Raw genomic sequence first — 101,403 nt, 5'->3', positions numbered from 1 at the left:
CGCACCTGTTAATACTGCATTTGCATGTGTAAGGGTTAATACCGACGCAGCATCTATTAACCTAGTCGTAGTAGCTTTAATAACCGCTCCCCCTAACGTGGCTTTACCTGCTCCTACATTCACTATTGCTAATGTATTTGTATTACCTATTGTTCCGTTAATGGCAACATCTGTCTTGACAGTTATTATACCTCTTCCATTTATATCGCCTGCAAGTGTTATCTTTGCCGGGGCTGCAGATTGTATAATTAGTGCAGCATTCGCTCCCCCTAAAACTATATTTCCTAAACCTGTATAATTATCGGCAGGAGCATCAAAACCATGATTTGCAGCAACAGCATTATTACCGTTTAAAGTGAAGCTTTTGCCGGCAGTAATAGTAACAGGCAACAAGTTACCTCCCGTTATAATCGAACCAACAACGGTATTTTGAACAATATTTAGACCTACGGGAGTAGTACCCGCAACATTTATAGCCGTAATAATACGATTGGCTGCATCTGCAGTGATAATATAATCACCACCGTAAGTAAATGCCCAATTGTTTTGAGGACTACCAGCAGGATTACCATTAGCTACCCCTGCAGCCGTTATCCCATTCCAATTATTATTGTCAACATTATCACTAAATGCTGCATTATTAGTAGCAATAACACCTGCAGCAACACCGAGTGCCCCGCTACTACTCAGCATTATCGCTGCGGTTGAGGTGGTGAATAAAGCGGCTTTAAGACCTTGTTGTATTGCTTTTTGAAATAATTTTGGAGAAATATTTGCCATACATGTAAACCTTAATAAAAATTAACTCACTTAAAAAATGTTATAACGCAACTTGTTTAGTATGTCTATTATAATTAATAACATAGATGATATTTTTATGTATAGATTGTCATTCCGTAGCGACGTTGGCCTTGTTGCATGGCTCGAGAAATCTGCTGTGTGTCATCCCGTGGACAAACCATGGGATGACACACAGGGAGGGAATCGCTCCACGCGGGCAATGCCCGCTCGCAATAACTATTTAGTATCCATATTCTCCTAACACCTTAATAACACATCATACATATAATATTCAGAAGCATTAGCTTTGAGCAATAATTCTGTAGCCGGGACACAATGATTACTCTTCACCATAGCCAGCGGTGTTAGACCTGATTTATCACGATAATTAACATACGCAGTGTGTTCAATTAAAAACTGTATTAATTCTTCACCGCAATTAGCTTTTATAGCATGATGCAGAGCTATACGTCCTAATTGGTTTTTGTACTGGGCATCAACACCTTTACTATATAAATAAAGTTTCTACCAAATTTTTGAAATTTAAAGCTCGCTTTATGCTGGATTTCTGTTTTTGCAGGAATGACATAAGAGCCATGCAACAACGCCTACAGCTGCGTAGCGCATGACGAAAAAATACCCTACCTCTCAGGCAATAATATCTCTCTTTTACCTGTATGATTCGGTGGTGAGACTATTCCCTCTTTCTCCATCTTCTCAACTAAGTTGGCAGCTTTGTTATAGCCAATTCTAAGCGACCTTTGGATATAGCTAATGGAAGATTTGCGTTCGTCACGCACTATCTGCACAGCTTTTTTGTAAAGCACTTCATCAGAAGTGCCGTCACCGATATCAATGCTACTATCGTCTTCTTCAGGTTGCTCGGTAACGGCAGAAATATATTCAGGCGTACCGCTCTCTTTCAAATATTCCGTAATTTGCTCAATTTCGGCTTCATTAACAAACGGTCCGTGTACCCTACTTATCTTGGAAGTACTCCCCATAAATAACATATCACCCATACCGAGTAACTGCTCGGAGCCTTGCTCTCCTAAAATCGTTCGGCTATCGATTTTAGAGGTAACTTTAAAACTAATACGACTTGGAAAATTGGCTTTAATGACACCAGTAATCACGTCTACAGAAGGTCTTTGCGTTGCCATAATAATATGGATGCCTGCCGCTCTTGCCATCTGAGCAAGCCTTTGAATCAGCATTTCAATATCCTTACCGGCAACTAGCATTAAATCAGCCATCTCATCAACAATAACCACTATGTAAGGCAGTTTTTCCATGTTCATTGTAACGGTTTCGTAAATAGGCTTACCTGTTTCAGGGTCAAAACCAGTTTGAATCGAACGCTCAATTACCCTATTCTCTTTAACCGCTTCTAAGATTTTTGCATTATAACCTGCGATATTCTTAACACCAATATTGCTCATCATTCTATAACGGTTTTCCATTTCCTTAACTGCCCATTTAAGAGCAACTACCGCTTTAGAAGGCTCGGTTACCACAGGAGTTAGCAAATGCGGTATTCCATCATAAGCCGATAATTCAAGCATTTTCGGATCAATCATGATAAAGCGACATTCTTCGGGAGTATAGCGGTATAAGAGCGACACAATCATCACATTAATACCGACGGATTTACCTGAGCCGGTGGTTCCTGCTACTAATAAATGAGGCATTTTAGCAAGATCGGCAATCAGCGGCTTACCTGCTAAATCTTTACCCAAGACTAACGGCAATAAAGTTGATTTGTCTTGGTATTCTGGGGTCTCTATAAGTTCTTTTAAGCAAAAGAATTCACGCTGCTTATTAGGAAGCTCAATACCAAGTACATTTTTGCCGGGTATGACTGCTATCCTTGTTGATAAAGCAGATAGTGAGCGTGCTATATCGTCAGATAATCCTACTACCCTTGATGTTTTCGTACCTGCTGCCGGCTCAAATTCATATTGAGTTACCACCGGTCCTTGATTGATATTAATTATCTGCCCTTTAACTCCAAAATCATTCAGCACGGTTAATAACTCTTCAGCCTTTTGTTTAAGCTCTGAGGACGAAGCTCCTTTTACATGATGTTTTTCAGGATCACGTAATAACGAAATAGGCGGCAATTCTGCTATTTCGCTTTGAGATATTTTAGGGCTAACAGGTTTGCTAAAGAATTTTATAGGATTTGCAGGTACGGATCTCGCTTCTTCAGGAAATTTTACTTTTTCACTTACAGGCTTTTGGTAAGAAGCAGTTATATTTATCTTATCATTGTTTTTAGTAGGGAATAATCTTATCGACGACAATCGTGAAAATACATTATGTAAAAAAGATTGTATCCGATAGATTAAAAATTTCCCTAGCTTAATAATAAAATTACTTAAAGAAGTAAATTTAATTTCAAATAAAACAACTAATATAATAAAGGTAAAAAATATTAATAATAAGTATAGTTGATTTGTAAATCGCTCAAAAAAATTAGAAGCTATTATTCCGATAGCTCCACCTGCATTTGCTGGTATGAATTCTAGCTTAATCTTAGATAATAATGTGCTACTGCTAACGAGAGCAAGCAACATTACAAACATACGGATAAATGAGCCGCGATATCTTCCATACCAACAATTTCTCCCCCAAACAAAGCAAGCAAGCGGTATAATAAAAGCAGCCAACCCAAAAAATTGATATAAACAATCCGATAAATAAGAGCCAAAAATTCCTACTAAATTACTATGGTACTCTGTTGTGACCGAGTTAAATGACGGATCGTCTATATTATATGACGTGAGAACAGTAACAATCCCAAGCCCGATTATCCCTAAGATAACCGCTTGTACCTTATTGTTTGAAAGAATTTTATTTATGTAATATAGCATAGTTTTAAATATTAAGCTAAATTATGAGTTTTATATCTTTTTCTATAATACTCTATAGGCTTTTCAATAAAGAAATAATTATTACTGTTATAAAAGTAACCAACGTATTAAGAAATGTCCCATTATCAGCCCAATATGAAATAGCAGGTAATATATTATACAAGACAATTAAATGACAACAATATATTGGGTAGAGAGTAAAGCAATTAATTTGTCTAACTTATTATCTTTGGTTAAGTCAAATATTTTTCCTAAAGATAGAGCAAATAAACAATAAAAAAGTAATTTTTTTAGTTGAGGCTCTATTGGGATAAACGGAAAAGTAATAATTATTAATATAATATATAAATAGAGTAATTGACTAAGCCAAGACTTTTTTTCGTTTATTTCTTGATTAGTATAAATATAAAATGCTTGACTACCAATTAAGAAAACTGCAAGTTCAGAAGGAAAGAATCTATAAGACCAAGAATCTCCTATAAATCCATTAAACTGAAGAATAATTCTAGTAATTAAAGATATACAAATTATGGATAAAATATAGATATTTTTCTTTTTTAGAATCCAAGGTGCCATTAAATAAAAAGAAATTTCTAGCCCAATTGACCAACCAGGAGGTATCAACAAAAATTGATAAAGAGGAGGCGTGGAGTCAATAAAGTATTTTGTAAAATGTACTGTATTATTATTAATTCCAATAAACATTGTTACATCTTGCAATAACATTGTTAGGTTTGCAAAAATTAAAAAAACCAGCCGGAAATGGAAGATGACACAATTGCTTAAAAAAGAAAATTTTTGCTGCAAGAAGAAAGTAACTAAAATACAAAAGATATAAGTAGGATAAAGCCTTAAATATCTACGTTTCCAAAATTTTATTTTGCTTGTATAATTGCTCTGAATCATAGCCATATAAAAGCCGGAAATCATGAAAAAAGATTGTACTGCAATTGTTGTACCTATAAATTTAAGCAATGGATGAGAAGTTGAATGTGCAGCCACAACAGAAAGAGCAAATAATAACCTCACTACACCCATTATGTTAAATAATATATTAGCAATTATATAATATCCAAAACCTACATCAAGTAACATAGCAGCACTTCTCACAATAATAGGATAAGTTATTTACATTAAAAGAGCCATTTTGTATTATGAAAATATATTTTTTTGAGGGAAAGGTAACCAAAATTCATGACCATAAAAATCCACACGGGAAAAGATTTCATAAAGATGCGGGCAGCAGGAAAATTAGCTGCAGAGACGCTCGATTTTATTACTGATCACGTAAAACCGAATGTCACTACTAATAGTTTAAATGGCCTTTGTCATAATTTTATTATTTCTCATAATGCCGTTCCTGCACCGTTAAATTACAAAGGCTTTCCGAAATCGATTTGTACTTCTATAAATCATGTGGTTTGTCATGGCATTCCAAACGATAAACCGTTAAAAAACGGTGATATAGTAAATATTGATGTTACGGTAATTTTAGACGGTTGGTACGGTGATACTAGCCGTATGTATTATGTCGGTGACGTAGCAATTAAGCCAAAGCGTCTTATTCAAGTAACTTATGATGCAATGATGAAAGGGATTGAAGTAGTTAGACCCGGTACTAAACTCGGTGATATCGGACATGCTATTCAAAGCTATGCCGAGAAACATAATTATTCTGTGGTTAGAGATTATACGGGTCACGGTATCGGAAGAGTTTTTCATGACGAACCGTCAATATTAAATTACGGTCGCAGCGGCACGGGTCTAACGTTAGAAGAAGGGATGTTTTTCACCGTTGAACCTATGATAAATGCCGGTAATTATGACACTATATTAAGTAAACTAGATGGATGGACAGTTACTACACGTGATAAATCATTATCGGCTCAATTTGAGCATACTATAGGCGTGACTAAAGACGGTTTTGAAATATTTACGTTATCACCTAAAAAACTTGATTATCCTCCATACTAAACTGTAGGGTAAAACTTGATTTTGTTGTATGGCTATCTATGTCATTCCCGCGGGACATTGTTGCGTGGATCAAAAAACGCACTCAGTGTCATCCCGTGGCTTGACCACGGGATCCAAAAAGCATTTAAAAAGACTAGATCCCGCGATCAAGTTAGCTAGGATGACATTAAAGATTACTGGATTCCCGCTTTTAGCTAGGAATGACATCAGCAACATTTTACTTATCTATAATTTGAATAAACATAAAAAATGTTAGAAAATAATTTGTTAGAATTTAGTAATGATGAAATAATAGATACGCCTCATTATATAGGTCACCGTAAAAGAGTAAAAGAACGCTTCGTTGCCGCTGGAGCAGAACATTTGTCTGATTACGAATTACTTGAAGTAATGTTATTTTCGGCTATCCCTCGTAAAGACATAAAACCTCTTGCTAAAAAATTACTTGATCATTTTGATATTACGGATTTAATTAACCTTGATAAGGAAAGGCTACTTAGTATTAAAGGCACCAATGAAAATTTATATATCAATTTTGCTCTACGTGAGCTGATAAATTAGAGTATTGAAACAAAAAATAATAACTAAAAATATTAATGCTTCTTGGAGTTCTTGGATTGATTATTTAAAAGTTAATATGGCCAATATACGACTCGAGCAATTTCGTATATTATTTTTGAATAAGAAAAATATTTTAATTGCTGATGAGGTTTTAAGTCAAGGAACTATAGACCAAGCTGCGGTATATCCACGTGAGATAATTAAACGAGCTTTATTTAACGAAGCAAGCAGCCTTATACTTGTGCATCATCATCCAAGCGGTAGCCCTGAACCTTCAAAAGCCAACATTCATATGACAAATAAGATAGTAGAGACATGCCAAACCGTAAATATTATAGTTTTAAATCTAATATGTTCCTATGAATATAAATAGCTACAGCACATTATTTATTTTTTCTTTTATATCCACCGCTATATTAACATATATATTAACTAAATATCTTCCTACTATCGGTTTAGTTGATATACCAAGTAACCGTCGTTCTCATGATAAGATAACACCGCGCGGCGGCGGTCTTGCTATTGTAGTTGTTGTAATGATTGCTTTGAGCGGGTTTGAATATATAACGAGCAATAACTTTGTTAATTCAATAAAAATATTACCGTTATTATTGGCAATTGCTTCGATTTCCTTTTTAGATGACTTAAAAGCCGTACCTATTCTAATTCGTTTAATAGTCCACTTAATTTGTGCAGCTTTTGCTATTTTTCTTTTTTCGCAGCTAAACTCTGTACATATACTAATATATTCTATTTTAGTTATAGCTTTAAGCGGTTTTATTAATATATATAATTTTATGGACGGTATAGACGGTATGAGTTGTGTGGAATCTATCCATCTATCTAGCACTATGCTTATATTATGTTTTTTACAATTTCCGACTATTAATAATCCATATTTTATAACTAGTGTAAATGTTATTATTCTTGGTGGCTCTTGTGGTTTTTTAATATTTAATTGGCATCCGGCAAAAATATTTTTAGGAGACGTGGGAAGTATTAGTCTTGGATTCTTAACGGGTCTTTGTTTGATCCTGCTGGCTCTTACAAGCACTAATTTATTTATAGCTTGTGCTATTGCTAGCTTATATTACATCACTGATGCAGTGCTAACCATATTAATTCGGCTACTCAATAAAGAAAAAATTTGGCAGCCTCATTTAAAACATTTTTTTCAAAAAGCAGTACAAAAAGGTAAATCTCATAAACAAGTAGTATCGATTATAGCAGTTTGTAATATATTTTTAATGATCATATCGGTTACATCTTTACATTTTCCCGTAATATCTATAATGCTTGCTTTAGCAGTCATAACTTTAACAGTGCAGAGTTTATTAAAATGAAGCTAATTAAAGAGGATATCGATAAAATAGTTAGACGTATATTTGCTAAACAACATCCATTGCTACCTGAAATCATGATTAACTGGAATAAAATAGTCGGGTTTAACTTCAGCACTAAAGTATTACCTTTAAAAATCACCACCTATACTTATAAAAAACAAAAGATTAATACGCTGTTTATACAAGCTGAAGATAATGCTACTGCAGCAGAATTACCTTATTATCAAGATATTATTCTAGAACGTATTAAAATTTATTTAGGTTTTGCAGCAATACATCAAATGAACGTAACGTTTTATAAAGGCAAAAAGAGTCTTTAGATTAAGAGTTTGTTGGCATGAATATCAATGCCATCTCTACTATAACTCCGCAAGCTTGTAGGTGTTGTTGCCTGGCTCAGTTTATGTCATTCCCGCAGAAGCGGGAATGACATCGTACGGGCTAACCATACAACAACTCTGCAACCGTAGGATCTAGGAAAAATAATAAAAATGCTGTAAATCAGAATTTTTTACTGGATTGCTTCGTCAATTACTTCGTAATTTTCCTCGCAATGACAAAAAAGCTGAATTATGCGATAATACCTTGCAGTCGCTTAGCTCATGACGTCTCAGTATCCACGTAGGCAATACCAAGACATACAAACAAAAAAAGGAGTCTTTATTAAAGACTCCTTTTGCGTATTAATAGCTTGTAAAAAGATTTAAGACTAATTACATATCAAATCTTAATCCTGCCATTAAGTTATGACCTTTATAATGGGTTCCACCAAATTTAACTTTATCCCCGTTAATAGTTTTGGTGGTATTTTTTGTTTTACCGTAATCTCTCCAGCTATAAACTAGTTCAGCTTTTACACCTTGTACAACTTCAAATGAAGTCCCTAAAGATAATTGATAAGCAAAGTTAGTTTTGTTTTTAGTAGTACCGTTGAAAGTGTCAGTTACACCACCTTTAATATCTTTAGAGTCAATTTTTTCCTTTACAAAAGCAGCACCAACACCTGCACCTGCAAATACTTTAAACATACTTAAATCGACGAAATCAACATAACCGTTAAGTAATACACTTACAATAGTAGGTTTATTTTTTACTGAGAAAGAATTACCGTCTGGATAAGTTTTTGATTTCTTTAAATGACTACTTGCTACCGTTCCAATTGTTAAATCGGTTCTTAGATTATCCATGATATAGTAACCCGCACCGATCTCACCTGTAAATCCTGTATTAGACTTTATATTACTTAACTTAAAATCTGCTCCTTTAGGTTTTGTTTTGTTAAAAATCACACCGCCGGCATTGAGTTTTAAATACCATTGATTTTCCACAGATGATGACATCGATGAATTAGTAGATGAATCTACAGAAGAATTCATATCGCAATCAGCAAATGAAAGACCAGAAGTTAAAAGTGCTGTACTTGCAGCTGCTATTAAAAGTAATTTTTTCATATTGTTAAATTTTTCCTTTAAATTTTATTAGTTGTTAGTAAAAACGATATTAGATAATAATTTTACAATTTTTACCTAAATTCGATAAAAAATAGTTTTAAGTGACATTTCTGAGTTGTCATCTAATACCGCTCCGTGGCTTAACCACCGGAATCCAGTCTTTTTTTTGTATTTCTAAATACCGTGGTTAAGCCACGGTATGATATTAGATTATTACCTAAAACTATTAATATATTCTTGTTAATTATATATCAAATCTTATACCGGCTGTTAAGTTATGGCTTTGATAATGCATACCACCGGTTGGTACACTTGTTCCTTGGTAAATTACATTCTTACTTTTGGTTCTACCATCATCTATCCAGCTATAAGCTAGTTCTACTTTAACACCGTCGGCAATTTGTACAGAAGTACCTAAAGTTAGCTTGTAAGAAATATTAGTGCTGTTTTTAGTGTTAGATGAAAGATCGGTTATCCCATTATATGTAATTTTTTCTTTAACTAATGCAGGACCAACACCGGCACCAGCAAAAACATCGAACATATCAAAATTAGTTAAATCTACATAACCGTTAATAAGTAAACGTGTAATAGTAGGTTTATGGCTTGCTGAAACATTAGTACGGGTAAAAGGTGCATTAGTCGCAGCTCCGGATTTCTTGAACTTACCACCGATTATAGTACCTAAAGTTAAATCAGCTCTAAAGTTTTCGGAAATATAATAACCGATACCTAAAGCAACTGGAACAGTTGTATTAGATTTTAATTTAACACCGGTTGCCTTATCTTTTTCTTCATTAAACATTGCTGCACCGGTATCTATTCTTAAATACCACTCATGATCCATGCCCTCAGCAAATGATACGCTAGAAGACAAAATTGTTGCACTTGTAGCAGCTATTAAAAGTAACTTTTTCATGATTAGCACCTCAAATTAAATAATTAAACATTATCTTAATGGCATATATAACATATTATATTTTTTAGTTCTATATTTAATCGGCAATTAGATTCATATAATAAAGCTTTTATTAAGTTTTGTGACAAAATAAACACATATAGTTAATTCATGTTATCATAGGTTCTGTGAAGATTTCTAATTGATTTGTTATTTTGAGATATTTTTAAGCGAAAATTATAAGATTTTTGAAATAGGATTAACTATTTCTTCAAAAATCTTATAATTTTCGCTTAAAAATATCTCAAAATAACAAATCAATTAGAAATCTTCACAGAACCTATGTATTTATTAAACTTATCTTTCTCATCTTTAAATTTATCGGCATCAGGTAAAGCAGTTTTTTTTTTGTAATATTTTTCCATCCTTTATTTTCTATAAAATCTTTTGCACGTTCTACCCATTCTATTAACCCCGGTGATTCAGGTTTAATAGCACCTATAGGACAATCAGGAACACAAACGCCGCAATCTATACATTCATCGGGGTTAATGACTAACATAAAATCATCTTCCCTTTCACCTTCATAAAAACAATCTACAGGACATACTTCAACACAATCGGTATATTTACATTTCACGCATTCATCGGTTACAACATAAGTCATTTTATTATCTGTTTTTGATTTTGTCAATTAATATAGCAGTTCTTAAAAGTAATACTAATAGAAAATATAATATAAAACTAATAAACATGATAATTAAAGGCTTGAGCATTGAAGAGTGAATAGTTGGACTCCCTAGCCTTAAAACACTAGCAGACTGATGCAGACTATACCAAATATTTACCGAGAATTTTACTATCGGTATGTTAATCAGTCCGATAAGAGCAATAATAGAAGAAGGATTTTGTGCCTTTCTTATATTATCCGCACTATTCACTATAATAATATAGCTTAAATATAATAAAAATAATATGAGCATGGAGGTAAGTCTTGCATCCCAAACCCACCATGTCCCCCATATAGGTTTTCCCCATAAAGAACCTGTTACTAAACTAATCAAAGTAAAAGTAGCCCCAACGTAACTAGAAGCTACGGCTAGCAAATAGCTAATAGTAGTTTTCCATACTAAATAGCTAAAGCTACATACTGCCATGAAAACATAAACACCAAGAGCCATCCAAGAGGCAGGGACATGAACATACATAATGCGTACAAAATCACCTTGCTGATAATCTACCGGCGAAACTATGAAGGCTAAATAAAGACCTATAATCATCATTACGCAAGTAGATATAGCTAATATAGGTATTATAACCTTTGATAATTTATTAAAATAATAGGGGGTTAATAGTTTTAGCATGTTTTCTTACTTCTTTATGTCATTCTGTGGCTAGAAATAACAGTTCTTATCCTCTTAAAAAACTCTTTCATTAATAGCCCCGAATCTTCGGCAAGAATTCCGCTATATATTTCCGGTCTATGAAAACAAGCACTACTGTTAAAATATCGCAAATTACTTTCGACTGCTCCGTGCTTGGAATCAGAAGCCCCATAAAATAAACGTTTTAACCTGCTATGAGCTATAGCTGCCGCACACATAGCACAAGGTTCTAAAGTAACGTAAATATCATAATCATTTAAATTTTTAGAAGATATAAGATTACATGCTTCATTAATAGCAATAATTTCAGCATGATAAAGAACGTTATTTTTTTCTTCCGTATTGTTATGGGTACTAGCAATAATTTTCTGATTTAACCTATCTACAACTACCGCTCCGACCGGGACTTCATTTTTATCAAAAGCAATCTTTGCTTGTTTTAAAGCTTGCTCCATGAAAAAATTATTAAAATTAGCTTCTTTATCTAACAATATATTCACGGTACTTTACGTGTTCTTCGATTCCAAAAGGATCTTGGTGGATAATTATTTCAGCCTCCGGAAATTCCTGCAATATTTCAAAAGCAATCTCATCGCTAATTTTATGAGCATTATAAAGCGACATATTGCCGTCCATTTCCAGATGGCACTGGATAAAAGCTTTTTGACCGGCATATCTAGTTTTCATTTCGTGCATACCTTTTGCCCCTAAATGGTTATTAACTATCGAGATAATTTTTTGTCTGTCTTGTTCGGGTAATTCATGATCTACTAAATTTTTAAATGCCTTTTTAAATAAAGAATAAGAAGAGTGAAATATATATAACGAAATAACTACACCAAATAATGGGTCAACAAACCAAAAATAATCACTTAAATTTATAGAGATAATTACTATAACATTAGTTAGTAAGTCCGTGAAATAATGAAGCTTATCGGCTTTTACTATTTCCGATCCTGTTTTTTTAATTACATAAGTTTGGTAAAACACTAAAATAATTGTTAAGAATATACATCCATACATTACAGTAGTACCGTCGCTAATATTCTCCGGTTTTGTTTTTTCAAATACAGATTTAACCGAAGAAAAGCCTACAAAAAAAGCTGAAGCAAAGAAAAATATCGATTGAGAAAAAATTGTTAAATCCTGCAGTTTTTCATACCCGAATCGATGATGATGATCTGGCGGTTGCAGGGCAAATCTTAAAGCTATTAGATTAATAAAGGAGGAAGTTATATCAAGCATTGAATCAATTAAAGAAGCAAGGATTGATTGCGAATCGGTAACAACCCAAGCATATAATTTTATACTTAAAATAATTAATGCCGTAGTAACCGATAAATAAGATGCCGATTTTATTAACCGATTACGGCTATTAGTATCCATGACAAATCTTTCCAATTTATTTATTTGTAGTTTAACAAAGAAAATATAAAATTCAATTATAATGAGGTTCTGTGAACAAAATTAAAAATAATATTTTAAAATACACAGAATCTAGTTTTAGCTTTACAAAATTCTAAAAACCATATACTTATTAATTATATATTAATTTAGAGAGAATTATATGAAACTATTATCTAAAATTATGATTATAGCTCTTGCAACTTCTATGTTACAAGCCTGTAACGGTCCGGGCGGTATGAATAAACAAGGTACAGGAACACTTCTTGGCGGTGCTGGCGGCGCATTACTTGGTTCTCAATTCGGTAAGGGCAAAGGACAGCTTGTTGGAGTAGGTGTAGGTGCATTACTTGGAGCAGTTCTTGGTGGACAAATCGGTGCAGGTATGGATGAACAGGATAGAAGACTTGCAGAGCTTACCTCACAGAGAGCTTTAGAAACAGCTCCTAGTGGTAGTAACGTAGAATGGCGTAATCCGGATAACGGCAATTACGGTTACGTAACACCTAATAAAACTTATAGAAATAGCACTGGTCAATATTGCCGTGAGTACACTCAAACAGTTGTAATAGGCGGAAAACAACAAAAAGCATACGGTAATGCATGCCGCCAACCTGACGGACAATGGCAAGTTGTGAATTGATAGACAAAACATCATTGCGAGCAAAATTACGAAGTAATTGCCGAAGCAATCTCAGGAATTTTATTATTTCATGAGATTGCCACGCAGCTTATGGCTGCTCGCAATGACGTTATAACAAAAGGAGCAACCTATGACTTTCATAATAACAAGTACGGCATTTAAACATAATGATCGCATTCCTGATAAATTTACTTGTAAAGGACAAAATGTTTCACCGCATCTAGAATGGAGTAATGCTCCTTCAGATACTCAATCTTTTGCACTTATAATGAATGATCCGGATGCACCGGTAGAAATAGCACCGCCACACAATATATGGGATCATTGGGTAATATATAATATTTCTAATATTTCTGCTTCTATTACTAAGCTTTCAGAAGGACAAATAGATAGTAGTATTAAAATTTAAAATAATAGCTGGCAAGAAAAAAATACGGCGGTCCTTGTCCACCTGCCGGCAAACCTCATCGTTATTTTTTTAAACTATATGCCCTAAATGATTATCTTGAGCTTGATGAGAATGCTAGCAAGCCAGATTTAGTATTAGCCCTGCAAAAGCATTTACTTGTCGAGGCAGCACTAATCGGCATTTATTCTATTTAATGAATGCTATTTATTGCCCATTGTGTCATCCCGTGGCTTAACCACGGGATCTAGAAAAATAACTTAAAACATTAATAACTTTAGTATTTATTACTGGATCCCGTGGTCAAGCTACGGGATGACAGAAGTGAACTGACACATGCAAAAACCTATAATCGAGTTTCGTAACGTATCTAAAAAATTCGGTAATAAATTGCCGATAAATAACGTTAGTTTCACTGTCAAAAAAAATAATATCACTACTTTAATCGGACCTAACGGTGCAGGTAAAACTACCATAGTACGCTTAATGCTTGGACTTGAAAAACCTACAAGCGGCGAGATTATAATTGATCCCAAACTAAAAATTGGATATGTACCGCAGAAGTTCGGATTACCCCCTGATTTACCTATTACAGTAAAAAATTTTTTAGAGTTGTTAGCACCGAGTAATTTTAATAACAATATTAAAGAGATTAACTCATTTATTGATTTGGAACATATAAAAGATCAAGAAATTTCTAAGCTCTCAGGAGGGCAGTTTCAAAAGGTAGTTCTTGCATGTTCAATAGTTAATAATCCCGACTTAATTATTTTAGATGAACCGTTACAGTCTTTAGACGTAACAAGCCAACAAGAATTTTATCAGCTTATTAATTTGATTCGTAAAAAGCTCAATATTACGGTTTTTATGATTTCTCATGATTTATTTACCGTAATAAAAAACTCCGATCAAGTGATATGCTTAAACGGTCACATATGTTGCAGCGGAATACCAAATGAACTAACTCCTAACTCTAAATTCTCAAATGCACTTTCTGCTCTAGGCTTCTATACCCACCACCATGACCATAAGCATTAGAATTCTTGCATAACTTATTTGTCTCCAAAAGGATCTCTCCTTATTAGCTATGTTATGCAAGAATTCTATTATACTTGAATTGTATTCCACGCTCACCTAAGCTTGTTCTGTAGCATCACCTATCAACTCTACTTTTAATGCATTGTGATCCGTATTATCGAACTGAGTTAAATCATTTTCATTTGTATTACCTGATTCTTGTTGGCCTGTTATCATATTAAACAATTCTTTCGTAATGAGCCTGGCCTTAGATAAGCTTTTTACCTTATAACTATTTTCAATACAGAGTTTCTGCTGACTTGGTTCCATTGCAAGTACTTCTTTCACACTAACACCGGCGTCAGTCAAACTTTTTATATTATCATCATTTTCAACAAAGAATTCTTGTTTATTGTTTTCTATATTCGAAATTTGTGCAAAAGTAAAACCTATGTTAAGCAACGATATTTCCTCTTCTGTTAAATCTCGGTTAATTTGCTTACTTATTATTAATTTGTTGTAGTATTGTAGTAATTTACTATCAGTTTTTAGCTCTTCAATAGTAGAATATTGATTAACCTGGTTATTAGCATTTTTTCCTAAGTTTAATTCTATTGTTGGTACTTTTCTTGTAATAGGATAAACATTTGTTGCATCGCCATATATAAATCTTGCTCCATTGGTTTTGGATGAAGTATAGTGTTTATATCAAGTTTAGGAGTTTGTCCGCCACATCCTACATATAAATTTAATGCTTGTTTTTGTAATGCTTCTCTCAATTTATTTATTATAGGTACAAATAATAATTTATCTTCTTTCCCTAAATGCTCAAATGAATCTAGTACCATACATAGAAGTGGCTTTTTCATTCTTTTTTCCCTCTCCAACAAGCCAAGCATATGACTGAGCTCTTATATTTCCTTTCATCATCCGTAATTATATAAAAACCGGCATTTGCTTTACTCATACCGTCTAAAATACATATTTCGGAATCATGTCCTATAGATTGGCAAGAATTACTAAATTTACCAAGCATAAAACCTTTCATATCATCGGCAGGTAATTTAGGAAAATTATACTTTTTGCCTGTTACCTCTATATCAAAATTAATATCAGGCATATATATTCTTTTATAAAGTTCAATGCTTTTTGAAAACTATTATTATCTAGTTTTCCTTTTAAAGAAAAATTAGCTAAATTTTTTGCATGTAATTTATTTTCTTCTGATAATTCTTCTTCGTTGTACTTATAAGATTCTTTAATTTACTATTTCAGTTACTTGATTTACTAATTCTTTAAATCATTTTTAGTTATCTGCTGAAAAATCATTTAATTTATTTTCTTTAAGAATTTTTTGAAATTTTTCAGTTTTTTCCAGTAAGTGTGCATTACTGAAAATATATAATGAGTCTCTTCCAGATTTATTTAAAATTTGAAAAAATTCTAATGTTTTGGAAGACAATGTTTGTGGTAAATTAAATTGAAAACTCAATTCTATTGTTTCTTTTGTATCATAATTAACAGTTTTTAAGTAACTTTTTATATCTTCTAAATTTCCAAAGTAAGTAGATACTTTTTTAGCCATTTCTAAAGAATTTAAACCGCCATTCTCCGTATATAAGTCAGCGATTTTCGACAATATGGCAATATTCCTTACATAGTCTTTACTAATAAGATTTTTTAAGGTGTGTATTTGTACTTAAATATTGCTTATGTATTTTTTCAAAAACATCATTAGTATTTAATTGATCAAAATTATTTTCTAATAATTCTTTTAATGTATCACTAGACTTTTTATTAAAGCCCTCCTTATATAATATATTTCAGCATCGTCTTGGTGTATTCCAGCTTTTTTTAAAGTCATGGGATTACTTTTAGCATTTTCTTCTAAGGTTGTTATGACCTTTTGGATCACTAGCTTTCGCTAGTTTTTTGTTTAATTGTTCCAAGCGTTGCTTTGGATCTTATTTATCTATCCATTCTTCGGTAGTTAATAAATTATAAATTTTTTCAATACTATTAAATGTAACTTTCATTAATTTCTTCTTTTATAATTATTCTACAGAAAACCATAAAACATGATAATTTTTAGAAAATAGCAAGGATTAGATTAATTTTTCTTAACGAAATCAAGAGATGAGTGTTAAGGATAATTTAGAAATACATCAAATAGCAAATTATATAGAGTAACTTGTTATTTATATTAGATCACACCAAATATTGCTTTAAATATCTACCGGTATGGCTTTCCTCACAGACAGCGATGTCGGCAGGAGTGCCACATACAACTATCTTACCACCTTTGTCGCCACCTTCAGGACCGACGTCAATAATATAATCTGCAGTTTTTATAACATCTAAATTATGCTCGATAACTAAAACGGTATTGCCCATATCAACAAGTTTATGTAACACTTTTAACAATTTATTAATATCGTCGATATGTAATCCCGTAGTCGGTTCATCAAGTATATAAAGCGTTTTACCGGTTGAACGTCTTGATAATTCTTTAGCAAGCTTAACGCGTTGTGCTTCACCACCTGAAAGAGTAGTAGCAGACTGACCGATTTTAATATAGCCTAGACCCACTTCATTTAAGATAATTAATTTTTCATAGATTAACGGTATTTTTTCAAAAAACTGCATCGCATCTTCTACAGTCATCATCAAAATATCGGCAATAGATTTACCTTTATATTTTATTTCAAGCGTTTCTCTATTATATCTGTGACCGTTACAAATATCACACTTTACATATACGTCAGGTAGGAAATGCATCTCTATTTTTATTAGCCCATCACCTTGGCATGCTTCACATCTACCACCTTTAACGTTAAACGAAAATCTGCCTACTTTATACCCTCTAGCTTTTGATTCAGGTAACTCCACAAACCAATCCCTAATATTGGTAAAGACACCTGTATAAGTCGCAGGGTTTGAACGAGGAGTTCTACCTATCGGAGATTGATTAATATCGATAATTTTATCAATATATTCAAGTCCTTTTAACTCTCTATATTTGCCAGGAAATACTTTGCTAGTTGGCTCTAAATGCTTTAGAGCCGCTTTATACAGAGTATGAATCATCAAGCTTGATTTACCACTTCCCGATACTCCCGTTATAGCGGTAAAAGTACCAAGCGGAATTTTGATATCAACATTATCTAAATTGTTGGAAACCGCCCCAAGTAATTCAATTGCCCTATTATCATGCCCTACTCTTGTTTCAGACGGCACTTTGATTGTTTGACGACCACTTAGATACCTACCTGTGATACTTTCTTCAAAATTCTTTATTTCTTCAGCATTTCCTTCCGCAATAACACGACCGCCGTGAATACCGGCTCCCGGTCCTATATCAATAATATGGTCTGCTGCATATATTGTTTCTTCATCATGCTCGACTACCAAAACGGTATTACCCAAATCTCTAAGCCTTTTTAGTGTCTCAATTAATCTTGTATTATCTCGTTGATGAAGACCAATAGACGGCTCATCAAGTACATATAAAACACCGCTCAGTCCTGAACCTATTTGAGATGCAAGACGAATACGCTGACTTTCTCCCCCCGATAAAGTACCTGCTTCTCGTGATAACGTTAGATAATCAAGCCCGACATTCATAAGAAATTTTAATCTCTCGGTAATTTCTTTGAGTATACGCTCAGCAATAAATAATTGCTTTTTATTTAATTTTTCTTCTAAGTGACTAAACCATTTTTGCAAGGCTGCAATACTCATACCTGCTACTTCGCCTATATGCAAATTTGCTATTTTAACGCATAATGCTTCGTCTTTTAATCTAAACCCTGAACAAGCAGTACATTTATGCTCTGACTTAAATTTAGCTAGTTCTTCTTTAATTAAAACCGATTCTATAGTACGGTCCTTTTCTTGCAAACTTGGTATTATACCGGCAAAAGGTTGTTTTATTATTTGCGTTTTAGAACCATCGTGAAATTCAAACTTTATTGCCTCTTCTCCTGAACCTTCAAATAAAATATCCTTAACATTTTGTGATAAACTTACAAAAGGTACTTCAATAGAAAATTTATAATGATCGGCAAGAGCCTTTAATGTCTCTAGGATAAATTTAGAAGCTGTACTACCCCAAGGCACTATTGCACCGTCTTTAATAGCAATTCTTTGATCCGGAACTATTAAATCTCTATCAAAGAAAAACTCCTTACCTATCCCTTCACATTTAGGACATGCTCCAAAAGGGCTATTAAAAGAAAAGATTCGAGGCTCTATTTCAGTAAGCTGAAAACCCGATACCGGACAAGAATATTGCTCGGAAAAAGTAATACGCTGATTTTTTTCAAACTCACTCTTAACTGCCGGCGGTAATTCTACAATGTCCAAATAAGTAATACCCTCGGCAAGATTTAACGAACTCTCTAAGCTATCTGCAAGTCTATTACCTAAACTTTCGTCTAGAACTATTCTATCAACTATCACTTCTATATTATGCTTCTTATTTTTATCAAGTTTCGGTAAATCATCAATTTCGCAAACTTCCCCGTTAACTATTAATTTCTGAAAGCCTTGCTTTTTTAAGTTCATAATTTCACGCTTGAACTCACCCTTATGTCCTCTAACAATAGGAGCGAGTAAATATATTTTCGTACCCTTAGGTAGTTCGTTAATTATATCTACCATCTCGGAAACTGTTTGGCTATGTATCGGAAGACCGGTTGCCGGAGAGTAAGGAATACCCACCCTTGCATATAATAACCTAAGATAATCGTAAATTTCCGTTATAGTTCCAACCGTAGAACGTGGATTTTTGGAAGTAGTTTTTTGGTCAATTGCAATAGCAGGCGATAATCCGGAAATAGATTCTACATTAGGTTTATTTTGTAAATGTAAGAATTGCCTTGCATATGCAGATAAACTTTCAACATATCGCCTTTGACCTTCTGCATAAATAGTATCAAACGCTAAAGAAGACTTGCCTGAACCGCTAAGACCGGTGATAACAACAAATTTATTCCTTGGAATATTAACATTTATATTTTTTAGATTATGCTCTTTAGCACCGCGTACCTTAATATATTCTTGGTTCATAATCACTTCACTACAAAATTTTTGAGATATTTTTTAAAAAACCTATAGTATTATAGGCTCTTTTATTTTATTATTGCAATAGTAATGTTTTAAAGTAGGTAGTAATCTATGGCAGGTAGTGTAAATAAAGTAATATTAATAGGTAATGTAGGACGTGATCCGGAAATGAGAACTACGGGCGAAGGAAAAAAAATCATTAATCTTTCCTTAGCAACAACCGAAACTTGGAAAGATCGCATTACCAGCGAACGAAAAGAACGAACTGAATGGCATAGAGTAGTGATATTTAGTGAAGGGTTAGTATCTGTTGTAGAACGCTATGTCACAAAAGGTAGCAAATTATATATTGAAGGTTCATTGCAAACCCGTAAGTGGAATGATAATTCAGGTCAAGAAAAATATACCACGGAAGTTGTGTTACAAAACTTTAATTCACAATTACTATTATTAGATAGTAAAAACTCTAATAATCATAATCAAGATTCAGGGCATAGCGAATATAAACATCCTGAAACTAAAAATCATTCCTTTGACCATAGCGACTTAGACGACGAAATACCGTTTTAATCAAAATTGTTATGAAAAATTTTATTTGGGCAATAATATTTTTAATACCAATATTTCTTTCAGGGTGTTCTACTACTCATGATGTAGCTAGAAGGGTAAAGCATTCGCAAGATATAGCAACTCAAAATAACTTTCAGATGGGGCTAGTAAACGGTGGTGATTTTACTCTTACGACTTATCAGCGTATTACCGACCGTAACCTACCTTTTGTATTCTATATTGAGGGAGATGGACATCTTGCGAATGGATCTGCTAATTCCGACAACCCTACTCCCGTTAATCCGATGCTCTTAAAGCTTGCTACAATGGATAAAAGACCGAATATTGTTTATATAGCAAGACCTTGCCAATATACTCCTTTAGAAATGAACTCAAAATGCATTAGCGATTATTGGTTAGATAAAAGAATGGGGCAGGAAGTCGTAGATTCAATTAACAATGTCATAAATATTATCAATAACGGACAAAAATTTAGCTTAGTCGGCTTCTCCGGTGGCGGCGGGCTTACAATATTAATTGCCGCTCAAAATAGTAATGTTAAAGATATTATAACGATTGCCGGTAATTTAGATACTAAAAAGTTTGATAAATATCATAATTATCGTGGTTACTTAGTTAAATCCTTAAACCCGATAAATTATGCAAAACAGGTTAATAATATCCCTCAATTACATCTCTCCGGCATGGATGACAAAAGAGTCCCGCCTTTCATAGCAGCACTTTACGTAAAAACAAGTAACTCACCGTGTGTAAAAAAGCAAACTTTTCCTAATATTTCTCATGCAAAAGGTTGGGATAAAGTTTGGTCTAATATATTAGATATTCCTCTAATTTGTAATTAGGCATTAGGAAATATTATTAATTTATATTCAAGCACTTATCATGGCTTTTGCCCTTAATGTTATGCCGGCTGTACCAAATTGTTTTAGACATTTTCCAATCTTTAAACGCTTTACTTCCGTAACATTTACATATGCTGTATCAGCTGCTTGTATGTATGTTATTAGCTCTTTTTGCTTTCCTCATTTAATAAAAACCTTTAGAAACTGGGAAGTATTAATTATTATGATTCCAACAAGTATTGGATTTGGTATATTTCATTTTGAAAAATTGGAGAAAGAAAGTGGAAATTATCCGACAAAATCTTTTGCTCCTGCTCCGGTGATATCTGCTTAATTGATAAATATTTATAGCAGATTTCCTGTAATATCTCTTAGTTTAAGCGTATTATTAGAGAATTACAGGAAATAATCAAAAGTTTTAATAATTAGTAATAATTATAATCTATAACATTGCCGACGTTTCACTAAGCCTTGCAGCTTAAGACCGCCTTTAGCACACATCCATCACAGTAACTCGTTAGCAGCGTTTGCATATTCACCTCGGTTTAGCTTTTGCTGCAATGTTGATGCTTGAAATGCCCCAGCCCCACAGTTGAAAATAAACGAGATTAAGACGGCTTGTTGGTTTTCGGTTAATGGCACACCCTAGTGGACGATTATCGATACATTTACCAGCTTCGAGTAATTATTATTTATCTTCCTACAGATCCTCGCTTGCTTTTTTGCGATATATTCTTGGGAGTAGTAATAAGAAATGAGGAAGGGGAGATTTATGTTTGTTAATAGTAGCCCTTATGCGTTCTAGTGTTTGTTTAGTATTTTTATTAGCATGTGTTATAGCATCCATATAAAATACCTACTTCTTTCTGTTCTTTTTTGAAAGCTTCTTTATTTCCTATGTTAGCCAAAGCTTTAAAACTATGTTTTATAACTTGTCCAATATTTTTAAAAACATGCGAATTATCTTTTTTAGCTGTTTCTTTGCACCATATATCTAGATTCTCTAATTCTTTTTTGAGTTATTGAGAAATTGCTTTTTTGTTTTCAGGATTTTCCTTCCATTTTTCATAAGTATTAATAATCTTTTCTAATTTTTCTTTAAACTCTTTTTCGTTATTACTCGGTTTTAAATTAAGCATTACACCAGAATGGTCTGATGATAGTTCTGTGAGGGTATTAATAATCATTTCTTCTTTTAATCCATTATTAGCTCCATTAAGCAAATTTTCATATTTATGTCTAAATATGGAACGATACTTGTGATATCATGATTATTAAATATTAGTTAACACAAAAGAAATTAAAGCTTTAATTAATAAACTTGAGAAATATTTTTAATATTTCGTTTTATAAGGTGATAAATTTACTATTTAGCAGAAAGAGAAAAGCTGCTTAGTTTAGAGACTTGGTGAAAGACAATTAATATTCAGTTAAACGGTCAAAAACTTGATTTTATGCTGCATCTGCGGTTTGATACGTTTGTAGAAATACCGAGAAATGCAGAATGGCGCACCCTAAAGGATTCGAACCTCTGACCCACAGATTAGAAATCTGTTGCTCTATCCAGCTGAGCTAAGGGTGCTAAACATTTATGGTAAACATAATATTAGTTTAAGCAAAGTTTTTCAAGGATTATTTTTTTATTAAAAATAATAAGCAAATATGATAAAAAATATTCATGGATAAATTCTACAATTACAATTCTTCTTCACATCAAGCTTTACTTAGTTTTAAAGTAAAGCCTAATTCTAAACAAAATCTAATTAGCAATTTTGTAATTATTAATAATATCCCATATCTAAAATTATCTATAAAAGCAATACCGGAACAAGGTAAAGCGAATGAAGAAATCATAAATTATTTAGCAAAAGAATGGAAATTATCACGTAGTAATATCGAAATTATTAAAGGTCATACTCATAGCTTAAAAACGATATTGATAAAAAATATTAATAAAGACTATTTAAATTTGATTATTAATTCCTATATTAAATAAGGTACAGTTGTTGCTAGACTTCCAATGTCATTCCCGCATAGGCGGGAATCCAGTTTATATTTATTATTTTCTAGATTCCTGCTTCCGCAGGAATGACATAAGCAATCATATGACGAAAAAATAATTTATTAACTGGAATAATTATGATACAAGAAAAAAAGAAATTTGATGCCGAGGTTGACAAGATTTTAAATTTAATGATTCACTCTCTTTATAGTAATAAAGAGATTTTTATGAGGGAGTTAATTTCCAATGCTTCGGATGCTTGTGATAAATTACGTTATTTATCTCAAAGTAATAGTGAATTAGTAGCTGGCGATAGCAATTTTAAAATTACGGTTAAAGTCGATAAAGATAACAGACAACTCATTATCCGTGATAATGGCATCGGCATGAATAAAGACGATTTAATTGAAAATCTCGGTACTATTGCAAGATCGGGTACAGCAAATTTTCTTAAAAGCCTATCCGGTGATTCTAAAAAAGACAATATGCTAATCGGTCAATTTGGTGTTGGATTTTATTCAAGCTTTATGGTAGCCGATAAAGTGACTGTAACCTCAAGAAAAGCTGGGGAAGATAAAGTCCATATTTGGGAATCAGACGGACTTGGTGAATATACTGTCTCAGATTCAGATCAAGAGTTCACAAGAGGCACGGAAATCGTTTTACATATCAAAAAGGAAGAAGATACATTCCTTGATCATTTTAGATTAAAACACATCGTTAAAAGCTATTCCGATCACATAGCAGTACCAATATATTTCTTTGATGAAGCTGGTCATAATGAAATCCAGCTTAATTCAGCTTCTGCATTATGGACAAGACCGAAATCGGAAATTACGGAAGAACAATATAAAGAATTCTACAAAAGTCTATCTTATGCCATTGATGACCCTTGGATAACTATGCATAATAAAAACGAGGGAGCTATAGAATTTACTAACCTACTTTTCATTCCATCAAGCAAAACATTTGATTTATTCCACCCTGATCGCAAAAGGCGAGTAAAATTATATATAAAAAGAGTATTTATATCTGATGAGAATATAGATTTAATCCCGTCATATTTAAGATTTTTACGAGGCGTGGTTGATTCAGAAGACTTACCACTAAATATTAGCCGTGAATCACTGCAGCATAATAGCGTGCTTGAGAAAATCAAAAATGCTATTACAAAAAGAGTGCTTGGCGAGCTTAGAAAAAAGAAAGAGAAATCACCTGAAGAATATAATAAGTTTTGGGCTAATTTCGGCGGTGCTTTAAAAGAGGGTTTATGTGAGGCTACTACCAACCATGAAAAATTATTAGAGGTATGCATATTCAGAAGTGCCTTGCATAATAAAATGATCAGCCTTGACGAATATATAGCGAATTTTAAAGAAGGGCAGAGTACTATATATTATTTAAGCGGTGATAACCCTGATAAATTACTTTCAAGCCCACAAATCGAAGGGTTGTTAAGTAAAAAAATCGATGTATTACTTTTTACCGATACAGTGGATGATTTTTGGGTAAATGTTAATAGCAAATATAAAGAACATGCTATTAAATCAGCGACAAGAAGCGATATCGATGTAGAGCAAACTACTTCACAATCTGAGGAGAAAAATACAGATAGTAAAAAATCCGATGATGAATATAAATTGCTAACAGATTATTTTAAAGAGACACTAGGGGAGTTGGTAAAAGAAGTTAAGATCTCTAAAAAACTTACTTCAAGTCCTGCTTGTCTTGCCGTTAGCGACGCTGCTATGGATATTCGTATGGAGAGATTTTTGATTGAACAGAAACAAATAGCTAATGCCTCAGCTAAAAATCTAGAGTTAAACCCTAAAAATAAAATCATAGAGAAAATCTTTAACGACTTAAAAGCAAATAATAAAAATAATGAAGAATTGGTTAATCTAATATTTGATCAAGCCTGTATTTTAGAGGGTGAACCGGTTGCTGATACAGGTGCATTTTCAAAGAGATTAAACGATATTGTACAAAAAGCCATATTATAACTTTAAACTTTTTTAATTTTAATATAGAATAGTTGCAAACGTGAGTTTGGAAGTATTGTTCTGTTCGATGTCATTCCCGCGTAGGCGGGAATCTAGAAAGAACATTCAAAATATCTGATTATAGAATTTTATAATTAATAAAATGGATTCCCGCCTACACGGGAATAACATCGAGAAAATGTCTTATTACGATATTATATTTAGCAAACATATAGATAAGATCAAAAGCGAAGGAAGATATCGAGAATTTAAGGCCTTAAAAAGACAAGCCGATAATTTTCCTTTTGCAGAACACGCTAATAAACAAATAGTTATGTGGTGCATTAATGACTATTTGGGTATGAGTAAACATGCAAAAGTAATGCACGCTTCTATAGATTCCTTGCTAAAATACGGTGTTGGATCAGGTGGAACTCGCAATATCGGCGGTAATAATATTGCCATTCTTGAGCTTGAAAAAGAACTTGCAAATTTACACAAAAAGCAAGCAGCTTTAGTTTTTACATCCGGTTTTGTTGCAAATGATACAACGCTTGCAAGTCTTGCTAAAATCATGCCGGATATAGTATTTTTCTCCGATGAGCTAAATCATGCATCAATAATTGCAGGGATTACAAGTTCAAGAGCCGAGAAATATATATATAGACATTTAGACGTTAAGCATCTAGAAGAGCTTTTACAATCAGTCGATATTAATAGACCGAAAATTGTTGTTTTTGAATCGGCTTACTCTATGGACGGTTTTTTCTCACCTATCAAAGATATAATCAACTTAGCCAAAAAATATAATGCTTTAACCTTTATCGATGAAGTTCATACGGTCGGTTTATACGGTAAACAGGGTGGCGGTATTGCCGAGCTTCTTAATTGTAGTGATCAAATCGATATTATTCAAGGGACACTTGCCAAAGCATATGGTACTATCGGCGGTTATATCACTAGCAACCATAATTTAGTCGATGCTATAAGACTAACCGCTCCAGGGTTTATTTTCACTACTTCATTGCCGCCGGTAATTTCTACCGCTGCAACGCATAGTATTAGACATCTTAAAGAATCGAATGAAGAACGAATAAAACATCAAGAAGTAGTTACAAAACTTAAAAATTCTTTTGAACGTTTTAATATACCTTATTTGAAAAATGAAAGTCATATAGTGCCGATAATTATTGGTGATCCGATTAAAACGGCGAAAGCCTCAAATATGCTCCTTAATGAATACGGTATTTACGTTCAACATATCAATTTTCCAACCGTACCGAGAGGTACGGAACGCCTCCGCATCATCCCAACCCCTGCCCATACCTACAAAATGATCAATGATTTATCTGTAGCTTTAGTGCAGATATTTGCCGAACTTGATATAGAATTATCTTCTGCTAAAGAACTGAACGAAGAAGTACGCTTAAATCTTATTGCTTAACACCATTGTGAGGAAAATTACTGACTAAGCGGTCTAATAAAAAATGCTCTTAATGTCATTCCTGCATGGCATTGTTGCGTGGATTGGTTTTCCGTCATTGCGCGAAAAGAATTACGTAGTAATTCGACGAAGCAATTCAGTAAAAAATTCTGTAAATCAGAATTTTTTTAATTATTTTTTTGGATTGCCACGTCGCTTCACGCCTAGCAATGACGATTTGGCCTCCACGCAACAACACTTTCAGTTATTTAGCTCATAACGATATCTATCTTTGGTTAACAATACCACAAATCTTATACCCAATTTATTTACTTGCTTTTGCTCCTAAATCATCTAGTTTATTGCAATATACTCTAAAAAAGTAAGATATAACCCTTTAAATTCTTTTTAAAAAATAAAGGGTTACCCCATAAATACCTTATCTTTATATAATTTAAAAAATAGTTGTATTTTTATACCACTATAATATTAATTTTTTATTTCTATATAATTAATTTGTTTATTTTGAAGAATTTATAATTTATTTTTTCTGCAAAATTTCAATACAAAGCTGTAATTATTGAACTTTTAAAGTTAACTCAGATAAAGAACAAAAGAGCAATAACAAAAAAGAAAAAAGTACTTCTACAAAATCGACTACGGCTAGTCGCTTAGCTCATGACAATATCCATCTTTAATTTAGCAATGTCTAAAAAATAAAGTAATATGAATTTTAACTTAATATAATTACCGAATATGTCTTTTTGTGACCGCAAAACTGCAATTATTAAACTCTTAAAACTCATGCCGGCAAAGAGTTTACTGCTTCTAAAATAGCAACCTAGCTAGTTGATACTTATCCTGAAGAAGCAAAGAAAAAAGAGGAAGCAAGCAATGATAAACGATTACTTAATGCTAAAAGCAAAGTAAGAAAGAGAAAAATTATTATCATGATTTATAGAAATGAATTGAATAAGCTATTGAACGCTATACAACAAATAGAACCGAACATTAAGATAATAAAAAAGGGCTTTTGACTAAATATTGTTATGTTAATAATACTAATAGAGCGGTTAATTATAATGAGGGTATATTATAATAAAAAATTTGACCGTAAAAATGCAGTTATTGAGTTCCTTAAGCCTCATCCAGGGAAAGAATTTAGTAATGCTCAAATAGCCTATACATGGATTGCTTAATACTTATCCTGATGAAACAAAACGAAAAGTACAAACAAGCACAACGGCAAACGATTACTTAGCACTAAGAATAAAGTAGCAGAAAAAAATTATCATAATGATTTATAGACACAAATTAAGGTTATTACGTACTATAACATCGAACCGAACATTAATACAATAAAAAAGGGAAATCGGGCTAAATATTGTTATATTAATAATACCGATAAGATATTTGATATATCCAAAATTATTAAAGCCCTTGAAAATTATAAGAAGCAGGAGCTTACTGCTATGGAAATGGCTCAATTGCTGTTAAGTGCTAACGCGAAATAGTTAGTGATTGCAAAAATAGACGACTATATGCCAGCAAAGGTGAGTTCTGCGAAACTCACAGTTAGCAATGCCTAATCCTAATGGGATTTTACAAAAACTATTGCATATTGCAGCTCTTTAGTTTATTTTGATTAGCAAACTATATACAGAATTAATGGATTATTAAAATGGGAATTACCATATTAAAAAACGAAGGATTGGATTTTCATGCAAGAATTTCTACTCCTTTAAGTGAGATAGATGACGATATTCAAAAAGAATTACTTGATTTAACCAAAAAAGTTAAAATAGCAGGTTTTAGAGCCGGTAAAGTACCGGTTTCAATTGTTAAGAAAAAATACGGTGCTTCCGTCAGGAATGATATAATAGAAAGAAGAATTAACCATTCAGTAAATCACGTTATTAAAGAGCATAATCTAAATATAATCGGTAGACCTACAATTGAAGCATTACAAAACGAATCCGATAAAGCTTTAGAATTTACCGTAAAAATGGAACTATTACCTAAAATTACTATTCCGGATTTAAAAAAAATCTCACTAGATCGTCCAAAATTAGAAGTAAACTCTAAAGATGTTGAAGAACAACTAGAAAAACTTGCTGCATTAACAAAAAATTATACTAAAGAAAGTAAAGCAAAAATAAAAGACGGAGATCAGGTTACCATTGATGCAATCGGGTACATCAAGGAGAAAGCTTTTGAAGACGGTAAATTAAATGATTTTAAGGTAATAATAGGTAGTAATGCACTTATTCCCGGTTTTGAGAAACAATTAATAGGTTCTAAAACAGGTAGTGAAGTAGATGTTAATGTTACTTTTCCTGAAAATTACCATGCTAAAGATTTAGCAGGTAAGGATGCTCGTTTTGTAGTACAAATTAAAGCAGTACATACTGCAGAACCTACCGTTATCGATGATGAATTTGCTAAAAAATTCCAAAGTAATAGCCTTGAAGAATTGCGTACACATTTTACTAAACAAATAGAAAATGAGTGGGAAGAAGCTATTAATACTATAATGAAAATGAACTTATTTGATAAGTTAGAAAAATTGTTAGATTTTGATGTACCAGAATCTTTATTAGAGCAAGAAAAAAATATTCTAAAGTCCGGAACCGATAAAAATGAACAAGATGAATCATTATTGAAAGATAAATCCTCTAAAGAAATAACAGCATATTATAATAAATTAGCCCTACGCCGTGTGCGAATAGGCTTATTACTTGCTGAATATGCAAAATCTAAAAATTTGCAATTAGAGCCTGATGATTTAAGAAAAGTTATTATGCAACAAGCACGTAATTTTCCTGGGCAGGAAAATATGATATTTGATTTTTATAAAAATAATCCTAGAGCAATTGAAGGACTTAAATATCCTGCCTTAGAAGATAAAGCTGTACAATATATATTTAATCACGAAATAAAGCTTAAAGAAAAGAAATATACTAAGGAAGAGCTAGAGAAATATCTAGAAGCAGAAGAGCAACGTATTACTTTAATTTAAAGCTTATTCATTGTCATTGCCAGCGAACGTTAGTGAACGTGGCAATCTCAGGAATCCTCGTAATGACAATCCTCAGTATCCACGCAGGCAATACCTAGTAGTATTACTCCTGATTTTTTATAGTCTCTAAAGCAAGTTTAACTATTTTATTTACTCCAGCATTAGTGCAGGTAGAGATAGGAAAAATTTCTTTATTAGTAACTTTCTGCAGCTTATTTATTTTTTCCTGTATTTCCTCATCTGTGAGAATATCGCATTTATTAAGACATATGGTTTCGATTTTATTTTTTAGATAATCGGAATATAATTCAAGCTCAAGACGTACCGTATTATAATCTGCAACTACATCATTACTAGAGCCATCTATTAAATGTATTAATACATTACATCTTTCTATATGCTTTAAGAATTTATCGCCAAGTCCGTGACCTTGATGAGCCCCCTCAATTAAACCAGGAATATCGGCTATGACAAACTCTTCGTCATCAACATATACCACTCCAAGATTTGGCACTAAAGTAGTAAAGGGATAATCGGCAATTTTAGGCTTGGCTGCCGTTACAACGGATAAAAAAGTAGATTTACCGGCATTTGGAAGCCCCACAAGCCCAACATCAGAGAGAAGTTTTAAACTTAAATGAATCCACATTTCTTCGGCAATTTCTCCTTCCGTACGCTTTCTTGGAGCTTGATTAACCGACGATTTGAAATGGCTGTTGCCAAGACCACCACTTCCTCCTTTAATTATTTCAAAGCTTTGATCATCCACAGTGAAATCATAAAATAATATATTGCCGTCCTCGGAAAAGATTTGAGTACCGATCGGAACATCAAGAACTAATGATTTTCCTGATTTACCGCTTCTATTTGAATCTTTACCGTTTTCGCCGTTTTCTGCGGTAAAATGCTGTTTATATCGATAATTTACTAGCGTATTAAGATGGTGATTACTCCTGAAAATAACACTACCGCCACGTCCACCATCACCACCGTCCGGTCCGCCTCTGTCAATAAATTTCTCACGATGGAAACTAACACAACCATTGCCGCCGTTCCCACCTTTTATATATATTTTAACTTCATCAATAAAATGCATATGATTTATATTTTCAACGTCATTACGAGGCGCGAAGCGACGTGGCAATCTCATCAAATCTCTTGAGATTGCCACGTCGCTTCGCGCCTCGTAATGACGAAAATGTTTACCTCTCCCGAATACCCTTATACTCTCTATGTACATAACCGGTGTAAAGCTGTCTAGGTCTGCTGATTTTTTGTTCAGGGTCTTCGTGCATTTCTTTCCATTGTGCCATCCAGCCTACGGTTCTTGCTATTGCAAAAAATACCGTGAACATTTGCGACGGTATACCCATAGCTTTATAGATAATACCCGAATAAAAATCAACATTTGGATATAATTTTCTCTCAATAAAATATTCATCTTTAAGAGCGATAGCTTCAAGTTCTATTGCTATTTGTAAGAGCGGATTGTTGTCTAGCTGCCCGAGTTCCTTTAATACTTCTTTGCACGTTTCTTTAAGTACTGCGGCACGCGGATCATAGTTTTTATATACACGATGACCAAAACCCATTAATCTAAATGGATCATTTTTATCCTTAGCTTTAGCTATATATTTAGGAATATACTCAGAACTACCGATTTCTTTAAGCATATTTATTACCGCTTCATTAGCCCCGCCGTGAGCAGGTCCCCAAAGTGAGGCAATACCCGTGCTAATACAAGCAAAAGGGTTAGCTCCGGATGAACCGGCAATTCGGACTGTTGAAGTAGAAGTATTCTGCTCATGATCGGCATGTAGGATAAATATCTTATTAAGAGCATTTTTTATTATTGGATTTACTGTATATTGCGTACAAGGCGTTGCAAACATCATATGCAGAAAATTTTCGGTAAAATCTAACGAATTATCAGGATAAATAAACGGTTGTCCTATAGAATATTTATAAGACATTGCAGCGATGGTAGGTATCTTAGCAATCATTCTAATAGCGGTAAGTTCGTAATCTGCTTCCTTAAAATTCAATAAATCAGGATAAAAGGCCGAAAGAGAACCGACAGCCGCAAGCATAATAGCCATAGGATGAGAAGAGCTACAAAAGGTTTGAAATAAATAGTGTAATCTTTCATTCACTAATGAATGATGAGCAACCTGTTTAGTGAAATTATTATACTGCTCGCCACTTGGTAGTTCCCCATAAATCAGTAAATATGCCACTTCTAAAAAATCACTTTTCTCAGCTAAGTCTTTAATATCATATCCTCGATGCCGCAAGATTCCTTTATCACCATCTATATAGGTGATAGTAGACTGACAAGAAGCAGTAGACATAAAACCCGGGTCGTAAGTAAAGCAATCGGCTTCCGCAGATACCCTACTTATATCGATTACATCCTCACCGATACTTGCTTTAAGTATAGGTAATTTAAATATTTTTCCTCTGATTTTTAATTCAGCAAATTCTGAATCATTATTATTTTCATTGGTCATATGGATATACCTTATTTTTATACATCAGTAAGTATAACCCTAATTTAATGAAATTAGAAATGCATTATGAATTTATTAGGATTTAAAAATTTTCTTTGATATCTCGCTCAACTTGCAAGGTTAATGAAAATTAAAAACGCACATGCTTCTACTTTCAACTGCAAGCCTAAAGCGTTTAATAAAGATCCTATATTGTCGACACTTGGATTACTTTTGCTAGATAATATTATATATATATGTATGTTGCCTATTTATATGAGCTTCTTTAGAGATTTTTGCTTACCTCCTCTTGCTATAATGGCTTCTTTTAAAATAGCCATTATAGCTCATTATTATGATCCACGAAATACTGCTCTAACGCTTCATTAATATATACCCTACTAATATTTCCTCATGTTGTAATTTTTCTTTTAAATAATCTGTAAATTTTCCATATAACACCCTCAATTTCGTTTATAAACTTCTTCTATTATTTCTAAGGCTTTTTTAATATCCTTGCCTTGAGTATCTTTATTACCTGCATTTAATAGCAGAATATCTGTTATAAAAATTGTATTTGTTTAGTGTTTTGCATATTAAGCTTAACTAGAGATGATTACACTATCACATATATACGACTAATTGTCCAGTAGAAAATTATTTTGAAAAGTACGTGAAACCGTTAGTACTAGATTAATGTACAAGTTATACAAGAAGTCTATTATTGACTAAATACTCCTTAATCTTGAGTAAATCATACCAAGAGGTGCGTTTTTGCATAGGTTGGCGGAGTAAATAGGCAGGGTGGAAGATTGCCGTAGTTTGAATAGGAGCGGATAGATATTTATTGGTATAAAAATAATATTCTTGTCTAATTTTAGTAATACCCGAATTTTTTCCAAGTAAGCTAGTTGCAGCCGTGCTACCGACTAGAATAATTAGCTGCGGGTTAATAAGAGCAATATGCTTCTCGACAAAAGGTCTACAAATATCGACTTCTTCGAACGTCGGCTGTCTATTAGCAGGAGGACGCCAAAATACCGTATTAGTAATATAAGCGTTATTTTTTCGTGAAATTCCGATAGCATGTAGCATATTATCAAGTAAATTGCCACTTTCGCCGTAAAAAGGTATTCCTTTCAAATCTTCGGTACTTCCCGGGGCTTCGCCTATTAACATAATTTTAGCTTCCAAATTACCGTCACCGAAAACCGTATTAGTAGCAAATTTCTTAAGTTCACAACCATTAAAATTTAGTAGAGATTCTTTTAGTTCTTCAATATTATCAGCTTTATCGGCAAGAGATCTTGCTAGGGTTATATTATCATGAACTTTATCATTCATATTGAATGCAGTTTCTTTTGTAGACATAAGTTTTACTTGTGGCTTTTCAGTTAGTTCAGTATTATTACGTACCTTTAATTGCGATGGATGTTCATGGCAATAATATTCAACACCGATTGCACTTAACCATTTAAGCGTATTATTCATTATCTTAAAATAAAATATGTTAAAATATTCCGTACCACACGAACTAAATGGCATAAGGCTTGATAAAGCTCTATCATCACTTCTTGAAAATGTTTCAAGGAATCAAATCCAAAAAGCTATTAAAGATTCGCAAGTACTAGTTAATGATGTAATTATTTCTGATCCTGATGTTTTGGTCAAGGAGAATGATATTATATTATTTTCTTTTAAAGAACCTGAAGAGCTAAAAATTGCAGCAGCAAATGTAGCACTTGATATAATATATGAAGACGATGATTTGATAGTAATTAACAAAGCTGCAGGTATGACGGTACACCCAGGAGCAGGGCATCATAACGATACGCTTGTTAATGCTTTATTACATCATACAAAAAACTTATCGGATATCGGCTCATCAGAAAGACCCGGGATAGTACATCGTTTAGATAAAGACACTACGGGCTTGATGGTAGTTGCTAAAAATAATAAAGCACATATGCTACTTGCAAATCAGATAGAACAAAGGCAGGTAATACGGAAATATAAAGTGTTAGTGTGGGGAGTAATAAATCCGCTAGAAGGAGTCAGTAAGAATAATATAGGTCGCAGCCGAAGCGATCGCCAAAAAATGACCATATTAAAATATGGCGGCAAAGAAGCCGTTACACATTATAAGACTCTAGAATTATTTTATAAAGGTAGTATTAGTATGGTGGAGTGCAAGCTTAGTACGGGTAGAACTCACCAAATTAGAGTACAGCTAAGCCATTTAAAGCATTCGATAGTCGGCGACCAAACTTACGGCAATAACGACCGAAAAATTGCTCATTCTCCCCCTGAACTAAAAGCAAAATTAATTGATTTTAAACGTCAAGCCCTGCATTCTTGGTATTTAAGTTTTACTCATCCGACTAGTAATGAGATTATGGAATTTTCTTGTGAGTTGCCAAGGGATATGGAAGAGATAATTAGTTTATAATTGACAAAATATTAATCCTTAATATTATATTAAAAATTAATATTTATTTATAAAATGAAAAAAGCTAATGCTAAATTAGAAGAAGCCTTATATTCTATGGAAGAGGGTATTTTAAACCTTAAAAACAAAAAGCGAACTTAGAAAAGATTTTTACTTTTCTGCAAGATTTAAGTACCGCCACAGACAAAATTATTTTCTTAGATATATCAAATTATAGAGATTGGCCAGAAGTAAAAGATTTTATTTTAAAATTAGATAATAATTTATCTTTTAAACCGCAATCTATAAAAATTGCCAGCTCTTCCTAATATTAGTACAGAACATGAAATTAAAATTTCTGAATTCGTCAATGAAATTCTTTCTCTAAGATTAAAAACAGGCATAGATATTAATAATAGTACGTATATTGATGATGCAAATTATAGGAAAGAACTTTTATTAAAAAAATTTTTAGAAGAATTTAAAAAAATGATTTTAATGAGCAAGAAGAACAATTAAATAAATTTATAAAAGTTGCATGCAAAGAAGCAAAAGCACCTGATAATATAGACATGCAATATATGCAAGCTCTACGGATTTTCTCTGAATTTGATTTCAGTAAAATAGATGAAAAATATTCTAATTTACAACATCTTTTTACAAAGCTATATAAAGCACAAGAAGTGAAATCAGAAATTTATCATTATGAAGTAGAAGATGATTTACATTTTTATATGGTAAAAGTTAATGGAGTAAATGTAACTACTTGGCAAAATTTCTCAAAGAAACAGGGGGAGTTTATAAACCAGTCCGGGAAAAAGAATATATGATTACTGTTCCAACAAAAAATATAACTCATATTATTATTAAAGAATATGAGAAAAAACAAATTTTAGGTGAGAAGAAAACTCCCATAAAATTTACCGAAGCAGGATATGGTGCTTTTTCTGACTTGGTTTTGTATGGGAAAAATGGTGAAGTACTAAATAAACTAACTGCTGACCAGATAAAAGGAGAGTTCGCTTGGTTTTGTACTAGTCCTTATTTATTAAAAAATCAACACGAACAAGAACCTTTAATCACTTGTGATTTAGAAACATTAACAAATCTTAGCTTTAAAAATAGCTATATAGATATTATTCAGAAATAATTGGTGATATAATAACATAAAACGGTTTATGAAAATAATTAAAATACCTAAAACCAAAAATTATCTTAAAATAGATATTATAACTCTGGAACCCGAATATTATAAGAATAAATTTGGTAATAATATATTTCGTGAATTTACTGAACTTAAAAAACGAGCACCGCTAGGTAGTGTAGATGAGATTTTAGAAATGAAAAATTTTGGCAGAAAATAAAACTTTCCATGCAATGTTCTATAAAGCAAATTCTTAGTGACGCTACAGATAAATTAAATAAAATAGGTATTAGTTCGCCACAATTAGAAGCACGAATTTTACTACAGCATGTTATAAATAAACCTATTGAGTATTTACTTATTAATCTTGATGAACAGTTAAATGAAGCCAAGATAGAAGCTTTTGAAAAACTGTTAGCGAGAAGATTAAAGCATGAACCGATAGTATATATTACAGGTGTTAAAGAATTTTACTCACGTGAATTTATTGTTAATAAACATGTATTAATTCCAAGAAGCGATACTGAAGTTTTGGTGGATGTTGTATTTCAATGTCATTCCCGTGAAAGCGGGAATCCAGAAAAAAAGCAACCGAATCCCTGCTTTCGCGGGAATGACATAAGCAAAAACTGCAATGACAAATTCTTAAATATCCTAGAACTTGGCACAGGTAGCGGCTGCATTGCTATCAGTCTATTATGTGAATTACCGAATGCTAATGTAATTGCAACCGATATAAGTCTTGATGCTATAGACATTATCAAAAGTAATGCGGCAAAATATGAGGTAACGGATCGCATTCAGATTATTCACAGTAATTGGTTTGAGAATATTGAAACTCAGAAATTTGATTTTATCGTTAGCAACCCACCATATATAGCTCACAGCGAAAAATCAGAGATGGCAATTGAAACAATCAATTATGAACCGTCTATTGCTTTATTTGCTGAAAAAGACGGACTGCAAGCTTACTCTCTCATCGCCGAAAATGCCAAACAATTCTTAAAACCAAACGGTAAGATTATATTAGAAATAGGGTTTAAACAGGAAGAAGCGGTAACCCAAATTTTCTTAGATCATGGTTATAATATTGAAAGCGTTTATAAGGATCTACAAGGTCACAGTAGGGTAATATTATTTTCTCCTATTAATCTCAATCGGTCATATGCAAGACGTATCGGTAAAAGCTTATCAGGAGTGCAAAAGAATTTATTAGATAACAAACTACCAAAATATTTATTTTCTAAAGAAAAGCTTGTAAATGAAAAACGTAAAGTATTTCTTGAGATAGGCTTTGGTATGGGTGAGCATTTCATTAATCAAGCTAAAATGAATCCTAATGCACTTTTTATTGGGATAGAGGTATATTTAAACGGAGTTGCAAATGTTTTAAAGCTTGCAGGCGAACAAAATATCACGAATTTTTTATTATTCCCTAATAATTTGGATTTAATATTAAATGAGATACCAAGTAATAGCCTTGATGGAATTTATATTTTATTTCCCGATCCATGGGTAAAAAATAAGCAAAAAAAGAAACGTATTTTCAATAAAGAACGACTTAAGCTTTTACAAGATAAGCTAAAAGACAATGGTAATTTAGTATTTGCTTCCGATATCGAAAATTATTTTTATGAAGCAATAGAGTTAATACAGCAGAACGGTAATTTTGAAATTATAAATAAAAATGATTATTTAAAACCGCACGATAACTATGTAATTACCAAATATCATCAAAAAGCTATTAAGGCGAATAGAACGCCGAAATTTATGATTTTGCGGCACGTTTTAGGCGATCATTAATTGCAGCCCCTATATTCACTTGAGGTATAGGGCTAACTGCTATACCTCTTACATCATGAGATGCAGCATAATCGTCAAGTATTCTTAAATAAGCATAAAGATTTGCAGCGGCTTCTATAAAGTCACCTTTTACACTTAAGTTTAATGAAAATCTTCCTGTAAGATTGCTATTGCTAAAATTTAATCCGATTTCTTTATCCTCTAAATTTATAGCATTTAGCCTAACCGGTACTTTTGGTGAATAGTGTTTTGCAAGCATTCCTGAAGCTTTTATAGTACTTGTCTCTGATGCTTTTAAAACTTCCATCCCTAGTATTTCTCCTAAAATTTCAGCAGTTATAAACCCTTCTCTAAGAATAGTAGGAGTAACAGTTGTTGTATCAATTATCGTTGACTCTAGCCCATATTTAGATTGATAGATTTCAGGTGCTAAAATAAAAATTTCCTGATTATCCTTAAAATGTTTTGTGACATGCTCAGCGTTAGTCGGACTAATATAGTTTGAAGGGTTAGCACTTGGGGCAGCTATAGGTATGCCTGATTGTCTGATAAGCTCTAACGCTACAGGATAAGATGGTATCCGAAGTGCTATGGTATTTAGTCCTGCTGTTACGCTAGGAGCAATATTTGCATTCTCTTTTAAAGGGACAACTATAGATAATGGTCCAGACCAAAATTGTTCTGCTATTTTTGTAGCTAAATCGTCAAACTCCCCTATTTCCTTTGCTTGCTCTATGGAGGAGACATGCACGATAAGCGGATTGATAGCAGGACGCTCTTTGAACTGAAAAATCTTTAAACACGCCTCATTATTTGTGGCATCCGCACCAATCCCATAGACTGTTTCAGTCGGAAAAACAACCACTTTACCTGATTTTATAAATTGAACTGCTTTGTTTATCATAAGCGGTTAAACTTAGCTACTTTATCAAATAATTCACAAATATTCTGTAATAACGACAAACGATTTTGAGCGATCTTTGGATCAGAGTCATTAACGAGTACATTATCAAAAAAGCTAGTAATGGGAGTTAATAGAGACGATAATAAATTTAATGCTTTCTTATAATCTTTATCAGCTATACTATCTATAATTTGCAGAGAAATTTTTTGGATTACTTCAAATAATTCTTTTTCAGGTTGTGTACTAAAGAGACTCACATCAACTAAGCCGGTAATTTTCTGATCACCAATTATATTGCTAACTCGTTTGTAAGCATTTAATAATTGCTTGCCTGCGTCTTCTATTAAAAATTCTTTTAACGCATCAAGCTTAAAGTTTGTATCTACTAAATTTAAGTCAAGAACTGCATTAATTAACGCAATATCATAGTCATTTTTAAAGTAAAATTTTGCTCTTTCTTCAAAAAAAGATATTATTAAATTCTTATTTTCGTCAGATGAATCTTTATATAAGTTTATAGAAAAATTAATTAAATCATTAAAATTTAGCTCTAATTTATTTTCAAGTATTATTCTTATTATACCAAGAGCTTGACGTCTTAAGGCATATGGATCACCTGAGCCTGTTGGTGTTTCCCCTGCTATCATCAAACCTACTAAACTATCTAGCTTATCAGCTAAAGCAAGTAAAGCCGCATTTCCACTTGGTAAATTGTCGCTCAAACCTTGCGGTTTATAATGGTCTCTAATTGCAGCGGCTATTTCTGCATTTAGCCCTTCATGTTTTGCATAATAATAACCCATAATCCCCTGTAAATCAGGAAATTCCCCGACCATCTCAGAAACAAGATCACTTTTGCAAAGTCTAGCTGCTGTAATCAAATCCTTATTATTTGGAGCTATATAATTACAAATATCGGTTATGCGTTCAATTTTTTCTCTTAAATTACCAAGCTTTGCATGAAATGTTACAGCTTCTAATTGGCCTAATCTTGATTCTAAAGTTTTAGCTATATCCTGCTTACAAAAATATAAAGCATCCGAAAGACGTGCCGATAGAACTTTCTCGTTACCTTGAATAACTAGTTCAGCATTTGTAAATCTGCCATTACTGACAAAGAGAAAATACGGTGTGAAATTTCCTGTTTTATCAAATAAACAAAAATATTTCTGATGCGTACGCATCGAAGAAATAAGTACTTCTTTAGGTAACTCTAAAAATTTTTGCGGTATTTTTCCAAGCAGCACAACAGGAAATTCGCTAAGCCCTACTACTTCTTCTACTAAACGATTATCTTCTTTTATAATTAACTCATGAGAATTTGCTAGTTCCAGTAAACCGGTTTTAATTATTGCCTCTCTCTTTGCTCTTTCTAAAATAACATGATTTTCTAAAAGCTTATTTCTATAATCTTCAAAATCTGCTACTTCTAATTTTTTATTATCAGTAAGACGATGCCCATACGTAATATTATTAGCGGTTAAATGCCCAAATTGCATCGGTAATATTTCGCCGTCAAATATGCATAAAATATTTCGCAGAGGTCTAATCCATTTTATTTTGTAATCACCCCAAAACATCGATTTTGCCCAACTATATTTATTAATAGCCTCTATAATAATCTCCGGCAAAATCTCTTTTATTTCTCTTTCTTCTGTTTTTTTGACAAAGAAATAATATAGCTGATTACTAATTAATTTAGTAGGAAGCTCTAATTTACTAACATTATGAGCTTTACAAAAGCCGTTAATAGCGGCTTCCGGAGCTTCTATGCTTGGTCCTTTAATTTCTTCCTCTTTTGGCAAAGTTATCTTTGGCAAATGGGTAACATGCAGCGTTATCCTGCGAGGTCCCGCGAATACTTGTACTTTTGCAAATATTTCGTTTTCTTCAAAAATTTTCGTGAATATATTTAAATAACCCTCTTCAGCATTTTTTTGCATAAAAGCCGGAATTTCTTCGCTAAATAGTTCTAATAATAACTCGCTCACTTGTTCATCTCCAACCATTTTGTACAACAAATTCTAGCTAAATGACGCACTCTTAAAACATAAGAAGCACGCTCAGTGACGCTGATTACTCCAAGTGCATTTAGTTGATTAAATGCATGACTTGCCTTAAGGCATTCATCATAAGCTGGCATAGGTAAATTAGCTTTGATTAATCTCTCACACTGGTCTTCGCTATCCTTGAAATGTCGCAGTAACATTTCACTATCGGCAAGCTCTAAATTATATTTTGAAAATTGCCCTTCAGCTTCGAAATCCACTTCACCGTATTTTAAAGCTTTTTCGCCTACTTGCCCGCTCCAATCAAGCTCTCTTACTTCATCAACACCTTGAATATATAAAGCAAGCCTCTCGAGTCCATAAGTGATTTCACCGGCAACGGGACGGCATTCAATACCACCGATTTGCTGCATATAAGTAAATTGCGATACTTCCATACCGTTACACCATACTTCCCAGCCAAGTCCGTCAGCACCTAAGGTTGGCGACTCCCAATCATCTTCAACAAATCTGATATCATGAATTTTTAAATCTATGCCTAAACATTCTAAGCTTTTAAGATATAACTCTTGAATATTATCTGGAGACGGCTTTAAGATAACTTGAAACTGATAATAATGCTGCATTCTATTAGGATGCATGCCATACCTGCTATCCCCTGGTCTTCTTGATGGCTGAACATATGCAACAGACCAAGGTTTAGTACCAAGGCAGCGAAGTACAGTTGCAGGGTGAAACGTACCGGCTCCAACATGGGCATCGTAAGGTTGCAATATTGCACAGCCATAATCCTGCCAATAATTTTGTAATGTCAGAATAATTTGCTGAAATGATAGTTTTTTCATAGGGTATTATTATTGGGAAAGAAAATTTTGATCAGTTAAAAGGATCAAATATTTTTATATTAAACATATTATAATGTTTAATATTTCTAGTAACTAGTATCATATTACTTTGTTTTGCCTGTACAGCTATTAAAGCATCGATTGCATTTGTACTATCAATACTCATTAATTCACCCCACTCCTCACATATTTCTTTATCAATATTAAGAATTCTTTCATTATAATCTATTATTATTCTTTCTAACCATTTTTCTAATTTCAAACTTGCTATTTTATCTTTCCTTGCTAATTTTGATATTCCCTTTCTTATTTCGCCGATAGTAATACAACTCAAGTATAACTGGCTAAAATGAATAATTGAAAACCATGCTGCTACTTGAGAATTGGATTTTTTCTTTTGAATTTCAGATACAATATTAGTATCTAATAAATATTTCATAATTCAAAATCTCTAGCATATCCTTTTGCTCTCTGAATATCCAAATTATCTGTCTTAGGTATGCTCAATAAATATTCTTTGAAATCAGGTTTTTGTTTAGTAAGTTGTTTATAGTCTTTTATACTAATAATTACAACTGCTTCTTCACCCCTTTTTGTAATACATTGAGGGGTACCATGCATTGCAATATCAATAATATTACTTAACTTATTCTTTGCTTCGTGTAACTGCCATTTATTCATATAAAATCCTCATATAGCTAGATTGTCCAGATTATTATAATATAAAGATGCAAAAAAATAAAATATTCTTTTATTAATTTGAGGTCTTAATAATACTCCTTGCCGATCTCGATTTTAGGACGATTGTTTGCTACTCGCCAATCGTTAGTATCACGGAAAGAATAAACACAGCCGCAAAATTCTTGTTTATAAAAGTGCTCTTCTTTTGCAATTTCGTACATTCTGCTAGCACTGCCATCTTTACGCCAATTATAAGTCCAATAGGTCACCCCTTCATAATGAGATGCCGCCCTAGTTCCTGATTCATTAATTTGGTTCATATCTTTCCATCTAGAAATACCAAGCGAGCTAGTTATAACTTTAAAGCCGTTCTCATAAGCATATAAAGCCGTACGCTCGAAACGCATATCAAAACACATTGTACAGCGTATACCTCTCTCAGGCTCAAGCTCCATCCCTTTAGCACGCCTAAACCAATTTTGTGGATCATAATCTGCATCGATAAATTCTATATTATGTTTCTCAGCAAATTTAATATTTTCGTTTTTACGAAGCTCATATTCTTTTTTAGGATGAATATTAGGATTATAGAAAAAAAGCATAAACTTAATGCCGGTATCGATCATTTTTTCCATTAAAGGGCCAACACAAGGAGCACAACAACAATGGAGTAAAACCTTGCTTTCACCGTTTGGTATTTCAAAAACTTCGCTCATATTAATTTACTAGATTCTTTTTATAGGTTTCTTTATAGAATTTTAGAATTATAGAAGATAACAAGGCAAGTGCAATTAAATAATATGCAATAGCATAATTGTCTCCGGTAACTTTCGTTAATATCATTGCTAACATTGGAGCAGTACCGCTAAATATAGCAGCTGCAAGGTTGTATGAAAGTGCAACACCGGTAAATATCTTATGCTAATCGGAAATATCTCTACTAAAACCGTTGGAATAGGCCCCATATAGATGCTAATAACTCCAGCAAATATTACTTGAGATATTATAGCTAAAGTAAAATTCATCGACCCTAAGACTACAAAAATAGGATAGACTGATAAAATTAACAAGATAATCCCCAATATTAGTACAGGACGTCGCCCCACCTTATCCGAAACATACGCAGATATAGGAAATACTATCATTATTACGATTAATATTATACTACTAACAATTGTGCTTTGCTGATTAGTATAACCGAGTGTTTGCATAAAATTACCAATAAAAACCGTAGAAGTATAAAAAGAAGCAGTTACGGTAATATACAGACCAAGTGCGATAATTAGAGTTCTTTTGGGTATTTTGTTAATGTTTCTCGTAAAGGAAAACGTGCTCAATGCCTTGTTCCCTTAGCTTTTTTATAAATAGGACTTTCTGCTAGGTTTTTTCTAATATATAAACCTACGGAGCTAATAAATAAACCGGAAATAAAAGGTATCCTCTGAGCTACTCCCCGCAAGTCCTCGCTGCTCGAACGAAGCATGTTCTACAATATACGAAATACAACCGCTAAATTCCCCTCCTAAAGAAAAACCTTGTATGAGTCTGATAATAGTTAAAATAATAGGAACGACAATTCCAATAGTTTTATATAACTTGGTAAGAGCCCTTATCCCGGCAGTCGGTATTGCCATAGCTATAATACCCATCACCAAAGCAGTACGTCTACCGAATCTATCACCTATATTACCGAAAATAATACCGCCGAGCGGTCGTACTACAAAGCCTGCAGCAAATACCGCAAAAGTTAACGTCTCTTGCATTTCTGGATCCGGAAAAAAATGCTACCCTATAATATAAGCAAATTGCCCATATAATACATAATCATACCATTCTAAAGCGTTGCCGATCATGCCGGATATTACTACTTTTCTCATTAAGTTATTTTATTGATTTAAAAAAAGATACTAAGAGTAATATTTTATATTCTCAAGTAAAAATAGCTTTGCTTGCGTTGATACCGTAGTTGTCATTGCGAGGAGCGTAGAGATGTGGCAATCTAGAAAAATAATTAAAAAAAATTCTGATTTACAGAATTTTTACTGGATTGCTTCGTCGAATTACTGCGTAATTCTTCTCGCAATGACTATACCCTATCTATGTTTTTCATTAACCACTTTCTTAGTTAATTTAACATTGATTTGAGAAGAAGAAACTTTAATATTTTGTTTGATGTTTTTTGTTTTTTCTTGAGATAGAAGACTTTCTTTATCATTTTGTAATGTTTTCATAAACTTATCTATATTGCTTTGTTCTAGTTTTATTGCATTATCATTATTCAAAATTAATCCTCCAATTTTTTCACCAAGTTCAGGTGCATATCTGACGGCAAAAATTGATGCCGGTACAACTATGATAGAAAAAGCCGCTCCTGCAGTCGCAACACTGATTGCTCCGACTAATAAAGCACAAACAGCACCGGCGATTTTTCCAGTTGCTTGTTTAAATATATTACTTTTTTGTGTAAATACTAAAGACATCTCTAATATTTTATTAAATTCTTTCTTTATATAGATGGTTGCTTTATCAATATTATTATATTTCTTCATGGCATACATTACAGAAACCTTAAATAATTTTTTGTGAGACTCCGCATAATTTATTATTTTATCAAAATTCTTCTCTTTTAAAAGAGTTTTAAATATATTTTTAATTTTTTCTTTTTCGGTACTATTTATTTCATCTCCAAAATAAACTTCTACAAGATTTTCTGCTATTATATCTTGTGATTGCTCTAAAATATTATTCTTATTTTGCTCATTTTCGTCTTCAGAAGTAATCATTATTGCAAATAACTCTAATGCTACGGAAAAATTATCATCGTTAACAACCCGCATACCTAAATAATTTTTGAGTCTAGAAATACATTTATTAATATATTCTTCAGCCTTTGGTTTAGAATTAAGCCTTAGCGTATAATCTATAGCAAGCATATTTGCAATAGTATAGCAAGTAGATTTCATAAGATTATTGACAAAATTATTAACAATATCTTTTTTAAATAAATTAGTATTTACGTTATTAAGTACTATTGCATTATTCATTTTGGTAATTTATTTTGAGGCTAATTCTCTGATATATAATATCAATTTAGCATAAATAAGATTAGGAACATGATTTACTGAAAGTTTATATATATTCTTAGGTGTTAACACTTCTTCATTACGTACTCGTACAAAAGATATAAGAGTATTAGGAGGCATATAAGAATAAATTTCAGAGAATATTTTTAGAAAAGTCAAAAAATCTGCACATGCATATTTTATATTTATGCTATAATTATTTACATGAATCGATTCACCTTCTCCTTCAATCGCCTGAACATTATTTTTAAAAAATACTGAATTTATAAATACATCTATAGGTTCTACTAAATCATATTTATTGCTTAAGCTTTTTATTTTAGGAATTAGTTCTTGATAATTTAAACAACTCACACTACTTGGCACGCTTAAATCTACATATTTTTTGTACGATTCTAATATTTCTTCTTTAGAGTTAATGACAGAATAAAGCTTTAAAACTTCCTCTGTTAGATTTTCTTGTAAAACTTGTTTATCAAGAATAGATTTACTGTATTCTTGCTGGAAAATTTTTATTATCCAAATAGTTAAGGAAATAAAGAAGAAATATATAATAAATTGAAAAAATATAAGATTCTTTAAATACATAATATATTTTTCAAACATTATTTTTACCTTGGGTTATTAGTGCCGTTGCATGGTTTATGTCATTCCCGCCTACGCGGGAATGACATGAAATATTACGTTTTATTATCAACTATATTAACCGATAAAGGAATTACTACCTTACCGAATATATCAAGTATTTTATCCTTATATATAACATAATCTATCTGCAAATTAGATAATTTATTTTTTGCGTTTGTTATATGATCATCTAGCATCTTTAGAGATTCATCCACCGATAGATTATTAGTATGATATTTAAGTATTAACTTGATTATTAATTGTCTCTTAGAAACTAACAAAATATTATCTATATTTGTTAATTCCCATTTAATTTCTTCTAATTTAAAAACCGGATTTAAAGTAATTATTAGCCTTTTAAGTAAATCAAACGGCAGTGGTACCGGTGCTTCTAGTAATTTTTCTATTACATATAAATCAGCTAGGCTAGTAGTATTTTTAATATAAGGATATTTATATTTGATATCATCATATTCTTGATTTATTGCATAATATTTCTCATTAATAGAATTTATGTCTTTGTAATTTTGTTTTGTATTATATTTGATAATACCGACCACTAATATTAATATTATAAGTAATGCACTATATAATTTAAATGTCAGATCCTTTATAGTAACTAGTTTTTTTATTGATTTTAAATTATTATTATAAGCGGGAAAACTCTTATATTCTAGAAACAGTCTACTAATATTCGTATCTATAAATCTTTCTTTTTCTAGAGTTTGCTTATTTAGCATATTATCAACCGGTATAAAGATTACAGGGCGTTCTTCAAGATTTGTTGATTCTAATAAAGATTTTAACTCTTCATCTACTATAAGAATTATACAGACTCTTTGGTCAAGATTACTTATATAGTTTTTAAATAATATCAAACAATCATTAATTTCTTGTTCTATAATACCTTGAACATAGCCGGTTGTTTTATCAAATGGATACTCAAGATTTCTAATTGTTATTATATTATTTTTATGTTTGATAATAAATTTTATACCGCTAGCTTGTGATACATATACACAAATTTGAAAATAATCGTTATATTTATCATTTTCTATGTTCTGCACTATTTTATTTATAATAACTTTTAGCTCTAACGTTAAAAAGTAAATTCCTTTTAAATCAAGAGATCTGTTATCTATAATGCATGAAATTATATCACTTAAAGGTGTTTCAAATGGACACGACATAATTAAAGTCGACCAAATTTCACTTGGGGTAGTAGTAATTTCGTAAACACAATGTGCTATAATGTCTTCTTTATTAAAATAACCTTCAATAAATTGTTCAATAGGATCAAGTTTAACTATTGACTGTAATATAGGTATTTGATCGTGCCGTGTTTTACATTCACTGCCGTCAAGTAAAAAATAAATATCGCTTTTTGGAAATTTACTAAAAAAGTTTTTATAAGGATTTAAGTCTATCTGTTCTCGAGTAGGGATAAATAATTTATCTAATAATTTATTATCGAGAAAAGTACTAAGAAATACACCTTTATTACCTAGTAACACCACAATCTTTTTTCTTTTGAAAGAAAATATTTTTAATTTTGTAGCAAATTGAACAAAATGTAATTTGATCGAATCAAAAATATTTTTCATAAATAAATTTATTTTAATCATAATTCAGTGTATTTTACTATACTGGAGACGTCATTTCTGCGTGGATACCCGAACCGTCATTGCAAACGACTGATAAGGAGCGTGGCAATCTCAGGACTTTGGCACGAGATTGCGTACGTACAATTACTACGTAATTTTCCTCGCCATGACGAAAAATGATCCTCTCCGAAATGACATAACATTAAATAATATATCTTACCATGACTAAATTTACCACCGAAGAAGTTAGAAGTAAATTTATAACTTACTTTAAAGCAAATAATCATACACATGTACCGGCCAGCTCGTTAATTCCACACAATGACCCTAGCTTAATGTTTGTTAATTCCGGAATGGTACAATTTAAAAATGTTTTTACCGGACAAGGAAAAAGACCTTATAACAAAGCAGTAACTAGTCAAAAGTCTCTTAGAGCCGGCGGCAAGCATAATGACCTTGAGAATGTCGGTTATACGGCAAGACATCATACCTTTTTTGAAATGCTAGGTAATTTTTCATTCGGTGACTATTTTAAAGAACAAGCGATATATTACGCTTGGAATTTATTGACTAAAGAATTTGAACTCCCAAAAGACAAGCTTTATGCAACAATTTATCATACTGATGACGAAGCAGCTGCTTATTGGAAAAAAATAGCAGGTTTTGGGGATGATCGCATCATAAAGATCAAAACAAACGATAATTTTTGGTCAATGGGTGATACTGGCCCTTGCGGTCCTTGTTCCGAAATTTTTTACGACCACGGTGAACAAATATATGGCGGACTTCCTGGCACTAAAGATGAAGACGGTGATAGATTTATCGAGATTTGGAATATAGTATTTATGCAATATGAACAAATCGATAAAGATACTAGCATAGAATTATCGCAAAAATCTATCGATACCGGTATGGGTCTTGAGCGTATAACGGCAGTATTACAGCATGTTAACAACAATTATGATATAGATTTATTTCAGGAAATAATTAATTTTACCGAAAATATAGTAAAAGTGAAAGTAGAGGGAGAAGCTAAATTTTCTTACCGAGTTATTGCCGATCACTTACGAGCAAGTAGCTTTTTAATAGCTGACGGCGTTATTCCTTCAAATGAGGGGCGTGGTTACGTACTTCGCCGCATTATGCGAAGATCCATGAGGCATGCTCATATGCTTGGGTCAAAAGAACCGTTAATGTATAAATTACTGCCAAAACTTGTTGATTTAATGGGGAATGTTTATCCTGAACTTAAAAGAGCAGAAAGCTTTATAAGCAGTATCTTAGAACAAGAAGAAATTAGATTTAAAGCCACATTAGAACGTGGTCTCAAACTTCTTACCGAAGAAACAGAAACACTAACAAAAGGTAATGAATTATCAGGAGAAGTAGCATTTAAACTATACGATACTTACGGATTTCCGCTTGATTTAACCGAAGATATTCTAAAAAACCGTGATATTGCCGTTGATCACAAAGGGTTTGAAGAGCAAATGCTTATGCAAAAAGAACGTGCTAGAAAATCTTGGCTTGGCTCCGGTGAATCAAAAACCGATCAGTTGTGGTTTGATATCAAAGAGCAACATGGTAGCACAGAGTTTTTAGGATATACACTTAATGAAGCAAAATGTAAAATAATTGCATTAATCAAAAATAATAATTTAGTTAATGATATAAAAGAAATGGATACACAATTCCTACTAATCAGCAACCAAACTCCTTTCTACGGTGAATCAGGCGGTCAAATAGGTGACATTGGAACGATATTTGCAAAAGATTCTGAAGTAGAAGTAATAGATACTTTAAAATATTTAGGTTCTATTATAATCCACAAATGTATTTTGAAAAAGGGGCAGATTAACGTAGGCGAGAATGCTAATTTTAGTATAGACATAAGATATAGGCAAAATTTAAGAATTCATCACTCGGCAACGCATATATTACATGCAGTACTGCATGAGGTACTTGGGAAACATGTTACTCAAAAAGGTTCGTTAGTCGCTCCGACTTATTTACGCTTTGATATTAGCCATTCTAAAGCTGTGACTAATGAAGAAATCACTTTAATCGAAGATAAGGTAAATGAGATTATTAGAGATAATCATGAAGTAACTACTACATTAATGGCAACTGACGATGCAATTAAACAAGGAGCTATGGCACTGTTTGGCGAGAAATACGACTCTGAAGTAAGAGTAGTTAAGATAGGTGAGACTTCTTTAGAATTATGCGGCGGTACGCATGTCAGACGTACCGGTGACATCGGTTGCTTTAAAATCACAAACGAAAGTGCTATAGCAGCAGGTGTTCGTAGAATTGAAGCAGTTTGCGGTGAATTCGTAATTACATTAATGAGAGAAAAGGATAGTTTACTTAAATCGATAGAAAGCAGTTTCAAAACTAATAAAAATGAACTTATTACTAAGGTTAATAATATCTTAGAGCGTAACAAGGAAGTTGAGAAAGAGTTAGAAAAAACTCTTCTAGCTAGTTTAGATTTAAGTATAGAGCAAATTGAAAAGCAAGCTGCACAAATAACAGGAATAAAACTATTATATAAAAAAGTAGGAAATATAGACAATAAAATATTACGTCAAGCTGCCGAAAATTTAACAAAAAAAGTAGAAGATTTGATAATGGTATATATTGCCGAGGGAATTGGTAAATTATCTATTACGGTTGCGGTGAGTAAAGCTATAACAGACAAATACAATGCAGATATAATTGCAAAAAAACTTTCTTTATTCTTAGGTGGCAGCGGCGGAGGTGGACAAGCAAGCCTTGCTCAAGCCGGTGGAAATGATATAGGTAAGCTAACTAATATCCATGAAAAATTATACAGTTTATTGACAGTGTCGTAGTGTATACTAATTTAGGACGTCATTACGAGTGTGCTTTGTAGATGGATACCCGGTTGTCATTGTGAGCAACCGTAGTACTTGCGTGGCAATCTAGTCAAATATCCTGAGATTGCTTCGTCAATTACTTCGTAATTTCCTCGCAATGACAAGGTGGTATCCACATAACAATGCCTATGCAGGGAGGCATTGTAATGACAAAATTTATGGTTGTTAATACGCTGTTTTCACAAAATAAAGACCGGAGGCGGGAGCAGTAGGACCAGCGGCTTTTCTATCTTTGGCTTCTAAAACATCTTTAATTTGTTCTGCCTGCCAAATATTTTTACCAACAAGTACTAAACTGCCGACAATATTACGTACCATATGATGCAAAAATGACGGGGCTGAAAGATATAATTTTATTTCTTCGTCTTCTTTAATAATATTAAGTTCAGTTAAAGTTTTAATTGATGATTTTGATTGACATGAGCTAGCCCTAAATGAAGTAAAATCATGTTTGCCTAATAGATAGACGGCAGCTTGTTGCATAGCCGGAACATCTAAAGGTGAACTAATCCACCATGCTCTATTTAAATCAATTACCGATGGATAAGGTCTATTAATAATTCTATATATATAATAACGAGAAGTAGCCGAAAACCTAGCATGAAACTTATTGGGGGCTAATTCACAATTCCATACTCCTACGGCATACGGTCTTGCAAAATAGTTGATAGCTGTAATAATTTTGTGAGGTTCTAAATATTTTGAAAGATCAAAATGTGCTACTTGACCTATAGCATGAACACCGGCATCTGTCCTTCCTGACCCAAACAATATCACCTGTTCACCGGAAAATTTATAAATCGCTTCTTCTAATATCTGCTGTACCGACATTACTCCTGCTTGTCTTTGCCAACCTGCAAGATCCGTGCCTAAATATTCAATGGTAATTTTATATCGATACATAATAGCCCACTGTCATCCCGTGGCTTGACCACGGGATCTTGTATCACAGCCCATGTCCTGAGATCCCAAATCACGGGATGACAGTATAAGTATTATCATGCTTCTAGTAAATCCGATGGATTACCGTCACCACGCTTTCCTCCGCTTCTAAAGCTATTAAGTTTTTTGGATCTAATAGGATGTTGTAACTTTCTTAAAGCTTTTGACTCGATTTGTCTTATACGTTCTCTAGTTACTTTAAATTGCTGCCCTACTTCTTCTAATGTATGGTCAGTATTCATACCTATACCGAAACGCATTCTAAGCACTCTTTCTTCACGAGGCGTAAGGGTTGCAAGTACTCTAGTGGTAACTTCTCGTAAATTTGACTGAATTGCCGCATCAATCGGTGCTACTGCATTCTTATCTTCGATAAAATCGCCTAATTGACCGCCGTCACTATCATCACCTACGGGATTCTCAAGACTTATAGGTTCTTTAGCTATTTTCATGACTTTACGCACTTTATCAAGCGGCATTGAAAGACGGTTAGCGATTTCCGTTGCTGTTGGTTCGTATCCGAGTTCATTAAGCATTTGTCTTGAAGTACGTAGTATCTTATTAATTGTTTCAATCATATGCACAGGAATACGTATAGTCCTTGCTTGATCGGCAATAGCTCTTGTTATAGCTTGTCTAATCCACCACGTAGCATAGGTAGAGAATTTATAACCACGGCGATATTCAAATTTATCCACCGCTTTCATAAGTCCTATATTACCTTCTTGAATTAAATCTAAAAACTGCAATCCTCTATTAGCGTATTTTTTAGCAATAGATATAACTAAACGTAAATTCGCTTCTATCATATCTTTTTTTGCTTGTAACGTTTGTCTCTCGCTTTTTTGTATAGTATTCACTAGTTTTTTAAAATCATTAACTAAAAGACCGGTTTTAGATTCTATAACTGATAATTCAGCAATCATTTGATCTATATAATCCGATTCTTTAGTCATTAACTCTTTCCAAGCAACTTTTTTATTTTTCAGCATTTTTTCTTTCCATGCTGCATTGATAACCGATCCTATATATTCATCAAGGAAATTTTGGCGAGTTACTCCATATTTTTCAGCAAGTTTTAAAAAAGTTGTTTCTTTATTAATTAAATTACGATTTATTCCATACATCTTACCTAAAATTTCTTCCGTTCTTTTAGAATTAAAATGTATTTCCGAAACTTCATTTATTAATAATTCCAAATTATTATATTTTTTGCTATTTTGTAAAACCTTCGGCTCAAAAGATTTCTCATAACATTTTTTAGCTTCAATGAGTAGCTCTTCGCAGATAAAAGCAATCTTTTTCATACGCTCTATAACATTAGGTAATATCTGCGTTTCTACTCTAGACATAGATAAGTGATTATCCTCATGCTCTTCTCCTTCGGTCTCACTACTATTTTCTTCATCATTTTCGGGTGTTTCGTCATGTAACATGTTAGCTTCTAAATCTATCAGATCACGTAGTAACATTTTTTCATTAACTAAATCTTCATACCATACTATAAAACAACGCATAGCAATAGGGCTTCTACATAAGGAAGCAGTCATTGTTTTATGTCCTTCCTCAATCCTTTTTGCTATTTCTACTTCATGTTCACGAGTTAAAAGATTGACTCCCCCCATATCCTTAAGATATAATCTTACAGGATCATCGGTAGTACCTATATTTTCTTCTTCTACCTCATCCTCAGGTTCATTATCAACATTGGTAGATAGCTTAAATTCTTCATCCATTCCGATATCAAGCTTAATTTCATCATCTTCATTAGATTCTAACATATCTACTCCTGCATCGGAAAATTTTAATATAGCTTCCTCTAATTGTCTTATTGAAGGATTTTTATTAAGAGGAAGAGCGTTGTTTATATCATCATAAGTGACCGGTATCTTTTTAGATTTAGCTTTTTTAAGTAAACTATCTATTTTATCTAGATCATTGTCTATATTGCTATTGCTCATTAAATACCTATATGCTTTTTTCTTTTAAAAGAAGTTTGAAATAATTAAGTTATCGTGTGATTAATAAAAGATTCGTTTAAAACTTGCAGTTCATTTGCAATCTTCAGAATTTCTTTTTTATATAATAAAACTTTTTCAAAGTCATGATTGTCAGTACTGTTTATGGTAACAGCGTATTCTTGTTGTAAATTTATTAGATAATATTTCTTATGTAGCCACTGCCATAATAAATCCAGTCTGATATTATTTTTATTAAATGAGATATCTAAAAACAAATTATCCGTTTTTGATAATAATAAAAAAATATCAAAAAAGCTAGTTTTTTCCACAATTGCAGTAATTTCACTTGCTTCTACGTTATTATCTATAATCTCGTTTAAATACCAATTACGGAATTCTTCAAGCGATTTATTATTAAAATTTAAATTTAAGATGAAATCTCTAATATCTTTTTCTTCAAGTATTATAGGAAATTTAACCAACAAAGCACAAAAAGCGTGTTCTAGTATTTCAAGCTCCGAATAGCCGTGACTTGAAATTATAGGAGTCAAATTTGAGTTTTTAGTTGTAGCTTTCTTCTGCGTTGTAACTAAATTTTGCCATATTTGATCTTTAAAAAACCTGTAATAACTTACTTTTAAATCACTATCCGATATTTTGCTGCAATAATTTTTTAAATTTTTTTCTAAATTAGCTTTTTCTTCCGCAGTTTTAAAACTCTTGCCGCTATACTCAATATGCCAAATCATTTCTGATAAGCTTATTCTTTTATCTATAAGCTTTGCAAAAAAATCAGCACCGTTTTTATTTACTGCATCGTCGGGATCAAGTCCGCTTGGTAACCTAATAAAAGAAATTTTCTTTTCACTATTAATAAGCGGTAATGCTAAGTTAATAGTTCTTATACTAGCTTTTATGCCTGCATTATCTCCGTCAAGACATAATATAATTTCATCGCCAGCACGCCATAATTTATGTAAGTGATTCTCAGTAACGCTAGTACCGAGACTCGCAACCGTTTCACTAAAACCTGCTTGATGTAGTGCTATAACATCAAAATAACCTTCTACTAAAATCGAATGATTTTTTTTATAGCTACTGCTTATCGCTTTATGCTCACCGTATAGAGTTTCACTTTTTTGAAATACTGTAGTTTCAGGTGAATTTAAGTATTTAGGCAGCCCCTCCCCTAGTACTCTACCGCCAAAGCCTACAATTTTATTGTAAATATTTCTAATTGGAATAGTAATACGGTTAGAAAATAAATTATATATTTCACCGTTTTCTCGCTTGCCGATTAGCCCTGCTTTACCAAGCTTTATAATATCTATATTTTTATCGTGAAAAAATTTTTCAAATTTATTATTCTTCGGGGCAAAACCTATTGAAAACTCTTTTACTGTTTCTTCGGTAATACCCCTTTCGTGTAGATAATGTAATATTTCAGGTGTTAATTGTGTCCTGAAAAACTTATTGGCGAGTTCTAAAATATTTAGAATTTCATCGGATTCTTCATAAAATTCTTTCTGTTTTGCAGTTAATTTCGGTATCTCTATACCGTAATCGATTGCAAGCTTTATAGCAGACTCATTATAAGATAAACCGCTAATATTAGAAGTAAATTTTATAACGTCACCGGCTGCTTTACAACCAAAACAATAGAAAAATCTCTTACTATTACTAACCGTAAACGATGGGGTCTTTTCTTGATGGAAGGGACATAAACCTATATAGTTACCGGATTTTCTAGTTAAAGCTACTTTTTGCCGCACTACATCCGATATGTTAATACGGTTTCTTAAGAACTCATAAAATTCCGGTGCAATTCTCATTATATTACAATATGTAGGAAAGAATAGCTGTAGAAAGACAATAAGAAAGCGGTATAGACAAATTATCGTTAATTCTCAAATCTTTTGAATAAAATTCAGCTACTGTAGCCCCTATGCAGCTTATAATAATAATAATAAAACTCGTATTATATCCTAAGTAGAAATACACTAATATACTTATAAAAATTGCAGAAGCTAAAAAGGTAATAGAACCGGCTATAGATTTACCGTTACCTAAGGTATTTCCTATTTTAACGCCGACAAGAGTCGCTAAACAATCTGAAATAATTAAAATCAACCACGAACAAATCACTAAATTTTTAGGAAAAAGAAGAGCAGTTAAGAAAAAACCGATCATCATAAAGCTAACGCCGCTTAAAGCAAAAGAACCGTTATTTTCTTCAAGCCTTATAACTTTTGAAAAAAATCTAGTTACAAATTCACTAATTTTTGCATTATTATGACGTGATACATCTAAATATAATGTAATAGCCGTTATTATAAATAATAATAACGTAATAGCGGTTCTTGGAATAAATAAATAAAGCAGCGGAAATATTATAGCCGATAGGTGGAAAATTTTACGCTTTTTCTCAAAGTCAAAATCTTTAATTTCCATAAGATTACTAATTTGTTGCTATTGTTATATGAGAAATAATGCCAACATCATTGCGAACAGTATTCGATGTCATTCCTGCTTTCGCAGGCATGACATAACAGAATCTGCTTAGACAAGGACCACTTGCAATGACGATATTTAGGCAATGCCAAATAATTAAAAAGGCTTATTTGACAAATTTCACTATTACAAATATACTTACTGAAATCTATATTATTGAAAATAGTATACTAAAATTACTAAATCTATACAATATAATTATGAATACAAAATTTCCTATCACCGCTAAAGGTTTTGAAAAATTAGAACACGAGCTTAAACATTTAAAACATGTAGAACGTAAAAAAATTAGTGCAGATATAGCCGAAGCACGAGAACACGGCGATTTATCCGAGAATGCGGAATATGAAGCGGCACGTGAGAAACAAGCATTTATAGAAGGGCGTATTAAAGAGCTTGAAGATATGACGGCAAGAGCGGAAATTATTGATATTGGTAAATTATCGGGAGATAACATAAAATTCGGGGCTACGGTTACTTTGATCGACGACGATACTGAAGAAGAAGTAACATATATTATTGTAGGAGAATATGAAGCTGATATAACTAGAAAAAGAGTTTCAATCGCTTCTCCTATAGCAAAAGCTTTGATTGGAAAATCGGTAGGTGATTTTGTAGAAGTTACAACACCGAAAGGATCTAAATCATACGAAGTAGTTACCGTTGAATATAAAGAACTAGAACTTTAATTTGATTTTTTTGTTACTATAAACGTTAACCGTATGGCTTGTTATGTCATTCCCGCCTACGCAGGAACGACATCGAGTAGGTTTTTCGATCCATGCAACACCCCCTGCTCCTTGCAATGACGATTTGGGTATCAACAACGCAGGTATGACATTATTAATTACTTCTTCTTAAACATCTCGAGCATTCTTTTTGTTACTATAAATCCGCCGAAGATATTTATAGAAGCAAGCAGCGTTGCAAAATACCCTAGTAGACTGGGAAACCCAAAAGCAGAGCTACTTGCAGCAATCATAGAACTAAGAACTATAATACCTGAAATAGCGTTAGTAATAGACATAAGCGGAGTATGGAGTGCAGGCGTTACTTTCCACACAACATAATAGCCCATAAAAAAAGCTAATACAAAAATAGTTATAGCAAATACTAGCGGATCTATAGTACTTGTGTTTGTTTGCCAACTAGTATCCATTACCAAATCTTTTAATTTATCTGATAATTCTTGGGTATTATGGGCAATTTCAGCAGCCTGTTTAGCCATCATCGGTAATTGATTCATATATTTAATTTCTCACTCACAATTTTTCCGTCTTTAGTAATCAACATCTCACGTACTAACGCATCATCCATATTAAACTTACCATCTTGCAATGCATAGGTTAGAAAATTATACAAATTCTTAGCATATAATTTTGAGCTGTCGGTAGCAATTTTAGTAGCAAGGTTTGATAAACCTATTATGGTAACTCCGTGCTTAGTAACGATCTTATCCGGTTCTGAATCTTCCACGTTCCCGCCTGTACTAGTCGCTATATCAACAATCACTGAGCCACGCTTCATAGATTCTAGCATTTTTTCCGTAACAAGCAGAGGTGCTTTTTTTCCCGGAATTTGTGCAGTAGTAATCACTATATCATATCCTTTAATAATTTTTGCTAAAAACTCTTCTTGTTTAGCTTTATAATCTTCCGAACTCTCGTGAGCATAGACTGATTTATCTTGTAAATCCTCCTGTAATTCCGGTGAAACAAACTTAGCTCCTAAGCTTTCTACCTGCTCTTTGGTAGCAGCTCTTACATCATATCCTGCAACAATGCTACCAAGCCTTTTTGCCGTTGCAATAGCTTGAAGACCGGCAACACCGATACCAAGCACTAAAGTTTTACACGGTGAAATTGTCCCTGCTGCCGTCATCATCATAGGAAAAGCCCTTGTATAATGATAGCTTGCTTCAATTACCGCTCTATAGCCTACTAAGTTACTTTGAGAAGATAAAGCGTCCATATTTTGAGCTTTAGTAATTCTCGGCACAAACTCCATAGCAAAAGTCGTAAGGTTTTTTTTAGCTGCTGCTTTTATATATTCATGATTTAAATAAGGCGATAATAATCCTACAATAATTGTTCCTTTTTTTGCAAATTCAAGCTCACTATATTTATCCGTAACGGATGAAGGTTGCACCTTTAATATAATATCAGCATCAGAAATAATTGCGAGTGGTACCGAAGATATTTTAGCACCTAGAGCAACATATTCTTCATCAAGAAAACCGGCATGAAGCCCTATATCTTTTTCTACCATAACCGTATAGCCTTTTTTGACTAACAATCCTGCTACTTCAGGAGTTATTACGGCTCGTGTTTCATGCTTGGCTTTTTCTTTTAAAGCAACGATTTTCATAAATACTAATTATATTTTGCATTAACTGAATACATAAGGTATTTTAAACATAATTTAAAATATAAAACAACGAAAATGAAAAAAATATTTTTTCTAATCATTATTTATCTTTTTGTGAATTCAAGCTTAACATTTGGGGCAGATGATAAAACAACTATTTCGGAACTAAAAACTTATCTACGTAAGATAAAATCGGTTGCGATAGATTTTACTCAAGAAGATTCGTATGGTAAAATAGTTAAAGGAAAATTACTGATCCATAAACCTTATAATTTTAGATGTAATTATTATCCTCCTTTCCCTTTAGTTATAATAGGTACTAAAAATTTCGTATCGATGTATGATTATGATATGGAGCAAGTAAGCCGTATTAATAGAAGCGAAAATACATTTAATTTTTTATTAGAAGATAATGAGCATTTTGACAAGGATTTTATTTTTGAAGCGGTAATTAACGCAAGAAATATTTCTAAAATTACTATCTATCATACTCTAACGGAAAAACGTAGCGAAATTACTTTTAATAAAGCTACTCAACAAATTGAAGCATTAAAAATATTTGAAGATAATAATATAGTCACTATTACTTTTGATAAAATAGCTAAAGTACAAAAATTTTCCGATGATTTGTTTAAAATAAAAAACCCTGAAATATTCGGTCCTCCTAAAAGATTAACAAAATCGGAAATAGAAAAAAAATATATTGTTTCTTGAAAATAAACAGGCTATGTTAATTATGCTAGTAGTGGGCATTGTACCTGTTTAGTCGGTCAGGTCTGAAAGGAAGCAGCCAGAGTGGGATTCGATGGGTCATTACTAGCATTATTCTAATTTTGATGTCATTTCTACAGCAAGGCGGCTCGTTTTATGTCATTCCCGCGAAAGCAGGAATTCTCAGTAAAACATATACAAAATAAATTTTTTATAAAGTCTTATAACTATCGTGCTAGATATAAATTCATCAAATCAATATATTCCTTTTGCAAGGAAATATCGTCCTAGTAACTTTGCCGAGCTTCAGGGGCAAGAGGTATTAGTCAAAGTTTTAAGCTATACTATTTTAAACGATAGGCTCGCCGGAGGCTATCTTTTAACAGGTATTAGAGGAGTCGGTAAAACTACTTCCGCCCGCATTATTGCTAAAGCCGTCAACTGTTCTGCTTTAATTACCGAAAATACGACTATTAAAACATGCGAGCAATGTACGAATTGCATCAGCTTTAATAATCATAATCACCCTGATATAATCGAAATTGATGCGGCAAGTAAAACTAGCGTAGATGACATACGTAGAATTATGGAATCCGCCGAGTATAAGCCCCTACAAGGTAAGTATAAAATCTTCATTATTGATGAGGTGCATATGCTCTCTAAAGGGGCATTTAATGCACTTCTTAAGACACTGGAAGAACCACCACCTCATATAATATTTATCTTTGCAACGACGGAAGTACAAAAGATACCTGCAACTATTATCTCAAGATGTCAACGTTATGATTTAAGGCGGTTGAGTTTTGAAGAGATTTTTAAGCTACTTGAATATATAACTAAGCAAGAAAATTTAAAAACCGATATAGAAGCACTAAGAATTATAGCTTACAAATCGGAAGGGTCGGCACGTGATGCAGTCTCTATTTTAGATCAAGCAGCTAGTATGTCGGTGAAATCTGACAATATAATTAGTCCTCAAGTAATTAATCAAATGCTTGGGCTTGTCGATAGTTCGGTTATAATAGAATTTGTCGAATGTATTATCTACAGAGAGACGGAAAAAGCTATAAATTTAATAAATAAACTTTACGGTTCTTCGGTTAATCTTGAGATTTTTATAGAATCGGCATCAGATTTTATTGCTTATCTTAATAAAGTAAAAATGTTACCTAATTATAGTTTGCCTATATATGAATCATTTAATGATAGAACTAAAAACATATTAGATAAAACCAGCTTGCCGCACTTATCAATCTTATGGCAAATATATAATAAGGGAGTAGGAGAAATAAAAATTTCCTATAACCAACTAACAGAAACGGAAATGTTAGTTATAAAATCTATATATTCGACGTCCTTGCTTACAGATTTTGACGGTAATAATCAAAATTTAAATCAATCAATTAATCCGGAAAAAAAAAAATTTGAAATTGTAGATTTTCTTGAATATTTATATAAAAATAATGAGATAGATATATATTATTTCCTGCTCAATCATATGGAACTTAAAAATCTCAGTAATAATAGATTAGAGTTCGTAAGTCTTGAAGTTACAAGCAAAATAAAAAGACAGATAGACGATTTGTTAGCTGCTTTTACTAATGAAAAGTTTGAGATAGTAATAATAAAAGAGCAGAACAAGCAAACCTTAAAGAATCAGTTAATTGGTAAGATTGAAGCAAGTAACGATTTTGGTTTAATTAAAAAACATTTCCCAAATATAACAATTTCGGATATTTTACTTAAAAGCTAAAAATATATAGGATAGAATTATGGTAAATTTTAATCAGTTTTTAAAGCAAGCCCAATCAATGCAAAAGAAAATGCAAGAAGCTCAAGAGCAAATGGCAAATGCAAGATATACCGGTAAAGCCGGCGGCGGACTTGTTGAGGTTATTGCAACCGGTAAAGGCGAAGTTGAAAAGATTTCAATTGATGAATCTTTATTAAAAGCAGAAGAAAAAGAAATGCTTGAGGATTTAATTAAAGTTGCCTTTAATGATGCTCAACAAAAATGTGATGAAGATTCTCAAAATTCTTTATCAGGAGCTTTAAACGGTATAAGATTACCACCAGGCTTTAAAATGCCGTTTTAACACGGCTCTTATGTCATTCTTGCAAAGATCGTGTTGAGTGGATACAAGTCGTCATTGCACGCGAACGTTAGTGAGCGTGGCAATCTCAGGAATTCTTCCCATTGCTTCGTCAATTTACTATTGTAAATTTCCTCGCAATGACGGAAAAACTGCTCCACGCAACAACGTCTTTAGTCGCTTAGCTCATGACAATTTGGTATCCATATTTATTCACAAAATATCATCACAATAAGATGTATTACCCCCAACATCTCGTTAAGCTCTGTTTGCACTATCTCAGGCAAAACTTTAAGTTTCTCTTTTTATATTTGATATTCTTCATTGTTGTCATCATTATATATTTATTTATATTTCAATAGCGTTTTATCCCTATTTTATCCTTAAGAGAAGGGGTAATCATATCGTTTAGTTTATCTAATTTTTCTTTTTGCTCTTCTGTTAGCTCTTTTTTACTGATTTCTAAAAAATTTTTCAAATTACAAGCATCTTGTAGATAAAGTTTAACAACATCAATATTATAATCTTATTATTGACAAGTTCTTTGATCTTCTTAATGTCTTCATTGTAAATAGCATTAAACAAATTGATTTCGTCATATTTAGATTTATACACAAAACCCCTTTTACTTAAAAAAGGCATGTTAGCACTTTTTGATATAAAGGCCAAGAAATAGTTAATAATTTAACTATTTCTTAATAAAAAGGAAATTTATAAAAAATAGACATCTTTCCAAAGCAATTTATAGAGAGAATTTAAAGGATACACGGAAGCACTTGCCACTCACTGCAACATACATAGACATACGTGAAGATTAGGGATTAGGATCGACGTACAAATTGCCTTTAGAAACAAGTTATGCAAGAAGTTTAATAATTCAAGATCAATAAATCCTTATCAATCCTGAAACCTTTGAAACGCTCAAGTAGCGACATACCAAGAAGCGAAATATCAAGGTCACCAAGACCTACATGTCCTTTGATGTTCTTAAATTCCTTACCTATTACTACACTATTTAAGGTTATAGGGGCGGCTTTATTTTCGCCGTTAGCTGTTAGATAAGTTCTAGTATATTTTAATTTAGTTAAGTCAAAGCCTAATTTTTGAGCATCTTCTTTAGTTAAAGCTATATCACTTGCCCCTGTATCTACCATAAATTTTATTTTAACGTTATTTACAAAAGCATTGATATAAAAATGCCCGTCTCTGTTACGGGCTATAATAATTTCTCCGACTTCAGTAGACCATTTATATGATGGAATTAAAGCAAACATTACCCTATGATAAGCGTAGTTCAGCTCAAACCTAAAAGCATAACCGGTTATTATAACTAAGAAAATTACTGCCCACATTGCTAATTGCAAACAAAATCTGCGTATTTCATTTTGGCTAATAGTAATATAAATTATACTAAATAATATTAATAATGACGCACAAAAACTCCCTATATTTTGTGGTGCTTTAAAAAATTTTGGATAATGTTGATTGATATATTTGTATAATAAACCGGTTACAATTACGGTGCTACAAATGATAAAAATAAGTTTTATGAGTTTTTTATTCATATAATATACTACAAGTAAATAAAGAATAGGTATACGAAGTTCTATCTGAGTATATAAATTTTAATCTATATAATCAAACCAAAGTCCCAACCCATTTTTAAGTGGAAAACTACCTTCTTGGTTCACTAGAATAATAATTCCAAGTTCTTCTGACGGTATAAAGCCAATAAAAGAATTAATACCGTTAATTATATAGCCTGAGTGAAAAATTAAATCCTTATTTGAGCATCCTTTTACTTTAAGAATACGCCATCCAAGAGCATAATATGACTCAATCATTTTTTGATCAATAGGCCAAATCGGTTACCATTTAAATCCAAAAACATCTTTGTTTGATTTTACTATTTTACACATACGATCTAAAGTACTTTTAGCAATAAGATTCGGTTTATAACCAAAACTAAGTGTGAATATTTCAATCATTCCATCTATCGATGCAAAAATACCGACAGATGCAGGTACCGTCTTTGGGTAATAAGGCGGAAACGACAGCAATGTTATTACCTCCTGTCCGTCTATTATTGCTTTAGAATGCGGATAAGCAAGTTGTACATTCGGCCCTAACGGTAATATTTGTATATCTTGCGTTTTAAGCGTTGTACGCAAATTATCTATTGCAGCATTTAAACTTGATTTTTTACAATTTAAAGCTTCTTCAAGTAAACTAAAATATGTTACTATACTTATAGCATTGCCCGGGTTTACAACTAGCTTGTTGTTTTTTTAACAACGTTGCTCAATTTCAATATTTCCTGAGAATTGATAACCTGTTGTATGGCTTAAAATATTATTAAGACTAATAGCATTTTTAGGTATGGTAATTTGAATTTTTCATCAAAATCTCAACTTTCTTGATCTACCATTAATGCAATTACCGTTGCTGAAACAGCTTTTGAAACCGATGCTAAAGGAAATAAAGTTTTATCCATAAATAACTCCACTATTACCTTTCTGATTTCCAAACGTTGTTTTATAAATAACTTCACCTTTGTATAAAATTGCAATTGCTCCTCCTTGTAATTCAAGCTTTTTAGTTTTTGCGGTCATTATACTCATGTCTATGCCAAAACTGTACGATATAATAATAGTAACATTATACTAAAAAATAGGATAAGCTTTTTATTCATATGACGATATTATTTATTGATTCTATGTCATTCCTGTGAAAGCAGGAATCCAGCTTTCTAAACAAATTATATACTAATTAACCACTATTGCCTTTTCTTTATCTTTTAATCTAATAGTAGCAAGCTCTAATAAATATTTGTTATCTAAAGCTTCAATAATTTGCTCATATAATTCAGCTGGAATTAGATAAGCAGTCGGTTTATTATGATTTAATAAGGCAACAGGCTCACCACTTGCCTTATCCAATAATGCAGTAGGGCTTTTTTTTAAATTCTGATATACTAACTGCTAGATTTGCATAAATATGTTCCATTATTGACTCCAAGTAAACGAAGAAAGTTATACGAAGATCAACTTGGAAAAGGGCAAGGAGTCTACAAGACTAGGAGCGGAGCGTATCCTTAATACATGGCTACCTGCGAACTTATTTAGACGACGTAGCCAGTTTTTTTAAGTTCATTGAGGATACCTATAATTAATACTAATTATAGGCTATCATTTTATCTTTATCAAGAAAATCACCTTAAATCGCCGATATTCTTTAAAAACAACCTAGCTCGATGCGATGCCGGTTTATTAAAAAAATCCTCAGCAGGCTGATTTGCTAAAATCTGTCCTTGATCCATAAAAATAACACGATCCGCTATTAATTTTGCAAACTTCAAATGGTGCGTAACCACTACCATGCTCATTTGATCTTTTAATAAATTTATATTCTCTATAACATCTTTAATATTTTCAGGATCGAGTGCCGAAGTCGGTTCATCAAATAACAAAATTTTCGGCTTCATCATTAAAGCCCTTGCTATTGCGGTGCGTTGCTTTTGCCCTCCTGATAGGCTTGCCGGATATGAGTCAAATTTTTGCGTTAGCTTAAATTTTGCAAGCAATTCTTTTGCCATAGAAATTGCCTGTTCTTTTGGCAAATTTAAAACATTTACCGGCGTATAGATTAGGTTTTCTCCTACCGTTAAATGCGGGAATAGATTAAAATTTTGAAAAACCATACCAACTTTTAAAAGAAGCTTTCTTCTATTTTTAAGCAGTAGCTTCTTCCCGTCTACCAAAAAAGTACCGCTACTTGGTTCTTCTAAATTATTTAAAATTCTAAGCAGAGTAGTTTTACCGCTTCCCGAAGGACCGATTATTACAGTAGTTTCCTTAGTAGTAAAACTTAAATCAATATTCTTAATTGCGTAATTCTTGCCATAACGCTTACAAACTTTTTCTAAAATAATCATAAACTAAACCGTAAATTTATAACCATCATAAAGCGGCTTAACGTTATTTGGAAGCATTTTCGTAATCTCATGATAATCTATCGTGTGTCTCATATTGGTTAATAATATCTGCTCAGGTTTATATTTTTCACGCCATTCTAGAACTTTATCAAGCCCTGCATGATTCGGATTTGATTTATAATCCATACAATCTAATATCCATATTTTTATATCTTTTAAAAATTTATCTGATTCAGGAGGAAAATCGATTAAATCGGGCGAATAAACGAAATCACCTATACGTAAGCCCAAGCTATCTATAGGACCGTGATGCTGTCTAAAAAATTGTATTTCAATAGTATTAATCTTAATTTTATCAAAAAAACTAACAGATTGAGTTGTGAACAGTCGCCCAAGCTTAAATAACTTATTGTTAAATAGATAATCAAATTTTGTATGGAGCTTTGCCGTACTATCGTGATCTGTATAGATTTCAAATGGCTTGCCTTGCATAAAAGTAAATACTCGTAAATCATCGATGCCGTTAACGTGATCGGAATGATAATGTGTTAATATAGCACAATCGAGCTTATTTATCTTTTCTCGTAATAGTTGATTTCTAATATCAAAACCGAAATCAACTAATATTTGACTATTTTCATCGTTAATATATATTGCTGATCTAGTTCTTTTATTGTACTTTGAAGGAGATGTGCAAGTACTACAATCGCACCCGATCACCGGTACGCCTATAGATGCTCCACACCCAAGTATTGTTACTTGTAACATAAATATTTAAAATAATGTTTGAAGTTTTTTATAATTTTTGCAGCTTAAATCAAGAAATATTCTTATTTTTGAATAAAATTACTAATATCGGCTTTATACCTTATTTTTTTAAAATAATTTCGTTTTGTTTTAATATCGCTAATTTCGCTTTAATATATATTTTATACTGTAAATATTTTTATATTCAATTAAAGAAAACCAAAAATGATAAGAAGCGGCAAAATAAATTCTGGCACAATTATAATAAGTTAGTTGAAATCGGTATAATATACGGGGTATTCGGTTTAATTTTTACCGCTCTTAAATTTTCAGTTAATTTCCCTCGCCCTTATTGCAGTCTTCCTGTAGATAGTTTCATGACCATAATAAATACTGCAAACGAAAGATGCTTTTCAAGCTTTCCAAGCAGCCACGCAGCTCTTAGCGTGTTAGTAACGTATTTTGCTTGGAATTATATAAAATTACCATTAAAAATCTTAATGATTTGTGTTATTATGCTCGTGTCTTTATCTCGCATAAGCCTTGCTATGCATTACCCAAGTGATATAATCTACGGCATTATTATTACATTTATAACAATACTGATAGGTAAGTTAATTTATCGCATCTTTGCAAATCATATAATAAGAAAGATCGGGGATTTTCTATTAATGAGGCAGTAATTAAGAAAAAACATATAAAAAACTTGTTTTTTAATCTTGAAAGTTTTTAATATGCACGCTACAATGTAGCTACATTATTGAAAGAAGATTTTTATGTCTGCTGATTCTATTGTGCGAGCCCGTATTAATGAAGACGTGAAAGAAGAAGCAGCTTTAGTGCTTGCTGCTATGGGACTTACTTTATCTGATGCTGTTCGTATGCTGTTATTTCGTGTTGCTCGTGAAAAAGCATTGCCGTTTGAGCCACTTATCCCAAATGATGAAACAATTAAAGCTATGAAAGCTGCAAGAAGCGGCAAATTAGTTCATGTTGGTAATATCAATAATTTGTTATCTGATTTAAATGAGAACGATTAAACGTACTGCACAGTTTAAACGTGGAATAAATTTGGATGATATTTTACTGAAAGCAGTTAGATACTTAGTTGCTGATATAACATGACCTATACATATGAGAGATCATGCCCTTATAGGTAATTGGAAAGATTGTAGAGATTATCATATTAAACCGGATTTAGTATTAATTTATAGAAAACCCGATGCTGACACATTGGAGTTAATAAAATTAGGTTCACATAGTACACTTGGTTTTTAATTATTTTGAAATGAACCAGGAACGAGTTCCCCCAAAAACCGTCTAACCATCCATAGTACTGGACAGTTTTTGCAAAGCATTTGATGTCGCTCCTAGCTAAAAACGAGAATGACATCAAAAAACCAAACAAACATTATGCTACTATACCGAAAATACTTTATAAAAAATATCTTACCGCTGCTTATAGTCGTTACTTTTTCAGTGACTAGTATAGTATGGATAACGCAAATATTAAAACTTTTATATTTATTTGATAAAGGTATAAAAGTTATGGACTTCTTCAGTTTAATAGTTTTAGTACTTCCTACTTTATTATTTATTCTGTTACCGGTAATAATGGTTATTACCGTGATCTATATCTATAATAATTTAAAAGTTGAGCGACAATTAATTATATTACAAACTTCAGGAGTTAATAATGTACAGCTAGCACTGCCTGCTTTATATGTCGCATTAATAGTTATGCTACTTGCTTATTATATATCTTCTAACATCCTGCCGTTATCTCATATAAACTTAAAATCACGTTTAAACTTTATAAAGAATAATTATATCTCAAGTATGATTGAAGAGAAAACTTTTAATAAAGTAACGAAAGATATCACTGTTTTTATAGATAAAAAATCAGCAGGAAATATTATGAACGGCGTAATAATATTTGATAATCGCAATGCTGATAACCCATCAGTAGTATTTGCGGGTTCAGGTACTCTTAATATATATGATAATAGCCCGATTTTTGAACTTAATAAAGGCATAAGACAAGAATATGACGTAAACGGTAATTTAACTCAGTTAACTTTCGATTCTTTAATGATAAAACTGCAAAATGATAATCCTTTAGTATCGCAAAGAACTAAACATAATAAAGAAGCAAACGAATATTATATAAGCGAATTACTTGCCCCTCCTCATGATTTAGCTATTACTAAAAAAATTAAATTAATTGCTGAAGCACATCAAAGAATAATTTGGCCTTTATACAATTTTGTATTACCTTTTGTAGCACTTGCAGTTTTTTTGAGATATCCTTATAGCAAAAAAACAACTTTTATGCCGGTATTATTTTCTGCCTTAACAGTATTGCTAGTTACTTCAATTCATTTTATGTTACAAAATTTGGCTTCAAAAAATCTAGATTTTATTTTTGCTTGTTATTTCAATTTGGTTATTGCTTTAACGATCGGATTATATTTATTTGTACGTAAAAGAATATAAATTTATTAGACTACTTTATTCCAAGCTCCACGAGGATTTTGAGTAAAACAATCTATTTTGTTTTCCTGTCCGGTAAATTTATTTATTTTAACTGTTAATTCTTTTAAATCTTCCGGTAAATCAGTTATTATAATTATCCTTTTGAAAACTCTTATATACTCTTTTGCTTGTAAAATTTTTCCTATATCTGTAGGCGAAATAATAACAAGCACACTAGCATTATTAGGATTTTGTAACTCATCAGTAATATAAATCGGCTGTTTTTCAGGCTGCGGGTCAAGTTTACTACCGTGAGGTATAAATTGCTTACGTGAATAAGTCCAAAGATTTTTATTGAGCATTTCTTGTTGATCTGCATCTGCAGTTAATATCACGCTTTTAAGATCAGAGTGATAGCATTTTTCTATCAGAAGCAATATCGATTTTAGAAGCAATTCATCGCTTGTTTGATAAATACTAAATTGCTGCATAAAAATTTTATGTTATTTTTTATGAGAAAATTTAAGTGGTACGGATGAAGGGACTTGAACCCCCACGCCTCACGGCACAAGAACCTAAATCTTGCATGTCTACCAGTTCCATCACATCCGCGTATGGTAATGCCATTCCTGTAAAAGGGTGGCCTTGTTGCATGGATTCTATGTCATTCCTGCCTCTGCGGGAATGACATCAAAGTATTTCCATCAAAAAGTTATAATACACATCATATAATTTTTGTAAATCGCTAATTTTTGTGTATTCGTTTATTTTATGTGCCGTTTCGGATAATAAACCAAACTCTACTAACGGACAATAATTTTTGACGAATCTTGCATCCGACGTACCGCCGCTTGTAGAGAATTCCGGCTTTATTTTAAGCGTATGCTCTACTACTTTAGCAAATTCTTTTATTTTATCGCTAGGGTTCTGAATAAAACTTTCAGCAGAACTACTATATTCTAACTTATAATCTACTTTATATTCTTTACAATGCTGTTTAATAATTTCTTCTACCTGTTTTGCTAAAGTTTCTGCACTATGTAAATTATTAAAACGTATATTGAAAGATGCTTCCGTACTTGCCGGAATTACGTTTGAAGTATTATTACTGACCTCGATATTCGTTACTTCAAGATTTGAACGTTGAAAAAATTCAGTACCTTCATCAAGTTTTATATTTGTTAACTCATTCAATATTATTATTAAGCAAGGCAATGGGTTATTTGCTTTATGAGGATAAGCTACATGCCCGCTTAAGCCTTCTATATTTAATTTAAAGTTAACACTTCCTCTTCTGCCAATCTTAATTGCATCGCCTATTTCTTTTTCACAAGTAGGTTCACCGACAATAGCAAAATTTATCTTATATCCTTGATCATAAATATATTGCAGCATTTCTTTAGTACCATGCTTTGCTTTTCCCTCTTCATCACTAGTAAGTAAGAAACTAATGGAACCTTTAAAATCGGTATTATTTTTTATAACATCTAAACTGGCAGCTAGAAAGCACGCTATAGCCCCTTTCATATCCACCGCACCTCTGCCATATATCTTACCATCTTGCTGGCTAACTTTAAATGGACTCGCATTATGCCAAAGCTCATGATTGCCTGCCAACACTACATCTACATGACCAACAAAGCAAATATTAGGCTCATTGCTACCGAAAACAGCATAAAGATTAGTGACTTGCTCACTTTTAGAATCACCGAATATTTTTATTTCGGTCTTAAAGCCGTGCTGTTTAAGCAAATCATTAATATACTCAATAGCCCCATCGCTCTTAGGAGTTACAGACTTAAAACCAATCAAATCTTTTAAGTAGTTAATGTACATCAATTATTGCCAAAGAGAATTTAATGTGGTTTTTAGTTTGTTTTCAAATTGTTTTATATAGTTTTTAAGGTTGTCAATCTTACTTTGATTATTATCAAGCTCTGTTACCATTTTTTGCTGTTCTTCAAGAGGCGGGATAGGAATTTGTAAATCCTCTAAATCTTTCAAATAAACGTGAGTTTGACCTGATCCAGCTTGCTTTTGGTATATTATATTTTGCTAAGATTTTAACATATAATATAGATATTTAGTTAACAATAGTTTTTCATTAATTGAATAGACTACGTTACAATCTGAAGTCCACATTGGTGCATTTATGATACCAAATATATCCAGCATATGCTCCCGATGAAGAAATAGTGATTATGTTATCGTTAAAATTATATTGATTATGTGAATAAGGACTAACCCGACCAGATGCTATTACTGGAATATCTCCCTTAATTGCAGTATTAATGTTAATCATTTTACCTTTTTTACCTACTATTAATGTTGTATACTCCTTATGCTCAAGAGATAAAATATTACTTTTTAATTTATTGATAACGATATCGCCAAATTTAACAATTTCCCATTGTTTATTTATTTCAAAATAAGGATGCCAATTATCTATTATCTGTTTTGCCCCCTCTATTATCTTTTGATAGCTATTCAATTCTTCAATAATTTTCTGTTGTTTTTCTAGAGACAGAAGAGGAATATAAATTGAGTTTATATGTTCTCTATTTAAACCAGGCTGAGCACCTTTATTATAAGCTAAGTTCTTATTAAATTCGATTTTGAATTATATCGCTATTTAAACAATAAAATAAATAAGATTGATGTATAATATTCGGTTTCCCTCTAAAAATATAAACATGTTCATTAACCATTACTTCTATTTGCGGTAAAATTTTATCATCTACAAAACACACTTTACCCGTTAATACTCCGTCTTTACACATTAAAATATCATTGCCTGTTTAAATCATTTATAACGACAATTTTTCTTTTTTTATTGTCTAGACGTAACGCCGATATTCTTAACCTCATAAAACCAATATTCTTTTCGATTATTCGGTTTATGTATATCGATAAAATAAAGTATTGACGTTTTTACTCCTGTATAAGGTAAAAAAGTACCTTACGGTAGAGAGATAACGAGTTGCAGCTTTGCTTTTGATAGTAAAAATTGACGAACAGCAGCGGTGTCTTCTCTGAATAAGAATCCTTCAGGTACTACCAATGCCATTCTACCACCCTCTTTTAAATTTTGCAGGCAATGCAAAACACAAGCAGCATCACCGTTATTTTTTGCAATGCCGTTATTAAAAAGAGAAGTTATATGATTTTCTGTTATAGTTTTGCCGTTTTTGCTAGTTTTTTTAGTGATAGTTTGAGAAAATGGCAATTAGTAACAATTACATCAAACTTTAACTGCTGATCAGTTAAGGGTTTAACATCATTAGGGTTCTCAAGACTATTTATTTGCTGAATTCCGCTATGTCCGTCACCATGCAAAATCATATTCATCTTAGCGATTCTAGCGGTTTTGGTTAACTCTCACCCATATAATGTATTAAATCTTAATTTTTCTAAATCTTCATCGGTATTAATTATATTATTTTCTTTGATATAATTAAAAGCTTCAGTTAAGAACCCCACCAGTACCGAAAAAGGATCATAAATTGTTTCTTTAAATTTAGGATCAACCAAATTAATAATGGTTTTAACGATATTTCTCGGTGTAAAATATTCACCTAAACCATTTTTCCGTTGATGTAGTTTTTTCTAAGAAATACTCGAATACGTCGCCTTTTATATCTGTATCTATCGTAGATAAAATAAGAGGATCAATTGCATCGATAATGTGGCGGGTAATTGCCTAGAGAAATAGGCGTAAAAACATCACCGCCGTATTTATTCTTAATTTGTTCTATAACATAGCTATTAATGTAACCGATAATATCATCGTTTGATTGTGCTTTGATATTATTCCACCAGGATTTTTCGTTGTTTTCACTTAGTAATTTTAAGAATAATATATTTGCAAATTCGCTAAATCTTTCTATTTCTGCTCGGAGCCCTTCATTTCTTAAAAGATTATTCAAGTTTTTAAATATTGATATTAATTCTTCACGTGATATTTTAATTTCTTTCGGTATAGTCCAAACTTCATTACTGCTTACTTCTAAAAAAGCAGATAATAATTCTTTTTCATGTAGTAATTCCCTTACTTCATCACCGATTTAATATAAGCTCTTTATTATTAGCAACAAAACGAGCTTCGCAGTAAGCTCCATTCATTGCGAACACTATAGGTACATCAAGCAATTTTGCATATTCCGTTGCTTGATCTAAAGCTTGCCTTAAATCCACTCCTGCTTTTTTGCTTCTATTATTGCAATAGGTTTATTATTATTACTTTCATATAAGATATGATCAGGTCTTTTTCCGTTTAATCTTGTCTGTTCTATTTTTGATTTTGGTTTTTGGAAATAAACATTCTTTTTAGTATCATTATCTATATGCCATCCCTTATTTACAAGGTTATTGCTGATAATCCATTCAATCCATTCGGTTTGCTGTTCTGCTAACATAAGAATTGCTTAGATATTTTTTGTAATTAATAATTATATCTTCTTACACTTATTATACAAGTTTATAAAAGTACAAAAAACAACTTTTATAGAGTTAGTTAATGACGGTCTCATGACTTTCTTCTTTTTATTAATAGGTTTAGAGATGAAATTTCACCTAGTAGAAGGTGAACATAAAAATAAAAAAACTAATATTACCTGCAGCGGCAGCCCTTGGAGGTGTGGTAATTCTAATATACATGTTTTCTAATTACGATAAACCGGGATTACTAAAAGGATGGGCTATTCCTATCGCAACTGATACTGCTTTTGTCCTTGGTATTTTATCTTTTTTCAGCCGACATATATCTTTAGAATTACGAGCTTTTATTATAGGTTTTTCATTAATTGACGATGCTTTTGCGTTAATTATGCTAGTTTATACTAAAACAATCAATACTCCGGCATTATTAATTTCCTCTATAATTATATTCATCTTGTTTATATTGAATTATCGACAAGTTAAACAATTATTTTATTATATAATTGTAGGTTTATTATTATGGATTAGTATGGTGGAATCAGGTATTCACGATACCTTATGCAGAGCCATTATAGCACTTTTTATACCTGTTAATATAAAAGGAGAATTTAACACTTCTTTTAAAAAACTTGAAAACTTAACTCGTCCTTTTGTAAATTACTTTATTTTACCGTTTTTTGTATTTATGAATTCCGGTATCCTTTTAGAATATTTTGCATTTAAAGGCATTTGTTCCAACTCAATACTTGCTTTAATTTATGGGATAATATTTGGTTTATTTGTAGGTAAGCAATTAGGTATTATGCTATTTTCATATCCATTTGTAAAATTTAAACTCTGTAACTTACCAAGTGATACTTCATGGTTAAAATTTTATTCTATAGCTATACTTGGAGGGATTGGATTTACCCTAAGTTTATTTATAGGTAGTATTTTACGTTTGAGAGCAGCTGCCCTTCAAACTCTATGAGAGCTGCAGTAATAATAGACTCTTTAATTTCTGCATTATTTGGCGTAGCCGTTCTGAAAAATATTGTACTGGAAAAGAGTAAAGAAGAAATTAAACGAGTATACTCATTAAATAACGATGATAGGATTTTAATAACACATCATATTTTTGTTTGGAAAAAACAGGATATGGTACTATATAGATATTATTAGAAGAAGGAATCGCTTTTTCAAGCTTATTTAGCATAAAAGGCATATTATAATTATGCTCTACTAAAATTATTGAAGTAAGATGGTAAGTTACAATAAAATCAACCACTTTCTTAATATTATCTTCTTCAGACATTATTTTATTCGGAGCAAATATTACCTGCTGTTCTATAACATTACGTTCCTTTAACAAAATTTTTAATTGCTCTGTAGATTCTATACCAGTAATAAATAATATAGGTGCATAACCTGCCTTAAGCCAAGCAATACCGGTTTCAATTTTATGTTCTCCTCCTGCAAATACTATTATTGCATTAGTGGTATTACTATTAAGCTTATAAGAATTTATTAAATATAAATAACCAAAACCACCGACCCAAAGAGCAAAAATTGTGAGTAAAAATTTTCTGATCATTTAAATATTTTATTAAATTCAGTTTGAATAATTTTATCAAATTCAGACATTTCAACATGAACCCCTAACTGATTTAAAGATGTTACTAAAGAATTTTCAAGTCCACAAGGAATAATCCCACTAAACTTACTTAAATCTGTTGAAATATTTATAGCTACACCGTGATATGTAACCCATTTTCTTACTCTAACACCTATTGCAGCAATTTTAGCAAATTCATCTTTCCTTACTTTTACCCAAATTCCTACTTTATCTTTAATAATATATGCTTTAATTCCAAAATAATTTAAGCTATTTATAATCCATTCTTCAAGCATTTTTATATATAGCTTTAAATCTTTGTGTCGATTTGGTGAAGCTAAATTAAGAATTGGATAAATAACACGCTGACCCGGTCCATGAAAAGTAAATTTACCGCCACGTCCTGTGTAAATTACCGGAATATCACCGTAATTTAATAATTCTTCTTGTTTATAATTAGTACCGGCTGTATATACTTCCAAATGTTCCACTAAATAAATAATTTCCGGCTCATGATCACTAATTACTTTGTTAACGTAATCTTCCATTAATTTCAAAGTAACTTGATAATCCGCAAAATCCGGTATAGTTATAAATCTTATCATATTAATTCAGATTTATATTTCAATATTAATGCATCTAAAATTGCTATGGTTTCAGCATCCAAATCGCCAGAAAAATTATTAGGACGAAAATGCATTTGAAACGAAATTATAATATCTTTCATTTTAGAATCTAAAATTTCGGTAACTTCAAGTTTATAACCGTATGTAATAAATTTTTGCTGAATTGCTGCAATATCGGTTATGTCGACTTGCGGCAATAGATCGTTAAACACCTGTTCATCATACCAAGCTCCAATATCGTTATCATATAATAGTTTCCAAGGAAATAGCGGGCCAGGGTCCTGTTTTCTACCTGGAGCAATATCAGAATGCCCAACTACTCTAGTAGGTTTAATCTCATATCTAGCAATAATCTGTTTACACAAACTTATAACACTATTAATTTGCCTTTCCGAATAGGGTAGCCAAACTATATCATTGTTTTCTGCATTTACTTCAAAAGCAGGATTTACGATTTCAATACCGATTGATGTATCATTAATACGCTCATGACCTTGCCAGTAACTTACTCCAGCATGCCATGCTCTATCACGCTCTTCTACTAATTGAAATATATGTTCAGGGTTTTCATTGTTTATTAAATAATGGCTACTTAACTTTTCACCGGTTAGAAAATCTAAAGACTGCTTAAAATCACACTGTGTATAATGTAGCACTAGGAATTTAATACGTTTATCAAATCCCACAGCTCTATAAGATGTTTTATCGATTACTATCATATATAAAAACTTTAAAGGATGTCACTATTGTATGTTTTTTTCTATATAATTCTTGTGAAAGCTTACTTGCATGGATCGGTAAATCATCATTGCGAGAAGAATTACACAGTAATTCGATGAAGCAATCTCAGGAAGTGTGTTATTATTTCATGAGATTGCCACGCAGCCTACGGCTGCTCGCAATGACGATTTGGTATCTATATAAAGATAGTTCCAGTATGACAAGAAAAATTTTGATGGTGCCGGATATCGGATTTGAACTGATGACCTACCGCTTACAAGGCGGTTGCTCTACCACTGAGCTAATCCGGCATATTAATATGATTATAGAGAAGAGATATGTGCTGTCATACCCGTGGCTCGACCACAATATCTAGAAAAATAACTTGTAATAGTCAAATTTGCTAAATCCCGCAATCAAATAGCGGGAGATGACAGGGACTGAATTGATCCACACAGTCAATGCCTGCTCACAATAAGTAAAAAGGAAGCTAAAGAAGCTTAGTTTATAGTGTATTTTCATCATAAACTAAGCTTCTTTAGCTTCCTTTTTACTTATTCTAGCTTTGCGGTTTTTTGCTTTCACTTCCATTTCCTTTTTAACTTTCTCAGGAAGAGTAACACCCGCTTGCTCAATAAATTTTGTGACTCGCTCAGTTGGTTTAGCACCGGTGCCAAGCCAATATTCTATACGATCTTTTTTTAAAATAACACGCTCACTATTATCTGAAGCAAGCATTGGATCATAAATTCCGACTTTTTCTAAAAAGTCACCGTCACGAGGTGCTGTTGCATTAGCTACTACTACACGGTAAAAAGGACGCTTTTTAGCACCACCTCTAGCTAAACGAATTTTTACTGCCATATTATATTACTTACAATTATTTTATTTTTTCTTCTTTAAAAAGAACATGTTTTCTAACTACTTTATCATATTTACGAAAAGAAAGCTTCTCGGTTTGGGTCTTCGGATTACGTTTCTTTACCCAAAAAACACCTGTGCCGGCAGTACTTACTAGCCTTACCAAAACATTTTTATTTTTCTTTGCCATTAGCTGACACCTTAAATCAAGATATTATTTTATTATTCTAAGAAAAGCAGAATAAAACGAAATTGAAAAATAGTCAAGTAAAAACTAGGCATTGCAAAATAAAGAGAGATAAGTCATTGCGAACGACTAATAAGGAGCGTGGCAATCTAGTTTTAATTTCCTGAGATTGCCACGCTCCTTATTAGTCGTTCGCAATGACGCCAATTTTTCAAATTAAACGAGTTACCGTCCAAATAAGCGTTCGATATCCTTAAGCTTCAACTCAATATAAGTAGGTCTGCCGTGATTACATTGACCTGAAAGCGGCGTATTTTCCATTTGACGCAGTAAGGCATTCATTTCATCTACCGATAATTTTCGTCCTGTTCTAATAGAGTAATGACAGGCATAAGTTTCCATTACATGCTCGATTAACTCTGTCAAAGCTATATTCTTGCCAAAATCCGATAAATGATCGGCGAGATCCTGAATTAACTTTTGTACGTTTACATCTCCAAGGATATTTGGAATTTCAGTTACTATAATAGATTTTTCGCCGAATTTTTCTAGAGTTAAACCAAGTTTATATAGTTTTTCTCTATGGTCATATAAACAATCTGCTTTTTTTTCATTTGGCAGTTCTACTATCTCAGGGATAAGCAAACGCTGTTTGATTAACTCTTCCGTTTTAAGGTAATCTTTTATTTTTTTATACCCTAAACGTTCGTGTGCTGCATGTTGGTCGGTAATCACTATACTATCTTCGGTTTGTGAAATAATATAAGTAGTATGAAGTTGTGCTTTAGCTGCCCCAAGTTTATATTGTTTACGGGTTTGCTGTTCATGTTCTATACGATTTTCTACTTCTTGTTCTATTTTAGCATGTGATAATGTATCGATTAATTTTTGACAAAGATTTTGAGGAACTGTATTAAGTGCAGAATGAGTAGTAGGTCTATAATCTGCCGATTTACTATTAACATTTATAACTTTACTTACTGGCGATTGTTTGTTAACTAAAGGATTTTTAAATAACTCAAGAGCATCAGAGGCGATAGTAGTAGAAGTAACATGGCTTTTATTTGTTAAAGCATTTTTAATTGCTTCTATTAATAAGTTTCGCACATAATTCGGGTCATGAAACCTAACCTCTGCTTTTGCCGGATGTACGTTAACGTCAACAAGTTGCGGATCGATTTGTAAGAATATAGCACATATCGGATAACGATCACGAGCTAAATAATCTTGATATGCTACCCTTAAAGCTACCTGTAATAATTTATCTTTTACTGGTCTATTATTAATAAATAAAAACTGATCTTCACTTGAAGCTCTATTATATGTCGGGCTACTAGTATAGCCGCAAATAGAGAAATCAGGTGTTTTGAAGTCTATATAAGCAGCGTTTTTTATAAAATCATCACCTATTACATCAATTATACGCTGTTTTAGGTTAGTTTCAGTATCTTTATTTTGTCCCTTTAGTTTTAATAAATTCTTGCCGTCATGTGTTAAACTAAAAGAAATTTTAGGATGTGCTAGAGCGATTTTCTTAACCACATCTACAGTTGCTGCAAGCTCTGTTTTATCGGCTCTAAGAAATTTTAAACGTGCAGGTGTTGCAAAAAATAAATCACGTATCTCTATTTTAGTACCTTCATTATGAACAGAAATAGTAACTTGTTTTTCATTGCCGCCGATTAACTTAATCTGAAATGCTTTGTCGGCATCTCGTTTTTTAGAAGTAATTAGCATTTTGCTAATAGCAGCAATAGACGGCAGTGCTTCACCCCTAAAACCAAAAGTATTAATATTTAGAAAATCGCTTTCATCAAACTTAGAAGTTGTATGACGTTCAACAGCAATTTCTAATTCCTTATCAGTCATACCGATACCGTCATCGGAAATAATGATTAGATTTTTACCGGCACGTTCTAAAATAATATCTATTTTAGTACTACTTGCATCAACAGCATTTTCAACTAATTCCTTTACTACCGATGCGGGCCTTTCTATAACCTCACCGGCAGCAATTCGGTTGATAGTACTTTCTGACAGAAATTTTATAGTCATTTTGTTACTAGTTTAAATTTCTTACTACAATATGGGCAGATAACTTCTTTTTTTTTTTATCTATCTCTAAATAAACTTTCGGATGGCCATATGGAGGTTCTTTGCCCTGGCAAGATACAGATGCATCAACGCTATTAACAATTTCCATAGATTTATACATTATTTCTTTAAGTGTAATCTAATATAAGTTACTTTTAAATAAAAGACAAATATTACTTGATTAAATATGTCATCCCGTGACTTGATCAGCTTTGTTGCATGGTTCTAATTTTCTTGTCATTGCGAGGAAATTACGTAAGTAATTGACGAAGCAATCTAGTACCAAAGTTCTGAGATTGCCACGCAGCCTATGGCTCTGCTCGCAATGACGATTTAGCTGGCTGGTACAAGCCACGGTATGACAGTACATATTTTATAAGGAGATAAAAATGAAAGACAACGTAGCAGTTATTACCGGTTCTACTAGCGGTATCGGGCTTGAGATAGCAAAACATTTTGCAAAAACGGTTTTGCAAAAGAAGATGAAGTAGCCACAATTTCAGCAGAATTGAAAGAACTTGGGGCAAGGGCTGTATTTTATCAAGGAATAAATTTGGAAAAACCTGATGAAATCCATTCTATGTTTGAGAGGATAATAAAAGAATTCGGTAAAATAGACATATTAGTAAATAATGCAGGTATTCAGCATGTTGCTCCTATCGATGAATTTCCTGAAGATAAATGGGAGCAAATTTTGCGTATAGATTAATAGCATCTTTCTATACTACAAAATACGCAATACAGATTATGAAAAAACGACTTCAGGCGAATTGTTAATATCGCTTCCGCTCATGTATATGTCGCATCACCTTTCAAGTCGGCATATGTAGCAGTAAAGTATGGTATCCTTTTGGACTTACCAAAACCGTTGGTTTAGAAGTGGCTGAGAATAATATTACAGTTAATACTATCTGTCCCGGTTACGTCAACACACCATTAGTAAGGAATCAAATAGCAGATACTGCTAAAGCTAAACATATCAGTGAAAAGAATCAGCGTTAAATGTAATCCTTAAATCTCAAGCTACGAAAAAATTTGTAGAAGCTGATGAAATAGCACACTTAGTAATATTCTTATGTGACAAAAAAGCATCATCAATAACAGGTAGTGGACTCTTGATAGATGGCGGCTGGATGGCACAGTAGTTTTTAATTCTTAATATTTGTTATTTATTGAGAAATAACTAACAATAAAAACTTCTTGCAAAAATTTAATTTACTCCTTTACATTTGAAATAAACCACAATTTATTCAAGGAGGAATTTATGCCAGAAAAAAACATCTACATTTTCAAACTGAAGAAACTGACTTAAATAGAGTAAAATGCCAAATTAATTCATTTTAAAGATGAACTGGGCAACCCCATAGATGGGCAATTAGTTATAGGAGAAGTTGAAGAAGTAAAAGAAAAAGAATTTTCTAGACCCGTAGAAGTTGAGGTAAAGTGTAATTTGGGTAAGTTTAAAAAAGCTCTAGCTTATCTTGGAATTATTAAAAAGTAGTAAGCAAAGAAGAGAAAATTATAGGCACCCATGAATTAGGCAATTTTACTAATGATAAGAATTCTATAGAGAACTTTTTAAACAACCTAGATTTCTATGAAGAAAAACTTTACGCATATGATCTTAGTGGTACAAAAGTTGGAGAAGTAGGTGATTTTGGTAAAGATGGTAAATTCTTAGATTTAGAAGGTAAAGCTTTACAAAATCAAAATTAGTTTATACACAAAGGTAGCGGAGTTTACCATTTAAGTATTGCTACAAACGTAAAATATTTTGATAAAGATTGAAGTATTAAGACTTCAAAAGGTGTTACGAATATTAACACAAAGCCCGTAAAAAGTGCTCTTAAAGGTAGCAGAGAAGCTGCAAAAATAGGAAAAAAACTACGAAAACAACAAAAAGAACAGAAATTTGCAGGAATTAAAAAGCCAAAAGGAGCTAAACTTACAAAACTAGGAATTCCGGTACCACTAGAGATAACTAGGTTATAAGTGCTTGACCATTATAACGTGTATATTATAATAATTATGACCAAATTAATATGTACGTTATAATAGTCATAATTTATTATGACTATTATTTAGCCTTTTGTATTTCTAATGCTTGTATTTGAGCTTGTGTCTCAAAGTCATTTGGCTCTAATTCTAATTCTTTGTTGTATGATTCAAGAGATAAATCGTATTTGCCTAATTTTTCCAAAGTAAGGCCTTTATTAAGATGTGCTTTATAATCATTGATATTTAATTTAAGTGCTGCATCATTTTAATGCTAAATTATATTTTTTAAGAATTCCTAAAACTATTCCTTTATTCATGTAAGCTCTAAAATCATCAGGATTAAGCTGTATTGTTTTATTATACATTTTAACAGCTAAATCATATTTTTGAAGCCTACTCAAAATATTATAAATTACACTTTATAAATTATGTAACTTGTCTATAATAACTAATTAGTAATTAAATTATTTAAAGCTCGATGAATAATAGGTCTAAGTTCATTTTTTTATCTGCTATTTCAGGTAATGTACTCGAATATTATGACTTTACGGTATATTCAGTTTTTTCGCTGATTATTGGACAAGTTTTTTTTCCAGGCGAATCAGAATTCATTAGAATTCTTCTAAGCCTTGGAGTATTTGCGGTTGGCTTTCTGACAAGACCGATAGGAGGCATATTATTCGGTTATATCGGTGATAGATACGGTAGACGTATCGCTTTAATAATCTCGATGCTAGGTATGACTATTCCGACCTTTATTATGGGCCTCATACCCTCATATGCAAGTATTGGGATTTATGCCCCTATAACTCTAGTTATAATGCGGCTTATTCAAGGTTTATGTATTAGCGGTGAAGGAACAGGAGCGGCTATTTTTATCCTTGAACATCGTCAAAATTTAAGACCAGGTTTTACGGCAGGTTTAGTACATGGTTCAAATATCGCCGGTACCTTAATTGCAACATTTATCGGTATTATAATAGAACGTTATTTCTCTCATATAGATTTTGCTTGGCGTTTTGCTTTTCTGCTTGGCGGGTTTATGGGTCTTGCAGGATTTTACTTGCGATTGCACGTATCGGAAACACCGATTTTTAAAATGCTTGAGAAAAAGAAACAAGTTCTTAAAGTACCTTTTTCCAATGTAATTAGAACTGCTTGGAGATCGATGTTTTTAACTATGTGTATAGGTGCTATCGCTAGCAGCGTTATGTATTTAGTAAAAACATATATAAATGTTTTCTATTATAATGTAATGCATCTTAGTAATACTATTGCTTTATCATATTTAGCGTATAGTTCGTTTATTGCGATGATAGCGATGCCGCTTGCCGGCGGTACTGCCGATATTATCGGAAAATTTAAAATGGCAATACTTGTTGGTGTTGCTATCTTGATATTGATTTTACCGATCGTGTTACTTATGTCGACAGAAGAGATGTGGCAACAAATTATAGCTCTTACAATGCTTGGTATGCTCGCAGGAAGCATAGCAGGTACAGCTTATATACTCGTTATATCCTTGTTTACGGCAGAACAAAGATTTACCGGTGTTGCTTTCAGCTACAATTTTGCAATAGCGATATTCGGCGGAACTTCACCTATTATTTCTCGTTGGCTTGTAGAGTGCACAGGCTTATTTTATGCTCCGGCTTTTTATATTATGATCATTGCTGCCGTATTTTTAGTGATTATGTATATGATGAGGAAAGTAATTAAATCGTTGCTTAATAATTATGAACATAGAAAATAAAGAAATAACAAGTAGTTGGTTTACTAATTTACGTGATTTATTGTGCAAAGAATTTGAAAAAATCGAAGAAGAATATGCACAAACCAAAGGTTTAAAACCGGCTAAGTTTGTACGCTCAAGCTGGCAACGTAACGGCGGCGGTGGCGGTGTCATGTCTCTCATGAAAGGAGCAGTATTTGAAAAAATCGGGGTTAATATATCTACCGTATTTGGTAAAATTTCTCCCGAATTCCGCAACGAAATTCCAGGAGCAGAGCTAGACGGGAAATTCTTTGCAACAGGCATTTCATTAGTCGCACATCTTAAATCGCCGCTAATTCCCGCTATGCATTTTAATACTCGTTATATAGAAACTTCTAAAAGTTGGTTTGGCGGCGGTAGCGATTTAACACCTTTTTATCCGGAAAAAAACGAAACTGTAAAGTTTCATGCAGCTTTTAAAGAAGCATGCGATAAGTATGATTCTAGCTATTATCCTAAATTCAAAAAGCAATGTGATGAATATTTTTATCTAAAGCATAGAAAAGAGCCGAGAGGAGTAGGCGGAATATTCTATGATTACTTAAATAACGGTAATTTTGAACAGGATTTTGCCTTTACACAGGACGTAGGTAAGGCTTTGTTGTCGGTATATCCTGAAATCGTTAGAAGTAAGTTATTTTTACCTTGGACAGCTGAGCAGAAAGAATACCAGCTTATAAGGCGAGGTAGATATGTAGAATTTAATTTGCTATATGACCGCGGTACTAAATTCGGCTTAATGACCGATGGAAATGTCGAAGCAATATTAATGTCGTTGCCACCTGAAGTAAAGTTTAATTGACTTTTTTAAAATCATAACCGGAATGGCAAAATGCTATTTCGGTGTGTTGAAACTTCTGTCAAAAGTGAGAGTATTTTCCACAAAACCAATGCAATCCTTGTTGTAAGTTTAGGCGGTAAATAATGTTCTGTTGAGATTACTTTTTTACCAGTTTTATTTTCCAAGACCGTTTTAGCGTTTTTAGCTATACTTCCTCCTATTTTACCTGCAACCTTATTTTCTTCCATTCCTGATAAATAATATTAGTTAATATAGCAAATTCATTCTCTTTTGTTACTTCATGGTTTTTCCAGTAATCAGTTAATTTATTTCGTGTTTCCTGCCCCATCATACGTTGTTGAATCCATTTTTCGCTACGACCGTGTCGTTTCCAATTACCCCTTGCTCTATCAATTGACTTTTCTGGATCAGAAATTTCTTGAATCCTCTCATAACCGACTTTAGCAAGCCATTGTTTAAATGGTTCTGCCTTTGGAGACGGAATAGATTGTATAATACGAAGTAATAACTCTGTATTTACACAGTCTGTTATATATTTTTTTCCATCTGTGGCAGTTAATTTCGGTCCGTGACAGTTTGTCATGACCTCACTTTTTTCTTCGTTTAACCTTTGTTTTAGTTTTCTTCAATAAGCTCCAGGGTCACTACTATCAGTTAATGCTTCTACTACGTCGACTACTGAAAACCACCATTTGTTATTATGCAAAATTCTTCTAATGGTTTTATCTTTAAAGATTACTAACTTATTAAGTTAATCGCTATTATTCATGTTTGTTATTATTTCCTGCTCGCAATGACGATATATCTTTAACAATCCCTTTTCAAATAACAAAGAGTCTACTAGTCAAATGGTTTCACTATAACCATAATCACTGCAACAATCATGCAAATAGCCGGAATCTCATTAACTATGCGATAAAATTTTTCTGAATGGACATTCTTACCATTTGCAAAATCTTTTCGCCATCTTGCAAGTAAACCGTGAAATATCACTAAAACTAATACTGCAAACATTTTAATGTGAAACCAAGTATCAAGAGCAACAAACCCGTAAATATGAGCATTTATTAAACCAAAAATAAATGTGCTAATCATTGCTGGATTCATAATGAATCTGAGTAATTTTAGTTCCATTACTTGTAAAGTACTATCTAGCTCACTACCTATTTTAGCTTTGATATGATAAACATATATTCTAGGTAAATAAAGAAGCCCTGCCATCCAACATATAGCAGATATCAGATGAACTGACTTAAACCATAGATAGTAACTTGCCATTCTTTTCCTTATTAACTTGTTAATTTACACAAACATTTAGTAAATTCATTTGGACATATTCTTGTACTAGAGCTACTCATAACTAAATTAGTATCAACCTTATTAATAAATCGTAGCAATATATTTGTCAAACTATTAATAAAAATTTTATTTGTTCCAAGTGTCGGAATTCGGGTATATTGAATTTCATATTTATCTGCGATTAATTTATATTCAATATCAAGCTCTACTAGTGTTTCAACATGCTCGGATACAAAGGATATAGGTACGATAATTATGTCTTTTTTTAACTTTCCTGCTAGCTCTATTTCATCTTCCGTATTCGGTTTTAACCACTCTATAGGTCCTACTCTACTTTGATAAGTTATCTTATAATCTAGATCTTTTATATTTAATTCTTTAACTATTGCTTGTACTGTTTCTTTTATCTGAAAACTATAAGGATCACCTGCTTTTATTATTTTTTCGGGTAACCCGTGAGCAGAAAATAATATACGAAAATTTTTATCGTATAGTTTTTCTTTAATTAATGAAACATGGGCTTTTATAAAATCTTTTTCTAGAGGATAACAGCAAATTGTTTTAATTGGAATATCAATATCAAGGTTTTGTAAAAAATTTTTAACCGATGATCCTGTCGTAGTACTTGAAAATTGAGAATATAGAGGCAATAATATTATTTCACTTGGATTATATTTTTTTATTTGACCTATTACTTCTTTAGCAAACGGTGCTGAATACCTCATATTTATAAAAATAGCGAAATCTTCTTTTATAAGTTGCTTTAGCTTTTTGGTTAGTGCTAATTTCTGCTCCTCTGTTTCCTGAAGTAAAGAAGATTTACCACCGATTAAAGAATAAATTTTTTGAGATTTTTTCTCTCTAGTAATAGAAATTATTTTAGCAATAATGTAACGCAAAGGATTTGGTAGATTAATTATAGCTTTGTCATAGAATAGATTAAATAGAAAAGGCTTCACTGATTTAAGGTTTTTTGGACCGCCTAAATTAAAAAGTACTATTGCTATTCTTTTCTTCATATAGCCTAACATATTCTGTCAAAAATTCTACATTTTCCGTAGGTGTTTCAGGTAAAATACCATGTCCTAAATTAAAGATAAAATTCTTTCCTTTCATTACCTGAAGAATTTTATAAGTTTTTTCTTTAATAATTTCTTTATTAGTTAATAATACAACCGGATCTAAATTACCTTGTACTATTACTTTATCACTCCACTCTTTCATTTTTTTAAGAGGGACCGTTTGATCTACGGCTAAAACATCTATCGGTACTTCTTTTATAAATTTTTCGTACAATAATCCTGCTCCTTTAGGAAAAGCAATTATAGGAGTTTTTGGAAAAACTTCTTTTACTTTTAGTATAATCTTTTTTGTCGGCTCTATTACAAATTCAGTAAATTCCTCTTCTGCAAGTACTCCTGACCATGAATCAAAAAGCTTTAAAACATCTGCTCCAGATTTTGCTTGATTTATAAGATGATCAGCTGTTTTTTCCGTAATAAAATTTAATAATTCTTCAGCAAGTATTTTATTTTCATATATGAATTTTTTGCTCGTTTTAAAATCCTGTTTTCCTTTTCCTTCTAGCATGTAACTCATCACTGTCCAAGGACTACCTGCAAATCCTATTAAAGAAATGGGGGATGGTAATTCTTTTTTTACTTTTTTTATTATTTCATAAACCTTTTCTAATTTATAATCCGGATTGATTTGCAGATATTTAAAATCTTCTTGTGATTTGAATTGCTTTAATATAGGCCCTATATTTTCTTTAAAATCCACTTCCCATCCAAGAGCATGAGGTAAAACTAATATATCGGAAAAAATAATAGCTGCATCAAATCCATAGCGTTTTATCGGTTGTAAGGTCACTTCTGTTGCTTTGCTAACATCATAACAAAAATCTAGAAAATTTTTTGTTGTTTCTCTTACTTTTTTATATTCCGGCAAATATCTACCTGCTTGACGCATAAACCAAATAGGTACTTTATTATTATTTCCTTTTAACGGATTTATAATTTGCTTCATACTATTACTAAAAATATTAAAATAATAAATATATTTATTGTTGTTTATGTAAATAGAATTATGTAGATTAAATGTTTTAAACAGAGTTATCAACAAAATTTTCATTAAAATTTTCTTAAAAATATATATGTATTTTTAATTATTATCCACATAAGTTTGTAATGAATTTATACAAGTGGATAATTAAGTATAAAATTCATTTATAGCTTAGAAAAGACTATTTTTTCAAAGAAAAATGATATTTATTCACAATTTTATCCACAAACTATTTATTTAAAAGAAAATACACTAGATTTACTTGATTTAATAAGGATTTGAGGAAATTTTTAATAGGTTTTAATAGGAAAAATAACAAGTTATTAAAAAATTTATCCACAATTACGTGTGTAAAGTATGACAAAGCTAATTATTCACTTAGTTTCAGACTCTTCCGTGCAAACTGCAAAATATACAGCAAATTCTGCCCTTGCACAATTTACTTCCGTAAAACCAAAATTATATCATTGGCCAATGATTAGAAATTTGGAATTGCTAAATGAAGTATTAAGTAAAATAGAATATAAACATGGGATAGTATTATACACGATTGCCAATCAAGAACTCCGAAAAACTTTAACGAAATTTTGCTATGAATTAAAAATTCCATGTATTTCCGTAATAGGTAAAATTATTAAAGAAATGTCTGTTTTTTCAGGTATTGAAATAGAAAAAGAACAGAATTACAATTATAAATTTGATAAAACTTATTTTGATACACTTAATGCCATAGATTATGCTATAAGACATGATGACGGACAAATGCTTAATGAATTATTAGAGGCTGATATAATATTAATAGGTCCTTCTAGAACTTCTAAGACACCGACTTCCGTATTTCTAGCGTATAACGGTTTAAAAGCTGCCAATATTCCTTATGTTTATAATTGCCCCTTTCCTGATTTTATAGAAAAAGATATAGATCAATTGGTAGTAGGACTCGTTATTAATCCAAATAGGTTAATTGAGATAAGAGAAGCTAGATTAAATCTATTACAAATTAACGAAAATAAAAGCTATACGGATTTTAATATAGTACAAAAAGAGTGCCTAGAAGTCAGAAAAATTTGTGATCAAAGAAATTGGCCGGTAATTGATGTGTCGACTAGATCAATAGAGGAAACAGCAGCTTTAATAATGCGAATATATTATAATAGAAAAAATAAATATAATAAATAAAAAGATTTTCATTATTTACAAGTAGAAGCCTGTACGTTATAATTTTATTTATAAATATAGATGTTGTTCATATGAATCCGAAAGCAACACTATGTCATTCCTAGCTAAAAGCGACTTTGTTGCATAGATTGAAAAACCTACTCGATGTCATCCCCGCCTACACGCGGGAATGACATAAAAGCCATATGGACAATGCTACAAAAACATAGAGGAATTTATGGCAAATAACGTAATGGATAGCTCTTTTAAAAAGGAAGTATTAGAATCGGATTTACCTGTACTGGTTGATTTTTGGGCAGAATGGTGCGGACCGTGTAAAATGTTAACACCGATAATAGATGAAATCAGTAAAGAATTACAAGGCAAAGTAAAAGTACTTAAAATGGATATTGATGAAAATCCTAACACTCCTTCAGAATACGGTATTCGTAGTATTCCAACGATAATGTTATTTAAAAATGGTGAACAAAAAAATACTAAAATAGGTTTGCAACAAAAAAATTCTCTTTTAGATTGGATTAATAAATCTATTTAATATTTATTTTATGTCACTTAGCTATCCAAAAGTATTTATAGAGATAACTAATGGTTATGTTGAAGGTATTGATACTCATAAAAGAGCTCAAGGTTTAAAGCATTTCTTCTTGAAAAAAGGAGTCTCTCTTTCTCCAAATATACCTATATTAAACAATATTAATTTTTCTTGTTATGAGGGAGAAAAAATAGCTTTTATAGGGAGTAACGGTTCGGGAAAAAGTTCGTTTCTAAAGTTAATCGCCGGAATATATCCGTTAAAATCCGGTACAGTCAAAGTTCATGGAGATATTGCGGCAATTATAGATATGGGAGTTGGTTTTGAGTCTGAGCAAACTGGTCGTGAAAATATAAAAATGTTAATGCTATATAATAATATGCTGGATAAATATAGCAAAAAAATTGAAAAAGAAATTATAGATTTTTCAGAACTTGGTAGTAAAATTGATTTACCGATAAAAATTTATAGCTCCGGTATGTTATCACGTCTTGCTTTTTCTGTATCGATATTTCAAAATCCGCAGATTCTATTACTTGATGAAGTTTTTGCGGCAGGCGATAGCTATTTTATAGAAAAATCTCTTGGTTTAATGAAGAATAAATTTAAAAATACTCCTATTTCAATAATAGTAAGCCATCAAGAAGAAATTATAAAAGATAATTGCAATAGATGTATTTTATTAAAAGACGGCAATATTATAGGTGATGGTACACCATCGGAAATGTTTAAAATCTATAACCAACAACAAGGAAATTCATAAATGATAAAGTATTTTTTTTCTAAAAAATACTGGCGAGCAATAGCATTACTAGTTAAAGCTTCTATAATTAGGCAAAATAAAGATTCTTTTTTAGGTTCTTTATGGAGTTTAATTCAGCCTTTTATTCACATAATGGTAATTTCATATTTTTTCGGTTTTTTATTAAGACAGCCGAGAGAATTTATGGTAATGAACTTAGTCGGCGGTATTCCTTTGTGGAGTTTTATAGTAAGCAGCTTAACGATTTGTTCAAGTTCTTTAGTTACACGTGATCAAATAATAAAAAAAGTTAGAATTTCTAAGACTTTTTTTCCTGTTGCGGATAGTTTAGGGCAATTATATACTTTAATTTGCTCATTTTCGGCAATGTATTTTGCTTTTATTTTATTATTTCCAGAAAAATTTTCTTGGCAAATAATATTTATGCCGATATTAATTTTGCCCTTAATAATATGTGTGATTAGCGGTTCTATCGCAGTAGCATTTTTAACGCCGTATATTCGAGATATTCCGCAAATGTTGAGTGTTATTCTTGGAGTTATTTATTGGAGTATACCGATAGTTTATCCATATTCGCTAATTCCGGAGTCTAAAAAGATATATTTTGAATTTAATCCGTTCTTTTTAGTTATAAGACCCGTACAAGCGTTGGTGATTGACGGAACATTACCGGATATGATGCTGATAGTTAAGTCTATTATAGTTGCATTTATTACTGTTTGTATCAGTTATTTAATTTATAGACAATTTTCTAAAAGAGTTATTTATTATTTATGAAACTTGGTTTTAATCTAGATTTTAATGAATTAGATTTAACCGGACTTAAAAAATTAGATCAAATATTTTTAGATTATCTCTTTAAAGCTGATAGATCTTTGCATAAAGATTTAATGTTATTTAGATCGACTCCTCTCTCCATTATTCCAAAAGATTATTCCGAATTTTTGCTAAAAATTTCCCCTCATTTAGACGATTTTTTAGCAGAGTTATTTTGTATTTCAAAAGAAATAACGATATCAAGGTTAAAACATAAAGATTTTGATATTATTTATGAATGTAAAAGAAAATTTGTTCAACGTGTTGCCGTAAAAAAATATCCACCGGAAAAAATAAAAGATATTGATTTTGAAGATGTGTATTTAAAATTAACTGATTTAATAGGTGCGAATTTTACTTCTAGAGAATTTGCCAAACAAATAATTATATGGCAACAGGCAGAAGAAAGTTTTGCAGAAGAATTAGACATAGCAGCTAGGTATGCTGCATATAGGGTTTATTTGTGTGAGGGTATCAAGCCACAGGATAACATCCTATTCAACCTCCCACAAAAACTAGATAAAGAAAATCTAATAGACGATAAAAAAATATTAAAATATCAAAAAAATGAGAGAGTAGATTTTGACTATACAGATTCTTTTTTAAATCTAGATGAAGCTTTAAACCATTCTCATTATTGTATTTATTGCCATAAGCAAGATAAGGATAGCTGTTCTAAGGGATTACTGCAACCTCAGAATCGTCATTGCGAGGAGCGAAGCGACGTGGCAATCTCAGGAGATTTGACGAGATTGTCACGCTCCTTGCAGTCGCTCGCAATAACGAATTTAAAACAAGGCTGCCCGTTAAAACAAAAAATTTCTGAAATGAACTATGTTAAGGCACAAGGTTTTAACCTAAGTGCTCTTGCTATTATCGTTATTGATAATCCGATGGTTGCAGCAACAGGTCATAGAATTTGTAATGATTGCTCAAAAGCTTGTATTTACCAAAAGCAAGATCCGGTAAATATCCCATTAATAGAATCAAATATTTTAGAAGAAACACTTAAATTACCTTACGGCTTAGAGATATATTTACTGCTTACTCGTTGGAATCCGCTTAATATTTATGCACCGCTTCCGAAAGAACCTACTAATTATAATATTTTAGTTACCGGTCTTGGTCCTGCAGGTTTTAGTCTTAGCTATTATTTATTACGGTCAGGTCATAATGTTGTGGCTATTGACGGTTTAAGAATTACTCTACTGCCTTTTGACGTTCATAAGCCTATAAAATTTTGGCATGAATATAAAAATTTGTTATCGGAAAGAATGCCAAGAGGATTTGGAGGGGTAGCGGAATATGGGATTACCGTTCGGTGGGATAAAAACAATCTCGATATATTGCGGCTAATATTAGAGAGAAATAATAATTTCAAATATTATGACGGAGTAGCTTTAGATTTTAATATAACGAAAGAACAAGCTTTCGATTTGGGTTTTGACTATATAGCTTTTTGCATTGGAGCAGGTCAGCCGAAAGTTTTGGATATAGAAAATTTTGAAGCTAAGGGCGTAAAAACGGCTTCTGATTTCTTAATGACTTTGCAAAACGGAGGGGCATTTTTGAAAAATTCTAGTACTAATATGGTAATTAGGATGCCGATTGCGGTAATAGGCGGCGGTCTTACTTCCTTAGACGCAGCAACGGAAAGTTTATATTACTATAAAAAACAAGTAGAGGAATTTGCCGAAGATTATATAGAAAAAGATTTAGCGGAGGAAGATAAAGAAATAGCTGAAGAATTTATTGCTCATGCAAAATTGTTTAAAGAAGCTAAGAATAATGAAGAATTAAGAAAGGTTTTTAATAAGCTTGGGGGTGCTACTGTTTACTATCGTGGAAGATTGCAAGATTCGCCGGCATATAAATTAAATCACGAGGAGTTAATATATACATTAGCACTCGGTGTTGATTTTAAGGAAAATATGCAACCTTTAAGGATTAATGTTGATAAATACGGTCATGTGGAATCTGTGGAGTTTGAGAATCGAAACCGTCATTGCGAGCAGTCGAAGACTGCATGGCAATCTCAGGAGTTTGGCTTAACAAGATTGCCGCGTCAATGCTACGCATTTCCTCGCAATGACATTAAAACCAAAACCGTGATTATGGCAATCGGTATAGAAAATAACACTCAATTCAATGAGGATAAATATAGCTATTTCGGTGATTGTAATCCTAAATATTCGGGTAGTGTAGTGAAGGCTCTTGCTAGTACCAAAGAAGGGTACGACGCTATTAACAAAAAGCTTATAAATAATAATCCTAGCTTTAAAGGTAGTTATAAAGATTTTTGTACGCAGCTTGATTATTTGCTGACTTCTAGGGTTAATAAAATAAATATTTTAGATGATAAAACTTTTGAGTTGATAATTCATTCGCCGCTTGCTGCTAAAAATTTTAAGTTCGGACAGTTTTTTCGCTTACAAAATTATTCTGAAGATGCTGCTAAGTTAATAGAGCCTGTAGCCTTAAGCCCTATCGATATTGATGTAGAAAAAGGCTTAATTAACTTTATAGTTTTTGAAGTCGGTAAATCTACTAGCTTATGTAAAACATTATCCGAAAATGAGAAAGTAGTTTTAATGGGACCGACAGGTTCGCCGCTAGAAATACCTCAAAATAAAAAAATAGTTATTGTTGATTTCGAAGTCGGTAATATAGGCTTATTAAAAGTTCTAAAAGAAAATAATAATGAAGTTATATTTGTTACCTATCCTGATATAAAAATCCGTAAATTAGTTTCAGTGGATATAGTAATAATTAATGCTTCTCCTGAAATAATAGAAGAATTGCAAAGTCTAAAAAATGGAATATTCAGTGAAAATACAAAAATAATAGTTAGCGTTAATTCATCGATGCAATGTATGATGAAAGGAATTTGCGGACAATGTATTCAAAAAGTTAAAGGAGAGCAGAAATATATTTTTGCATGTAGCCAGCAAAATCAAAATGCAGAAATAGTTGATTTTAAGAGCTTGAAAACTCGTTTACGCCAAAACTCTTTGCAAGAAAAAATGAGAAAATTAGTGGCTAATTCATCCATAATTTAATATAATAGCTTCAATTAACTCTTCTAGTTGTTCAGGTGAGAATTCACCAATTTTTTTGAATTTTATCACTTCTTATAGCACTTAATTTCATCAACCATAATATGAGATTCTAAATTAAAACCATTTAGCTCTGTAGGAGTTAATAACAGGTGAAAAGTTGTGGGGCATCTATTAAACCCGTTGTGAAGGCAAACTGTTTTATACTGGGATGATTTTTATATAAATTAGATTGAACAACAACAGCGGGGCGGGGTTTACCATAATCTCCAGATATTACACCAAGCAACAATATATCTTTTTTTAATTTCTATTATTTCCATTCATCTAACCAACTTTCTTCATTGTGTTTTAACCATAAGTTGGCATCAGGATTGTTTTCTTTACTAGCTAATAAGGATTGACGTTTAGCTTCTTTGGCTAGGTCTGAATTTTCTAGTTGTTTAAGATATATATGTATTGCTTTACTAATTATCCAGCTTTTTTCACGGTGTAAATCATAAGTTGCTTTTTCAAGTTTTTTACTTAAATTTATTTCTAAGCGTATACTAGTCGTAATACTTTTTGTCATTTTTATCCTCCTTATAATATTTAATTGTAACACAAAGTGTTACATATCGCTAGTTAAATAAATTTACTTCTCAAAACGACAAAATGCTCTACTACTATCTTGATTAAGAAAATCGATAATTTGTATTACTATAGAATTATTGTTATATTTCTCAGCAACTTGTTTTATACGCTCAGCAAAATTACCTTCACCTGAGAAGATTTCTTCGATAGCTTTTAAAGCACTTAAAGACTTTACTTTATCAAACCCTTTTCTATTCATACCGATTAGATTTAAGCCCTCAAGCACCGCACGTTTGCTACTTACAAGCCCAAACGGTATTACATCTGCTCCGACCGGCGATAACCCGCCGATCATCGAATATTCACCGATTCTAGCATATTGATGTACGGCAGACAGTCCGCCGATTATTGCGTAATCACCTACCCCAATATGACCTGCTAGGCTTACATAATTAGCAAATACTACATTATTACCGATTTTACAATCATGACCTATATGGACGCCGACCATAAATAAATTATTATTTCCTACTCTTGTCATCATTCCGCCTCCTTGGCTTCCTGCTTGTACCGTAACATATTCTCTAATAGTATTATTAGAGCCAATTATCGTGTTTGATTGCTCATTAGCATATTTTAAGATTTGTGGAGGTTGACCTATTGATGAAAAAGGATAGATTACAGTATTTTCGCCGATTTCGGTAATCCCTTCAATTACTACATGGGATTTTAGCTCGACATTGTCATGAAGCACAACTTCAGGACCTATAATACAATACGGTCCGATTTTTACGTTTTTACCAAGCTTTGCACCTTCTGCAATTACAGCTGTAGTATGGATATTAGAATTTGACACTATGTCCCTATGTTTTATCTTTAATCATTGCGGTAAACTTACTTTCTGCAGCTATTTCACCTTCGACCGTAACCGTACTTGAAAATTTCCATACGTTAGCTCTTTGCTGATCAATAACAGCGTGGATATACATAGTATCCCCCGGCTGAACAATTCTACGAAATTTTGCATTTTCGATAGTCATTAAAAACACTTCTTTATTCTTAGTAGAACCTAAAGATTTAGCAACTAATACAGCAGCTAATTGTGCCATAGCCTCAACCATTAGAACACCGGGCATAACAGGTCTTGCCGGAAAATGTCCTGTAAATTGCGGTTCGTTAACAGTAACGTTTTTAATACCTGTTATTGATTTGTTAGGATCGATTTTAAGTACTCTATCTACTAATAAAAATGGATAGCGATGAGGTATCCAATCCATGATTTCGGTAATATCTATGATCATTTATTTAGAGCTCTTCTTTAATGTAAATTTTCCGTCATTGCGAGGAAATTATGAAATAATTGACGAAGCAATCTAGTAAAAAGTACTAGAATCAGCACTTTTTGCTAATTTTTTTGGATTGTCACCGTAGCCTATGGCTGCTCACAATGACGACTCAGGTATTCATGCAACAACAAAGCTCTTTTCAATAGCAAGCTACTTTTTTAATTTGCTATTAGAGGTCTTTAGTAATTGTTTCATAATAATAGATTGTCTATGCCAATCCATAATAGGAATTGCAGGGCTGCCGCCGACAATTTTACCTGCTTCTATATTTTGTGCTACACCGCTTTGTGCCGCTACCTGTGCCCTGTCGCCTATATTTAGATGTCCGGCGATTCCTACTTGCCCTCCAAGAGTACAATATTTACCGATCGTGCTACTTCCTGCTATACCTGTTTGTGCTACGATAATAGAGCCTTTACCTATTTTGACGCCATGCCCTATTTGTACTAAATTATCTATGCGGCATAAATCTTTTATAATTGTATCTTGAAGTGATCCTCTATCAATAGTAGTGTTTGCACCAATTTCAACATTATTGCCGATTTTAACTATTCCTATATGAAATATTTTGTGATGTACACCTTTTTCGGTAGAAAATCCAAACCCGTCCTGTCCAATTTTTGCACCTGCAAGTATTACGACGTCGTCGCCTATAATTGCATAATTTATTGAAACATGTTGTTCTATTCTAGCGTTTCTGCCGATATTTACTCCTCTACCTATAAAACTTCCAGCTTCTATAATACTATTATCACCTATAATAACATCGTCTTCAATAACTACATTGTGACCTATATAACAATTTTTTCCGATAGTCGCCGAATCTGCAACAATAGCGGATTTCATTATTTTAGCAGGGTATGATTTAATAGGAGCATAAAAAAAATCTATTAATTTGCCGTAAGCAAAATATGGGTCCTGGGCGTGTAATAAAACAGTATTTGGATTTGCTTCTCCCGTAAAATTTTTCGGCACTATACAAGCAGCAGCTTTGGTAGTTTTTAAAAATTCGGAGTATTTAGGATTGCTTAAAAAGCTAATATCATTTGGTGATGCTTCCTGCAAAATTTTAATATCATGAATAGCTATATCTTCATGAATCTTAGGAGGTGCTATAATATCGTGTAAAAAATCTATAATTGCTGTTAGTTTTCGTGGCCCTAGATTTTTATAAAAATTACTACTTACCATATAACTTTAAGCAAATTAATCATTAGCGACAGTATATAAGTGATAGTTTTATTATGCAACAAAATTTACAGGTGGAATAAAAGGTATTGCTAAGTAAAGAATGATGTTGTCATTGCGAGCAGCCGTAGGCTGCGTGGCAGTCTTATGAAATAATAACAAACTCCTGAGATTGCTTCGTCAATTGCTATGCAAATTCTTCACAATGACGGAAAAACCGATCCACGCAACAACGTCTACTTGATTGTAAGATCTAGGAAAAAAATAGATAAAAAGTCACAAATATTAATTTACGTTTTATTAAGAAGAATTAAATTAATATATTGTAGCTATTTTAGTACAAATCTTATCAATATAATTTATCCTTATTAACCTAAAGTTAATTAAAATTACAAAAATAAGTTTACAGATGCAATAGAAATTTAAGTGAAGATATAAAATAACGGGATTTAAAGTAAGGAATAGTGGTGGCCACGGTTGGAATTGAACCAACGACACAAGGATTTTCAGTCCTTTGCTCTACCGACTGAGCTACGTGGCCGTATATACTCGATGAACTTGAAAATTTGACTTCGTCGTCTTTGTAAGTCCTCGAATACTCATGTATTAGTATACGCTCCGCTCCTCGGCTTACAGACTCCTTGCTCTTTTCCAAGTTGATCTTCGTCTATACTATTCTTTCATTTATTAGGGTGTAAGGAAATATAACTTAAGCTTATAATAGATTAATCGGCTTTTGTCTATTCTTAATTTAGTAATATTAGACAAAAATACTTAATTATGATATCATGAGTGTTTATTTTTATAACGGTTTTTATAATCAAAATCGGCAATATTGAGCTTTCTTCAAATATTTAACTCCAATGTCAGGTGTTACGGATTTGGAATTTAGAAGATTAGTGAAAAGATTTGGTGCAGGGCTTGTAGTTTCTGAAATGGTAGCAAGTAGAGCAATGATTGTGGAATCTAGGCAGTTACTAAAAAAAAGTGCCATTATGCGTGATGATGTAACAAGTGCTTGCGTACAGCTAGCAGTAGGCTGTGAGCCGAATGTGATAGCAGAAGCGAGGGGGGGGTATGGGAGCAAAAATTATCGATCTTAATTTTGGCTGTCCGGCGAAAAAAGTAGTAGGCGGTTATTCAGGCTTGGTTCTAATGAGGGATGAGCAGTTGGCAGCTAAAATTTTTGAAGCTACCGTTGAAGCAGTTAAGCTGCCGGTAACTGTTAAAATGCGTATGGGTTGGGATGATAATACGAAAAACGCTCCGACTTTAGCCAAAATTGCTGAAAGCTCAGGTGTTTAGATGATTACCGTTCATGGTAGAAGCTGTTAATTTAATGAACGATCCTCTAGCTGTAAAAGAGAAAATTGCGGAATTTTATACGAGCGTTATGGCGAATAAATTAAAAGAATTTTAAGTTTTATTTTTGTAATATTGTTTTTTAGTTTAAGCTATGCAAGTGAAAAAGCAGTAATTATAACTGATTATAAACCGGTATTTTTGCCTGTAATTGCTGAAAATAAAAAAATAAGAATTGCTATTCGTTCTTATTTAAATAATGAAAAATCATATTTCGTTTTAGTAGATCCGAATTCTTTTAAAACTGAAATAGCCCTACAAGAGCTGGTAATTTTACCTACGAATAAAATAGAAAAAGAAAATCTTCTAAAAAAATTAAGTAAAACTCCGTATATTAAAGTTTTAAATAAATATAGCTCTAGCTCTACACCTTATATACAACAAAATTACGGTGCTACGAGTAGCATGTATAAAGTAAAAGGACAGTTCTTGACAATTGACATGTGTCCTTCTTCCAAAAGCTTTGAAGAAGATTTTTTTAAAAAGTTCGTAGAATTATCGATCAAACTAAATAAACCTATTCCGATTGCTATATGTGTTTCAGGATTATGGATTAATAAGCATACAGAAGAATTTTTATGGTTATTAAAACAACAAGAAAACGGTTATTTACAAATAACATGGGTTAATCATTCATTTAGTCGTCCTTATTTTAAAGATAAACCTCTTGAAGATAATTTCCTTCTTTCCAATAAAGATGATTTTGAAAATGAAGTATTAGAAGCAGGGAAAATATTAGTAAGTTATAATATTGCTCCGTCACCTTTCTTTCGTTTTCCTGGATTAGTTTCCGATCAAACATTAATAGAAAAATTAAAAGATTTGGGAGTTATTCCGCTTGGGAGTAATGCATGGCTTGCTAAAGGCGAAAAAGTTCAAAATGGTTCTTTTATATTGGTACACGGTAATAGTAACGAAAAAGCCGGAATAGATTTAATTATGCCGATGTTACCGGAATTAAAATTACTTTCTATTGAAAAGGCGTTTTTATTACATGACAATTGATTAGTTAGATATTAATAATACGGTAAGCTCATAGTTGTTCTGATATCACATGAAGAATATGAGAAAATTAATCAGCTTGAAAATATGTAATTGGGCAATGCAAGCAAAAAATGTGAGTAAAAGTGGTTTTTTATGAGAGGAAGAGAGTAAGGATTTTTTAAATAAGATATTAAATATCTTTCTTATAGGAAAAAGAAATGATGGAAAAGTTTATAAATTAGTTAAAAGAAAAATTAAATAGTTCATAATTATAACTTAACTTTTCTAGTAGGGCTTTTATCTCTTTGAATATCAAGTTTTGTATCGAATAGCGGAGAATCTTGTAAAAAATCAATAAGGGAAGATTCTTGTGAATTTTCTTTATGATTTGTTATTATACTACATAAACGTTTATTATTATCTAATACTTCTAGATTTACTTCGATTAAAGGCGGAGTAAGTAAATGCTTAATAATTTCAGACCATTCTATTAAAATTAAATTGTCGTTTAATGCCTCTTCAAATCCAAGTTCATAAATTTCTTCAGGTGATTTAAGACGATACAGGTCATAGTGATATATAGTGAAGTTAGATGCTTTATAAGTTTGCAGTAAGTTAAAGGTAGGGCTTATAATGCTTGTATTTTCACCGCAAAAATATTTAATAATTTCACGACAAAAAAATGTTTTACCTGCTCCAAGGTCACCGTTAAGTAAAACTATATCATTTGGTTTTAAGCTTTGTGCTAAAAGCTTTGCAAGCTTCTTTGTCTCTTCTTCGCTATTTAGTGTATGCATTTTTTAACTTGATAAATCATTTGTAAATATTGATTCTGAAAAGTGTTGGAACCTATATTCTGCACATTCCAGTTTTCACTATTTAATATTATTATTTTAGCGTTTAATTTGTCGTATAATCGTGAATTTTGTTCATTACTTAAAACAAGATATTTGTTATTAGACTCTTTAATTAAATCTTCTAGCTTGCTTATATATCGGAGGCTTTTTTGACTTTCGCTATATAATTTTGCAGTTTTAATATTAGTATTAAGAAAAAAATACTCGCTACTGTCACTTAATAAAATTACGTCTTTTATCGTTGCAAGCTCATTATGTTTAATCTCTTGTAGCTTATTTAATTCTTTAAGTGCTGTTGAAAGGTTATTATTAATATCTTCTTGTAGCTCAGGAAATTTTTCACTAAATATTTGTGCAAATTCCTGTAGTAAAATCACAGCATTATTAAGATCAAGCCAAATATGCCAATTATCTTTTATAGTGGTTAAAGATTTAATATCACTGATTTTTATAATGTTTTTGCTATGATTATCAATTAATTTCTTGGCAAAACCGTCAAATTGTTCATTAATATAAATTGCTATATCAGAATTTTTGACTTTTACTAAATCACTAGGTTTTAAATTATAATGATGTGGACAGTCACTACTAATAGCTAAGCTCTCGATATCCGCTTTATCCTTAACAAGCATCGAAACAATACTGCCGATTGGCGTAATACTTACAACTATCTTAGGCTTAGCATAGCTAGTAAGGCTGAAGAATGTAAGGAATAGTAATGCTAGGTATGTCATCTCTGTGAAGGCTTGCTTGCGTTGATACCAAATCGTCATTACTAGCGACTGAAAGGAGCGTGGAAATCTCAGGATTTTGGCACGAGATTGCTTCGTCAAAATTTTCAATTTTTCTTCGCAATGACGGTTTGACATACTAGCTCTCATAATTTCGCCAACAACTCTAATTTACTAGGTTTAAAATCCTGCTCTATCCAAAAATTTTTTAGATATTCTAGTTTTGCTCCTATTTTTTTTTTTTCTATATTCATATTTAACAAATCATTACCGTTTACTTGGAATTTAGGACGTAATAACGCATCATATTTAAGAATAAATTCTTTTACTTGTGAATGATTTAATTTACCGATTATTCTAGCTGCTAATAAATATTCCTTATAATTCTTTTTTTCAAACCAAATTTTTTTCATGTTAAATTTAGCGTCATTCAGAAAGTTCGTTATTGATAATATTTGCATTGCTTCATGTTTTGAGAATTTCCAATCTAGAAAGACCTTTAAATTTAAATCTTTTTGACAATATAATAAGAGTGCATATCGAGTAACTAATTCTAATTTAAAATCATTTGCCTGCTCAAAAAATTTTATTTCATAATTTTGGATAGAGAATATTAGTTCTAATATTCCTATTTCAAACATAGCTTTTAAAATTTGTGCTGCTCTTTTTGAAACAATAATTTTATCCATTTCGCTTTTAATTCGCTCTCGTGATAAAGTTTTTAAGCCGTCTTTTAAAGCTTTACATGCTTTAAAGTTGCCATCATCAAGCTGATTCGCATAATAGCTAGAAAACCGAAAAAAGCGTAGAATTCGCAAATAATCTTCTTTAATTCTATCTAGAGCTTCCCCTATAAATACAACCTTTTCCTGCTGCAAATCCTTAAACCCTTCAAAATAATCATATATCTCGTTCTTAAAGGGACAATAGCTTAAAGCATTAATAGTAAAATCTCGTCTTGCGGCATCTTCGGCAAAATCGTTGGTGAATATTACTTTGGCATGTCTGCCATTACATTCAATATCTTTCCTAAGAGTCGTGATCTCAAATTTTTCATTATTTAAAGTAGCTGTAATCGTGCCGAATTTTAAACCGGTCGGAATAGTTTTTATTTTAGCTCCAAATAAAATATTTGTTACTTCACTAGGTGTCAAATTAGTAGCTATATCTATATCGCAGCTACCTTTCTCAAGTAGATCTCTTGGATAACTTGCTTCTAAAGGTAATTTGTACGTCGATCCGGTACTCGAATCCTCACGTACGTTTATATACATTGCGATTCTGCGTTCCGTGTCTCCTTCAAATTCCTCTTTATTAGTTTTGTTATGCAAGAGATCTAGTAACGCATCACGTACGCAGCCGCCTATAAGCCTTGCTTGTCCTTTTTCATTTAAGAGACTCAAGATTTTTCTATATCCTTTTGAGGGGATTTTTAGTATTTTGTGTGTAACTTGCATTATTCGATTTTACCTAAAGTATCGGATAGTTTTTAAAAAGACTTTGATGTCATCCTAGCTAAAAACTGGACCTTGTTCTATGTCATTCCCACTTGGCATTGTTGTGTGGATACTGAGTCGTTATTGCGAGGAAAAACTGTAAGTTTTGACAAAGCAATCCAGTAAAAATGCTAGTTTTTAACATTTTTTTATTATTTTT

General features: G+C 32.1%; 106 protein-coding genes, 4 tRNA genes, 1 other RNA gene and 16 pseudogenes. 48 read left to right on the top strand and 79 right to left on the bottom strand.

The features are described 5' to 3' along the window. The 4 genes and pseudogenes from ABVF33_RS06590 to ABVF33_RS06575 form a co-directional block, all read right to left on the bottom strand. Positions 1 to 780, bottom strand: a pseudogene (locus ABVF33_RS06590) (autotransporter outer membrane beta-barrel domain-containing protein); the annotation flags it as partial. Positions 781 to 1,038: 258 nt separating this feature from the next. After that, the gene (locus tag ABVF33_RS06585; protein WP_499706737.1) at positions 1,039 to 1,242 is read right to left on the bottom strand and encodes an ankyrin repeat domain-containing protein; all 204 of its coding nucleotides are present in this window, start codon (positions 1,240 to 1,242) and stop codon (positions 1,039 to 1,041) included. Positions 1,243 to 1,421: 179 nt separating this feature from the next. Then, the gene (locus ABVF33_RS06580; protein WP_499706732.1) at positions 1,422 to 3,656 is read right to left on the bottom strand and encodes a DNA translocase FtsK; all 2,235 of its coding nucleotides are present in this window, start codon (positions 3,654 to 3,656) and stop codon (positions 1,422 to 1,424) included. 168 nt (positions 3,657 to 3,824) lie between these two features. Continuing rightward, positions 3,825 to 4,751: an acyltransferase family protein gene (locus ABVF33_RS06575; protein ID WP_499706731.1), complete on the bottom strand. Its 927-nt coding sequence runs from the start codon at positions 4,749 to 4,751 to the stop codon at positions 3,825 to 3,827. Between the two features lie 99 nt (positions 4,752 to 4,850). Between ABVF33_RS06575 and map the strand changes: the two genes are divergently transcribed. From map to ABVF33_RS06545, 6 genes and pseudogenes are all read left to right on the top strand, one after another. Next, the gene (map, locus tag ABVF33_RS06570; protein ID WP_499706730.1) at positions 4,851 to 5,630 is read left to right on the top strand and encodes a type I methionyl aminopeptidase; all 780 of its coding nucleotides are present in this window, start codon (positions 4,851 to 4,853) and stop codon (positions 5,628 to 5,630) included. Positions 5,631 to 5,879: 249 nt separating this feature from the next. Then, positions 5,880 to 6,191: a UPF0758 domain-containing protein gene (locus ABVF33_RS06565; RefSeq protein ID WP_499706729.1), complete on the top strand. Its 312-nt coding sequence runs from the start codon at positions 5,880 to 5,882 to the stop codon at positions 6,189 to 6,191. Between the two features lie 4 nt (positions 6,192 to 6,195). Continuing rightward, the gene (locus ABVF33_RS06560) at positions 6,196 to 6,564 is read left to right on the top strand and encodes a JAB domain-containing protein (protein ID WP_499706728.1); all 369 of its coding nucleotides are present in this window, start codon (positions 6,196 to 6,198) and stop codon (positions 6,562 to 6,564) included. After that, entirely contained in the window at positions 6,551 to 7,534 is a 984-nt protein-coding gene (locus tag ABVF33_RS06555; protein ID WP_499706727.1) for an MraY family glycosyltransferase, read from the top strand. The genes ABVF33_RS06560 and ABVF33_RS06555 overlap by 14 nt, the downstream gene beginning before the upstream one ends. After that, on the top strand, positions 7,531 to 7,854 hold the full coding sequence (locus ABVF33_RS06550) for a DciA family protein (protein WP_499706726.1): 324 nt from the start codon (positions 7,531 to 7,533) through the stop codon (positions 7,852 to 7,854). The genes ABVF33_RS06555 and ABVF33_RS06550 overlap by 4 nt, the downstream gene beginning before the upstream one ends. A gap of 169 nt (positions 7,855 to 8,023) precedes the next feature. Continuing rightward, positions 8,024 to 8,107, top strand: a pseudogene (locus tag ABVF33_RS06545) (lytic transglycosylase domain-containing protein); the annotation flags it as partial. Between the two features lie 140 nt (positions 8,108 to 8,247). On the opposite strand, the gene ABVF33_RS06540 reads toward ABVF33_RS06545, so the two are convergent. From ABVF33_RS06540 to ABVF33_RS06515, 6 genes and pseudogenes are all read right to left on the bottom strand, one after another. Continuing rightward, positions 8,248 to 8,985: an outer membrane protein gene (locus tag ABVF33_RS06540; protein WP_499706725.1), complete on the bottom strand. Its 738-nt coding sequence runs from the start codon at positions 8,983 to 8,985 to the stop codon at positions 8,248 to 8,250. Between the two features lie 244 nt (positions 8,986 to 9,229). Continuing rightward, a complete protein-coding gene (gene adr / locus ABVF33_RS06535; RefSeq protein ID WP_499706724.1) occupies positions 9,230 to 9,904 on the bottom strand; it encodes an adhesin Adr in 675 nt (224 codons plus the stop codon). Between the two features lie 296 nt (positions 9,905 to 10,200). Then, positions 10,201 to 10,550 (bottom strand): annotated as a pseudogene (locus tag ABVF33_RS06530) (ferredoxin family protein). A gap of 4 nt (positions 10,551 to 10,554) precedes the next feature. Beyond that, positions 10,555 to 11,247, bottom strand: a complete 693-nt coding sequence (gene ccmC / locus ABVF33_RS06525) for a heme ABC transporter permease CcmC (RefSeq protein ID WP_499706723.1) — start codon at positions 11,245 to 11,247, stop codon at positions 10,555 to 10,557. 14 nt (positions 11,248 to 11,261) lie between these two features. Further along, positions 11,262 to 11,768 carry a nucleoside deaminase gene (locus ABVF33_RS06520; RefSeq protein WP_499706722.1) on the bottom strand — a complete coding sequence of 169 codons (507 nt, stop codon included), beginning with the start codon at positions 11,766 to 11,768 and terminating at the stop codon, positions 11,262 to 11,264. Further along, on the bottom strand, positions 11,749 to 12,654 hold the full coding sequence (locus ABVF33_RS06515; protein WP_499706721.1) for a cation diffusion facilitator family transporter: 906 nt from the start codon (positions 12,652 to 12,654) through the stop codon (positions 11,749 to 11,751). The genes ABVF33_RS06520 and ABVF33_RS06515 overlap by 20 nt, the downstream gene beginning before the upstream one ends. A 181-nt stretch (positions 12,655 to 12,835) precedes the next feature. Here ABVF33_RS06515 and ABVF33_RS06510 point away from each other — a divergent pair, with 181 nt between their 5' ends. The 3 genes and pseudogenes from ABVF33_RS06510 (at position 12,836) to ABVF33_RS06500 (ending at position 14,759) form a co-directional block, all read left to right on the top strand. Beyond that, complete coding sequence (locus ABVF33_RS06510; protein ID WP_004997204.1) at positions 12,836 to 13,315, top strand: RT0821/Lpp0805 family surface protein; 480 nt, start codon at positions 12,836 to 12,838, stop codon at positions 13,313 to 13,315. A gap of 130 nt (positions 13,316 to 13,445) precedes the next feature. After that, positions 13,446 to 13,918: pseudogene (locus tag ABVF33_RS06505) on the top strand (YbhB/YbcL family Raf kinase inhibitor-like protein). Between the two features lie 139 nt (positions 13,919 to 14,057). Next, on the top strand, positions 14,058 to 14,759 hold the full coding sequence (locus tag ABVF33_RS06500) for an ATP-binding cassette domain-containing protein (RefSeq protein WP_499706720.1): 702 nt from the start codon (positions 14,058 to 14,060) through the stop codon (positions 14,757 to 14,759). Positions 14,760 to 14,855: 96 nt separating this feature from the next. Here ABVF33_RS06500 and ABVF33_RS06495 read toward each other — a convergent pair whose 3' ends face one another. From ABVF33_RS06495 to uvrA, 5 genes and pseudogenes are all read right to left on the bottom strand, one after another. Next, positions 14,856 to 15,200, bottom strand: coding sequence for a hypothetical protein (locus ABVF33_RS06495; protein ID WP_499706719.1), 345 nt, complete (start codon positions 15,198 to 15,200; stop codon positions 14,856 to 14,858). A gap of 149 nt (positions 15,201 to 15,349) precedes the next feature. Beyond that, positions 15,350 to 15,586, bottom strand: a complete 237-nt coding sequence (locus tag ABVF33_RS06490; protein ID WP_016830557.1) for a hypothetical protein — start codon at positions 15,584 to 15,586, stop codon at positions 15,350 to 15,352. Continuing rightward, a pseudogene (locus ABVF33_RS06485) lies at positions 15,567 to 15,858 on the bottom strand (hypothetical protein). Before ABVF33_RS06485 ends, ABVF33_RS06490 begins: the two are co-directional and overlap by 20 nt. Positions 15,859 to 16,025: 167 nt before the next feature. Further along, positions 16,026 to 16,377: pseudogene (locus tag ABVF33_RS06480) on the bottom strand (hypothetical protein). Between the two features lie 569 nt (positions 16,378 to 16,946). Continuing rightward, positions 16,947 to 19,808 carry an excinuclease ABC subunit UvrA gene (gene uvrA / locus ABVF33_RS06475; protein WP_499706718.1) on the bottom strand — a complete coding sequence of 954 codons (2,862 nt, stop codon included), beginning with the start codon at positions 19,806 to 19,808 and terminating at the stop codon, positions 16,947 to 16,949. 108 nt (positions 19,809 to 19,916) lie between these two features. Between uvrA and ABVF33_RS06470 the strand changes: the two genes are divergently transcribed. Genes ABVF33_RS06470 through ABVF33_RS06460 form a run of 3 tightly spaced genes read left to right on the top strand, consistent with a single transcriptional unit; the run spans position 19,917 to position 21,551 of the window. Then, a complete protein-coding gene (locus tag ABVF33_RS06470) occupies positions 19,917 to 20,375 on the top strand; it encodes a single-stranded DNA-binding protein (protein ID WP_499706717.1) in 459 nt (152 codons plus the stop codon). An 11-nt stretch (positions 20,376 to 20,386) separates the two neighbouring features. Further along, positions 20,387 to 21,217, top strand: a complete 831-nt coding sequence (locus ABVF33_RS06465) for an alpha/beta hydrolase family protein (RefSeq protein WP_499706716.1) — start codon at positions 20,387 to 20,389, stop codon at positions 21,215 to 21,217. 40 nt (positions 21,218 to 21,257) lie between these two features. Then, the gene (locus ABVF33_RS06460) at positions 21,258 to 21,551 is read left to right on the top strand and encodes a hypothetical protein (RefSeq protein ID WP_499706715.1); all 294 of its coding nucleotides are present in this window, start codon (positions 21,258 to 21,260) and stop codon (positions 21,549 to 21,551) included. Positions 21,552 to 21,652: 101 nt separating this feature from the next. On the opposite strand, the pseudogene ABVF33_RS06455 reads toward ABVF33_RS06460, so the two are convergent. From ABVF33_RS06455 to ABVF33_RS06440, 4 genes and pseudogenes are all read right to left on the bottom strand, one after another. Continuing rightward, positions 21,653 to 21,859 (bottom strand): annotated as a pseudogene (locus tag ABVF33_RS06455) (glycoside hydrolase family protein). A 58-nt stretch (positions 21,860 to 21,917) separates the two neighbouring features. Next, positions 21,918 to 22,064: a hypothetical protein gene (locus tag ABVF33_RS06450; protein WP_016770521.1), complete on the bottom strand. Its 147-nt coding sequence runs from the start codon at positions 22,062 to 22,064 to the stop codon at positions 21,918 to 21,920. Positions 22,065 to 22,236: 172 nt separating this feature from the next. Next, complete coding sequence (locus ABVF33_RS06445) at positions 22,237 to 22,440, bottom strand: hypothetical protein (protein WP_004997182.1); 204 nt, start codon at positions 22,438 to 22,440, stop codon at positions 22,237 to 22,239. 282 nt (positions 22,441 to 22,722) lie between these two features. Continuing rightward, positions 22,723 to 22,799 (bottom strand) — tRNA-Arg (locus ABVF33_RS06440). A gap of 96 nt (positions 22,800 to 22,895) precedes the next feature. Between ABVF33_RS06440 and ABVF33_RS06435 the strand changes: the two genes are divergently transcribed. The 5 genes and pseudogenes from ABVF33_RS06435 to tig all read left to right on the top strand — a co-directional run bounded on the left by ABVF33_RS06435 (position 22,896) and on the right by tig (position 29,643). Further along, entirely contained in the window at positions 22,896 to 23,213 is a 318-nt protein-coding gene (locus ABVF33_RS06435; protein WP_499706714.1) for an A1G_07140 family DUF167 domain protein, read from the top strand. A gap of 143 nt (positions 23,214 to 23,356) precedes the next feature. Further along, positions 23,357 to 25,222 carry a molecular chaperone HtpG gene (htpG, locus tag ABVF33_RS06430; RefSeq protein ID WP_499706713.1) on the top strand — a complete coding sequence of 622 codons (1,866 nt, stop codon included), beginning with the start codon at positions 23,357 to 23,359 and terminating at the stop codon, positions 25,220 to 25,222. Positions 25,223 to 25,400: 178 nt separating this feature from the next. Further along, on the top strand, positions 25,401 to 26,645 hold the full coding sequence (hemA, locus tag ABVF33_RS06425; protein WP_499706712.1) for a 5-aminolevulinate synthase: 1,245 nt from the start codon (positions 25,401 to 25,403) through the stop codon (positions 26,643 to 26,645). Positions 26,646 to 27,574: 929 nt separating this feature from the next. Beyond that, positions 27,575 to 27,902: pseudogene (locus ABVF33_RS06420) on the top strand (hypothetical protein). A 403-nt stretch (positions 27,903 to 28,305) separates the two neighbouring features. Continuing rightward, entirely contained in the window at positions 28,306 to 29,643 is a 1,338-nt protein-coding gene (gene tig, locus ABVF33_RS06415) for a trigger factor (protein ID WP_499706711.1), read from the top strand. Between the two features lie 103 nt (positions 29,644 to 29,746). On the opposite strand, the gene obgE is transcribed toward tig, so the two are convergent. Then, positions 29,747 to 30,739 (bottom strand): GTPase ObgE, encoded by a 993-nt coding sequence (gene obgE, locus ABVF33_RS06410; protein ID WP_499706736.1) that lies wholly within the window; start codon positions 30,737 to 30,739, stop codon positions 29,747 to 29,749. Between the two features lie 106 nt (positions 30,740 to 30,845). After that, positions 30,846 to 32,153, bottom strand: coding sequence for a citrate synthase (locus ABVF33_RS06405; protein WP_499706710.1), 1,308 nt, complete (start codon positions 32,151 to 32,153; stop codon positions 30,846 to 30,848). Positions 32,154 to 32,276: 123 nt separating this feature from the next. Between ABVF33_RS06405 and ABVF33_RS06400 the strand changes: the two genes are divergently transcribed. Continuing rightward, positions 32,277 to 32,522, top strand: a complete 246-nt coding sequence (locus ABVF33_RS06400) for a hypothetical protein (protein ID WP_499706709.1) — start codon at positions 32,277 to 32,279, stop codon at positions 32,520 to 32,522. Positions 32,523 to 32,837: 315 nt separating this feature from the next. On the opposite strand, the gene ABVF33_RS06395 is transcribed toward ABVF33_RS06400, so the two are convergent. Beyond that, a complete protein-coding gene (locus tag ABVF33_RS06395; RefSeq protein ID WP_499706708.1) occupies positions 32,838 to 33,623 on the bottom strand; it encodes a uracil-DNA glycosylase family protein in 786 nt (261 codons plus the stop codon). Positions 33,624 to 33,639: 16 nt separating this feature from the next. Between ABVF33_RS06395 and ABVF33_RS06390 the strand changes: the two genes are divergently transcribed. From ABVF33_RS06390 to trmB, 6 genes are all read left to right on the top strand, one after another. Beyond that, entirely contained in the window at positions 33,640 to 34,581 is a 942-nt protein-coding gene (locus tag ABVF33_RS06390) for an RluA family pseudouridine synthase (protein WP_499706707.1), read from the top strand. Positions 34,582 to 34,872: 291 nt separating this feature from the next. Beyond that, on the top strand, positions 34,873 to 35,079 hold the full coding sequence (locus ABVF33_RS06385) for a hypothetical protein (RefSeq protein WP_499706706.1): 207 nt from the start codon (positions 34,873 to 34,875) through the stop codon (positions 35,077 to 35,079). Between the two features lie 62 nt (positions 35,080 to 35,141). Beyond that, the gene (locus ABVF33_RS06380) at positions 35,142 to 35,390 is read left to right on the top strand and encodes a hypothetical protein (RefSeq protein WP_499706705.1); all 249 of its coding nucleotides are present in this window, start codon (positions 35,142 to 35,144) and stop codon (positions 35,388 to 35,390) included. Continuing rightward, positions 35,387 to 35,710 carry a hypothetical protein gene (locus ABVF33_RS06375; protein ID WP_499706704.1) on the top strand — a complete coding sequence of 108 codons (324 nt, stop codon included), beginning with the start codon at positions 35,387 to 35,389 and terminating at the stop codon, positions 35,708 to 35,710. Before ABVF33_RS06380 ends, ABVF33_RS06375 begins: the two co-directional genes overlap by 4 nt. A 28-nt stretch (positions 35,711 to 35,738) precedes the next feature. Beyond that, on the top strand, positions 35,739 to 35,924 hold the full coding sequence (locus tag ABVF33_RS06370) for a hypothetical protein (protein WP_004997160.1): 186 nt from the start codon (positions 35,739 to 35,741) through the stop codon (positions 35,922 to 35,924). 8 nt (positions 35,925 to 35,932) lie between these two features. Continuing rightward, positions 35,933 to 37,507 (top strand): bifunctional peptide chain release factor N(5)-glutamine methyltransferase PrmC/tRNA (guanosine(46)-N7)-methyltransferase TrmB, encoded by a 1,575-nt coding sequence (trmB, locus tag ABVF33_RS06365; protein WP_499706703.1) that lies wholly within the window; start codon positions 35,933 to 35,935, stop codon positions 37,505 to 37,507. On the opposite strand, the gene ABVF33_RS06360 is transcribed toward trmB, so the two are convergent. The 10 genes and pseudogenes from ABVF33_RS06360 to ABVF33_RS06315 form a co-directional block, all read right to left on the bottom strand. Then, positions 37,473 to 38,411 (bottom strand): L-threonylcarbamoyladenylate synthase, encoded by a 939-nt coding sequence (locus ABVF33_RS06360; RefSeq protein ID WP_499706702.1) that lies wholly within the window; start codon positions 38,409 to 38,411, stop codon positions 37,473 to 37,475. The two genes, trmB and ABVF33_RS06360, sit on opposite strands and share 35 nt — an antisense overlap. Next, complete coding sequence (glyS, locus tag ABVF33_RS06355; protein ID WP_499706701.1) at positions 38,408 to 40,402, bottom strand: glycine--tRNA ligase subunit beta; 1,995 nt, start codon at positions 40,400 to 40,402, stop codon at positions 38,408 to 38,410. Before glyS ends, ABVF33_RS06360 begins: the two co-directional genes overlap by 4 nt. After that, positions 40,399 to 41,265: a glycine--tRNA ligase subunit alpha gene (locus tag ABVF33_RS06350; RefSeq protein WP_499706700.1), complete on the bottom strand. Its 867-nt coding sequence runs from the start codon at positions 41,263 to 41,265 to the stop codon at positions 40,399 to 40,401. The genes glyS and ABVF33_RS06350 overlap by 4 nt, the downstream gene beginning before the upstream one ends. Positions 41,266 to 41,296: 31 nt before the next feature. Beyond that, on the bottom strand, positions 41,297 to 41,704 hold the full coding sequence (locus ABVF33_RS06345; RefSeq protein ID WP_499706699.1) for a type II toxin-antitoxin system VapC family toxin: 408 nt from the start codon (positions 41,702 to 41,704) through the stop codon (positions 41,297 to 41,299). Further along, on the bottom strand, positions 41,701 to 41,946 hold the full coding sequence (locus ABVF33_RS06340) for a type II toxin-antitoxin system Phd/YefM family antitoxin (protein WP_004997145.1): 246 nt from the start codon (positions 41,944 to 41,946) through the stop codon (positions 41,701 to 41,703). The genes ABVF33_RS06345 and ABVF33_RS06340 overlap by 4 nt, the downstream gene beginning before the upstream one ends. 86 nt (positions 41,947 to 42,032) lie before the next feature. Continuing rightward, on the bottom strand, positions 42,033 to 42,662 hold the full coding sequence (locus ABVF33_RS06335) for an epoxyqueuosine reductase QueH (RefSeq protein ID WP_499706698.1): 630 nt from the start codon (positions 42,660 to 42,662) through the stop codon (positions 42,033 to 42,035). A gap of 1 nt (position 42,663) precedes the next feature. After that, positions 42,664 to 43,823 (bottom strand): annotated as a pseudogene (locus ABVF33_RS06330) (MFS transporter). Positions 43,824 to 44,039: 216 nt separating this feature from the next. Continuing rightward, complete coding sequence (locus ABVF33_RS06325; RefSeq protein ID WP_499706697.1) at positions 44,040 to 44,990, bottom strand: RP853 family protein; 951 nt, start codon at positions 44,988 to 44,990, stop codon at positions 44,040 to 44,042. 9 nt (positions 44,991 to 44,999) lie between these two features. Next, on the bottom strand, positions 45,000 to 45,635 hold the full coding sequence (locus tag ABVF33_RS06320) for a hypothetical protein (protein WP_499706696.1): 636 nt from the start codon (positions 45,633 to 45,635) through the stop codon (positions 45,000 to 45,002). A gap of 74 nt (positions 45,636 to 45,709) precedes the next feature. Continuing rightward, positions 45,710 to 47,281 (bottom strand): hypothetical protein, encoded by a 1,572-nt coding sequence (locus ABVF33_RS06315; RefSeq protein WP_499706695.1) that lies wholly within the window; start codon positions 47,279 to 47,281, stop codon positions 45,710 to 45,712. A gap of 200 nt (positions 47,282 to 47,481) precedes the next feature. Between ABVF33_RS06315 and alaS the strand changes: the two genes are divergently transcribed. Beyond that, the gene (gene alaS, locus ABVF33_RS06310; RefSeq protein ID WP_499706694.1) at positions 47,482 to 50,118 is read left to right on the top strand and encodes an alanine--tRNA ligase; all 2,637 of its coding nucleotides are present in this window, start codon (positions 47,482 to 47,484) and stop codon (positions 50,116 to 50,118) included. A gap of 210 nt (positions 50,119 to 50,328) precedes the next feature. Here the strand turns inward: alaS and truA are convergent, their stop codons facing one another. From truA to ABVF33_RS06290, 4 genes are all read right to left on the bottom strand, one after another. Then, the gene (gene truA, locus ABVF33_RS06305) at positions 50,329 to 51,066 is read right to left on the bottom strand and encodes a tRNA pseudouridine(38-40) synthase TruA (RefSeq protein WP_499706693.1); all 738 of its coding nucleotides are present in this window, start codon (positions 51,064 to 51,066) and stop codon (positions 50,329 to 50,331) included. A gap of 95 nt (positions 51,067 to 51,161) precedes the next feature. Further along, positions 51,162 to 53,066 (bottom strand): RNA polymerase sigma factor RpoD, encoded by a 1,905-nt coding sequence (rpoD, locus tag ABVF33_RS06300; RefSeq protein WP_499706692.1) that lies wholly within the window; start codon positions 53,064 to 53,066, stop codon positions 51,162 to 51,164. A gap of 44 nt (positions 53,067 to 53,110) precedes the next feature. After that, on the bottom strand, positions 53,111 to 54,898 hold the full coding sequence (gene dnaG, locus ABVF33_RS06295) for a DNA primase (protein WP_499706691.1): 1,788 nt from the start codon (positions 54,896 to 54,898) through the stop codon (positions 53,111 to 53,113). 4 nt (positions 54,899 to 54,902) lie between these two features. Next, positions 54,903 to 55,517, bottom strand: a complete 615-nt coding sequence (locus tag ABVF33_RS06290) for a diacylglycerol/polyprenol kinase family protein (protein ID WP_499706690.1) — start codon at positions 55,515 to 55,517, stop codon at positions 54,903 to 54,905. A 260-nt stretch (positions 55,518 to 55,777) separates the two neighbouring features. Between ABVF33_RS06290 and greA the strand changes: the two genes are divergently transcribed. Next, complete coding sequence (gene greA / locus ABVF33_RS06285) at positions 55,778 to 56,266, top strand: transcription elongation factor GreA (protein WP_004997127.1); 489 nt, start codon at positions 55,778 to 55,780, stop codon at positions 56,264 to 56,266. 158 nt (positions 56,267 to 56,424) lie between these two features. Here greA and ABVF33_RS06280 read toward each other — a convergent pair whose 3' ends face one another. Together ABVF33_RS06280 and ABVF33_RS06275 are read right to left on the bottom strand one after the other, a co-directional pair. Then, entirely contained in the window at positions 56,425 to 56,823 is a 399-nt protein-coding gene (locus ABVF33_RS06280) for an NAD(P) transhydrogenase subunit alpha part 2 (RefSeq protein ID WP_499706689.1), read from the bottom strand. After that, complete coding sequence (locus ABVF33_RS06275) at positions 56,820 to 57,944, bottom strand: NAD(P) transhydrogenase subunit alpha (protein WP_499706688.1); 1,125 nt, start codon at positions 57,942 to 57,944, stop codon at positions 56,820 to 56,822. The genes ABVF33_RS06280 and ABVF33_RS06275 overlap by 4 nt, the downstream gene beginning before the upstream one ends. A gap of 75 nt (positions 57,945 to 58,019) precedes the next feature. Between ABVF33_RS06275 and ABVF33_RS06270 the strand changes: the two genes are divergently transcribed. The 4 genes from ABVF33_RS06270 (at position 58,020) to ABVF33_RS06255 (ending at position 60,751) form a co-directional block, all read left to right on the top strand. Next, positions 58,020 to 58,658 (top strand): outer-membrane lipoprotein carrier protein LolA, encoded by a 639-nt coding sequence (locus ABVF33_RS06270; protein ID WP_499706687.1) that lies wholly within the window; start codon positions 58,020 to 58,022, stop codon positions 58,656 to 58,658. A 20-nt stretch (positions 58,659 to 58,678) separates the two neighbouring features. Continuing rightward, positions 58,679 to 58,772, top strand: an RNA gene (ffs, locus tag ABVF33_RS06265) — signal recognition particle sRNA small type. A gap of 115 nt (positions 58,773 to 58,887) precedes the next feature. Beyond that, complete coding sequence (gene dnaX, locus ABVF33_RS06260; protein ID WP_499706686.1) at positions 58,888 to 60,408, top strand: DNA polymerase III subunit gamma/tau; 1,521 nt, start codon at positions 58,888 to 58,890, stop codon at positions 60,406 to 60,408. Positions 60,409 to 60,427: 19 nt separating this feature from the next. Further along, a complete protein-coding gene (locus tag ABVF33_RS06255) occupies positions 60,428 to 60,751 on the top strand; it encodes a YbaB/EbfC family nucleoid-associated protein (RefSeq protein ID WP_499706685.1) in 324 nt (107 codons plus the stop codon). Positions 60,752 to 61,103: 352 nt separating this feature from the next. On the opposite strand, the gene ABVF33_RS06250 is transcribed toward ABVF33_RS06255, so the two are convergent. After that, positions 61,104 to 61,226, bottom strand: a complete 123-nt coding sequence (locus ABVF33_RS06250; RefSeq protein ID WP_499706684.1) for a hypothetical protein — start codon at positions 61,224 to 61,226, stop codon at positions 61,104 to 61,106. Positions 61,227 to 61,548: 322 nt separating this feature from the next. Between ABVF33_RS06250 and ABVF33_RS06245 the strand changes: the two are divergent. Then, positions 61,549 to 61,623 (top strand): annotated as a pseudogene (locus ABVF33_RS06245) (palindromic element RPE1 domain-containing protein); the annotation flags it as partial. On the opposite strand, the gene ABVF33_RS06240 reads toward ABVF33_RS06245, so the two are convergent. The 7 genes and pseudogenes from ABVF33_RS06240 to ABVF33_RS06210 all read right to left on the bottom strand — a co-directional run bounded on the left by ABVF33_RS06240 (position 61,618) and on the right by ABVF33_RS06210 (position 65,450). Next, positions 61,618 to 62,313: an aspartic protease APRc gene (locus ABVF33_RS06240; RefSeq protein WP_499706683.1), complete on the bottom strand. Its 696-nt coding sequence runs from the start codon at positions 62,311 to 62,313 to the stop codon at positions 61,618 to 61,620. The pseudogene ABVF33_RS06245 and the gene ABVF33_RS06240 overlap by 6 nt on opposite strands. Before the next feature lie 60 nt (positions 62,314 to 62,373). Further along, entirely contained in the window at positions 62,374 to 62,592 is a 219-nt protein-coding gene (locus ABVF33_RS06235; protein ID WP_012151443.1) for a serine hydrolase, read from the bottom strand. 24 nt (positions 62,593 to 62,616) lie between these two features. Further along, on the bottom strand, positions 62,617 to 62,919 hold the full coding sequence (locus ABVF33_RS06230; protein ID WP_499706682.1) for a hypothetical protein: 303 nt from the start codon (positions 62,917 to 62,919) through the stop codon (positions 62,617 to 62,619). 236 nt (positions 62,920 to 63,155) lie between these two features. Then, positions 63,156 to 63,317: a hypothetical protein gene (locus ABVF33_RS06225; protein ID WP_499706681.1), complete on the bottom strand. Its 162-nt coding sequence runs from the start codon at positions 63,315 to 63,317 to the stop codon at positions 63,156 to 63,158. A 196-nt stretch (positions 63,318 to 63,513) separates the two neighbouring features. Further along, positions 63,514 to 63,754 (bottom strand): annotated as a pseudogene (locus ABVF33_RS06220) (type II toxin-antitoxin system Phd/YefM family antitoxin). A 205-nt stretch (positions 63,755 to 63,959) separates the two neighbouring features. Then, on the bottom strand, positions 63,960 to 64,682 hold the full coding sequence (locus ABVF33_RS06215) for an amino acid ABC transporter ATP-binding protein (RefSeq protein ID WP_499706680.1): 723 nt from the start codon (positions 64,680 to 64,682) through the stop codon (positions 63,960 to 63,962). 3 nt (positions 64,683 to 64,685) lie between these two features. Next, positions 64,686 to 65,450: an MBL fold metallo-hydrolase gene (locus ABVF33_RS06210; protein WP_012737067.1), complete on the bottom strand. Its 765-nt coding sequence runs from the start codon at positions 65,448 to 65,450 to the stop codon at positions 64,686 to 64,688. A gap of 14 nt (positions 65,451 to 65,464) precedes the next feature. Here ABVF33_RS06210 and ABVF33_RS06205 point away from each other — a divergent pair, with 14 nt between their 5' ends. From ABVF33_RS06205 to ABVF33_RS06190, 4 genes are all read left to right on the top strand, one after another. Further along, on the top strand, positions 65,465 to 66,112 hold the full coding sequence (locus ABVF33_RS06205; protein ID WP_499706679.1) for a phosphatase PAP2 family protein: 648 nt from the start codon (positions 65,465 to 65,467) through the stop codon (positions 66,110 to 66,112). 93 nt (positions 66,113 to 66,205) lie between these two features. Then, the gene (locus ABVF33_RS06200) at positions 66,206 to 66,469 is read left to right on the top strand and encodes a type II toxin-antitoxin system RelB/DinJ family antitoxin (protein ID WP_012151450.1); all 264 of its coding nucleotides are present in this window, start codon (positions 66,206 to 66,208) and stop codon (positions 66,467 to 66,469) included. Positions 66,470 to 66,563: 94 nt separating this feature from the next. Continuing rightward, complete coding sequence (locus ABVF33_RS06195; protein ID WP_499706678.1) at positions 66,564 to 66,707, top strand: type II toxin-antitoxin system mRNA interferase toxin, RelE/StbE family; 144 nt, start codon at positions 66,564 to 66,566, stop codon at positions 66,705 to 66,707. 135 nt (positions 66,708 to 66,842) lie between these two features. After that, positions 66,843 to 67,925 (top strand): LptF/LptG family permease, encoded by a 1,083-nt coding sequence (locus tag ABVF33_RS06190; protein WP_499706735.1) that lies wholly within the window; start codon positions 66,843 to 66,845, stop codon positions 67,923 to 67,925. 5 nt (positions 67,926 to 67,930) lie between these two features. Here ABVF33_RS06190 and ABVF33_RS06185 read toward each other — a convergent pair whose 3' ends face one another. The 10 genes and pseudogenes from ABVF33_RS06185 to ABVF33_RS06140 form a co-directional block, all read right to left on the bottom strand. Next, entirely contained in the window at positions 67,931 to 68,395 is a 465-nt protein-coding gene (locus ABVF33_RS06185; protein WP_004997101.1) for a DNA polymerase III subunit chi, read from the bottom strand. Between the two features lie 36 nt (positions 68,396 to 68,431). Continuing rightward, positions 68,432 to 68,516, bottom strand: a tRNA-Leu gene (locus ABVF33_RS06180). Between the two features lie 78 nt (positions 68,517 to 68,594). Beyond that, positions 68,595 to 69,740, bottom strand: a complete 1,146-nt coding sequence (dapE, locus tag ABVF33_RS06175; RefSeq protein ID WP_499706677.1) for a succinyl-diaminopimelate desuccinylase — start codon at positions 69,738 to 69,740, stop codon at positions 68,595 to 68,597. A 3-nt stretch (positions 69,741 to 69,743) separates the two neighbouring features. Further along, the gene (locus tag ABVF33_RS06170; protein WP_231287711.1) at positions 69,744 to 69,908 is read right to left on the bottom strand and encodes a restriction endonuclease subunit S; all 165 of its coding nucleotides are present in this window, start codon (positions 69,906 to 69,908) and stop codon (positions 69,744 to 69,746) included. 118 nt (positions 69,909 to 70,026) lie between these two features. Then, positions 70,027 to 70,395, bottom strand: a complete 369-nt coding sequence (locus tag ABVF33_RS06165) for a hypothetical protein (protein WP_499706676.1) — start codon at positions 70,393 to 70,395, stop codon at positions 70,027 to 70,029. A gap of 112 nt (positions 70,396 to 70,507) precedes the next feature. After that, positions 70,508 to 70,684: a restriction endonuclease subunit S domain-containing protein gene (locus ABVF33_RS06160; RefSeq protein ID WP_499706675.1), complete on the bottom strand. Its 177-nt coding sequence runs from the start codon at positions 70,682 to 70,684 to the stop codon at positions 70,508 to 70,510. A gap of 179 nt (positions 70,685 to 70,863) precedes the next feature. Then, positions 70,864 to 71,441: pseudogene (locus tag ABVF33_RS06155) on the bottom strand (HsdM family class I SAM-dependent methyltransferase). Between the two features lie 131 nt (positions 71,442 to 71,572). Continuing rightward, complete coding sequence (locus ABVF33_RS06150) at positions 71,573 to 71,830, bottom strand: SAM-dependent DNA methyltransferase (RefSeq protein ID WP_499706674.1); 258 nt, start codon at positions 71,828 to 71,830, stop codon at positions 71,573 to 71,575. Positions 71,831 to 71,960: 130 nt separating this feature from the next. Then, positions 71,961 to 72,098: a hypothetical protein gene (locus tag ABVF33_RS06145; RefSeq protein WP_016728405.1), complete on the bottom strand. Its 138-nt coding sequence runs from the start codon at positions 72,096 to 72,098 to the stop codon at positions 71,961 to 71,963. After that, positions 72,089 to 72,319 carry a hypothetical protein gene (locus ABVF33_RS06140; protein WP_499706673.1) on the bottom strand — a complete coding sequence of 77 codons (231 nt, stop codon included), beginning with the start codon at positions 72,317 to 72,319 and terminating at the stop codon, positions 72,089 to 72,091. The genes ABVF33_RS06145 and ABVF33_RS06140 overlap by 10 nt, the downstream gene beginning before the upstream one ends. A 112-nt stretch (positions 72,320 to 72,431) precedes the next feature. Between ABVF33_RS06140 and ABVF33_RS06135 the strand changes: the two are divergent. After that, positions 72,432 to 73,311: pseudogene (locus tag ABVF33_RS06135) on the top strand (Na+/H+ antiporter NhaA). A 90-nt stretch (positions 73,312 to 73,401) separates the two neighbouring features. Here ABVF33_RS06135 and ABVF33_RS06130 read toward each other — a convergent pair. From ABVF33_RS06130 to ABVF33_RS06095, 8 genes and pseudogenes are all read right to left on the bottom strand, one after another. Then, complete coding sequence (locus ABVF33_RS06130; RefSeq protein WP_499706672.1) at positions 73,402 to 73,914, bottom strand: YdcF family protein; 513 nt, start codon at positions 73,912 to 73,914, stop codon at positions 73,402 to 73,404. After that, positions 73,911 to 74,540: a lipoyl(octanoyl) transferase LipB gene (gene lipB / locus ABVF33_RS06125; RefSeq protein ID WP_499706671.1), complete on the bottom strand. Its 630-nt coding sequence runs from the start codon at positions 74,538 to 74,540 to the stop codon at positions 73,911 to 73,913. The genes ABVF33_RS06130 and lipB overlap by 4 nt, the downstream gene beginning before the upstream one ends. Further along, on the bottom strand, positions 74,537 to 75,280 hold the full coding sequence (locus ABVF33_RS06120) for an N-acetylmuramoyl-L-alanine amidase (protein WP_499706670.1): 744 nt from the start codon (positions 75,278 to 75,280) through the stop codon (positions 74,537 to 74,539). Before ABVF33_RS06120 ends, lipB begins: the two co-directional genes overlap by 4 nt. A 237-nt stretch (positions 75,281 to 75,517) precedes the next feature. Beyond that, a tRNA-Thr gene (locus tag ABVF33_RS06115) sits at positions 75,518 to 75,592 on the bottom strand. A 217-nt stretch (positions 75,593 to 75,809) separates the two neighbouring features. Further along, a complete protein-coding gene (gene rpsP / locus ABVF33_RS06110; RefSeq protein ID WP_499706669.1) occupies positions 75,810 to 76,145 on the bottom strand; it encodes a 30S ribosomal protein S16 in 336 nt (111 codons plus the stop codon). 16 nt (positions 76,146 to 76,161) lie between these two features. Then, the gene (gene rpmG / locus ABVF33_RS06105; RefSeq protein WP_004997072.1) at positions 76,162 to 76,332 is read right to left on the bottom strand and encodes a 50S ribosomal protein L33; all 171 of its coding nucleotides are present in this window, start codon (positions 76,330 to 76,332) and stop codon (positions 76,162 to 76,164) included. Positions 76,333 to 76,554: 222 nt separating this feature from the next. Next, positions 76,555 to 78,384, bottom strand: coding sequence for a DNA mismatch repair endonuclease MutL (gene mutL / locus ABVF33_RS06100; RefSeq protein ID WP_499706668.1), 1,830 nt, complete (start codon positions 78,382 to 78,384; stop codon positions 76,555 to 76,557). Beyond that, positions 78,381 to 78,544, bottom strand: a pseudogene (locus tag ABVF33_RS06095) (zinc-finger domain-containing protein). Before ABVF33_RS06095 ends, mutL begins: the two are co-directional and overlap by 4 nt. Before the next feature lie 387 nt (positions 78,545 to 78,931). Here ABVF33_RS06095 and ABVF33_RS06090 point away from each other — a divergent pair. The 3 genes from ABVF33_RS06090 to ABVF33_RS06080 all read left to right on the top strand — a co-directional run bounded on the left by ABVF33_RS06090 (position 78,932) and on the right by ABVF33_RS06080 (position 79,568). Beyond that, positions 78,932 to 79,132 carry an SDR family NAD(P)-dependent oxidoreductase gene (locus ABVF33_RS06090; RefSeq protein WP_010977914.1) on the top strand — a complete coding sequence of 67 codons (201 nt, stop codon included), beginning with the start codon at positions 78,932 to 78,934 and terminating at the stop codon, positions 79,130 to 79,132. A gap of 170 nt (positions 79,133 to 79,302) precedes the next feature. Beyond that, positions 79,303 to 79,425 (top strand): hypothetical protein, encoded by a 123-nt coding sequence (locus tag ABVF33_RS06085; RefSeq protein WP_499706667.1) that lies wholly within the window; start codon positions 79,303 to 79,305, stop codon positions 79,423 to 79,425. Positions 79,426 to 79,430: 5 nt separating this feature from the next. Continuing rightward, positions 79,431 to 79,568, top strand: a complete 138-nt coding sequence (locus ABVF33_RS06080) for an SDR family oxidoreductase (RefSeq protein WP_499706734.1) — start codon at positions 79,431 to 79,433, stop codon at positions 79,566 to 79,568. 932 nt (positions 79,569 to 80,500) lie between these two features. On the opposite strand, the gene ABVF33_RS06075 is transcribed toward ABVF33_RS06080, so the two are convergent. Then, positions 80,501 to 80,623 (bottom strand): tetratricopeptide repeat protein, encoded by a 123-nt coding sequence (locus tag ABVF33_RS06075; protein WP_499706666.1) that lies wholly within the window; start codon positions 80,621 to 80,623, stop codon positions 80,501 to 80,503. 58 nt (positions 80,624 to 80,681) lie between these two features. After that, a complete protein-coding gene (locus tag ABVF33_RS06070; protein ID WP_499706665.1) occupies positions 80,682 to 80,822 on the bottom strand; it encodes a tetratricopeptide repeat protein in 141 nt (46 codons plus the stop codon). A gap of 77 nt (positions 80,823 to 80,899) precedes the next feature. Here ABVF33_RS06070 and ABVF33_RS06065 point away from each other — a divergent pair, with 77 nt between their 5' ends. Then, entirely contained in the window at positions 80,900 to 82,174 is a 1,275-nt protein-coding gene (locus ABVF33_RS06065; protein ID WP_499706664.1) for an MFS transporter, read from the top strand. Then, a complete protein-coding gene (hemF, locus tag ABVF33_RS06060) occupies positions 82,158 to 82,997 on the top strand; it encodes an oxygen-dependent coproporphyrinogen oxidase (protein ID WP_499706663.1) in 840 nt (279 codons plus the stop codon). The genes ABVF33_RS06065 and hemF overlap by 17 nt, the downstream gene beginning before the upstream one ends. 196 nt (positions 82,998 to 83,193) lie before the next feature. Here hemF and ABVF33_RS06055 read toward each other — a convergent pair whose 3' ends face one another. The 4 genes from ABVF33_RS06055 to hemE form a co-directional block, all read right to left on the bottom strand. Further along, positions 83,194 to 83,580 carry a BRO-N domain-containing protein gene (locus ABVF33_RS06055; RefSeq protein WP_499706662.1) on the bottom strand — a complete coding sequence of 129 codons (387 nt, stop codon included), beginning with the start codon at positions 83,578 to 83,580 and terminating at the stop codon, positions 83,194 to 83,196. 257 nt (positions 83,581 to 83,837) lie between these two features. Beyond that, positions 83,838 to 84,275 carry a protoporphyrinogen oxidase HemJ gene (gene hemJ, locus ABVF33_RS06050; RefSeq protein ID WP_004997032.1) on the bottom strand — a complete coding sequence of 146 codons (438 nt, stop codon included), beginning with the start codon at positions 84,273 to 84,275 and terminating at the stop codon, positions 83,838 to 83,840. A gap of 11 nt (positions 84,276 to 84,286) precedes the next feature. After that, the gene (gene hemH / locus ABVF33_RS06045) at positions 84,287 to 85,327 is read right to left on the bottom strand and encodes a ferrochelatase (RefSeq protein WP_499706661.1); all 1,041 of its coding nucleotides are present in this window, start codon (positions 85,325 to 85,327) and stop codon (positions 84,287 to 84,289) included. Next, entirely contained in the window at positions 85,284 to 86,324 is a 1,041-nt protein-coding gene (gene hemE / locus ABVF33_RS06040; protein WP_499706660.1) for a uroporphyrinogen decarboxylase, read from the bottom strand. The genes hemH and hemE overlap by 44 nt, the downstream gene beginning before the upstream one ends. Positions 86,325 to 86,717: 393 nt before the next feature. On the opposite strand from hemE, the gene ABVF33_RS06035 reads away from it, so the two are divergent. The 5 genes from ABVF33_RS06035 (at position 86,718) to ABVF33_RS06015 (ending at position 92,709) form a co-directional block, all read left to right on the top strand. After that, positions 86,718 to 87,539: a pyruvate, water dikinase regulatory protein gene (locus ABVF33_RS06035; RefSeq protein WP_499706659.1), complete on the top strand. Its 822-nt coding sequence runs from the start codon at positions 86,718 to 86,720 to the stop codon at positions 87,537 to 87,539. 217 nt (positions 87,540 to 87,756) lie between these two features. Beyond that, positions 87,757 to 88,074, top strand: coding sequence for a thioredoxin (trxA, locus tag ABVF33_RS06030; protein WP_499706658.1), 318 nt, complete (start codon positions 87,757 to 87,759; stop codon positions 88,072 to 88,074). A 10-nt stretch (positions 88,075 to 88,084) separates the two neighbouring features. Next, positions 88,085 to 88,834, top strand: a complete 750-nt coding sequence (locus ABVF33_RS06025; protein WP_499706657.1) for an ABC transporter ATP-binding protein — start codon at positions 88,085 to 88,087, stop codon at positions 88,832 to 88,834. Then, positions 88,835 to 89,611: an ABC transporter permease gene (locus tag ABVF33_RS06020; RefSeq protein ID WP_004997009.1), complete on the top strand. Its 777-nt coding sequence runs from the start codon at positions 88,835 to 88,837 to the stop codon at positions 89,609 to 89,611. Then, entirely contained in the window at positions 89,608 to 92,709 is a 3,102-nt protein-coding gene (locus tag ABVF33_RS06015) for an FAD-dependent oxidoreductase (RefSeq protein ID WP_499706656.1), read from the top strand. The genes ABVF33_RS06020 and ABVF33_RS06015 overlap by 4 nt, the downstream gene beginning before the upstream one ends. Before the next feature lie 43 nt (positions 92,710 to 92,752). On the opposite strand, the pseudogene ABVF33_RS06010 reads toward ABVF33_RS06015, so the two are convergent. From ABVF33_RS06010 to ABVF33_RS05985, 6 genes and pseudogenes are all read right to left on the bottom strand, one after another. Beyond that, positions 92,753 to 92,995 (bottom strand): annotated as a pseudogene (locus tag ABVF33_RS06010) (type II toxin-antitoxin system PemK/MazF family toxin). A 24-nt stretch (positions 92,996 to 93,019) separates the two neighbouring features. Further along, a complete protein-coding gene (locus ABVF33_RS06005) occupies positions 93,020 to 93,277 on the bottom strand; it encodes a hypothetical protein (RefSeq protein WP_499706655.1) in 258 nt (85 codons plus the stop codon). 63 nt (positions 93,278 to 93,340) lie between these two features. Next, entirely contained in the window at positions 93,341 to 94,135 is a 795-nt protein-coding gene (gene lpxA / locus ABVF33_RS06000; protein WP_499706654.1) for an acyl-ACP--UDP-N-acetylglucosamine O-acyltransferase, read from the bottom strand. A gap of 7 nt (positions 94,136 to 94,142) precedes the next feature. Next, entirely contained in the window at positions 94,143 to 94,580 is a 438-nt protein-coding gene (fabZ, locus tag ABVF33_RS05995) for a 3-hydroxyacyl-ACP dehydratase FabZ (protein WP_012719306.1), read from the bottom strand. Between the two features lie 195 nt (positions 94,581 to 94,775). Further along, positions 94,776 to 95,816 carry a UDP-3-O-(3-hydroxymyristoyl)glucosamine N-acyltransferase gene (gene lpxD / locus ABVF33_RS05990; RefSeq protein ID WP_499706653.1) on the bottom strand — a complete coding sequence of 347 codons (1,041 nt, stop codon included), beginning with the start codon at positions 95,814 to 95,816 and terminating at the stop codon, positions 94,776 to 94,778. Between the two features lie 462 nt (positions 95,817 to 96,278). Further along, a tRNA-Phe gene (locus ABVF33_RS05985) sits at positions 96,279 to 96,354 on the bottom strand. 275 nt (positions 96,355 to 96,629) lie between these two features. Between ABVF33_RS05985 and ABVF33_RS05980 the strand changes: the two are divergent. Both ABVF33_RS05980 and ABVF33_RS05975 read left to right on the top strand, forming a co-directional pair. Next, positions 96,630 to 97,115, top strand: a pseudogene (locus ABVF33_RS05980) (tRNA-dihydrouridine synthase); the annotation flags it as partial. Positions 97,116 to 97,217: 102 nt separating this feature from the next. Further along, positions 97,218 to 98,180, top strand: a complete 963-nt coding sequence (locus tag ABVF33_RS05975; protein WP_499706733.1) for a polysaccharide deacetylase family protein — start codon at positions 97,218 to 97,220, stop codon at positions 98,178 to 98,180. 248 nt (positions 98,181 to 98,428) lie between these two features. Here the strand turns inward: ABVF33_RS05975 and tsaE are convergent, their stop codons facing one another. From tsaE to ABVF33_RS05960, 3 genes are read right to left on the bottom strand one after another with little or no spacing between them, the layout of a single operon-like run. After that, a complete protein-coding gene (tsaE, locus tag ABVF33_RS05970; protein ID WP_499706652.1) occupies positions 98,429 to 98,956 on the bottom strand; it encodes a tRNA (adenosine(37)-N6)-threonylcarbamoyltransferase complex ATPase subunit type 1 TsaE in 528 nt (175 codons plus the stop codon). Then, positions 98,944 to 99,897, bottom strand: coding sequence for a metal ABC transporter solute-binding protein, Zn/Mn family (locus tag ABVF33_RS05965; RefSeq protein ID WP_499706651.1), 954 nt, complete (start codon positions 99,895 to 99,897; stop codon positions 98,944 to 98,946). The genes tsaE and ABVF33_RS05965 overlap by 13 nt, the downstream gene beginning before the upstream one ends. Beyond that, the gene (locus ABVF33_RS05960; protein WP_499706650.1) at positions 99,894 to 101,204 is read right to left on the bottom strand and encodes a palindromic element RPE1 domain-containing protein; all 1,311 of its coding nucleotides are present in this window, start codon (positions 101,202 to 101,204) and stop codon (positions 99,894 to 99,896) included. Before ABVF33_RS05960 ends, ABVF33_RS05965 begins: the two co-directional genes overlap by 4 nt. Positions 101,205 to 101,403 lie beyond the last annotated feature (199 nt).

It is taken from the genome of Candidatus Rickettsia barbarica (assembly GCF_041477405.1).
In the GTDB taxonomy this organism is placed as follows: Bacteria; Pseudomonadota; Alphaproteobacteria; order Rickettsiales; family Rickettsiaceae; genus Rickettsia; species Rickettsia rickettsii.
This window is presented reverse-complemented; position numbering and strand designations above follow the sequence as displayed.

What these genes read in the sequence shown, in the direction of transcription:
- ABVF33_RS06340 (WP_004997145.1), bottom strand. Translation starts at nt 41,946, where the DNA reads ATGAATAAATGGCAGTTACACGAAGCAAAGAATAAGTTAAGTAATATT.
- ABVF33_RS06185 (WP_004997101.1), bottom strand. Translation starts at nt 68,395, where the DNA reads ATGCAGCAATTTAGTATTTATCAAACAAGCGATGAATTGCTTCTAAAA.
- ABVF33_RS06345 (WP_499706699.1), bottom strand. Translation starts at nt 41,704, where the DNA reads ATGAAATATTTATTAGATACTAATATTGTATCTGAAATTCAAAAGAAA.
- ABVF33_RS06205 (WP_499706679.1), top strand. Translation starts at nt 65,465, where the DNA reads ATGTTTGAAGTTTTTTATAATTTTTGCAGCTTAAATCAAGAAATATTC.
- ABVF33_RS06555 (WP_499706727.1), top strand. Translation starts at nt 6,551, where the DNA reads ATGAATATAAATAGCTACAGCACATTATTTATTTTTTCTTTTATATCC.
- ABVF33_RS06270 (WP_499706687.1), top strand. Translation starts at nt 58,020, where the DNA reads ATGAAAAAAATATTTTTTCTAATCATTATTTATCTTTTTGTGAATTCA.
- rpsP (WP_499706669.1), bottom strand. Translation starts at nt 76,145, where the DNA reads ATGGCAGTAAAAATTCGTTTAGCTAGAGGTGGTGCTAAAAAGCGTCCT.
- htpG (WP_499706713.1), top strand. Translation starts at nt 23,357, where the DNA reads ATGATACAAGAAAAAAAGAAATTTGATGCCGAGGTTGACAAGATTTTA.
- ABVF33_RS06140 (WP_499706673.1), bottom strand. Translation starts at nt 72,319, where the DNA reads ATGTTAGCAGAACAGCAAACCGAATGGATTGAATGGATTATCAGCAAT.
- ABVF33_RS06350 (WP_499706700.1), bottom strand. Translation starts at nt 41,265, where the DNA reads ATGAAAAAACTATCATTTCAGCAAATTATTCTGACATTACAAAATTAT.
- ABVF33_RS06200 (WP_012151450.1), top strand. Translation starts at nt 66,206, where the DNA reads ATGTCTGCTGATTCTATTGTGCGAGCCCGTATTAATGAAGACGTGAAA.
- ABVF33_RS06320 (WP_499706696.1), bottom strand. Translation starts at nt 45,635, where the DNA reads ATGTTTGAAAAATATATTATGTATTTAAAGAATCTTATATTTTTTCAA.
- ABVF33_RS06490 (WP_016830557.1), bottom strand. Translation starts at nt 15,586, where the DNA reads ATGGTACTAGATTCATTTGAGCATTTAGGGAAAGAAGATAAATTATTA.
- ABVF33_RS06370 (WP_004997160.1), top strand. Translation starts at nt 35,739, where the DNA reads ATGAAAATAATTAAAATACCTAAAACCAAAAATTATCTTAAAATAGAT.
- ABVF33_RS06315 (WP_499706695.1), bottom strand. Translation starts at nt 47,281, where the DNA reads ATGATTAAAATAAATTTATTTATGAAAAATATTTTTGATTCGATCAAA.
- ABVF33_RS06020 (WP_004997009.1), top strand. Translation starts at nt 88,835, where the DNA reads ATGATAAAGTATTTTTTTTCTAAAAAATACTGGCGAGCAATAGCATTA.
- ABVF33_RS06035 (WP_499706659.1), top strand. Translation starts at nt 86,718, where the DNA reads ATGACAAAGCTAATTATTCACTTAGTTTCAGACTCTTCCGTGCAAACT.
- ABVF33_RS06510 (WP_004997204.1), top strand. Translation starts at nt 12,836, where the DNA reads ATGAAACTATTATCTAAAATTATGATTATAGCTCTTGCAACTTCTATG.
- tig (WP_499706711.1), top strand. Translation starts at nt 28,306, where the DNA reads ATGGGAATTACCATATTAAAAAACGAAGGATTGGATTTTCATGCAAGA.
- hemJ (WP_004997032.1), bottom strand. Translation starts at nt 84,275, where the DNA reads ATGGCAAGTTACTATCTATGGTTTAAGTCAGTTCATCTGATATCTGCT.
- ABVF33_RS06460 (WP_499706715.1), top strand. Translation starts at nt 21,258, where the DNA reads ATGGCTTTTGCCCTTAATGTTATGCCGGCTGTACCAAATTGTTTTAGA.
- lpxD (WP_499706653.1), bottom strand. Translation starts at nt 95,816, where the DNA reads ATGGTAAGTAGTAATTTTTATAAAAATCTAGGGCCACGAAAACTAACA.
- ABVF33_RS06405 (WP_499706710.1), bottom strand. Translation starts at nt 32,153, where the DNA reads ATGACCAATGAAAATAATAATGATTCAGAATTTGCTGAATTAAAAATC.
- alaS (WP_499706694.1), top strand. Translation starts at nt 47,482, where the DNA reads ATGACTAAATTTACCACCGAAGAAGTTAGAAGTAAATTTATAACTTAC.
- truA (WP_499706693.1), bottom strand. Translation starts at nt 51,066, where the DNA reads ATGTATCGATATAAAATTACCATTGAATATTTAGGCACGGATCTTGCA.
- ABVF33_RS06435 (WP_499706714.1), top strand. Translation starts at nt 22,896, where the DNA reads ATGGATAAATTCTACAATTACAATTCTTCTTCACATCAAGCTTTACTT.
- ABVF33_RS06550 (WP_499706726.1), top strand. Translation starts at nt 7,531, where the DNA reads ATGAAGCTAATTAAAGAGGATATCGATAAAATAGTTAGACGTATATTT.
- ABVF33_RS06240 (WP_499706683.1), bottom strand. Translation starts at nt 62,313, where the DNA reads ATGAATAAAAAACTCATAAAACTTATTTTTATCATTTGTAGCACCGTA.
- ABVF33_RS06470 (WP_499706717.1), top strand. Translation starts at nt 19,917, where the DNA reads ATGGCAGGTAGTGTAAATAAAGTAATATTAATAGGTAATGTAGGACGT.
- ABVF33_RS06160 (WP_499706675.1), bottom strand. Translation starts at nt 70,684, where the DNA reads ATGTGTAAAGACGGAGTATTAACGGGTAAAGTGTGTTTTGTAGATGAT.
- ABVF33_RS06575 (WP_499706731.1), bottom strand. Translation starts at nt 4,751, where the DNA reads ATGTTACTTGATGTAGGTTTTGGATATTATATAATTGCTAATATATTA.
- ABVF33_RS06275 (WP_499706688.1), bottom strand. Translation starts at nt 57,944, where the DNA reads ATGAAAATCGTTGCTTTAAAAGAAAAAGCCAAGCATGAAACACGAGCC.
- dapE (WP_499706677.1), bottom strand. Translation starts at nt 69,740, where the DNA reads ATGTACATTAACTACTTAAAAGATTTGATTGGTTTTAAGTCTGTAACT.
- obgE (WP_499706736.1), bottom strand. Translation starts at nt 30,739, where the DNA reads ATGCATTTTATTGATGAAGTTAAAATATATATAAAAGGTGGGAACGGC.
- ABVF33_RS05965 (WP_499706651.1), bottom strand. Translation starts at nt 99,897, where the DNA reads ATGAGAGCTAGTATGTCAAACCGTCATTGCGAAGAAAAATTGAAAATT.
- ABVF33_RS06235 (WP_012151443.1), bottom strand. Translation starts at nt 62,592, where the DNA reads ATGATTGAGTCATATTATGCTCTTGGATGGCGTATTCTTAAAGTAAAA.
- ABVF33_RS06190 (WP_499706735.1), top strand. Translation starts at nt 66,843, where the DNA reads ATGCTACTATACCGAAAATACTTTATAAAAAATATCTTACCGCTGCTT.
- lipB (WP_499706671.1), bottom strand. Translation starts at nt 74,540, where the DNA reads ATGATAAGATTTATAACTATACCGGATTTTGCGGATTATCAAGTTACT.
- ABVF33_RS06335 (WP_499706698.1), bottom strand. Translation starts at nt 42,662, where the DNA reads ATGAGCGAAGTTTTTGAAATACCAAACGGTGAAAGCAAGGTTTTACTC.
- ABVF33_RS06450 (WP_016770521.1), bottom strand. Translation starts at nt 22,064, where the DNA reads ATGGATGCTATAACACATGCTAATAAAAATACTAAACAAACACTAGAA.
- fabZ (WP_012719306.1), bottom strand. Translation starts at nt 94,580, where the DNA reads ATGATCATAGATATTACCGAAATCATGGATTGGATACCTCATCGCTAT.
- ABVF33_RS06540 (WP_499706725.1), bottom strand. Translation starts at nt 8,985, where the DNA reads ATGAAAAAATTACTTTTAATAGCAGCTGCAAGTACAGCACTTTTAACT.
- ABVF33_RS05960 (WP_499706650.1), bottom strand. Translation starts at nt 101,204, where the DNA reads ATGCAAGTTACACACAAAATACTAAAAATCCCCTCAAAAGGATATAGA.
- ABVF33_RS06390 (WP_499706707.1), top strand. Translation starts at nt 33,640, where the DNA reads ATGTTAAAATATTCCGTACCACACGAACTAAATGGCATAAGGCTTGAT.
- ABVF33_RS06195 (WP_499706678.1), top strand. Translation starts at nt 66,564, where the DNA reads ATGAGAGATCATGCCCTTATAGGTAATTGGAAAGATTGTAGAGATTAT.
- ABVF33_RS06395 (WP_499706708.1), bottom strand. Translation starts at nt 33,623, where the DNA reads ATGAATAATACGCTTAAATGGTTAAGTGCAATCGGTGTTGAATATTAT.
- ABVF33_RS06005 (WP_499706655.1), bottom strand. Translation starts at nt 93,277, where the DNA reads ATGACAAAAAGTATTACGACTAGTATACGCTTAGAAATAAATTTAAGT.
- ABVF33_RS06580 (WP_499706732.1), bottom strand. Translation starts at nt 3,656, where the DNA reads ATGCTATATTACATAAATAAAATTCTTTCAAACAATAAGGTACAAGCG.
- rpoD (WP_499706692.1), bottom strand. Translation starts at nt 53,066, where the DNA reads ATGAGCAATAGCAATATAGACAATGATCTAGATAAAATAGATAGTTTA.
- hemA (WP_499706712.1), top strand. Translation starts at nt 25,401, where the DNA reads ATGTCTTATTACGATATTATATTTAGCAAACATATAGATAAGATCAAA.
- dnaG (WP_499706691.1), bottom strand. Translation starts at nt 54,898, where the DNA reads ATGAGAATTGCACCGGAATTTTATGAGTTCTTAAGAAACCGTATTAAC.
- ABVF33_RS06130 (WP_499706672.1), bottom strand. Translation starts at nt 73,914, where the DNA reads ATGATCAGAAAATTTTTACTCACAATTTTTGCTCTTTGGGTCGGTGGT.
- ABVF33_RS06465 (WP_499706716.1), top strand. Translation starts at nt 20,387, where the DNA reads ATGAAAAATTTTATTTGGGCAATAATATTTTTAATACCAATATTTCTT.
- ABVF33_RS06215 (WP_499706680.1), bottom strand. Translation starts at nt 64,682, where the DNA reads ATGATTATTTTAGAAAAAGTTTGTAAGCGTTATGGCAAGAATTACGCA.
- ABVF33_RS06280 (WP_499706689.1), bottom strand. Translation starts at nt 56,823, where the DNA reads ATGAATCAATTACCGATGATGGCTAAACAGGCTGCTGAAATTGCCCAT.
- greA (WP_004997127.1), top strand. Translation starts at nt 55,778, where the DNA reads ATGAATACAAAATTTCCTATCACCGCTAAAGGTTTTGAAAAATTAGAA.
- ABVF33_RS06565 (WP_499706729.1), top strand. Translation starts at nt 5,880, where the DNA reads ATGTTAGAAAATAATTTGTTAGAATTTAGTAATGATGAAATAATAGAT.
- ABVF33_RS06025 (WP_499706657.1), top strand. Translation starts at nt 88,085, where the DNA reads ATGTCACTTAGCTATCCAAAAGTATTTATAGAGATAACTAATGGTTAT.
- mutL (WP_499706668.1), bottom strand. Translation starts at nt 78,384, where the DNA reads ATGACTATAAAATTTCTGTCAGAAAGTACTATCAACCGAATTGCTGCC.
- ABVF33_RS06515 (WP_499706721.1), bottom strand. Translation starts at nt 12,654, where the DNA reads ATGGATACTAATAGCCGTAATCGGTTAATAAAATCGGCATCTTATTTA.
- hemE (WP_499706660.1), bottom strand. Translation starts at nt 86,324, where the DNA reads ATGAAGCAAATTATAAATCCGTTAAAAGGAAATAATAATAAAGTACCT.
- ABVF33_RS06360 (WP_499706702.1), bottom strand. Translation starts at nt 38,411, where the DNA reads ATGATAAACAAAGCAGTTCAATTTATAAAATCAGGTAAAGTGGTTGTT.
- ABVF33_RS06325 (WP_499706697.1), bottom strand. Translation starts at nt 44,990, where the DNA reads ATGAATAATGCAATAGTACTTAATAACGTAAATACTAATTTATTTAAA.
- ABVF33_RS06210 (WP_012737067.1), bottom strand. Translation starts at nt 65,450, where the DNA reads ATGTTACAAGTAACAATACTTGGGTGTGGAGCATCTATAGGCGTACCG.
- ABVF33_RS06065 (WP_499706664.1), top strand. Translation starts at nt 80,900, where the DNA reads ATGAATAATAGGTCTAAGTTCATTTTTTTATCTGCTATTTCAGGTAAT.
- ABVF33_RS06375 (WP_499706704.1), top strand. Translation starts at nt 35,387, where the DNA reads ATGATTACTGTTCCAACAAAAAATATAACTCATATTATTATTAAAGAA.
- ABVF33_RS06255 (WP_499706685.1), top strand. Translation starts at nt 60,428, where the DNA reads ATGGTAAATTTTAATCAGTTTTTAAAGCAAGCCCAATCAATGCAAAAG.
- tsaE (WP_499706652.1), bottom strand. Translation starts at nt 98,956, where the DNA reads ATGCATACACTAAATAGCGAAGAAGAGACAAAGAAGCTTGCAAAGCTT.
- rpmG (WP_004997072.1), bottom strand. Translation starts at nt 76,332, where the DNA reads ATGGCAAAGAAAAATAAAAATGTTTTGGTAAGGCTAGTAAGTACTGCC.
- ABVF33_RS06055 (WP_499706662.1), bottom strand. Translation starts at nt 83,580, where the DNA reads ATGACAAACTGTCACGGACCGAAATTAACTGCCACAGATGGAAAAAAA.
- trmB (WP_499706703.1), top strand. Translation starts at nt 35,933, where the DNA reads ATGCAATGTTCTATAAAGCAAATTCTTAGTGACGCTACAGATAAATTA.
- ABVF33_RS06380 (WP_499706705.1), top strand. Translation starts at nt 35,142, where the DNA reads ATGCAAGCTCTACGGATTTTCTCTGAATTTGATTTCAGTAAAATAGAT.
- ccmC (WP_499706723.1), bottom strand. Translation starts at nt 11,247, where the DNA reads ATGCTAAAACTATTAACCCCCTATTATTTTAATAAATTATCAAAGGTT.
- map (WP_499706730.1), top strand. Translation starts at nt 4,851, where the DNA reads ATGACCATAAAAATCCACACGGGAAAAGATTTCATAAAGATGCGGGCA.
- uvrA (WP_499706718.1), bottom strand. Translation starts at nt 19,808, where the DNA reads ATGAACCAAGAATATATTAAGGTACGCGGTGCTAAAGAGCATAATCTA.
- trxA (WP_499706658.1), top strand. Translation starts at nt 87,757, where the DNA reads ATGGCAAATAACGTAATGGATAGCTCTTTTAAAAAGGAAGTATTAGAA.
- hemF (WP_499706663.1), top strand. Translation starts at nt 82,158, where the DNA reads ATGAACATAGAAAATAAAGAAATAACAAGTAGTTGGTTTACTAATTTA.
- adr (WP_499706724.1), bottom strand. Translation starts at nt 9,904, where the DNA reads ATGAAAAAGTTACTTTTAATAGCTGCTACAAGTGCAACAATTTTGTCT.
- ABVF33_RS06500 (WP_499706720.1), top strand. Translation starts at nt 14,058, where the DNA reads ATGCAAAAACCTATAATCGAGTTTCGTAACGTATCTAAAAAATTCGGT.
- ABVF33_RS06290 (WP_499706690.1), bottom strand. Translation starts at nt 55,517, where the DNA reads ATGGAAATTAAAGATTTTGACTTTGAGAAAAAGCGTAAAATTTTCCAC.
- ABVF33_RS06120 (WP_499706670.1), bottom strand. Translation starts at nt 75,280, where the DNA reads ATGATAGTAATCGATAAAACATCTTATAGAGCTGTGGGATTTGATAAA.
- ABVF33_RS06015 (WP_499706656.1), top strand. Translation starts at nt 89,608, where the DNA reads ATGAAACTTGGTTTTAATCTAGATTTTAATGAATTAGATTTAACCGGA.
- ABVF33_RS06400 (WP_499706709.1), top strand. Translation starts at nt 32,277, where the DNA reads ATGAAAATTAAAAACGCACATGCTTCTACTTTCAACTGCAAGCCTAAA.
- hemH (WP_499706661.1), bottom strand. Translation starts at nt 85,327, where the DNA reads ATGTTAGGCTATATGAAGAAAAGAATAGCAATAGTACTTTTTAATTTA.